113 protein-coding genes and 3 pseudogenes (2 of these 116 cut by a window edge) are annotated in these 112,970 nt (G+C 61.8%); 63 read left to right on the top strand and 53 right to left on the bottom strand.

Going from position 1 to position 112,970, the window contains the following annotated elements:
• The 6 genes from IPF36_RS16610 to IPF36_RS16635 form a co-directional block, all read right to left on the bottom strand.
• Positions 1–680, bottom strand: partial view of an SNF2-related protein gene (locus tag IPF36_RS16610; RefSeq protein ID WP_368671160.1) — the 5' end (the start) only. The gene continues 2,473 nt to the left of window position 1, outside the view; 680 of the gene's 3,153 nt are visible here — the first part of the coding sequence; it begins with the start codon at positions 678–680; the stop codon falls past the left edge of the window.
• Positions 681–715: 35 nt separating this feature from the next.
• Positions 716–1,423 carry a hypothetical protein gene (locus tag IPF36_RS16615; RefSeq protein ID WP_195428937.1) on the bottom strand — a complete coding sequence of 236 codons (708 nt, stop codon included), beginning with the start codon at positions 1,421–1,423 and terminating at the stop codon, positions 716–718.
• 62 nt (positions 1,424–1,485) lie between these two features.
• Positions 1,486–2,271: a hypothetical protein gene (locus IPF36_RS16620; protein ID WP_195428939.1), complete on the bottom strand. Its 786-nt coding sequence runs from the start codon at positions 2,269–2,271 to the stop codon at positions 1,486–1,488.
• 116 nt (positions 2,272–2,387) lie between these two features.
• The gene (locus IPF36_RS16625) at positions 2,388–2,870 is read right to left on the bottom strand and encodes a hypothetical protein (protein WP_195428941.1); all 483 of its coding nucleotides are present in this window, start codon (positions 2,868–2,870) and stop codon (positions 2,388–2,390) included.
• Positions 2,871–2,954: 84 nt separating this feature from the next.
• Entirely contained in the window at positions 2,955–3,164 is a 210-nt protein-coding gene (locus tag IPF36_RS16630; protein WP_041688732.1) for a hypothetical protein, read from the bottom strand.
• A gap of 166 nt (positions 3,165–3,330) precedes the next feature.
• Complete coding sequence (locus tag IPF36_RS16635) at positions 3,331–3,852, bottom strand: hypothetical protein (RefSeq protein WP_195428943.1); 522 nt, start codon at positions 3,850–3,852, stop codon at positions 3,331–3,333.
• Between the two features lie 69 nt (positions 3,853–3,921).
• On the opposite strand from IPF36_RS16635, the gene IPF36_RS16640 reads away from it, so the two are divergent.
• From IPF36_RS16640 to IPF36_RS16680, 9 genes are all read left to right on the top strand, one after another.
• Positions 3,922–4,461, top strand: a complete 540-nt coding sequence (locus tag IPF36_RS16640) for a hypothetical protein (RefSeq protein ID WP_255519805.1) — start codon at positions 3,922–3,924, stop codon at positions 4,459–4,461.
• Positions 4,461–5,921, top strand: coding sequence for a 3'-5' exonuclease (locus IPF36_RS16645; RefSeq protein ID WP_195428945.1), 1,461 nt, complete (start codon positions 4,461–4,463; stop codon positions 5,919–5,921). Before IPF36_RS16640 ends, IPF36_RS16645 begins: the two co-directional genes overlap by 1 nt.
• A 10-nt stretch (positions 5,922–5,931) precedes the next feature.
• Positions 5,932–7,161, top strand: a complete 1,230-nt coding sequence (locus IPF36_RS16650) for a DUF1173 family protein (protein ID WP_195428947.1) — start codon at positions 5,932–5,934, stop codon at positions 7,159–7,161.
• Positions 7,151–7,522, top strand: a complete 372-nt coding sequence (locus IPF36_RS16655) for a hypothetical protein (RefSeq protein WP_011154235.1) — start codon at positions 7,151–7,153, stop codon at positions 7,520–7,522. The genes IPF36_RS16650 and IPF36_RS16655 overlap by 11 nt, the downstream gene beginning before the upstream one ends.
• A 471-nt stretch (positions 7,523–7,993) precedes the next feature.
• Entirely contained in the window at positions 7,994–9,115 is a 1,122-nt protein-coding gene (locus IPF36_RS16660; RefSeq protein ID WP_195428949.1) for a phage Gp37/Gp68 family protein, read from the top strand.
• A gap of 104 nt (positions 9,116–9,219) precedes the next feature.
• The gene (locus tag IPF36_RS16665) at positions 9,220–9,417 is read left to right on the top strand and encodes a hypothetical protein (protein ID WP_195428951.1); all 198 of its coding nucleotides are present in this window, start codon (positions 9,220–9,222) and stop codon (positions 9,415–9,417) included.
• Between the two features lie 162 nt (positions 9,418–9,579).
• Positions 9,580–9,840 carry a hypothetical protein gene (locus tag IPF36_RS16670; RefSeq protein ID WP_255519806.1) on the top strand — a complete coding sequence of 87 codons (261 nt, stop codon included), beginning with the start codon at positions 9,580–9,582 and terminating at the stop codon, positions 9,838–9,840.
• A gap of 57 nt (positions 9,841–9,897) precedes the next feature.
• On the top strand, positions 9,898–10,488 hold the full coding sequence (locus IPF36_RS16675; RefSeq protein ID WP_195428955.1) for a hypothetical protein: 591 nt from the start codon (positions 9,898–9,900) through the stop codon (positions 10,486–10,488).
• Between the two features lie 53 nt (positions 10,489–10,541).
• Complete coding sequence (locus tag IPF36_RS16680; RefSeq protein ID WP_195428957.1) at positions 10,542–11,438, top strand: DNA/RNA non-specific endonuclease; 897 nt, start codon at positions 10,542–10,544, stop codon at positions 11,436–11,438.
• Between the two features lie 100 nt (positions 11,439–11,538).
• Here IPF36_RS16680 and IPF36_RS16685 read toward each other — a convergent pair whose 3' ends face one another.
• From IPF36_RS16685 to IPF36_RS16695, 3 genes are all read right to left on the bottom strand, one after another.
• Positions 11,539–11,820: an HU family DNA-binding protein gene (locus tag IPF36_RS16685; RefSeq protein WP_135707521.1), complete on the bottom strand. Its 282-nt coding sequence runs from the start codon at positions 11,818–11,820 to the stop codon at positions 11,539–11,541.
• A gap of 130 nt (positions 11,821–11,950) precedes the next feature.
• Positions 11,951–12,601, bottom strand: coding sequence for a hypothetical protein (locus tag IPF36_RS16690; protein WP_195428958.1), 651 nt, complete (start codon positions 12,599–12,601; stop codon positions 11,951–11,953).
• A 16-nt stretch (positions 12,602–12,617) separates the two neighbouring features.
• The gene (locus IPF36_RS16695) at positions 12,618–13,757 is read right to left on the bottom strand and encodes a helix-turn-helix domain-containing protein (protein WP_195428961.1); all 1,140 of its coding nucleotides are present in this window, start codon (positions 13,755–13,757) and stop codon (positions 12,618–12,620) included.
• A gap of 1,058 nt (positions 13,758–14,815) precedes the next feature.
• On the opposite strand from IPF36_RS16695, the gene IPF36_RS16700 reads away from it, so the two are divergent.
• The 3 genes from IPF36_RS16700 (at position 14,816) to IPF36_RS34700 (ending at position 16,464) form a co-directional block, all read left to right on the top strand.
• Entirely contained in the window at positions 14,816–15,838 is a 1,023-nt protein-coding gene (locus IPF36_RS16700; RefSeq protein WP_135707518.1) for a PRTRC system protein D, read from the top strand.
• A gap of 8 nt (positions 15,839–15,846) precedes the next feature.
• Complete coding sequence (locus tag IPF36_RS16705) at positions 15,847–16,269, top strand: hypothetical protein (RefSeq protein ID WP_195428963.1); 423 nt, start codon at positions 15,847–15,849, stop codon at positions 16,267–16,269.
• 63 nt (positions 16,270–16,332) lie between these two features.
• Positions 16,333–16,464: a hypothetical protein gene (locus tag IPF36_RS34700; protein ID WP_255519807.1), complete on the top strand. Its 132-nt coding sequence runs from the start codon at positions 16,333–16,335 to the stop codon at positions 16,462–16,464.
• 77 nt (positions 16,465–16,541) lie between these two features.
• On the opposite strand, the gene IPF36_RS16710 is transcribed toward IPF36_RS34700, so the two are convergent.
• From IPF36_RS16710 to IPF36_RS16735, 6 genes are all read right to left on the bottom strand, one after another.
• A complete protein-coding gene (locus IPF36_RS16710) occupies positions 16,542–16,775 on the bottom strand; it encodes a hypothetical protein (protein WP_240746135.1) in 234 nt (77 codons plus the stop codon).
• Positions 16,776–16,850: 75 nt separating this feature from the next.
• Positions 16,851–17,927 carry a primase-helicase zinc-binding domain-containing protein gene (locus IPF36_RS16715; protein ID WP_195429213.1) on the bottom strand — a complete coding sequence of 359 codons (1,077 nt, stop codon included), beginning with the start codon at positions 17,925–17,927 and terminating at the stop codon, positions 16,851–16,853.
• Between the two features lie 268 nt (positions 17,928–18,195).
• Positions 18,196–18,708, bottom strand: coding sequence for a single-stranded DNA-binding protein (locus IPF36_RS16720; protein ID WP_195428964.1), 513 nt, complete (start codon positions 18,706–18,708; stop codon positions 18,196–18,198).
• 12 nt (positions 18,709–18,720) lie between these two features.
• On the bottom strand, positions 18,721–19,506 hold the full coding sequence (locus tag IPF36_RS16725; RefSeq protein ID WP_195428966.1) for a hypothetical protein: 786 nt from the start codon (positions 19,504–19,506) through the stop codon (positions 18,721–18,723).
• 8 nt (positions 19,507–19,514) lie between these two features.
• Positions 19,515–19,943: a hypothetical protein gene (locus IPF36_RS16730; protein ID WP_195428968.1), complete on the bottom strand. Its 429-nt coding sequence runs from the start codon at positions 19,941–19,943 to the stop codon at positions 19,515–19,517.
• A gap of 100 nt (positions 19,944–20,043) precedes the next feature.
• Positions 20,044–20,352, bottom strand: coding sequence for a hypothetical protein (locus IPF36_RS16735; RefSeq protein ID WP_195428970.1), 309 nt, complete (start codon positions 20,350–20,352; stop codon positions 20,044–20,046).
• A gap of 680 nt (positions 20,353–21,032) precedes the next feature.
• Here IPF36_RS16735 and IPF36_RS16740 point away from each other — a divergent pair.
• The 4 genes from IPF36_RS16740 (at position 21,033) to IPF36_RS16755 (ending at position 26,039) form a co-directional block, all read left to right on the top strand.
• Entirely contained in the window at positions 21,033–22,199 is a 1,167-nt protein-coding gene (locus tag IPF36_RS16740; RefSeq protein ID WP_195428972.1) for a hypothetical protein, read from the top strand.
• Position 22,200: 1 nt separating this feature from the next.
• Positions 22,201–23,373 carry a FlhC family transcriptional regulator gene (locus IPF36_RS16745; protein ID WP_195428974.1) on the top strand — a complete coding sequence of 391 codons (1,173 nt, stop codon included), beginning with the start codon at positions 22,201–22,203 and terminating at the stop codon, positions 23,371–23,373.
• Positions 23,374–23,488: 115 nt separating this feature from the next.
• Complete coding sequence (locus IPF36_RS16750) at positions 23,489–24,415, top strand: CAP domain-containing protein (RefSeq protein ID WP_195428976.1); 927 nt, start codon at positions 23,489–23,491, stop codon at positions 24,413–24,415.
• Positions 24,416–25,016: 601 nt separating this feature from the next.
• The gene (locus IPF36_RS16755) at positions 25,017–26,039 is read left to right on the top strand and encodes a CAP domain-containing protein (RefSeq protein ID WP_195428978.1); all 1,023 of its coding nucleotides are present in this window, start codon (positions 25,017–25,019) and stop codon (positions 26,037–26,039) included.
• A gap of 96 nt (positions 26,040–26,135) precedes the next feature.
• Here IPF36_RS16755 and IPF36_RS16760 read toward each other — a convergent pair whose 3' ends face one another.
• The 17 genes from IPF36_RS16760 to IPF36_RS16840 form a co-directional block, all read right to left on the bottom strand.
• Entirely contained in the window at positions 26,136–26,621 is a 486-nt protein-coding gene (locus IPF36_RS16760) for a hypothetical protein (protein ID WP_195428980.1), read from the bottom strand.
• A gap of 12 nt (positions 26,622–26,633) precedes the next feature.
• The gene (gene pilV, locus IPF36_RS16765) at positions 26,634–27,881 is read right to left on the bottom strand and encodes a shufflon system plasmid conjugative transfer pilus tip adhesin PilV (RefSeq protein WP_195428983.1); all 1,248 of its coding nucleotides are present in this window, start codon (positions 27,879–27,881) and stop codon (positions 26,634–26,636) included.
• Positions 27,882–27,893: 12 nt separating this feature from the next.
• Positions 27,894–28,373 carry a hypothetical protein gene (locus IPF36_RS16770; protein WP_195428985.1) on the bottom strand — a complete coding sequence of 160 codons (480 nt, stop codon included), beginning with the start codon at positions 28,371–28,373 and terminating at the stop codon, positions 27,894–27,896.
• Positions 28,374–28,410: 37 nt separating this feature from the next.
• On the bottom strand, positions 28,411–28,911 hold the full coding sequence (locus IPF36_RS16775; protein WP_195428988.1) for a prepilin type IV pili: 501 nt from the start codon (positions 28,909–28,911) through the stop codon (positions 28,411–28,413).
• Positions 28,912–29,002: 91 nt separating this feature from the next.
• Positions 29,003–29,503, bottom strand: a complete 501-nt coding sequence (locus tag IPF36_RS16780) for a prepilin type IV pili (RefSeq protein ID WP_195428990.1) — start codon at positions 29,501–29,503, stop codon at positions 29,003–29,005.
• A 34-nt stretch (positions 29,504–29,537) separates the two neighbouring features.
• Entirely contained in the window at positions 29,538–30,578 is a 1,041-nt protein-coding gene (locus tag IPF36_RS16785; RefSeq protein ID WP_195428999.1) for a type II secretion system F family protein, read from the bottom strand.
• Positions 30,575–32,377, bottom strand: coding sequence for a GspE/PulE family protein (locus IPF36_RS16790; protein ID WP_195429010.1), 1,803 nt, complete (start codon positions 32,375–32,377; stop codon positions 30,575–30,577). Before IPF36_RS16790 ends, IPF36_RS16785 begins: the two co-directional genes overlap by 4 nt.
• A complete protein-coding gene (gene pilO2, locus IPF36_RS16795) occupies positions 32,374–33,618 on the bottom strand; it encodes a type 4b pilus protein PilO2 (protein ID WP_195429020.1) in 1,245 nt (414 codons plus the stop codon). Before pilO2 ends, IPF36_RS16790 begins: the two co-directional genes overlap by 4 nt.
• Before the next feature lie 3 nt (positions 33,619–33,621).
• Positions 33,622–34,296, bottom strand: coding sequence for a type IV pilus biogenesis protein PilP (gene pilP / locus IPF36_RS34385; protein WP_218959603.1), 675 nt, complete (start codon positions 34,294–34,296; stop codon positions 33,622–33,624).
• A 13-nt stretch (positions 34,297–34,309) separates the two neighbouring features.
• Positions 34,310–35,977: a type II secretion system protein GspD gene (locus IPF36_RS16805; protein ID WP_195429021.1), complete on the bottom strand. Its 1,668-nt coding sequence runs from the start codon at positions 35,975–35,977 to the stop codon at positions 34,310–34,312.
• Positions 35,977–36,474 carry a toxin co-regulated pilus biosynthesis Q family protein gene (locus IPF36_RS16810; protein WP_195429023.1) on the bottom strand — a complete coding sequence of 166 codons (498 nt, stop codon included), beginning with the start codon at positions 36,472–36,474 and terminating at the stop codon, positions 35,977–35,979. The genes IPF36_RS16805 and IPF36_RS16810 overlap by 1 nt, the downstream gene beginning before the upstream one ends.
• 28 nt (positions 36,475–36,502) lie before the next feature.
• Positions 36,503–36,937 carry a lytic transglycosylase domain-containing protein gene (locus tag IPF36_RS16815; RefSeq protein ID WP_195429025.1) on the bottom strand — a complete coding sequence of 145 codons (435 nt, stop codon included), beginning with the start codon at positions 36,935–36,937 and terminating at the stop codon, positions 36,503–36,505.
• Positions 36,934–38,223: a TrbG/VirB9 family P-type conjugative transfer protein gene (locus IPF36_RS16820; protein WP_195429027.1), complete on the bottom strand. Its 1,290-nt coding sequence runs from the start codon at positions 38,221–38,223 to the stop codon at positions 36,934–36,936. The genes IPF36_RS16815 and IPF36_RS16820 overlap by 4 nt, the downstream gene beginning before the upstream one ends.
• Positions 38,220–39,026: a lytic transglycosylase gene (locus IPF36_RS16825; protein WP_368671162.1), complete on the bottom strand. Its 807-nt coding sequence runs from the start codon at positions 39,024–39,026 to the stop codon at positions 38,220–38,222. The genes IPF36_RS16820 and IPF36_RS16825 overlap by 4 nt, the downstream gene beginning before the upstream one ends.
• Positions 39,019–40,260: a TrbI/VirB10 family protein gene (locus IPF36_RS16830; RefSeq protein WP_255519809.1), complete on the bottom strand. Its 1,242-nt coding sequence runs from the start codon at positions 40,258–40,260 to the stop codon at positions 39,019–39,021. Before IPF36_RS16830 ends, IPF36_RS16825 begins: the two co-directional genes overlap by 8 nt.
• Positions 40,260–41,165, bottom strand: a complete 906-nt coding sequence (locus IPF36_RS16835; RefSeq protein WP_195429028.1) for a TrbG/VirB9 family P-type conjugative transfer protein — start codon at positions 41,163–41,165, stop codon at positions 40,260–40,262. Before IPF36_RS16835 ends, IPF36_RS16830 begins: the two co-directional genes overlap by 1 nt.
• A 15-nt stretch (positions 41,166–41,180) precedes the next feature.
• Positions 41,181–41,888 carry a VirB8/TrbF family protein gene (locus tag IPF36_RS16840; RefSeq protein WP_195429030.1) on the bottom strand — a complete coding sequence of 236 codons (708 nt, stop codon included), beginning with the start codon at positions 41,886–41,888 and terminating at the stop codon, positions 41,181–41,183.
• Positions 41,889–42,255: 367 nt separating this feature from the next.
• On the opposite strand from IPF36_RS16840, the gene IPF36_RS16845 reads away from it, so the two are divergent.
• The 14 genes from IPF36_RS16845 (at position 42,256) to IPF36_RS16910 (ending at position 58,595) form a co-directional block, all read left to right on the top strand.
• The gene (locus tag IPF36_RS16845; RefSeq protein ID WP_195429032.1) at positions 42,256–43,305 is read left to right on the top strand and encodes a CpaF family protein; all 1,050 of its coding nucleotides are present in this window, start codon (positions 42,256–42,258) and stop codon (positions 43,303–43,305) included.
• A 19-nt stretch (positions 43,306–43,324) separates the two neighbouring features.
• Complete coding sequence (locus tag IPF36_RS16850; RefSeq protein WP_195429034.1) at positions 43,325–43,672, top strand: TrbC/VirB2 family protein; 348 nt, start codon at positions 43,325–43,327, stop codon at positions 43,670–43,672.
• Between the two features lie 3 nt (positions 43,673–43,675).
• On the top strand, positions 43,676–44,005 hold the full coding sequence (locus IPF36_RS16855) for a conjugal transfer protein (RefSeq protein WP_195429037.1): 330 nt from the start codon (positions 43,676–43,678) through the stop codon (positions 44,003–44,005).
• Positions 43,999–46,455: a VirB4 family type IV secretion system protein gene (locus IPF36_RS16860; RefSeq protein ID WP_195429038.1), complete on the top strand. Its 2,457-nt coding sequence runs from the start codon at positions 43,999–44,001 to the stop codon at positions 46,453–46,455. Before IPF36_RS16855 ends, IPF36_RS16860 begins: the two co-directional genes overlap by 7 nt.
• Before the next feature lie 15 nt (positions 46,456–46,470).
• Positions 46,471–47,229 carry a conjugal transfer protein TrbJ gene (locus IPF36_RS16865; protein WP_195429041.1) on the top strand — a complete coding sequence of 253 codons (759 nt, stop codon included), beginning with the start codon at positions 46,471–46,473 and terminating at the stop codon, positions 47,227–47,229.
• Between the two features lie 71 nt (positions 47,230–47,300).
• Positions 47,301–48,290, top strand: coding sequence for a type IV secretion system protein (locus IPF36_RS16870; RefSeq protein ID WP_368671163.1), 990 nt, complete (start codon positions 47,301–47,303; stop codon positions 48,288–48,290).
• Positions 48,290–49,540: a TraI domain-containing protein gene (locus tag IPF36_RS16875; protein ID WP_195429052.1), complete on the top strand. Its 1,251-nt coding sequence runs from the start codon at positions 48,290–48,292 to the stop codon at positions 49,538–49,540. Before IPF36_RS16870 ends, IPF36_RS16875 begins: the two co-directional genes overlap by 1 nt.
• Complete coding sequence (gene traD / locus IPF36_RS16880; protein WP_195429054.1) at positions 49,537–51,402, top strand: conjugative transfer system coupling protein TraD; 1,866 nt, start codon at positions 49,537–49,539, stop codon at positions 51,400–51,402. The genes IPF36_RS16875 and traD overlap by 4 nt, the downstream gene beginning before the upstream one ends.
• Before the next feature lie 6 nt (positions 51,403–51,408).
• The gene (locus IPF36_RS16885; RefSeq protein WP_195429057.1) at positions 51,409–51,915 is read left to right on the top strand and encodes a hypothetical protein; all 507 of its coding nucleotides are present in this window, start codon (positions 51,409–51,411) and stop codon (positions 51,913–51,915) included.
• Between the two features lie 43 nt (positions 51,916–51,958).
• Positions 51,959–52,186 carry a hypothetical protein gene (locus IPF36_RS16890; RefSeq protein WP_255519810.1) on the top strand — a complete coding sequence of 76 codons (228 nt, stop codon included), beginning with the start codon at positions 51,959–51,961 and terminating at the stop codon, positions 52,184–52,186.
• 1 nt (position 52,187) lies between these two features.
• A complete protein-coding gene (locus IPF36_RS16895) occupies positions 52,188–52,805 on the top strand; it encodes a DUF4400 domain-containing protein (protein ID WP_195429061.1) in 618 nt (205 codons plus the stop codon).
• Positions 52,806–52,859: 54 nt separating this feature from the next.
• Complete coding sequence (locus tag IPF36_RS16900; protein ID WP_195429062.1) at positions 52,860–53,711, top strand: ATPase; 852 nt, start codon at positions 52,860–52,862, stop codon at positions 53,709–53,711.
• Between the two features lie 244 nt (positions 53,712–53,955).
• Entirely contained in the window at positions 53,956–55,683 is a 1,728-nt protein-coding gene (locus IPF36_RS16905; protein WP_195429222.1) for an ATP-dependent helicase, read from the top strand.
• A 92-nt stretch (positions 55,684–55,775) separates the two neighbouring features.
• The gene (locus tag IPF36_RS16910; RefSeq protein ID WP_195429064.1) at positions 55,776–58,595 is read left to right on the top strand and encodes a DEAD/DEAH box helicase; all 2,820 of its coding nucleotides are present in this window, start codon (positions 55,776–55,778) and stop codon (positions 58,593–58,595) included.
• Positions 58,596–58,684: 89 nt separating this feature from the next.
• Here the strand turns inward: IPF36_RS16910 and IPF36_RS35085 are convergent, their stop codons facing one another.
• The gene (locus IPF36_RS35085) at positions 58,685–58,978 is read right to left on the bottom strand and encodes a zinc ribbon domain-containing protein (protein ID WP_368671164.1); all 294 of its coding nucleotides are present in this window, start codon (positions 58,976–58,978) and stop codon (positions 58,685–58,687) included.
• A 1,365-nt stretch (positions 58,979–60,343) separates the two neighbouring features.
• Between IPF36_RS35085 and trfA the strand changes: the two genes are divergently transcribed.
• Complete coding sequence (gene trfA, locus IPF36_RS16920; RefSeq protein ID WP_195429069.1) at positions 60,344–61,327, top strand: plasmid replication initiator TrfA; 984 nt, start codon at positions 60,344–60,346, stop codon at positions 61,325–61,327.
• 264 nt (positions 61,328–61,591) lie between these two features.
• On the opposite strand, the gene IPF36_RS16925 is transcribed toward trfA, so the two are convergent.
• Positions 61,592–61,942, bottom strand: a complete 351-nt coding sequence (locus IPF36_RS16925; RefSeq protein WP_195429071.1) for a stability/partitioning determinant — start codon at positions 61,940–61,942, stop codon at positions 61,592–61,594.
• On the bottom strand, positions 61,939–62,649 hold the full coding sequence (locus IPF36_RS16930) for a ParA family protein (RefSeq protein ID WP_195429073.1): 711 nt from the start codon (positions 62,647–62,649) through the stop codon (positions 61,939–61,941). Before IPF36_RS16930 ends, IPF36_RS16925 begins: the two co-directional genes overlap by 4 nt.
• A gap of 859 nt (positions 62,650–63,508) precedes the next feature.
• On the opposite strand from IPF36_RS16930, the gene IPF36_RS16935 reads away from it, so the two are divergent.
• Complete coding sequence (locus IPF36_RS16935; RefSeq protein WP_195429075.1) at positions 63,509–64,432, top strand: hypothetical protein; 924 nt, start codon at positions 63,509–63,511, stop codon at positions 64,430–64,432.
• A 474-nt stretch (positions 64,433–64,906) separates the two neighbouring features.
• Here IPF36_RS16935 and IPF36_RS16940 read toward each other — a convergent pair whose 3' ends face one another.
• Positions 64,907–67,039, bottom strand: a complete 2,133-nt coding sequence (locus tag IPF36_RS16940; protein ID WP_195429077.1) for a phage integrase family protein — start codon at positions 67,037–67,039, stop codon at positions 64,907–64,909.
• A 293-nt stretch (positions 67,040–67,332) separates the two neighbouring features.
• Here IPF36_RS16940 and IPF36_RS16945 point away from each other — a divergent pair.
• Both IPF36_RS16945 and IPF36_RS16950 read left to right on the top strand, forming a co-directional pair.
• A pseudogene (locus IPF36_RS16945) lies at positions 67,333–69,035 on the top strand (ATP-dependent endonuclease).
• Positions 69,028–70,449, top strand: a complete 1,422-nt coding sequence (locus IPF36_RS16950; RefSeq protein ID WP_195429079.1) for a UvrD-helicase domain-containing protein — start codon at positions 69,028–69,030, stop codon at positions 70,447–70,449. Before IPF36_RS16945 ends, IPF36_RS16950 begins: the two are co-directional and overlap by 8 nt.
• 366 nt (positions 70,450–70,815) lie before the next feature.
• On the opposite strand, the gene IPF36_RS16955 is transcribed toward IPF36_RS16950, so the two are convergent.
• From IPF36_RS16955 to IPF36_RS16970, 4 genes are all read right to left on the bottom strand, one after another.
• On the bottom strand, positions 70,816–71,781 hold the full coding sequence (locus IPF36_RS16955; protein WP_195429081.1) for a DUF4238 domain-containing protein: 966 nt from the start codon (positions 71,779–71,781) through the stop codon (positions 70,816–70,818).
• Positions 71,782–71,977: 196 nt separating this feature from the next.
• A complete protein-coding gene (locus IPF36_RS16960; protein WP_195429083.1) occupies positions 71,978–73,189 on the bottom strand; it encodes a GIY-YIG nuclease family protein in 1,212 nt (403 codons plus the stop codon).
• A 2-nt stretch (positions 73,190–73,191) separates the two neighbouring features.
• A complete protein-coding gene (locus IPF36_RS16965) occupies positions 73,192–75,213 on the bottom strand; it encodes a DEAD/DEAH box helicase (RefSeq protein WP_195429085.1) in 2,022 nt (673 codons plus the stop codon).
• A complete protein-coding gene (locus IPF36_RS16970; protein WP_195429087.1) occupies positions 75,214–77,916 on the bottom strand; it encodes a DNA methyltransferase in 2,703 nt (900 codons plus the stop codon). It lies immediately after the preceding gene.
• A 398-nt stretch (positions 77,917–78,314) separates the two neighbouring features.
• Here IPF36_RS16970 and IPF36_RS16975 point away from each other — a divergent pair, with 398 nt between their 5' ends.
• The 12 genes and pseudogenes from IPF36_RS16975 to tnpC all read left to right on the top strand — a co-directional run bounded on the left by IPF36_RS16975 (position 78,315) and on the right by tnpC (position 88,697).
• Positions 78,315–79,523, top strand: a complete 1,209-nt coding sequence (locus tag IPF36_RS16975) for an ATP-binding protein (protein WP_195429088.1) — start codon at positions 78,315–78,317, stop codon at positions 79,521–79,523.
• 596 nt (positions 79,524–80,119) lie between these two features.
• The gene (locus IPF36_RS16980; RefSeq protein WP_195429090.1) at positions 80,120–80,914 is read left to right on the top strand and encodes a hypothetical protein; all 795 of its coding nucleotides are present in this window, start codon (positions 80,120–80,122) and stop codon (positions 80,912–80,914) included.
• 106 nt (positions 80,915–81,020) lie between these two features.
• Complete coding sequence (locus tag IPF36_RS16985) at positions 81,021–81,506, top strand: hypothetical protein (protein WP_195429091.1); 486 nt, start codon at positions 81,021–81,023, stop codon at positions 81,504–81,506.
• A 162-nt stretch (positions 81,507–81,668) separates the two neighbouring features.
• On the top strand, positions 81,669–81,902 hold the full coding sequence (locus IPF36_RS16990) for a hypothetical protein (RefSeq protein WP_195429093.1): 234 nt from the start codon (positions 81,669–81,671) through the stop codon (positions 81,900–81,902).
• A 249-nt stretch (positions 81,903–82,151) separates the two neighbouring features.
• Entirely contained in the window at positions 82,152–82,490 is a 339-nt protein-coding gene (locus IPF36_RS34390) for a hypothetical protein (RefSeq protein ID WP_218959610.1), read from the top strand.
• A gap of 130 nt (positions 82,491–82,620) precedes the next feature.
• Complete coding sequence (locus tag IPF36_RS17000) at positions 82,621–82,848, top strand: hypothetical protein (RefSeq protein ID WP_195429095.1); 228 nt, start codon at positions 82,621–82,623, stop codon at positions 82,846–82,848.
• 118 nt (positions 82,849–82,966) lie between these two features.
• Positions 82,967–83,248: a hypothetical protein gene (locus IPF36_RS17005; RefSeq protein WP_195429097.1), complete on the top strand. Its 282-nt coding sequence runs from the start codon at positions 82,967–82,969 to the stop codon at positions 83,246–83,248.
• Complete coding sequence (locus IPF36_RS17010) at positions 83,238–83,693, top strand: hypothetical protein (RefSeq protein ID WP_195429099.1); 456 nt, start codon at positions 83,238–83,240, stop codon at positions 83,691–83,693. Before IPF36_RS17005 ends, IPF36_RS17010 begins: the two co-directional genes overlap by 11 nt.
• Before the next feature lie 93 nt (positions 83,694–83,786).
• Positions 83,787–84,752, top strand: coding sequence for an SOS response-associated peptidase family protein (locus IPF36_RS17015; protein WP_195429101.1), 966 nt, complete (start codon positions 83,787–83,789; stop codon positions 84,750–84,752).
• 38 nt (positions 84,753–84,790) lie between these two features.
• Positions 84,791–85,246 carry a zinc-finger-containing protein gene (locus tag IPF36_RS17020; RefSeq protein WP_195429102.1) on the top strand — a complete coding sequence of 152 codons (456 nt, stop codon included), beginning with the start codon at positions 84,791–84,793 and terminating at the stop codon, positions 85,244–85,246.
• Positions 85,247–85,362: 116 nt separating this feature from the next.
• Positions 85,363–88,360: pseudogene (locus IPF36_RS17025) on the top strand (Tn3 family transposase).
• Positions 88,353–88,697 carry a Tn3 family transposase post-transcriptional regulator TnpC gene (gene tnpC / locus IPF36_RS17030; RefSeq protein ID WP_195429104.1) on the top strand — a complete coding sequence of 115 codons (345 nt, stop codon included), beginning with the start codon at positions 88,353–88,355 and terminating at the stop codon, positions 88,695–88,697. Before IPF36_RS17025 ends, tnpC begins: the two are co-directional and overlap by 8 nt.
• 121 nt (positions 88,698–88,818) lie before the next feature.
• Here the strand turns inward: tnpC and merR are convergent, their stop codons facing one another.
• Entirely contained in the window at positions 88,819–89,226 is a 408-nt protein-coding gene (merR, locus tag IPF36_RS17035; protein WP_195429107.1) for an Hg(II)-responsive transcriptional regulator, read from the bottom strand.
• A 71-nt stretch (positions 89,227–89,297) separates the two neighbouring features.
• On the opposite strand from merR, the gene merT reads away from it, so the two are divergent.
• The 4 genes from merT to merA are packed head-to-tail and all read left to right on the top strand — an operon-like array spanning position 89,298 to position 92,108.
• The gene (gene merT, locus IPF36_RS17040) at positions 89,298–89,648 is read left to right on the top strand and encodes a mercuric ion transporter MerT (protein ID WP_195429109.1); all 351 of its coding nucleotides are present in this window, start codon (positions 89,298–89,300) and stop codon (positions 89,646–89,648) included.
• Between the two features lie 13 nt (positions 89,649–89,661).
• Positions 89,662–89,934 carry a mercury resistance system periplasmic binding protein MerP gene (gene merP / locus IPF36_RS17045; RefSeq protein ID WP_195429111.1) on the top strand — a complete coding sequence of 91 codons (273 nt, stop codon included), beginning with the start codon at positions 89,662–89,664 and terminating at the stop codon, positions 89,932–89,934.
• Positions 89,935–89,962: 28 nt separating this feature from the next.
• Complete coding sequence (gene merC, locus IPF36_RS17050; protein ID WP_195429112.1) at positions 89,963–90,382, top strand: organomercurial transporter MerC; 420 nt, start codon at positions 89,963–89,965, stop codon at positions 90,380–90,382.
• Positions 90,383–90,422: 40 nt separating this feature from the next.
• The gene (merA, locus tag IPF36_RS17055) at positions 90,423–92,108 is read left to right on the top strand and encodes a mercury(II) reductase (protein WP_195429114.1); all 1,686 of its coding nucleotides are present in this window, start codon (positions 90,423–90,425) and stop codon (positions 92,106–92,108) included.
• Between the two features lie 224 nt (positions 92,109–92,332).
• On the opposite strand, the gene IPF36_RS17060 is transcribed toward merA, so the two are convergent.
• From IPF36_RS17060 to IPF36_RS17070, 3 genes are all read right to left on the bottom strand, one after another.
• A complete protein-coding gene (locus IPF36_RS17060) occupies positions 92,333–92,755 on the bottom strand; it encodes a heavy metal-responsive transcriptional regulator (protein ID WP_195429116.1) in 423 nt (140 codons plus the stop codon).
• A gap of 9 nt (positions 92,756–92,764) precedes the next feature.
• The gene (locus tag IPF36_RS17065) at positions 92,765–93,028 is read right to left on the bottom strand and encodes a thioredoxin family protein (RefSeq protein ID WP_195429118.1); all 264 of its coding nucleotides are present in this window, start codon (positions 93,026–93,028) and stop codon (positions 92,765–92,767) included.
• A 364-nt stretch (positions 93,029–93,392) separates the two neighbouring features.
• The gene (locus IPF36_RS17070; RefSeq protein WP_195429120.1) at positions 93,393–93,845 is read right to left on the bottom strand and encodes a DUF302 domain-containing protein; all 453 of its coding nucleotides are present in this window, start codon (positions 93,843–93,845) and stop codon (positions 93,393–93,395) included.
• An 843-nt stretch (positions 93,846–94,688) separates the two neighbouring features.
• On the opposite strand from IPF36_RS17070, the gene IPF36_RS17075 reads away from it, so the two are divergent.
• Together IPF36_RS17075 and IPF36_RS17080 are read left to right on the top strand one after the other, a co-directional pair.
• Entirely contained in the window at positions 94,689–95,840 is a 1,152-nt protein-coding gene (locus tag IPF36_RS17075) for a patatin-like phospholipase family protein (RefSeq protein WP_255519812.1), read from the top strand.
• Positions 95,841–95,963: 123 nt separating this feature from the next.
• On the top strand, positions 95,964–96,953 hold the full coding sequence (locus IPF36_RS17080) for a DUF3179 domain-containing protein (RefSeq protein WP_195429122.1): 990 nt from the start codon (positions 95,964–95,966) through the stop codon (positions 96,951–96,953).
• Positions 96,954–97,619: 666 nt separating this feature from the next.
• Here the strand turns inward: IPF36_RS17080 and IPF36_RS17085 are convergent.
• Both IPF36_RS17085 and IPF36_RS17090 read right to left on the bottom strand, forming a co-directional pair.
• On the bottom strand, positions 97,620–98,363 hold the full coding sequence (locus tag IPF36_RS17085; protein WP_195429226.1) for a cysteine hydrolase: 744 nt from the start codon (positions 98,361–98,363) through the stop codon (positions 97,620–97,622).
• Between the two features lie 135 nt (positions 98,364–98,498).
• Positions 98,499–99,035 carry a carboxymuconolactone decarboxylase family protein gene (locus IPF36_RS17090; RefSeq protein ID WP_195429124.1) on the bottom strand — a complete coding sequence of 179 codons (537 nt, stop codon included), beginning with the start codon at positions 99,033–99,035 and terminating at the stop codon, positions 98,499–98,501.
• Positions 99,036–99,176: 141 nt separating this feature from the next.
• Here IPF36_RS17090 and IPF36_RS17095 point away from each other — a divergent pair, with 141 nt between their 5' ends.
• Together IPF36_RS17095 and IPF36_RS17100 are read left to right on the top strand one after the other, a co-directional pair.
• Complete coding sequence (locus IPF36_RS17095; protein ID WP_195429126.1) at positions 99,177–100,115, top strand: AraC family transcriptional regulator; 939 nt, start codon at positions 99,177–99,179, stop codon at positions 100,113–100,115.
• A gap of 703 nt (positions 100,116–100,818) precedes the next feature.
• Positions 100,819–101,967, top strand: a complete 1,149-nt coding sequence (locus IPF36_RS17100; RefSeq protein ID WP_195429128.1) for a patatin-like phospholipase family protein — start codon at positions 100,819–100,821, stop codon at positions 101,965–101,967.
• Between the two features lie 61 nt (positions 101,968–102,028).
• Here the strand turns inward: IPF36_RS17100 and IPF36_RS35090 are convergent.
• From IPF36_RS35090 to IPF36_RS17115, 4 genes and pseudogenes are all read right to left on the bottom strand, one after another.
• Positions 102,029–102,166: pseudogene (locus IPF36_RS35090) on the bottom strand (DUF427 domain-containing protein); the annotation flags it as partial.
• A gap of 18 nt (positions 102,167–102,184) precedes the next feature.
• Positions 102,185–102,883: a haloacid dehalogenase type II gene (locus IPF36_RS17105; RefSeq protein ID WP_195429136.1), complete on the bottom strand. Its 699-nt coding sequence runs from the start codon at positions 102,881–102,883 to the stop codon at positions 102,185–102,187.
• 82 nt (positions 102,884–102,965) lie between these two features.
• Complete coding sequence (locus IPF36_RS17110; protein WP_195429139.1) at positions 102,966–103,544, bottom strand: carboxymuconolactone decarboxylase family protein; 579 nt, start codon at positions 103,542–103,544, stop codon at positions 102,966–102,968.
• Positions 103,545–103,606: 62 nt separating this feature from the next.
• On the bottom strand, positions 103,607–104,179 hold the full coding sequence (locus IPF36_RS17115; protein WP_195429142.1) for a TetR/AcrR family transcriptional regulator: 573 nt from the start codon (positions 104,177–104,179) through the stop codon (positions 103,607–103,609).
• Between the two features lie 234 nt (positions 104,180–104,413).
• Between IPF36_RS17115 and IPF36_RS17120 the strand changes: the two genes are divergently transcribed.
• Positions 104,414–104,749 carry a hypothetical protein gene (locus IPF36_RS17120; protein WP_195429144.1) on the top strand — a complete coding sequence of 112 codons (336 nt, stop codon included), beginning with the start codon at positions 104,414–104,416 and terminating at the stop codon, positions 104,747–104,749.
• 96 nt (positions 104,750–104,845) lie between these two features.
• Positions 104,846–105,136: a periplasmic Cu(I)/Cu(II)-binding protein CopK gene (gene copK / locus IPF36_RS17125; RefSeq protein ID WP_195429147.1), complete on the top strand. Its 291-nt coding sequence runs from the start codon at positions 104,846–104,848 to the stop codon at positions 105,134–105,136.
• Between the two features lie 240 nt (positions 105,137–105,376).
• Here the strand turns inward: copK and IPF36_RS17130 are convergent, their stop codons facing one another.
• The 3 genes from IPF36_RS17130 to IPF36_RS17140 form a co-directional block, all read right to left on the bottom strand.
• The gene (locus IPF36_RS17130; RefSeq protein ID WP_255519813.1) at positions 105,377–105,973 is read right to left on the bottom strand and encodes a hypothetical protein; all 597 of its coding nucleotides are present in this window, start codon (positions 105,971–105,973) and stop codon (positions 105,377–105,379) included.
• Positions 105,974–106,258: 285 nt separating this feature from the next.
• Positions 106,259–106,921 carry an NrsF family protein gene (locus IPF36_RS17135; RefSeq protein WP_195429149.1) on the bottom strand — a complete coding sequence of 221 codons (663 nt, stop codon included), beginning with the start codon at positions 106,919–106,921 and terminating at the stop codon, positions 106,259–106,261.
• Positions 106,918–107,445 carry a sigma-70 family RNA polymerase sigma factor gene (locus tag IPF36_RS17140; RefSeq protein ID WP_195429151.1) on the bottom strand — a complete coding sequence of 176 codons (528 nt, stop codon included), beginning with the start codon at positions 107,443–107,445 and terminating at the stop codon, positions 106,918–106,920. The genes IPF36_RS17135 and IPF36_RS17140 overlap by 4 nt, the downstream gene beginning before the upstream one ends.
• A gap of 265 nt (positions 107,446–107,710) precedes the next feature.
• Between IPF36_RS17140 and IPF36_RS17145 the strand changes: the two genes are divergently transcribed.
• From IPF36_RS17145 to IPF36_RS17175, 7 genes are all read left to right on the top strand, one after another.
• A complete protein-coding gene (locus IPF36_RS17145) occupies positions 107,711–108,034 on the top strand; it encodes a DUF2282 domain-containing protein (RefSeq protein WP_195429227.1) in 324 nt (107 codons plus the stop codon).
• Between the two features lie 12 nt (positions 108,035–108,046).
• A complete protein-coding gene (locus IPF36_RS17150; protein WP_195429153.1) occupies positions 108,047–108,937 on the top strand; it encodes a DUF692 domain-containing protein in 891 nt (296 codons plus the stop codon).
• Positions 108,909–109,700: a DNA-binding domain-containing protein gene (locus tag IPF36_RS17155; RefSeq protein ID WP_195429155.1), complete on the top strand. Its 792-nt coding sequence runs from the start codon at positions 108,909–108,911 to the stop codon at positions 109,698–109,700. The genes IPF36_RS17150 and IPF36_RS17155 overlap by 29 nt, the downstream gene beginning before the upstream one ends.
• A 49-nt stretch (positions 109,701–109,749) precedes the next feature.
• The gene (locus IPF36_RS17160) at positions 109,750–110,187 is read left to right on the top strand and encodes a DoxX family protein (protein ID WP_255519815.1); all 438 of its coding nucleotides are present in this window, start codon (positions 109,750–109,752) and stop codon (positions 110,185–110,187) included.
• A gap of 59 nt (positions 110,188–110,246) precedes the next feature.
• Positions 110,247–111,329 (top strand): inorganic phosphate transporter, encoded by a 1,083-nt coding sequence (locus tag IPF36_RS17165; protein ID WP_195429159.1) that lies wholly within the window; start codon positions 110,247–110,249, stop codon positions 111,327–111,329.
• A 72-nt stretch (positions 111,330–111,401) separates the two neighbouring features.
• On the top strand, positions 111,402–112,541 hold the full coding sequence (locus IPF36_RS17170) for a methyltransferase domain-containing protein (protein WP_195429160.1): 1,140 nt from the start codon (positions 111,402–111,404) through the stop codon (positions 112,539–112,541).
• An 18-nt stretch (positions 112,542–112,559) separates the two neighbouring features.
• Positions 112,560–112,970: the 5' portion of a carboxymuconolactone decarboxylase family protein gene (locus IPF36_RS17175; RefSeq protein ID WP_195429162.1), read on the top strand. It continues 207 nt past the right edge of the window; the window shows 411 of its 618 coding nt (coding positions 1–411); the start codon lies at positions 112,560–112,562; its stop codon lies beyond the right edge, outside the window.

The raw sequence follows: 112,970 nt of genomic DNA on the forward strand, positions 1-112,970 counted from the left end.
GATGGCAGGTCGAAGACGCCCACCACGCGCCTTGAGGCATCGCTAAACGGCTCGCCGTGAGCGATGAGCCGGCCGGCGAACTTGTCGACAAAGGTCGTGGGCAGCAGTGCCACCACGATCTGTGCCGCATCGAGTGCCTGTGAGAGCGCATATTCATGACTCAGGGCGCTGGTGTTGGCCCCGAAACGGCCCCAGGTGGTGCAGTCGTAGGGCTCCAGATGCGGCGATTCGAGGTGGATTGAGAACGGCGGGTTAATGAGGGCGACATCGAAGCGTGTCGGATGGATTTCCTCCATGCCGGCGTGCCGGAAACTGCCGTCAAAGCCAGCCGCCTCGACGGCAAGCTGCACCGCCTCAATCGTGGGTTGGTGCACATCCACGCCATACAGAGTGTGCGTGCCCGGGTCCGCAAACTGCAGCAGTCGTGCCGAGCCGACCGAGTTGTCGAGGATCGACACCTTCCGGTTGGGCTGCCAGTTGGCCACCGCGCCCCACATCAGGCGGGCAATGGCATCGGGGGTGAAGAACTGCGACAGATGCCGCTGGCGGGCAGCGTGGATTTCGCCCATGTTGGCGATCTTCTCGGCCTGAGAGCCAAGACTGACAATCGCCCGCAAGGGCGCATACCAAGTAGACATAATGGGTTCCGGAAAAGCAAAAGCCCCGTCGGTGAAAGTCACTGACGGGGCGTTAAGGGGATGCAAGCCGTGGTCGGCTATGCGGACTGAGGTGATATGCCGGCGTGCCGCTGGACGAACGCTAGCAGCGTGTCAGCGACTGGCGTGGCGAAGCGCAACTCCCAATACTCGTTGTACTGGATGACGTCGAGACCTGGGAAGGTGCGCCGCTGCTGCGACTCAAACACATCGGCGGGATGGAACTGCGCGAGGCAGCTCGCCAGAACGGCGTGGCCATTGCGACGCGCAAAGACCGCGAGTGCGGCGAATGCCTGCGTAACGGGCTCCAACGAGCCGAAATGCAGTTGGCGCGAAGGCCGCGAGGCATCGCTGACCGTCTCCGAGATGGCAATGAGCTTGAGCCGAACGAAGGCGGTGGAGCGCCGCACGGCCGAACTGCTGGCCAGGCCGAAGGCACGAACGAGCGTGGCCGCCGTCTGCCGCTCGGCTTTCGCCGGCCCGTCCGTCTCGTACGTCTCGCGCAGCAGGTTCCAGAAGCGATCCAGATCCGGCACGACACCGGCCCGGATGGCCTCCCAGATGTTGGGATAGCCGTCGATGGGCAGGCGTGTTTCGTCGATGGCGATGGGGGCACCTTCGATGCCAAACTCGACGCCTGCTCGCTGGATGAGCTCGGCAACCTGTTTGCGGCAGAACCGCTTGAGTTCGGCCGACGCTGGTGCAAGAGCTTGGGCTCCGGCAAGTGTCTCCCCTGCACGGAATGCCTCAATGCGTGAGTTGTACATGTACTTCGACTCCGATAGGACGAGGCGCCCGTAGGCGCCACTAGTAAAAGTTTACATGGGACCTACGCGGCTTCCTGCATGAACGCCTCGCCGTACTCGCCGAGGAATAGCATCAACTCGTCTGCGACATGGTGAGAGAACTTGAATTCCCAGGCGTCCTTAAAGAACACGATGTCCAGACCGGGGTAGCTGAGCTTTTCGCGGTAGTTGTACTCAACGTCGTACACGTTGATTTGACTGAGCCCGCCAGCCAGCAACTGGTGACCCGCCTTGGCGGCAAAGGTGGCAAGGCCAGACAGGCAGTCTGCCGTGCTCTGGTAGCTGTAGTAGCCCACCTTGCGCGCCGTCCGCCGATAGCAGGCCTCGGAGGTGACGTGCTTGCGCAGGACCACCGCCGAGGCGGTGCGCTTGACTTCGCGCTTGCGGTTGAGGCCGAAGCCGGAAATGATCCGCTGGGCGGCCTGTTGGTAGGCCAGCTCGGTCCCGCCATGCCCACCGTAGCGGCGGGCCATCGATGCCCACAGCCCGTCGATGTCTGGGATCTTCCCGACCCGCAGGGCCGCGTCGATATCCAGCCCAGCGCGCTTGTACTCGTCCTCGTGGGCAATATCGAGACGCGCTCCCTGTGGGGCGAACTCGCGCCGGGCGCGATTGACGACGCCGCTGGCGACCGAGCGGCAGAACTTCTCCAGCTCTTGCGCTGTACGGTATTCACTGCGAAGCTCGACCGAGCGATAGTGGTCAGGGATCGCGGCGACGGTCTCGCGCTCGAAAGCTGCGGCCGCGGCATACGCGGCGTGGGCTGCCTTCTGGGCGGCGATGAACTGCTCAATAATTTCCTTGTACATAGTGGTCTCTCAAGAAGGGCATGGGAGACCACCCGACGGGAGGTCTCCCGAAGGTTTCAAAAAGGGGCAGCAGGCTGACCGGCCGAGTCGCCGATCTCCTCTACCCTAAGGCTGGATCAGTGGAACGCCAGCGCCGGGCCGGTAGGCATCGGCACGAGACCCAGCGCCAGCCAGTGCGCAACCGGATGATCCGGAAAATCCGGAACCGACCCGAGGCGGTACAGCGCTGGCACGTCCTGCATCTCGCACTCGCCATCCCGCAGCAAACGGCGGTAGCGATCGCTCAAACACAGCCAGGCCAGCTCGGCCCGGGCGACGTGATCCCACTGGGCGGGCAAGCGCGATTCGTCGAACAGCGCATGGCCTGCCGCATTCATGCAGGCCACCACTTCGTGATAGCGGCCGAAATCGTGGGGGAAGCTCCTGCGCACGAATGACAGCACTTCCGGCGCGTGCACGCCGAAGATCCGGCCCAGTTGGCGGATGTACACCGCGCACTCCATTGGAGAGCGCTTGGCATAGTCATCGCTGCCGAGCTGCGCGCATTCTTCATCCCACGGTGCGGGACCGACTTCGATTTCGAGGAATTTCTGGAACATGGCGTTTCCTTGGATGGAACTTGGGAAACGCCCCACCGGGGAGCGTTCCCCGGTGGGTAGTGGATTGGCGGCTGACCAGGACGGTCAGCCCGCAGTGGCAGGCTTCTGATCCAGATGCAGCAGCTTCGCGAGAAGCCAGCTGATGAGAACCAGGAACTCGATTTCGGCAACGAGGTGCAGCTGCATGGCAGCAAGGCGATCGTCACCAGTGGTCACAAGGAAGTACAGCGCCGCGAACAGATTGATGACGGTCGCGAGAACAGCCAGCGTGCTGATACGGGAAGAAATACGCATGAGAAGGCTCCGAAAACGGGGCCTTCCCCATTGGGAAAAGCCCCAATGGGTGAAAAAGCAGATGGCCGGTACGCCGGCAGGGTCGATGCGCAGTAGCGCGGAGAGTGGACGAATCTTACCGCGCGTCGAACGCCGGGACAAGGACCGAACCGCGGGCCACGCAAACTCAGCCGCGCTTTGCCGCGATGCGATCTCGTCGGTTGGCCTCGCGTAGCCGGTCGACCACGGCCCAGCGCCGCTGCGCAACCTCCTCGGGGTTCTCCAGATTGGAGAAGTCAGGCAATGGGCCATCGTCGAAGGCCTGGTAGTCGTCGGGGATCTTGCCTGTGGCCTTGAGTTCCGATCGAAGCCGCTTCGATAGCCCGTAGTTGATCTCGGTGATCGCCACGTAGTCCCACCGGGCGGGCAACTCTTTTTCCGAAAACCATACCTCGCCCTCGCCTGGCGCAACCAGCGCCACCACGTCATAGATTCTGCCCGCCGGCGAGGGCACGGCCCACACTTCGAAGCGCAGCACCTCGCTACGCGGATGCCAGAAGACACGATCCAGATAGCGCCGGAAGGTGAGTGCATCCATCAGCGCGATATCGTCGTAGGACGGATCGCCCGGTGGAATGGCTTCGCGCTCGCCCTTCGGGCGCGCGCCGAGGGACACCTCGCGGAACTTGAGAATGGGGAGCTCAGACATGGCTTTCCGTAAAAGACGCGGCAAATTCTATAGTTTTCATGTCCAGGTGCGGCGGAATTCGGCCTGAGAATGGTACGCGGCGCAACATGCGCGCCGGCCGCCTTGACTTCTCGACGGCCTCGGTATCTTGGATGTAAGAGCAATCCAAACCTTCCCGCCATACGCTTCTCTCGCCTCGAACGCCACACCCCCATCGACTTCAATACCCGTCGCCAGGCCGCCTTCGCGCGCAAACAGCAGCGCGAGCGCGACAGGTACCCGCTCTTTGCGGATCACGTGGCCGCCGAGCAGCATTCTCCCGACGAGGAACTTGCCCGGCGGCAACGGCGATCCGACAGCCTTGAAAAGACAACGCGGGCATTGTACGCACGCGTCTGGCGCGAAAAGCGCGCCAGCTACTTCTCGCTCTCCGATGAACAACGTGCGGAGATCCGCGCAAAGTGGAAGGCATGGACCGGGCCTACAACCGCCCTCTACTTCGCCTACATCGTCGACACGGTCAGTGGCGAGTATGAGCGACGCTCGGAAGCCGCACGTGCAGACACACTGGCCATCCGCCGACGCGTTCTAGCCTCGCTGCCCGAGCAAACTGCATTGGAGATCGCCTGATGGTCCCCACCGACGAACAGGCTTCCGTTGTCGACGCGGTCAAGGCCGGCGGGCCGCTGAAAGTCAAGGCGTATGCGGGCGCCGGCAAGACGTCGACGCTACGCCTGGCTGCCGAGGCCCGCGGCCGCGCGCGAGGGCTGTATCTGGCCTTCAACAAGGACATCGCCACCGAGGCTGCCCAGAAATTCCCGCAGAACACCCGCTGCCGTACCGTCCACTCGCTCGCGTTCAGCGCCACGCCACCGGAAATCACCCGCAAGCTGAAGAACCCGGTCGAGCCGCCGCATCAGCTCGCTTTGCGCTACGGTCTCGCCAAGCTGCGCCTGCCGACGACGATCGGCAAGGACCTCGAACTGAGCGCCAGCAAGGTCGCCCGAATGGTGATGGACGGCGCGGCGCGTTTCTGCCGCTCCGCACAGGCCGAGCCTCTTGCGTGGCACATTCCAGTGGAGTCGATCGTGAAGGAGGAGGAGGCCGAGCATCTGCGCGACTCGCTGCTGCCCTACGTCAAGCGGCTCTGGGGTGAATACCTCGACCCCGCTTCCCCGTCAGCGATCGTTCACGACGTCTACGTAAAGAGGTGGGAGCGCAGCCGGCCGCGCATTGGTGCCGACTTCATCCTGTTCGACGAAGCGCAGGATGCCGATGGCCTGATGCTGTCGGTGCTGCGCGCGCAGCAGTCCCAGGTCATCTACGTCGGCGACCCGTACCAGCAGATCTACGAATGGCGCGGCGCGGTCAACGCCATGGAGCATATTCGTGCACCTGAATGCGCTCTCACCGAATCGTTCCGTTTCGGCCCGGCCATCGCTCAACTGGCCAGCCGCGTGCTGCGCCTCATGGACGAGGAAACGCCCGTCCGTGGACAGGACCACGTTGAGTCCCGGATCCTGCACGACTCAACGCCGGGACAGGATCGCTTCGACGCCATCCTGTGCCGCAAGAACGCGACGGTCCTGACGCACCTTGCCCAGGGCATCGGCCGGGGCGATCGCGTGGCGGTGCGCGCCAACGTCGACGAACTCCGCGCCTTTGCCGACGGCGCCGAGCAGCTCATGAGCGGCCAGCGCATCGGCTACCCCGCCACCCTCGCCCTGTTCGAAACGTGGGAAGAGGTCCACGAATATGCCGAATCGTTCGCCGGCCGCGACCTGAAGCCCCTCGTCACGTTGATCGACAACGAGGGCGTGGACTATCTGCGCCTGATCCTCACCCGCGTCTCGCCAGAGGATGAGGCCGACTACATCGTGTCGACCGTCCACCGGGCCAAGGGCCTCGAATGGGAGCGTGTGCAGCTCGCCGGCGACTTCAAGTTCAAGACCGGCGACGACGGCGAACTCACCATGGCACCGGAAGAGATGCGCCTGCTTTACGTCGCCATGACACGCGCGAAGCGCCTGCTCGATGTGAGCGAGATCCGGCGCGACCTCTACACCATGTTCCGGGAAGCCGGTGTCTAAAGGAGAGACCATGATCACCGTGCGGATTGGCGGGAACGACTACCCGCTGGATGAGGTGTTGGAAGATCCCGGCCGCTACGCGCGCCACCTCGAACGTGCCAAGACGATCCAGGGATTCGCGGAATGCGGCTGCGCAGAGGGCCGGCCGCGGCCCAAACTGGTGATCCGGCGACACCGCGATATTTTCCTGCTCGCGCGCTGGCCGGAACAGGCGTTCCGGCACGCCGAAGGATGCCCCTTCCACCGGAAGACCCAGACAACGCCCGGCGCCGCCGACAGTCTCGACGCATTCCGCATGCGCGATGGCCGCCACGATATCCGCCTCGACGCCTCACTTTCGGTCAGCACCCACACACCGGCCAAAACCGTCCAGCGAACGCCGAAGGGCCAGAGCACAAAGCCGCAACGGCGATCCGCAGGCCTGCTGGCGTTCCTCGAATTCGCTTGGGAGCAGGCCGGTCTTAATGTCTGGCCTGGTACCGGTGCCCGCAGCTGGAACGGCTGCTGGTCACAGTTGACGGCCGAACTGGACGATTGCAGGATCAATGGCAAGGACGCCGACGGCCTGCTGCACGTCATGCAGCGGTGGGACCCGGCGCGGAAGTCCGAAATCCTGGCCGAGTTCGAGGCGTGGCAGGCTAGGCTTTCGCCTACCGCCGCCGGGAATCCCCGCGGCATTCTGATCGGCGAAATCGAGTCGCACGCCGCCACCCAGTACGGAGGGAAGGTCGTCCTGCGCCAGAGCACGCAGCGGTTCTTCATGTCCTCGGGACTGTACGAACGCCTGCAGGCTTCCTTTGGCACCGCGCTGGCCGGCATCGGACGGGCCGAGCAACGGTGTGTCGCTGTCCTGCTCGTTGAGAAGTCCCGCTCGAACTACCTGACGGTCGTCGATATTGGCGCCATGCTGGCAAACCGGCAGTTCCTGCCTTGCGACTCCTCCCATGAGGTCGCCATGGCCGATCACCTGGTCGCTCTGCGCCGGGCATTTCGCAAGCCGCTGCGGCATATCGGCCGAGCGGAGGTACACCCCGACTTCGTCCTGACCGATGTCCAGCCCGAAACGGTCATCGAAGTACTCGGCATGGCCGGCAATCCCGCGTACGACGCTCGGACGGCGAGCAAGCGCCAGCACTACCAGACTGCCGCCGTTCCATTTCTGGAATGGGATGCGGTAGCCACGTCGATTTCCAGCGTCCGCGTGCCGCCGGCTGGCACACGGGCAGCCGATGCACGCTGATCGGATCCCGATCGCCGACGCCCTGTATGGCAAGGCGCTGGAACTGGTGCATCAGCACCGCGCCGCGTCAGTTGCGCTTCTGGAGCGCCATCTCGGCCTCGGGCTGGACATGGCTGAGGCGCTGCTGCAACGAATGGCCAGGGAAACCACAGCCGTGCGACGCGTGCCGAGCGGCCTGTATCTCTACACACACGGCCCCATCGGAGAAGAGTTGGCGGCACTCCACGGGTTCGCGCAGGAGGTCCTCGCAGCGCTCGCAAGCGACAGTGTGGATGTCGCCGATCTGCGAGCCGCTGCAGGCCGCTACGGTCTCCCGGTTCCGCGCCAGGCTGCCCCAACGCGACCGCCGCGCCGCCGCTGAACATGGCTCAGGCGTCCACGACCTGAGCCAGACAAAGCGGATCGTCCTCACCTCGTTCCGTCGGCCCTACTCGGCGCAGCGGATTTCGATGGCCGCATCCCTTGCAGATGAAAAAGAAGCCTCTCTCGTCCAGTTCTGGATCGGCCGCCGAAAACATCACCGACAGCCGGCATTCGGTGCAGGTCCACATAGCAGTCCCCCGTCTTGACAATGCCCACCGCGCGATACGCTGACTCCAACGTAGCCGCGCACAAGCTAACCAGCCAGCCCAATGAAACCTGCCGCCCCTCATATCTCCCCGAAGACACCTGCCGCTACGGACATCGGCCGCGCGTCGCAGCCGCGCTCGCCAGTCAGCGTCGGGCGAGGTGTCTGCGAGCTTTGCGGCTCGATTGCATCGCACCTCCACGTCGAGGCCAACCGGCCCGAGCGCGACACACGAACCCTGGACCTGTTCGAGGACCACCAACAATGAGCGAAAACACAAAGATCGAATGGACCGACCACAGCTGGAATCCGTGGGAGGGCTGCCAGCACGTTGGCCCTGGCTGTGACCACTGTTACGCGGAGACCCGTAATGCCCGCTTTGGCGGTGGCCAGGCCCAGAACTGGGGGCCCGGCGCCCCGCGCCGGCGCACGTCCGCCACCAACTGGCGCAAGCCGTTCCGCTGGAACCTGGCGCACGCCGCCTTCGCCGCGGTGCACGGCCGCCGCCAGCGCGTCTTCTGCGCGAGCCTGGCCGATGTGTTCGACAACGCGGCGCCGATGGAATGGTTCATCGACATGCTCAATGTGTGGCGGCAGACTCCAAACCTCGACAAGCTCGTGCTGACCAAGCGGATCGGCAACGCCATGAAACGACTGGGCGACGCGTTCAACGCACTGATGCTGCGCGACGACTGCGCGGAGAATCCCTTGGTGCCGTGGCTGGCCACCTGGATCGCCGGCAACGCACCGGCCGACATCTGGCTGGGAGCCACGATCGTCAATCAGGTCGAAGCGGAGCGCGACATTCCAAAGCTGTTGCGCGTCCCAGCAAAGACCCGCTTCCTGTCCATGGAGCCACTGCTCAGCCAAGTTGACGTGTTCTCGACGATCACCGGCGAGCTGTTGCACACGTCCGGCAACGATTACAACCCTGGATCGATCGACTGGATCATCGCAGGCGGTGAGAGCGGAAGCGATGCACGCCCGATGCACCCCGCTTGGTCTCGCAGCCTGCGCGATCAGTGCGCTGCGGCGGGCGTGCCCTTCCTCCTCAAGCAATGGGGCGAATGGCACACGGCCACTGTGCTCACGACCACCGGCGAGCCGGTATTCCGAAGCTTCGAGACGTTTGAGCAGTGGGTAAACGAGGCCAGCACCTGGGTCGGCGGCGGCATCTGCCTCGACAAGCACGGCCAGCAGCTAATGAAAGGAGACGATTTCATCCGAGCGCGCGACGAAGGCCGTTTCCCGGTCACCGTCATGCATCGCGTGGGCAAGAAGGCAGCAGGCCGGCAGCTAGACGGCGTCCTGCATGACGCTTTCCCTGTAACCTCGCTTGACGTGGCAGAGGCCTGCCGGCGCGCCATCGCTCGCGGTACGGTCTGATGTGGCGGCACTGCTAATCCTCCGGCCCGTCTAACCAGGTCGGCGGTGCCGCGGTCGCATCCCTCCCTTCCCAAAGGGTGACCCGAACACATTAGAAGGCCATCGTGCCCTCATCATTTTCCAACTGGTTCGTATCGACATTCGGCGTTCCGGTGCCCGAGGAGTTTGCCGAATTTCTCGCCGAACATCCGAAAGGGCTCTCTGGCGACGGCTCGGCACTGTGGGCAGCCGAAGACATCATAGAGGCGACCGAGGATCGCGATCTCAAAATCCAAAGGCATCTGCTTCATTGGCACACGTGATGATCTGTATGTGTTCCTCCTGCGGGCCAATGATGGACGAGTATTCGTCGTCGATAGACACGACTACCAGTACGTAGACGAGTGGTTCAGGTCGATCAGCACATGCATTGGCTTGATGGACTTCGTCCTCTAACACCCGACCATTCCTCAATGCAGCAACACATGAACGAAGAACAAGAGTATCCCGAACCGGAAACCGTCCTCGCCATTCGGGGCGCAATCGCCACCGGCCGGATGGGTGGCCCGATGGGCGAGCCCGGCCACTGGCTCAACGAGTTCTGGCAGATCGGCGCGGCCTTGCGTCACCACACTGAGATGCTCCAAGGTTATCAGGGCACGACCCGAAGAGGCCTCCTGAGCACCACAGCCGACTACCTGGCGGCCAGCAATCCAACTTCCGAACACGCCGGCGACCAGAACTGACCGAGCCCCGGCCGCGGACAGGCATAATGCCGGCATTTTTCAGCACTGGATTTCGCCATGCCTAGCGGCCTTCTACAATGCGCCCACTGCGACGGCGCGCCCACCTACGTCGCCGGCCGGCTCCAGGCCGTCATCGCCTGCGACGAATGCGGGATGTCAACGCCGCCGGTCGAGAATGATCCCAGGAATAGGGACGCCGCCTTCCCGCGACTCAGCGCCATCTGGAACAGCCGCGTCGACCTCCGCCCGGCCGACCAGGAAGCCATCTCCATGATGGCCCGGCGTGCCCTGACCTCCTCCGACATCCCCTATTTCCTCAACCTGCTCGCCTCCACAACCAGCGACTGGGAAACCAACGGCCCCAAGTTCGCGGCGATGGCTGCAGCCCTTACCCAGCCCAGCTACGAGTTCAAGCACGTCGGCCCGCCCGAAACTGTTCTCTCGCAAGCCGCCCGCTACCAAAAGCTGCTGCAGCGCGCGAGGATCATCCATATTGACGGGGCTCCGATGGTGCGCTTCGAGCATGTACCGGCATTGGCCGCGGAGGTCGCAGAGGAAGGTTTGGCGGATCAGGATTGGCCGCTCCTCGACATGGAAGAGTTCATCGGCAAGGCCATCGACAGCCTGCCGGATCACTGGCAGCCTTGACATTGCGCAGCGGCGGGCAAGCTGGAGGCATGTTCATTCCCATGAGGTTTCCGATGACCCGCCCGCTTATCGCCGCAGTCGTTCTCGCCCTCTCGTCCCTCTCGGCAAGCGCACGCGACACGGGAGAGGCTTGTGCCCACGTGCTTCCTGCGGGCCAACCCACAACTCAAACGGCGGCTCGCACGCAACTGCTGTGCTACCGCGCCTACGCCGTTCTCTACTCGAGCCAGACACGCACGGCCCTCTGGGCTGCCGAGCGTCTCACCCGCGAGGCTGTCGACGCCGCGCGCAAGCTGCCACGCGACAGCGACTTCTACGAAGAGGACCGACTGCCCGAAGCCGACCGCGCCAGGCTGGCCGACTACCGACGCGGATCGGGCATGGATCGAGGGCACCTCGCCCCAAGCGGCGACTTCCCCGACAAGGCATCACAAGCGGAAAGCTTCAGCCTCGCCAACGTCGTCCCGCAAAACAGCGTGTCGAACCGCCGCACCTGGAGCCACCTCGAAACGTCCACGCGCAGGCTGGCCCGCCAGCACGGCGCCATCCAGGTGGTGACCGGTCCCGCATTTGTCGGCACCCCGAGAACGCTGGGCCACGTGCGCATTCCCGACTTCGTCTGGAAGGCGATTTACGTGCCAGGCGTTGGGGCCGCTGTCTACATCGTCCGCAACGACGCGACGCCCGCGTACAGCGTCATTAGCGTGGCTGAGCTGCAGCACTTCTCCGGGATCAACCCGTTTCCGGCACTCCCCAAGACCATGAACGCCACGGCGATGGACCTGCCCCCTCCCACCCCGCACCCAGGTGAGAAGCCGGCCCGCCGCGTCGCGTTCGCATGGCTTGCATCGGGCGAAGCCGTCGCAGACTCGCCGGCGCCGGACGCTCTCCACCACGTGATCCGCGACGCAAGCGCAATCCTGTCGCTGGCCCTCGCCTACGCACGTTAGCCAGCCATCGCGGCCGCGGAAGGAACATGTTCCTTTCAAAAAGACGAAAGGCACGCCAAATGACGTGCCTTTCGCAGACAAGCACCGTTCCTGACGCTAATCACTCCTGATTGACAGCATCCCGGAATCGCTGGCCGGCCTTGAACTTCACGGTCTTGGCAGCTTCCACCTTGATCTCCTCGCCCGTGCGGGGATTGCGCGCCAGTCGCTCGCCGCGCTCACCCTTGCTGAAGGACCCGAAGCCGATCAAGTTCAGGCCCTCGCCCTTGGCGACAGCCTCCATGATCGCGGTCAGCGTCACATTCAGCACCTCCTCGGCCTTGGTCTTCGTCAGCCCATCCACACCGCAGGCGATGGCGTCGATCAGTTCGGCTTTCGTCATTTTCCGTTCTCCATGGTCATAGACACCAAGATTGGACCACGCTGGCACGCCACCCTTTCTCGGAAAGACGACACAGAACGATGAGCTTTCCAGAAAATCTGTAGGAGCGTCCTCAACCCTCAAGAGCATGTCATGCCCACCGCGCATTGTTGCTGGTGGCAACAGACAACGCGAGGCCTGACCGTTCGTTGATGCTCGAAAGAAACGCCGGTCGTTGGCACACCCGCAGCAACTCCGGAACGTTCATTCCAGCCAACCACATCCCTAGCAGTTGCCCCGCTTCCGCAAGCGCCCTGGCATCGGAAGCTTGGAAGAAGCCAACCATCTCAAATAGCTGATTGGTTTCGCCATTGTCCTGCCACTCCAGTCTGCTATCTGCGAGAAGCGAACTCGCCAAGTCCTCCAGAATAGGGCCGGCAACATCCGACAGAAATAGTCCGACCTCTTCGCCGTCCCGGCGCAGATGCTGAAGTTCGAGGTACGGGTCCTGATCGAGGTATCCCGCAACCGTGACCAACACCTCCAGAGCAGACTCGGCCTCCGAGAATTCGACCACGATGCAACCCCAGGGCGTTCGCAGGCCGCTTCGAGGACGAACAGCATTGGCAAGGTCTTCCTGTGCATAAGGGCTATCTGGATCCCCGGCGAGCGCGGCGCGCGCGACCATGGCAACTGCCTCTGGCAGTTCGATCCGCGGCCAGAGATTCACCGCTTCGGGAGACAGACCCACCGCGAATATTTGTGCCAGCTCTAATTGTGAGTACTGCTTGATCTCGTACATGGGGAAAAGCTCCTGGTTAAACTTGCGCGCCGCTGAGGCGCCGATAGAGGCTCTGGCGAGTGATGCCCAATTCCTCCGCCGCCTTGCTCTTGTTTCCATCGTGCCGACGCAGCGCCGCCTCGGCTTCCTCCCGAGTCACGCTGGGCCGGTCCAGTGCAGCCATCGCCGACAGCGTCGAAAGGTAGGCCCCGCTCTTGGATACCTTACTGTGGCCTGCCGCGAGTACGACAGCCTGAATCGCCTGGCGGTGCGCTTCCAGATCAGGTGGCGTGCCTCCCTTGACCGGTGCGGGCGAGCCTGATAGCTCCTCATAAAACTGATGTGCCCATCCATGACGCAAGCCGTGACTAGTCACTCCCAGCGCCTTTTTGTAGACGCCATGCTTGCGGAGCACCGCGTTGTAGCGACTACGCCAACGCCCTATCGAGTAACTCGCAGGCGTGGTTGACCCGCTGACCGGATCCATGAGCCGGGCGGCCTCCTCCAGCACCTCCAACTGCAACCGAACGGGGACTCCCCGCTTACGTCCCCCCTTCGTCCCGTCGACCACTCGAAGCGTGTCCAGGTTCTTTAGTGCCGTAGCGATCTTCAGCGACCAACTCTCCTCTACCCTCAGCCCGAACGCCGCCTGCAGTTTCAACTGCACCGCCACGTGCCTATCCGTCTTGGCGATCTCCGCGATCAGCGTCCCAGGGTCAACGCCGTTGCCCTCCCATGACTTGTCCGTTGTCGTGACGTACGACCGCACAAGTCCGTGCGCCTCTCTATCTACATACTGGCCAAGCGAACGGATGAGGTCGTGCTTGCCAAGCCATTGGCAGAACGCCTTCAGATGGCTCAGCTTGTTCTCGATCGTGCCCCCGACCTGGCCTTCCGCTACCCACCTTTCGACCAGCGCCTGGACATGCTTGTGGCGAAGTGAATGAGGGCTTTCGATCATGAACCCCTGCTCGCGCAATTCCACGAAAGCGCGACATACCGTGTACATCCGCCGCTCTTGCGTCTTGAGCGACGCGCGCTTGAGACTTACCCGTGTTTGGCTGATGATCCTCTTCAGGTTGTCCGCCAACACCGCGTACAGTTCCGCCTTCATACGCGTTGGGAGATCGTACTTGGCCAACAGCCCGCGTATGTCAAAGACCGCGTCTTGTCGCATCTGCTACCTCGTTTGTCTATCCAGTCACGACGGTCCGAGCGGCCCTGGTGTTCCCCGTAACACCGCTTGCCCCCGTCCCGTCCATCGTGCCGATTAGCCATCGGCCATGGTCCTGCTCTTCCGTATCCGTTAGCGATTCCATTGGCTGGTCAGCCCTCACGTGGAAGAACGTGCATGACTGTCCCGACTGACTGATCGCGCTCACGCGCAAACCGGCCCGCCGGGCTACCCGGTTGCTGGAGGAACCGCTCTCCAGCATGAACGCAGCACGGTGCAAGCACCCCGCTACGCCGCCCGCGTAACTCTTGTTGCGCTGTTTGGTGACGGCCGCGCACGCCGTTCGATAGGTGGTGGATCGTCCGGTTGAGTGATCTCAACCTACGTCCTGCCCGTCGGGTAGCGACATCTGAACCGCGGTGTATCGGGTTCCAGCGTTCGCTTACCCCGCGTTTCGCAGCTGGGCAAGTGGAAGGGGTGGAGGCCGCGCAGGTGTCCGGTGTCCGGTCTGCACATGTCCTCATTTTGACCAATTTCCCCAAACCGCCCGCAAAGCCAATTGGTATCGCGGTGTCCGGGGTCCTCAGTGTGGGCCAGTATCTACTTGAGCCGACTGAAAAAAATGCCGCGACATTGTGCGGCTTGGACAGACAGGCGCCCGGGGTCAATCTTGAGACGGACTTGGGCACTGATTTGCCACTCACTGGTGGCGAGGTCGATGCGTCGGGGACGCTGAAGGTATGCCAAGCATAAACCAAAGCTCCGAGCCGTCGCAACGAAATCGCCGCCAATTTCGCGAGCTTTCAGTGACTTGACTTCAATTTCTCGACGGTAGAGTGGGGCATGACGATGTGCCACGAAATTGAACCAAGACCGATCACATGGCACTTGATCGAATCATGTCCTTCGAAATGCCACTTTGCTCATCAGCGGGGAGGGACTTGGCGACATCAAGTGCCACTATGGCTGACTTGGAGCGACTTGGACCGACTGGGGCTGACCTCTTTCGGCCACGGCACATCGAACTGAGTGAACCCAAACCACCTGCAAGGAAGTGGACCATGAAGCAACAAATCGAACACATCAAGTACCCAACCTTTGCCATCGACGTCGGCTACGGCAATACCAAGTCCGCCTGGGCGCTCGGGTCGGAGATCAAGATGAACATGTTTCCGTCCCTCGCCCCGCTTGCAGCCAACACAGCCTTGAACGATTTCGGCGGCGGCGTCTTCAAGGGTCGCAATGTCATCACGGTCGAAGTCGACGGTGCACGGTATGAAGTGGGTCCGGGTGTGGAATTCAGCGGCGCCCATGTGAATACTGGTCGTGCCTTGGCGGAAGACTTCACAGCTTCCGCGAACTATGCTGCACTACTCGGCGGTGCCCTCTACTATGCTGGGGCCAGGGAAGTAGAACGCTTAGTATTGGGCCTCCCGGTCCACAACACACAGAAGTATGCCGCCCACCTCAAGGACCGTTTCGCCGGCGACCATGACTTCGGATGGGGCAACGTCCATATTGGCAGTGTGCTTCCCTTGCCGCAGCCGCTTGGCACACTCATCAACTATATCCAGCAAAGCGGCAAGGCCTACGATCCTGACAACGCCTACCTTGTCATCGACGTGGGCTACTTCACCACGGACTGGGTGGTTGCCCGCGGCTATACGGTTCACGATACCCGCAGTGGCGGAGTACCAGGCGGGGCGGCACGCATCCATCAGCAGGTCGCAAGCCTGATTACCGCGGATCGTGGCGAAACAGTCGACGGCATCGAGCGCATTGACAAGGCCATCCGAGAGGCCAAGCCCCTCGTGTATTTCGGCCAAAATCTGGATGTCGGCCCCTACCTCGCCGAGGCAATGGCGCTCACCCATCAACCGGTCAAAGAGATCCAGAGCCGTGTCGGACGTACCGATGATCTTCGAGCCATCATCCTGACTGGTGGGGGCGCACAGCTCTATGCTCCGGCGATACGCGCGGCCTTCCCGCTTAACGTCATCCACATGATGGAGGCCCCCTGCTTCGCGAACGTTCGTGGCTTCTACACAATCGGCGCAGCACAGCAGGCTACCCGCACCGCCTGAGGCATTCAATGGACGACAAGCTTCAGATGACCGTGACGCTGTCAGAACCCGAACTGCTGGCATACCTGCGGCAATTTTCCGGGGCACGCGAGCGGTCCTTCATGCTGCGCATGCTGGCGTTGCGCGGCCTTCAGTCCGGCAGGTCAGGTGGATCGGATAATCACCTTTGGCCTCCGATGGCAGGTTCACCAACGCATACCCGTCCGGAGCAGGTCCCTGTGGCCGTGCCTTCTCCGCCTCTGCAGGAGACGCGCATACCTGAGCCGGCTGTGCCCACTCTGCAATACCAAGCCTCGATGCCAACCCCGGCAACGACTCCGGCTCCCCCCGCCAGTGGGGTGAAGAATTCTCCGGCGACCGGTCCTGGCAACACGGACCCTTTGGCCGGCATCGACATCGACGCGCTCAATAACGCAATCGCCCGCTACTAAGCCGATGGCTTGACATCGTCCTCTTGTGTGGCAAGCTGCAACAAACTTTCAGGAGAAACGGACATGACATTCTTCGACTATCTTTCGACCAACCACGACATCAACCGATTTGTATTCGCAGTCGTGATCTGCTACTGCGTCATCGAGGGGGTAGTGTCCTACTATCGCGGCGTCAAGGCGCGCAAGGCAGGCTGACCCCGTTGCCAGCAACGCGCCGCAAACGAAAAAAGCCCAGCAATATGCTGGGCTTTTTCGTTAAGGGGAAGGCCGGATTAGTGCAGCGTCGGCAAGCAGAAATCGAATGCAGAATCGAGAGACAGGCTGCGTTCTACCAACACCATCCGGCCAGCATCGTCGCGGCGATAGATGTGGAAGAACTGGGCCTCCGACTGGCCAGCCTGCACGTCACGGTTCGGCGTGCTGCGCATAGCGTGAATGTGCAGCTTATTGACGATCATGGTGAAGCCCTTCTGCGGCATTGCATTCTCCAGAGAGACCTGCCACATGGGGGACTCCGCCCCTGTGGGTCGGTCCCACAGGGCAGAGGTTGAAAGTGATGCCACCAGGCGGTGGCGGAAAGGTCAGGCTGCGACGGCAGCCCGTAGGGACATCTGGCGAAGCTGGTACTCCGTTCGCCATTGATCACAAAAATCGGTACCCCGGACCTTCGGTCGATGCAGCACAGCGTTGAAGCCGGCCGCACGCAACCGCTTCTGCAACGTCAATGCGTCGGCCATCCCGGGGGACTTGCCCGTCTTTGCGTCGACCTTGTCGAAGTCCGCAAAGATGTGCACGGTATGGATGCCCAAGCCATCTGGCACCACGAATCTGCTCAGCTCGACGCGGTTCAGACAGAACCAAGTCGGCACGCGGAACAGCATGTATGCGGCATACGCGCTCTCGAGGCCTTCGGCGACGCCGATTTCCCCCTTACGCGGTGACATCAAGCGCACTGCCCCACCATCAAGCGGCAACGCTGTCAGGTAGTTTCGCTTCGAGGGTAGGATCTCGCCGTCCTTCGAAATGACCAGTGCCTTCTCAGGCTTGTGGGGATCCAGCGAAGTCCGGTGAACCGTCGCAATCCTTCCGTCTGGTAGACGGTACTCAGCAACGATCGTGGGATACCGACCTACGATCTCCTTCTCATGCCAGTACTCCTGTGTGGCCAGTCGCAACCCCTGTGGCAGTGGTGCGCATAAGCCAGGAACACGGGCAGCCAGGTAACGCATACCGTGGTCGCCCGCCGTCAGCGGCCTCGACGAATCGACTTGCTTCATCACGCAGCGCAACAGATCTGCGGGACTCATAGACTCTCGTCTTGATGGCCGCGGCCTTTGGGCGACGACAGGAACGGGATCAATGGGCTGGCCGTTCAGCCGGCACTTCAGCTCCAAGTACGACATGTCGGTGTACCGGCGGACAAGCTCAAGGCCGTCGCCGCCAGCAGGGCTCCCGTCGTTGCACTTTCGGCATACCCAGTCGCCGCGATTCCGCTTGCGGGTGTAGGTGAATCGATCATGCCCACCACACATCGGACACGGTCCAGGGCGGCCACGCCAGAAGGCGTCGGTAAGAGCCGATGCCGGCAAGTACTGCTCGACGAGGGCGTCCCATTGATCGGACGACCAGTCTGCAACAATTTCACTAAGGTCTTTCAGCTTCATGGGATGGACTCCAGGTGGAGTAGGTTTGTCGATGCCTGTGACAGGCGAAGGTACGCTTGCTCAAAAGACATCCCGGCAGAAGCCAGAAGGTCTTTTCAGCATGCGTTTGCGCAATCGAAGGGGGAATGGGCCGGGCGGCCGGGAGAAGGAGACTGCTGCTACCGGAGGATCCGGTAGCAGGCAGTTAAAGAACTGCGACGAGCTACGCGTCAGGACATCTGCGCATCGTCGTTGTGGAACAGAAATCCGTCCAGCGCCCGAGTCAGAATGGGATCTGGTCGTCTTCCAGCTCCTCGAAGCCGTTCGACGGCGCCTGTGTTGGCTGCCGACGCGCCGGCGGCTGCCGCTGCCCCGTTGAGGCCGAGCGCTGCGCGCCGGCAGGACTTTGCTGCGAGGCTGCGCGATCCGTACCATCATCGCTATCGCCGTCGTTGGCACCACCGCGACCGCCGAGCATTTGCATTTGATCGGCAACGATCTCGGTGCTGTACTTGTCCTGGCCGGCCTGATCCTGCCATTTGCGTGTACGAATGCGGCCCTCGATATAGACCGACGAGCCCTTGCGAAGATACTGGCCAGCAATCTCTGCGAGCTTTCCGAACATCGAGACGCGGTGCCACTCAGTGGCTTCCTTCATCTCGCCGGTCTGCTTGTCCTTGTAGCGATCGGTAGTCGCGATGCGAAGATTGGCCACAGCGTCGCCACTGGGCATGTAGCGAACTTCGGGGTCCGCCCCGAGGTTGCCAACGAGAATCACTTTGTTCACGGATGCCATGATGTTTCCTTGTCAATGAATGCGGTTCACTTGCCAGACCCAGCGATCCCAGAGCTTCTGTTCGCCGGTGGCAGGGTCCAGAACTGGGCGCCCGGTCCCATGATGGAAGGCGGGCACCTTTTCCTTGTGCAATCGCTTAATGCCTACGCGGTCACCGATGTTGCAAGCGACGTCAGCCAGGGCGTCTTTCAGACCTTCACCTTGTAGCGTCTTCTCACCGGCACTAGTGTCCAGCTTGACCGCGAAGGATGTGTACGTCGCCTTGCCGCCAGGCTTGCGATTCGGGAACTCCATTTCGCCCCACTCGATCAGGGTGCCGACCGTGTAGTTAGACCGGAAGGCATGCCCTTCTTGACGGACCTCCGCCGACTTGGTGGGTGCGAGGTGGGGCATCTGTCGGTCAGCGTGTCCTAATTGCCGCGACTCGGCCGAGTTCTCCGGGGCTGCTGCAGGCGCTGCTGGCAGGCGGCCTTTCGCCTGACGCATGACAGATTCGGCCACGGACTGGGGCGTTACGCCATCGCCCTCGTGCCGGTCGAGCTTGCTCCAGCGCGGAACGACTTCCGGCAGGACCTTGTCGCCATAAGTCGTATGCTGAATCTGGCTATCGAAGACGGCAACAAAGTGAACCACATGGTCGCCTTCGTCGCGAAACAGATTCGGCACACCATTGATCAGGATCTGGTACTCGTTGTCCGCGCCAGTGCCCACCGGCACTTCATCCTTGGGCGGGGACGGCGCAGCCGGCTGGCCCATGATGGCGGCAGCCGCTTGCTTGATGACCTGGAACAGTGTCATGGTTTGGCTCAAAGAAGAGACCCGCAGCACATGCGCTTCACTCCATCGAGGTCGGCACGCAGGCGGGCATTGTTGAGAATCACGTCCTGCAAGACTTCCGGGCTAACCCCGCAGACTGCACAGACATAGCTATAGGGAAGTGCGCCATCCCAGTATCCAAAGATCCAGCCCAAAGTCATGGAGTACTCCTCCAGTTCCAGTGGCTTGTTCTTGATACGGGCGCGAAGCAGCTCAGCGCAGTCAATCAGCGATTCCGGCATGTTGTCGCCGCGGCGACTGTCGCAGGCCAGGCTGATCAAGGCGTCGACCATCCCTTCTCTTACCGATTCGCTCCAGAGCGAAGGGTCTGGTAATGGGTCGACCTTGGGAGGGGGGAGAACGATGGCGGCAGCTTCACCAAAGAAGTCCAGCTGCCATCCTGCTGTCGTTGATTCCATGATGGTCTCCGGACAGGCACCCGGAGACCCACCTGTCGGCGGGTAGCGAGTACCCGTGACAGGTGGAATAGGGCCGCCCACGAGATTGGGCGGCTAGAGGCTAGGAACGATCGTGCGTTCCGGTACGACGGATTGGCGTCACAACTGCTGAGCGCTCGTACTTCTGCTCAGAAGGCTCCGCGGGTTGGTCAGGCGATGGCTTCGGCGCGGAGTTGTGCTCCGGCATCGAGACCTTCGGCGCGGCCGGTACTGCCCTGCTCCACTGAATCGCCTTCTCCTTCAAGTAGAAGAACGCGACTGCGGCAACAAACACACCGACGATGAAGGACTGAGAAGCCAGATACAGCGCCATGCATAAGGCGAAGAGCTTGAGCGGGCGCTTGATCAGGTTATTGGCAAAGGATTCCATGGTTTCTCACGAGAAACAGTCAAAGGGATTTCCTGGACGGATGCCAGGCGATTATTCGATGCTCTGAAGAGCAAGGAATCCAATGAGGCGCGCTTAGAACGGCAACGCGCTTGCGACATGCCATGCATGTCGCAAGGACGCTGCTCGCGTGCGGAAAGAAATGGAGTGGGGCGGACCGCCAAGTGGGCCTGTGTAGCCCAAGCGGAATGTCAGTGCAATCTGGCCGCCAAGTCGATGCGTCGAAGACGCTAGAGGTGTCTGCACTCTACACGGCTAGTCAATGCATGACAAGCAGGGCGCTGTTGCATTGGGCCTCGCCTTCGAATCACTAGTCAAAATCCCTAGCTTTCGCAATTTCGAAAGGAACATGTTCCTTGCATAACTCCCGACAGAGGGGTCAACTTGTCTATACAACCATCCCCATCTGAAGGGGGTGATACCTTAAATTCGGATGGTGCAAGTCGATAAAAAGCACAGCGAAGCACTACTGATTCGAGCTTGACTTTCGAAAGCGGGCTGTTTTTCCATAGCTTTCGATTCTGTTAAGTACCCGACATCGGCATATGCTTCCGACCCAAGATCGCTGCATCCGTTGTCTGCTTGACATGTGCTTCTACCGTGTAAGTTGAAGTGGCTGCCGCGATCACCGGGGCCACAACACCATTCCGTAGAGGCAAACAATGAAGAAGAAAGACGAAGAAAGTCGCGAATTCAATCTGGTCGATCCAAAGTCGCCAAACGCTTTGCGCGAACTGGTGACCCAGCAACTGGGTCACTTTATCGACGCCGGCGCCATCGGGCGCATCGTGCAGGCAGCGCAGGAGATTGAGCTCTCCCGGAAACGCATTCTGGCCGAACACACCGCCATCGGGTCTCGGCTATTCCAGATTTACCACTCCATCCTGACGTGCGTGCAAAAGCGATTGGGCGACACGCCGCGCGCCCGCCAGGAAGCCGATGACAGTCTGTACGCCCTCGCCGTCAGGGGCATGCGCATTTCACGCGCCTCGGTAATCAAGTATCTGCAGGCATTTCATCACTTCTCAGAGAACCACGACGCCTTGACGTTTCTGAATCTTGGCGAACTGACGATCCTCAAGCGTTCGGACATCACCAACGACGAAGTACAGCGGTTCATCGACGCGCGCAAGAACGATGAATCCTATTCGCGCAAGGAGATCCTGCCTTATATCGAGTGGACTCGACGCACGCATCAGGACCTCAATCACGTCATGGCCACGCTGGAAGCCGCGGAAGAGCAACTGAACGAGAGTCTGGAGCGCCAGCGCGATCTCGAAGCCCAGATGCGCCACATGCGTGAGCAAATGAACTCTGCAGACGCGCTTAATGCTGCGCAGAAAGAGCAACTGGATCGAACTTCTGGCGCACTCACGTCCCAGCAGCACGCAATGGACAGCCTGCAGCTCTCCATCAAGAGATTGAACGACGAGCGCCAGGCTTTGCAAAAGGCATTGGCCGAGTCAAAGATCCGGGAGGTGGTGAGGGAGGTGAAGGTAGAAGTCGTTCCCGTCGAATACAAGAGCCTCGCCGACGCCGTCATCGGCGAAAGCAGCAAGCTGGATGCCACGAAGGCGCAAGTCAAGGATGCTGAGCGACGGCTGGCAGAGGTCAACGCCGAACTTGAGCAACACGAGGCGAAGGAGGCAGATTCAAGAAGCCTGGCGCTGCGCATCGACGGCCTGAAGGCCGATCTTGATGATGCCCTCGCGAAGCTTCGAAGCTCCGTCAAGGCCATCAAGGCAAAGGAGCACGGCGCCGCACTGTTGTCCTTGCGCCGCAGCGCCGAGGCTTTCCACAACGAGCTGGTCGCTATCACCGGAGCCTGACATGCAATCCACGCCTACCCGTTCCATCTTTGAGCAGTTCGTTCTGCCGGCCTGGGTGCGAGATCGCGTGCTCACCGCGAATCTCCGGATCAGCAACTACGTCCTGAACACGGTATCGGTGCATCCGACGCTGGAGAACGTTTTCAGGGTCTCCAGCGAAAACCTTCGGTCGCTTCGTGAAAATATCGGCCAGTCGTCGAAGGTATTGGGGACGCCATTCCTTGCTTACGCACCTACGCTCACGACCGTTGAGGATTGGCGCTCCTTCATTGAGGGCAGGATGCCGACGGTCACGATGGAACGTCTCAAGTCAATGGTGCCTCCCAGCCTATCCGTGGTGGACAGACTGGCGCTCGAGCATACCAACCGTTCGTACATCAACGCTGTGTACGACCTCCTGAACATGTCCGTGCTGGCGCCACCGCTGATCGGCATCTCCAACGAGCTGGCGGCGTACCTGCGCTCCGTTCCACAACACGAACTCGATGTGGCCATGACGGAACGTCTGATTCCGCTATTCCACTGGCGCTTTGCGGATGAGATGTTCTGGCTGGAGATCCACACCGGCCGCCTCTCGCGTGAAATGATTGCCCACTACCTGATGGAAACCTCGCCGCTTCGCTCGGACCGCCTGCCCCACTCGGGGGTATGGGGCAAGTTCCGCCTGGAGACTTTTGAGCGCGACGCTCTGTTCGAAGCGTTTCTGTCCTTTAGCTGTCGCGCCATGAGCGTTTGTTCGCTGTTCAACGCCAGCATTGAACATACGAGGAAGACCTACCAACGGATACACGGGAAGTCCTCGCCCTCGGGCCAACCTCCTGCGTCGCTGATGTGGTATCTCGATTCCCCGCAGCGTCGCGTCCAGGCCACTTTCCAGATCTGGCTGTTTCGTTCCGCGATCGCCTGTGACGTTACGACACCGGAGAGCTTCGTCGCAACGCTTGACATCCATCGGGCCTTCTTTGCGGACGATTGCAAGGTTCCGGCCGAGCGTTCCCTGCATCTGGCTCGCTCGATGTCGATGAATGAGGAACTTGCGGTCTGGTCCTGCCGCAGGTGCGGGACTCCTTATCTCGCATCAAACTCCTCTGCCAAGATCGAGCTCTCGCAGTCGTTCCTTTGCCCTTGCTGCAACGGGACGTTGACACCCTCTCGTGGCGGTCGTCGGAACTGAGCCTATGCGAAGATTCCTCGCCATCGCAGCGTGCTGCGCCGGCCCGGCTTGGGCGACCGGCAGCGCGCCACCGCCCGCCCAGCCTCCTGCGGCTCCTGCGGCCGCTTCGCCCAGGATGAACGTGTCCGACCCAACTTACACGCAAGGCTCTGGACACCTCGCACTATTCAAGGGCATCAACACCTTGCGCCAGAAGCTTGGCGTCGGGCTGTTGGCGCAGGACGCAGCGCTCGACACGGCTGCCCAGGCACACGCCATCTATCTCAGTGCACACAGCGTGGCGCAGCACGATCAAACTGCCGGCTCTCAGCATCTCTATGAGGCCACGCCACTGCTGCGCGCGCAGAAGGCCGGTGTCCGGGATTCCCAGTGGGTGGCAGAAGTCGTGGGGGCGGCAAGGGGGCCGAACGACAGCGAGATTGGCATCGGCTGCGTCGACCAGTGGTATCACACGGTCTATCACCTGCAGTCCCTTGTCACCAACCAGGAATCTATCGGGATTGGGTATAGCGGAACGGGTGCCTTAGGCCTGAACCATTGCGTTCTGGACTTTGGCACGATCACTGCCACGCAGCCAAGCCCGACTCCCAACGGCGTGCCCTATGGGGGTGGTCAGCAGTTTGACCCTGAAACTTTCGTCACTGTGCCGGCGGACGGCGACATCGGTGTGCAGGGGGAATTCAACTTCGCCGGTGAGTCGCCAAATCCCGCCCCGGACCTGCCTACACCAGGCCGGCCTCTGATGGTGTACGCCAACGGCGCGCTCGCGGAGGTTCTGGCCGTGACTGACTTCAAGCTTGTCGCCAGCAATGGCGCCGAAGTGGCCGCGCGAGTTTTGGTGTCGCCTGCAGCAAAAGCGGACGGCTCGAACGGTGTTGCCGACGAGTACCTGCGCAACAACGCGGCCTTCCTGCTTCCGCTCGCGCCTTTGGCTGATCGTGAGACCTACACGGCCTCATTCTCGGGGACCCGCGCCGGCAAGCCAGTAAGCATTTCATGGACGTTCAAGACTGCAACGGCCACCACTGCGGCGTTCCGATAGCCAGCCCCTCCGAGAGAAGGGGGCTCAGCGACAACAGGAGATCTAAGATGGAATGGATAACGATTGCGATCGCTTTCGCATTGCCCGCATACCTGGCGTTCAAGTGGGCGAGGCAGGAGGGGCGGTGGGCATGGCCATGGGCGATCGCGTGCATGGTCTTCTCGTACTTTGGCTTGCTCGCATTCGTACTGACCCGCAAAGGCCTGCCAACGGTGAGCGAGTATGCGCGCAAGTATCCAGCTTGTGTTACCGAGCGAGGCATGTCCTGCTATCGGTGCGGATCACGGAGTATTCGCCTTTGGCGTGAACAGCCCTTCATCGCCGTGCACCAATGGCACATCTGCAACAGCTGCGGAACGTCGCTGTACCGTTCGCGGTAGCGCGCCCTGGGCAAAAATCACTCCGAAAATCGAGAGCCGATAGGTAAGGCACCCCACTTTCTGGGGGTCAAATTCGGCTCCTATTCGCCGTCTTGGTGTTGGTCGCCTTCGGGTATTCTCACGTCCGGCCGGGGATTGCGGGCACTTGACTTCGCCGGCAGATCGGTAAGCTAAAAGTAGCGGTCGATCCCCGGCCGGTCAAAGTCAGAGGAAGAAAAAACATGCAAAACTCCAAATTCACTCTATCGGTGCTGGCTACGGCCATGACGCTCGCGCTGGCCGCATGCGGCGGTGGTGGCGGTGACGACGGTGGCTCCAAGAATCCCACCACTCCTCCCACTACACCGACCACCCCGACGACTCCGCAAGAGCCGACGTCGGTGCCGCCGGCAACCTCAGCACCTGCAGCGACCTACCCTGGCGGCGACCTGCGGTTGGCAGCGTTCAATGCCCTGAACGACTACCGGATCAAGATGGGCGTGGGCGCTTTGAAGCAGGATGCAGCCCTTGATATTGCTGCGGAAAACCACCTTGCTTACCTGAAAGCAAATTCCACGTCCGGCCATGAAGAAACTGCCGGCAAGCCAGGCTTCACCGGCGCGAATCCTTACGACCAAGGCGTGGCTGCTGGCGCGTCGAAAGATCAATGGATAAGCCAAGCTGCAGATGGGTCAATCGGGTGCTTGGCAGATTTCAGAAACTCGGTCTATCACCTGCAAGGTATTACGGGGAACCAAGAGACGGTTGGCCTTGCCATTCGAGATGGCTATTGCGTCATGAACTTTGGCGTCAAGACCGGCGCGAATGGTAGCGGGTATGGGCTCCCACAATGGGGGGGGCAGCAAATGGCTACGAACACTTTCGCATACTCGCCGGTTGATGCGGAGAGCGTTCCCGGAACGTTTACGGCCACCGCTGAATCGCCCAGCCCGGCGCCGGATCTTCCGAGTGCAGGTCACCCTGTCATGTTCCGAGTCCCGGCGCCAACTGCAAGCGACGTTCTGACCGTCACAAGCTTTACACTTACGGGCCCCGGCGGCATTTCCGTTCCCGCCCGTATCTTGGTGGCAAGCGGAGCAAAGGCAGGCTCAAGCTCCACGACAATCTCGGATGCTAACGTCTACAGTGGTGTGGCATTCCTTCTTCCGACGCAACCGCTCACAGCGGGCACCTACACAGCGACGTTCGCAGGCGCTCGTAATGGCGTCGCAATCAACAAATCTTGGAGCTTCACCGCGTTCTGAAGCGATCTTCGCAACGACAAAAGGCCCGCAATGCGGGCCTTTTGCTTTCCTGCTTAGCAGATCTGCGTACTGGAGTCCGGCATTTTCTGGCTACCACTACTTCCTACAAACTTCGTACACACCGAGTCCCATGTTGTTGCCGTTGCTTAGGTAGCTCGCTTTGTTTGCGCCGGCGCGATATCCGCTGGCGTCGATACCGGCCGAAGCCAGAGAATTCAGCTCGGGCCACTCCATGTAGCCGATCCACATTTGGGAGGCAACAACGCTTCCACCCCAGAGAATTTGATAGCCCTTGCCCTCGCAGCCGCCATCCGCCGTGCATTGACCCATATCGCCAATGGCGATGCTATAGGCACCCGGCGAATACTGGCAGGCCGGTGGAGGTGGGGGGGCACAGCAAGGCGGCCGGGGCGGCGGGGGTGGAGTCGGCGCGCCACAGGTGGCCAATCCGCTCTGGACAAGCCAGATCTTCCCAACAGGGCAGTCCGCCACCGTCATCGGCGGCGCCGGAAATGAGTAGAGCTGTGCCTCGGCTGCGGAAAAGCTTACCGTCAGGATGCATGCTACAAAGATATGCTTCATATTTGACGATCCTTAAAACGTACAACCCGTTGTGACTGTGCCCACTAGTTGCCCTCCAAGCGCGCCAACGTCGTTGCCGCTGTACCATGCCGCTGGAGACATGGCACTCGCTTGCGCATACCAGTAGGTGCCATAGTCGTTCATTGCGAAATAGGTTCCTTGAATGGCCGGCATCACACTCCCCGTAACGTTCACCATCTCTTGTCTTGGCGTGTACATCGCCCACGCAGTACCAACAGGGCAATTGTCCTTGGTGAACGTCATGCCATCCGTCACGTTCTCGAATTTTCTAGTGACGGTCATATTGCCAAGGGCATTGGTGAGTGCGATATACCGGTTTCCCTTGCAGATGTAGCCTTGGTTTGTCGCACTCGTTGCGATCTGGTTATTGGTGCCGCACCACAGGCCTTCATATATGTTCGCCACCGCCGTTCCAACCGACTGCCAGATACCGCCTGCGCAGATCACATGGCCAGTGCCGGTGGAGCTTCTCCGGGTCGACGTGTCGACACTGCACGCGGTGCCAGGCACTCCGGTATTCGTCAGGTAGGTCTCGCCACCGCTCGTCAATGACGTTGTCGCCGTGACCCGACCTGCGTTGTTGACGTCATTCCCGGCCATGTCAATGGAGGTCTGCATCCGATTTAGTTCCGGATGGCCCGGAACCTGCACCCGATACAAATAGCCGTTGTTGGCCTGTGCGCCGGTAAAAGCAAGCAACGACGCAAGCCTGCCGCTGCCCGGATTCGTGTAGCCGGCCAGCGGGACTTGCCATGCCCCATAAGCGCCGTAGGCCCTGGTAGCCACCATCGTCGGATCGCCGTTCTGCCCCGCATAGGGGACGAAACCACCCTGCGCGCCAGCTTGCGCAGCGATCTGCACGAGCTGGCGTGTGTCCGTGATGGCCCGGCCGCCTTGCGACGTCACGAGCGCCTGCAGATTGTTCGGCGTCGGTTGCAGGACCTGGAGAAGCCAAGTCTGACCAAACACGTTCGTCGCCGAGAATCCGGCAGGCAGATAGCCGCCATTGATCAGCATCGCCGGCGTAACGTTGACGGGCACGCTTGGCGTCGCCTGTGCGACCAGTGTCGCTGCTTCATCCTGCACGAACTGCAGCGCGGCCTTATCAAACACAAGCATCTGGCTCGCCGCGGCGGCCGTCTGCACGTTCGTAACACCCGCCTTTGCCCACGTCACAAAGCCAGCAAAGCTGAGTGTCGAGAGCATCAGTGCGATGAGATATCCGAGTATGGCTTCCATGCGATTTGATTCTCAGGTGTTCAGCTGGACCCAATGAACCAGCGCCCCGACGGGGATGGTCGAAGGCACGCTGTAAGCGATGCCGGTGGACAGGTTGATGGCCGTACCCTGGCTCCGCACACGGAACCACGCGAGACTGCCTTGCGTACTCCCCAGCAGCTCAGCGCCGGCGCCTGACGCGACACGCACGTAGCCATACACGTCGCGCCCGCCGCCCGGATTGGCGACGGCCATGCAGCCTGCGCCGGTGGGCGTCACCATCCCGGACGGCAGCGCCGGGACCAGGCTCGCGCCGACCAGGCCCGGTGTCGTGTCGGCGGTCGACACGCACGCCGCCCCATAGGCCTGGGCCTGCTGCGCGGTGATCGTTGCGACGGATTCCATGCGGCCGGGCACGCCGGCCCCCGGTGCTGCTTGTGACAACTGCCAGCTTTGCGCCACGAGGCCCAGACTGAACAGCACTGTCGCGATCGGCAAGATGAGATAGCCCATAGCCCTCCTCCTCAGAACGTCGCTGCCGCGCCGGAGATCACTGGAAAGTGAGCGTAAAGGTGGCAGTCGCGCTGCATGCGGCGCCAGCGGTGGCCTGATCCGGCAGATTGGCCTGCGTGAAGGTGGTGGTGCCCACGGCCAGCGAGACGTAGTCCTTGAGGCCCATGGCCGTGCTGACACACTGCTTCGCAGTTTGAGCATTGCCTCCACCGAACCGGATCACGCCTTGCGACCCAGCGCTTGCGGCAGACAATGTCACCGCGTTGCCCCATGGGTCCAAGAGCGTGGTGCCACGGACCATGTCCGACGGAAACATCCCGCCGGTGATCATTGCCGGGATGTTCGCAGTGGTGAAGTTGGTGTAGCCATTGCTCCCCTGAGAAAAGCCCGCGCGGGCGTTCGTGATCAGCTGCGAAATATTGGTGGCCACCACGCTCGCCTTGTGGTTTTGGAAGCCGTTATAGCCGGCATAGGCGATACCAGCGAGTGCCAGCAGGCCCAGCACGATCGCGACGATCCGCCCGAGAATCCCATCCATGTCATTTCCCCAAACAAGCACGCCCTGATTTGCGACGCCTCACCATCGTGGACGCGATTCCGACGGTGAAGCGCAGTGGTCCGATGCTTGCCTACTGGAACGTGAGGGTGAAGGTGGCCGTGGCGCTGCAGGCCGCACCGGCGGTCGCCTGGTCGGGCAGGTTGGTCTGGTTGAAGGTCGTCGAGCCGACCGCCAGCGTCACGTAGTCCTTGAGGCCAAGGGCGGTGCTGACACACTGTTTGGCCGTCTGCGCATTGCCGCCGCCGAAGGTGATGACGCCCTGCGATCCGCTATTGGCCGACGCGAGCGTGACGGCATTGCCCCAGGAGTCGATCAGCGTGGTACCGCGCACCATGTCGGACGGAAACATGCCGCTCGTGATCATCGACGCGACGTTTGCCGTCGTGAAGTTTGTATAGCCGTTGTTGCCCTGCGAGAAGCCCGCGCGTGCGTTCGTGATCAGCTGCGAAATGTTGGTGGCCACCACGCTGGCCTTGTGGCTCTGAAAGCCGTTGTAGCCCGCATAGGCAATCCCAGCCAGTGCGAGAAGGCCCAAGACGATAGCGACGATGCGCCCGAGAATGCCATCCATGTGAAGCTCCTAATGTGTATGAATACGGTGGTTGTTAGAACTGGCCCATCGAGGACGTGAGGATCGATGAGAGTGAATTCGAGCCTAGCTGAAGCACGACAAAAGCAAGGAACATCAGGCCGGTGAAGACCGCCGACATCGCCATCCCCTTGGCGAGCAACTGGCGTTCAATCATTTGAGCGTTCTGCCGCACGGCCACCGTGATCTTCTCGGTGAAGTCATCAAAGCCCGCATAGGCGCCAATCTCGTCGATCAGGTCCAGCGACGGAAAGCCGTTCCCCGATTGCCGCATGGCTTCTGTCAGGTCCAGGCCGTCAGCCAGCCCGAGGCGTATCGGCCTCAGACGCGAGGCCAGCCATGGCGACGCCGATCCGATCTGTGCCTCCAGCGCGGCGATGTCCGGGACCTTGGCCCGCAAGAGCGCCACGAACGACATCGCCCAGGTAAAGCCGGTGATTTCACGGTACGCCGTGAACGGGAACACGTGCTGGTCGCAGAATCGCCTGCCAGCCCCGCTCCACCGCGGCAGTGCCCACCAGCTCCAGACGGCATAAACACCGAGACTCCCGAAGATCACCGGTGCCGGCCATCCCACGGCCAACTGGCCCATCCAGTACATGGCGTAGGCCCAATCGGTCCATTTTTCGATCGGCAGGATGTCGAGGAACTGCGGCACGATGTAGCCGCCGATCACCAGCAGGACGGCATACAGGCAGACCAGATACACCGTGGGCGCAAAGAAGCTGGCTTGCAGCTTCTGGCGCAGCCGCGTGGTCAGTTCGCGCACGTCCAGCACCAGCCGCATGGCGTCCGGCAACTGTCCGGCCTTCTCCCCCGCGTCCAGCACGCTGCGCTCCAGATCGCTGAGGCTCGCGCCCATCGCCGCCATCAGCGTCTTGCCGTCGCGCACCTGGCGGCCGACCTCGTGCGCAGCCTCGGCTGCCCGCTTGCGGCCTCGCCGGTCCTGCCGATCCCGGAAGTCCTCAATGACTTGCGCGAGGGTCAGCCCGTTTTCCAGTTGGCTCGATGCCTGTTGATACAGGCGCCGGCGCATTGCCCAAGACAATCCACTCATATGTCCTCCCGCATAGGAATAGCGTCAACGCTTCCCTCAGCGTCGACCGGGCTCAAACGACCGGCCAGCACGAGATCCATCGCGTGCGCAATCATGGGCTTGTCGGAACCCTTCCGGCGCCGATGATTGCGCCGCGCGGCCAAGACACCGTCGTCGATGAAGTCCTGCATCAGTTGCTCGCTGGTGACGACCACCTCGGCAACCGCCTGTTGACCAATGATGGCTTGGCCGTGGCAGTGATCGCAGCCGGCCCCGCGAACGCGCACCTTAGACAAGTCCCCCCACGAGCGCATGGCGTGCAGCATGTATTCCGGCAGCGGCTCCGGCGCCTTGTCGAAGCTAACGGAGCATTTCGGGCAGAGCAGCGGAACGATGCGCTGCGCAATCAGGCCGATGATCTGGGTGTGATTGGCGATAACCTCCATCGCCAGGCGAACATGGTCCAGCATCACCAGTCGGGAGAAGGTCTCGAACGGATCGGTCACGTGCAGCGTCGTCAGAACCTGGTGGCCGGTCGCCGCGGCCTGCAGCGTCGCGATCGCCTCCTCGACGCCCCGGATTTCGCCCAGCAGCACCGCATCGGGGTCCATTCGCAGCGTCATGCGCAGCATCTCCGGGAACCGCTCGCTTTCCGTCGTGAGCTGGATCGCCCAATCCATCGGATACTCGGTCGGGTTCTCGATCGTGATGAGCCGCTTTTGAGGGAAGAGGCGCGCCTGGTGCCGCGTGCACTCAAAGAGAGTCGTGGTCTTGCCGCTACCGGTCGGCCCGGTCACGACGATCACGCCCATGGGGCGGCGCAGCAGCTGCGAGATGAGTTCCACCTGCAGCGGGGTGTAACCCATCTGGCCGAGCTTGAATTCGCCGCCCGGCGCTTTGGGCGTGCGCAGATCGAGCCGTTTGGCTGCATCGACAGCATCCGCCTTCAGTGCGCCTTCGTGGTGCTCCCGGTATTGCAGTCGCGCAACGAGGAAGCCGCCGCCACTCTCCACCGGGTAGGCCGGTCCACGGACGATCCGCACACTCGACAGCCCCGTACCCGGCAGCGCGTCGCCGGCGATCTGGGCGTCCTGTACGTCCAGCGGGTTGTAGGTGGCCGCCTTCACCGTGGCGAGGCCGGTGTACATGGCGCGGATCAGGCGTTCCCCCTCCTCGCGGCGCATCGAAAGGGCCGACACCGTGCGAAGGTCGCCCTTGATGCGTACCTGAATCTCGGTATGGTGCTCGCGAACCAGAATGTGAATGTCCGAGGCGACCAGCACAGCGCAGTCCGCAATCAGCCGGCGCGCGAGGGTCAGGGTCTGCAGGTCGGTGTCCTGTTGCTGGCCGGCGCCGCGCTGTTGTCGCAGCACGGCAAGCTCCTGCGCGGACACCTTGCGCAGTTGGGGCGCCGCACCGCTGCGCCGCAGCTTGGCTTCCCAGGTCAAAAGCCGCGGCGTGCCGAAATGCCGGGCATCCACGTAGATATCGCAGCCGTGCACCGCCAGCACTTGCTGCACGTTGTCATCGGTCAGGCCCAGCTCCTTGGCGACATCCTCCACGTGCAGGCCGCTCTCCGCGACGCGTTGACGAAGCGCTGCCGCTTGGTCGGCCGTCAGATGGTCGAGGTTGCTGGCAACACGGTCGAAGGTGGCCGGCAGGTTGCGCGGATAGAGGATATGGGGCTCAAGCACCTCGGGTGGCTTCGGCAACGCGAGCGCGTCGGACTTCACCGACGGCTCGGCTCGCGTCGCAAATGCGCTGCCTCGGGCCGACTCACTGCGTGGCCTGCGCCACAGACGAGAGATCGTCTCGATCATTGATGACTCCCAGCAGGCGGCACTGCGCCATCCCGCATTGCGTACAGCTTTCCAGTTCCTTTCCATGCCTGGGCGGATGCTTCGTAGCTGACTTCCGTGAGTCGCAGACCCGCCACCCCGTCCAACCCCTCGCCCAAGCCCAGCCACGGCGGTGCGCCAAATCCGATGTCCGCCGTCATTGCAAGCCACGGATCAGCCGGCGTGTTGCCGTCGGCCGGAAGCAGCGGCGGCGGCGAGGTCAGCTGCAAGCCCACACCGGTACCCTGTGCATACGTCCACATGGAACGCTGCGCTTCGGCAGGCCGATTGACCGCGCCCGACGAAGGCAGGAATGCCGCCGGCGCATTCGCGCTCGCCGACGCCTGATTACCGTCGGCGGAAAGCGCACCGGGCGCGTTGGCGGCCAATCCCCCTTCCCGCTTCCAGGTGGTTTCGATCGTCAGGGCCGTCGACGTGGCTGGCTTGCAGCGCCAGCTGGAGAGCGTCCAGCCCGCATCCGCGAGGGCTTGCCGGTCCCACGCGCGACGGCATGCCTGCAGGAAGGCGGTTGGCGTAGCTTCCTCGACCCAAGGTACCGCCCGCTGCCGAGCCGCTTCATTGGCACGCTGCGCGGCAGCGATCGCCCTCTGGCGCATCAACTGCGCTTCGCGCTCAGCTTCCTGCTGCCGGTCGTACCAGTACCAGCCACCCACGAGAATGGCCGCCACCCCAGCCACTGCAGCAACCGTGTATGAGGTCGACTTCCAAGGTCCGGTCAGGACGTCTCGCATGGGCGACACGCCCTTTGACGCCCGCGCCATGTTCGCGAGATCCCGTACTGTCCCTTCGACTTCCGTCCAGTCCCCCAGGGCACGATGCCGCTCTCGGACCGGTGCAAGCTCCTCAAGCGTGCCCACCCGATCGCCGCCGGCGATGACGGCGTGGCCCTGACGGACGGCGATATACCAGTAGAGGCTGCCCTGCAGATGGAAGAGTCCCCGCCACGGCTGGCGGTGCTGGCCGGCCACAATCGCGGCGAGCGGCTTCAGCCCGGCCGGCTTCGCACCGGCGATTGCTTCGCAGAACCCCGTCTGGACGGCGCCTTCCGCGCTTGCATGCACCACGCCCCAGCGGACATTGCGGCCAAGCTCCAGCGCCCGCGCGCGCAGGACGCTCTTGCTCGGCTGGGTTTCCTCGTGCTGCCAGGTCAGCCCGATGGCAAAGCCACCCTTCAGTCCAGGGAATGTCAGGATCTCAGCCATCGCTCACGGCCTCAGCGTGCGCACGCGCTTGCCGTTGGCAAGCTTCACTCCGCCGTCGTCGATGCTCACGACCTTCCAGCCACCCTCTAGCGAGTCGCCAGCCTGGACCGGCACCGTGCGGCCGCTGACATCCACAACGGCGTTGTAGTGACCATCAAACGCGCGCAGCGACACCAGCCGGGGCGCTTCCGGCGCGAGCCGCGGCGCGCGCTCTGCGACGCCGCCCGTCGGCATTGGGCCGCCCAACGAAACCGACGGCACGCCAGCTCCCGGCGGCACCCCAGCAGGAGCTGCCACCATGGAATCCTCGGCACGTTTGACTTCCGCCTTGAACTTGGCGATTTCGGCGCGTGCCTTCCACAAGGCAAGCTGGGACTGCAACGCAGCGAGTTCGGGCGCATCTGTGGGGCGCGACGGTTGTGCCGCCTCCACCGGGGGCGCGCCGGGCACTGTGGAGGTTCCATTGGTGGCTGCTGGGGTGCCAGCAACCGGCTGCGCCGCCTGGCCGGTGCCCGGTTGCGACGTCACTGAGCCGCCGCCCGCCGATGCGATCGCCGCCGCAACAGGGTTCGACAGCGTCGACGCCGCATTGGCAGGAGCGGTCACCGAGAAGCCGACGGTAGCGGCGATGGCCAGCGCGGCCGGGGTCCAACGAAGATTGAATGCGCGATTCTGCATGGAGGTCTCTCTGTTACAGCAAGCGGGCCGAGATCATGATGGCGATGACCGTGTCTCCCCTGAGGGCACCAACCCCGCCGCCGAGCGCAGCCATCCAGGGTTCACCCACGCCGTTGTTGGTCGAGGACGCCTTCTGGTTGCGCAGGCCAGTGAGTACAAGAGATTCACCGGGCTTGAGGGTGATCGACTGTGTGAACCGGTTGGTTGGCATGGTGCGCAGCTGCACGCTGGTCTGGTTCGCATCGCCGCCCGAGTTGAATCGCTGCAGCGGCAGCAGGTCCGACAGCGTCATGTCGAAATTCATCAGGATGCGGCCATCGACAACCTTCGGCAGGAAGTTGCTGGTGAAGCCATAGGTCACCGTTCCGGTCTGGATAGAACTGGTGGAACCCACGTTGGCAGCCAGCGTCGTTTGCGACTGCGCGACATAGTCCTGCAGCGTGGCGGTCTGCAGGGCCAACACCTTGCCGTTCTGCGTCACGCCCGAGCGCGACACCACCTGCGACACATTGCCGAGCGTCGAGAGCGCTTGCACCACGGCCTTGCTGCCGGCGAAAGGACCACTCATGATCGTCGCGCCCAGATTCATGGGGGTGGCGCTCCCTGAGATCGTTGGCGAGCTGACGGAACTGAACGAGACGTCGGGCTTACCGCTGGAGCTTTGGTAGGCAAGCGACAGGTTCAGACCAAAATTGTCCTCGCGCGTGACGCGCACCTCGTAGACCTGTACGTCGATGGCGACCTGCTTGCCATACATCGCCACGAGGCTCTTGACGAACTGCTCAATGCGGTCGCACTGCACGGGGTCGCCGGTGACCGTCAGCGTGCCAAGATTCTTGTCGACCACGACCTCGGCGCTCGCGCCAGCGACTGCCTTCGCGGTCGCCTGCAGCGTTTCCCAGGGCTTCATCTCTGTAGACATCGTCATGGACTGGCCGCTTCGTCCCGCCCCGCTTCCACCAGACCCATTGCCGCCGGCGCCGGCCGTGCCGCCGGAACTGCTGTCCGACGTGGTGATCGAGCCATTCATGGAGGACGAATCCGCGAGGCTCGGCAGCATGAAGGTCCGCGTCTCCGTCCTGAAGAAAGACACCGTGCCGTCGTTGTAACGCGACCAGACCCCGAAATGTGCCTCGACGGCATCAAGGAAGCCCTTGAAGCTGCCTTCGTACCTGAGGGTCAGGGGCATAGTCATTCCCATGCCGGCACCCTGGCCCCCCGCAGACGTGCCGGCCAGCGAGGTGGCCAGGTCCACGCGCGGCGTTCCACCCATCGGGATAGGACCAGTCGGCCGCGCAGCGCCGGCCGGCTGGGTCGGCGCGGTGCCAGACACAGAGGTTGCGACGGCGGATGCGTCTACCGTCGCACGCACGCCGATACTCTGTGCGATCCAGCTCGCCGCTTCGGTCAACGAGCCAAGCGTGCCCCTGAACACCACATGCTTGTTATAGATGTCCGGCTGCGGCTTGCTGGCGCGGATCTTTTCCCCCATCAGCCATGCACCTTCATGCACCCGGAACACCGGGCGGCTGCGTGGCGCGTCCGCGTAGGCCGCATGCGCGTCGCTGCCGATGGCATTCTGCAAGTTGCGCGTCTCCATCACACCGCAGCCTGACAGCAGCGTTGCAGCCGCGACGGTCGCCGCCGTGTAGCGCGCCGTATTCCTCTTCAATTGCATCATCACTGCACCATCCCGTTTTGGCTGATAATCACCGTGCGATTGCCACGCCAGCTATCGCCCACCACGTCCGCACCGTTGTTGGCGAGTTCTTCGACCACGCGCTTGACGGCGCTCTCGAAGTCACTGCCGTAGTCCTTGTCGCCGGGCACAATCCAGCCGTCCGGGACATTCCATGCGACGGTCCAACCGGCCCGATTCGCCCAGTTCTGAAGCTGCTGTTGCAGCGCCTCCCCTTTCACAAGCCGGAACACAACACCAGCCGCCGGCGCGACGCTCGGCACTGCCGGCGTGCTCGCCTTGGTCGGTGCCGCGGCCACGGAGGCAGAATTCGCGGCCAGCATGGTCGGGTTGACGGCAGCCTTGGTGGCACGGAGCGGCTGCAGGTGCTGCCAGCCGTCGTTCGACAGCTGCGACGCGTGCGCCGCTGGCATGATCAGGCCGCTCAGCAACGACGCTGCGGCGACGGCAATGCGGGTGGTTCGGTTGAGTTGGCACATAGCTATGCGTTCGATTGAGGTGAAGGAACTACCGCAAGGCGGCGCGCTGCAGCGCCTGCCACCGCGCATGAATCTGATTGGCGTAGCGCAACTGCTTGTCGGGTGAGGAGGCGTTGTAAGCCCCGACTGCTTTCCACGTCGGCCCAAAACGCTGGATGTTCTCGCGCAGAATCCACGCGCCGACGTAGGCATTGATGCATCCATCAAACAGGTGGGTGCGCGTGATGCCATACTGGCCCAGCCGCGGCAGGTGGATGGAGTTGATCTGCATGAGGCCGATATCTTCGGAGCCATTGGTATTGCGGTTCGTGACCCAAGAACGCATGCCGGACTCCTGCATGGCGATGCTCCGTAGCAGAGACGGGCTGACGCCGTGAAACATCGCGGCATCATCCAGGCAGTCGGCATGGGCGGCGCCGGTCAGCAAGACCGTGCAGACGACCGCAATCGCACCGATCCTCACAGCGCCACCTTTCCAGGCTGCTCTTTGAATCGGACCTGCGGCACGCGATCCACGTAGACCACACTCCCATCCGCGATCACGGTCAGGCGTGCGGCGATCCCATTGAACTTGTAATACCGATCCTTGAGTTCGCCGTTGCGCTGGTGTTCATCGCCGAACACCGACACGCTCACCAGCGACTTGCCAAAGCTGAGATAGGTCGCACCGTCCTTTTCGAAGACCATTTCCAGACCTGCGCCGTTCTGGTTCGGGAACTCATAGTCGATCTCCGGGGTGCGCATCACGTCGACAGACTTGCCATCCGCCGTCGCCGTGAATCGATCGACCGTGGCGAAGGACAGTACGCGCTGGGCCTCATCCCACTTCGTCCAGATCTTGCTGTCGGATGCGTCGCGCAAGACCAGGTCCTTGGGCTCCTGCTCGAACCGAATCTCAATGCGGCCCTGCTTGGTGTCGCGGATCGCCATGGCACCGAATGCCGATGCCAGCGTCGGGCCCTCAGGCAGCGGTGTTCCGGCCACCGGCGTTACCGCATCGGCAGGGGCAGCAGGCAACGTGGCCGGCGAAGCTCGCGCCGTGTCAGCTGTCGGCGCAGCGGCCTGAAGCTTCCCGTCGGCGGTTGCGGCTGCGACGCCACCCTCGACCACGGCGAAGCTCTTCGGTGGGCCGGCGCGCAGCGCGATGTTGCGGCGGCTGAAATCCACTTCGCCGTAGAGGTTGCGCTGCTCAAGCACGCGGCCGAGCGCCTGCAGCCAGTTTTCTCCGCCGCGCGTTTCGAGGGTCACCTCTTCGGACAAAGGGATGTCCTTCTGCGCGGTGCCGCTCCATCCTGCGGGCGCGATCGACTTGACCAGCTGCGCGAGCGGCAGGTTGGAGCGGCCGGCGCGCACCAAAGGCTGGCTGGCATAGCTGCCGATCAGTGCGAGGCGCCCAGAGATTGCGGCGGGGCTACGGGCCGTTTCGCCCACTGGATTAGCCGGCTCCGACGTGAAGCCGTTTGCACGCTTCCAGCGCGCGACCACACTCTGGCCGTTCACGATGTAGCGAACCACGTCGGGAACGCCCTCTATCACCCAGTAAGGGCCACTCTGGATCGCGCCATCTGCCTGCACGGCCTGGCCATGTCGCGGCTGGATGTAGGTCGACAGCCCATCGTTGAACACCATGGCGGGGCGATCGGCAGCGCGCGCGACGACCTGATAGTCGAAGTCCAGCGGGTCGGTGTCGGCCGCCATGGCGTTCGTCGCCATCAGAGCAAGTGCGGAGAGGATAAGCGGCCTGATCATTGGAATTGGGCGACGTGTTTCATGAATCGGGAGAAGTACGGCCCACCGCGCTCTGGGTTCGCGCTGTGGTACCACGCTACCGCCTTCATGGCGGAGCCACTGCGTTGCAGGTTCTCGGTCAGAATGTCTTCTGCCACGCGGATGTTTGTCGCCGGCGCGAGGGCATCCCACGGCGAAGCGAACCGCTTGCCGTGGTAGCACCAGTTCACCTGCATCAGCCCGACATCGAAATCGCAGCGTTGGTTGGCGAGCAACCGGTTGATGGCCGCGTACGCCTCCTCGCGCGTCGAGAAGAACATGCCGCGTCCCGCCACATTGAGCGTCCACGGCCAGGGGCGGCCGCGGTAGGACGACTCGTTCATGGCAATGCCCGCCGTGATCTTGGGGTCCACCCGGCTTCCCATTTGGGCGAAAGGTTCCGTCTTGGGCGCGCACGCCCAGCCGCCGCGCCGCTCGGCCAGCGCTTCCTGTGCGACATCGCTCAGTGCGGGCGGGCGCAGCCAACCCTCGCGCACGAGCAATGCGGAGATCGGTACGGTTTTTCCGGCAAGCGTAACGACTGGGCCAGTCTCCACACCGGGATCGATCTGCGCACCGAGCAGACGCGCCGACCACCCAAGGAAGGCTTCCAGTCCGCAATACAGGACCGGCTTGCCTTCGAGGGTGTGCACACGCGCCTGGCCGTCCACCTTCACCACGATGGCGTTCGGGCTAATGACCGCATCGATCGTTGCAGCCTGTGCGCCAGCAGTGATGAGCCCCGCGCTCATCAGGACGAGGACGCCGGCAATCCGCTTAGTCACGATAGGCCTCTAGAACGATGTCATGCTTGACCTGGACCATCATCTTCTGCCCCGGCTCGGTCGTGATGGTCGGACGGATATTCTGGTTGCGGTTCAGGATCGTCTGCGCCGTCTGCGTGGCAATTTGCCCCGCAGCGTTTCCATAGGCGACCAGACCGGCCGGCCCGACGGTGGTCGTCGTCGGGTTATCGTTGAAACGAAGCGAGAGCGCACCGATCACCAGCGCACCGCTGAAGATCCTCAAGAAGTGGTTGTTGACGTCGCCGCTATTACCAGCGGTCCCATCTGGATCGGCACCCTGCATCCCCAAGAGCGGCACGGTTTTGCCGTTGGGCAGTTGCATCCGCACGAACGCCGTGAGAATGCGCTCCTGCCCGATGGCGATGTCGGCGCTATACATGCCGACCAGCGTGCTGCCGGCAGGGATCACTTTGCAAGTACCCTGCACGGTGTCGTAGATGTCCTGGGACACGGTGGCGCGGAACTCGCCCGGCTTGTCCGAGTTGAGGCCGCCGGCAAACACTGCCGGGATTACAAAGCCTCGGCTGACCGTGCATTTCGGCAACTTTCCATCGAAGCCGGTTCGCAACGTGCTCATGCTCCCGGCGTCACGCAGGAACTGCCGGTCACCCGAGACTTGCTGTGGCGTCGCGTTGTCCTGTGCGAGCGCGGCTGCATTCGCAGCGCCTTGGCGAGCCGCCACCGCTTGCTGGATCGCGCGCATTTGCGCAGGGTCCGAGACATCCGCCATCCCGGCAGGCACTCGCCCTTGATTCAGTTGAGACTTGCGCACGCCAGACTTGAACACCGGTGCCGTGTAGAGGTCATCCTCCTCGTTCTTCTTGGCATCCACCGCTGGCGTAGCCTTGCCACCGCCGTTCAGATCGGCAGCGGTCAGTACCGGCTTTTTGGTGTCCGGCACAATGGCTTCCTTGCGCTGCTTGTCGGCTTCCTCGCGGGCCTTGTCCGCCTGTGCGCGAATTGCCGCCTCAAGGCTTTGTCCGTTGTCAGCATTGCCCGCGCGCTGCTTGATCTGATCCGCGCGCGCCTGTTCGGCCTTCGCCTCCAGCTGCTCGTCCGTGATCGTCTGGAAGTAGTAGCCCAGCACGCCCACCAGCACCGCCGTGACGCCGCCGAGGGCGAACATGACGTTGCGGGGCAACTTCCCCTTCACCGTACGAACTTGCGCATCGCTCACGGATGCTGCGTTCGGGTCCATTTTGGAGGCGCGCATCAGAACAGCCCCAGGACACGACGGCGGCCCCGCTCGATCTTGATCTCATCTTCACCGGCGCGCAGGACGATGGTATCGGCGAGGCGCTGCACCACAAGATAGCCGCCGCGACGGATTTGATTGACTACCACGAAGTCGCTTCCGTCCTTCACCAGTGCGACCGGCCAGCTCTGCAGCGCGGCGGCAGGCAGCCGCAGCCACAGCGCCTTGCCATCGTCGAACGCGGTCTCGGGCTTGAAGCTGGCAGTGCCGGAAATGGAATACTCGAAGTTCAACTGGTCCGGCGACACCGCGACGGCGTCAGGGTTGCGCGCTTCGGCGGCTGACCTGGCATCCTCCCCTTGCTCGCCGCGTGCATCGTTGCGCGCCTTGACCTTGGCCGAGATGGAGGTCGGAATACGGAAGCGCACCTTCTGGTAAAAGATGCCGCCCAGCGGCGAAGACACCAGCGTGAACTCGTAGCTACGCTTGTTCGTGTTCACCGACAGCGTATTGACGAGACCTGGCGCTTGCGGCTTCACGTAGAGATGGTTGGCACCATCCGTGTCGTAATCCCAGCGCACGTTCTCGCCCCAGGCCGGGTCGCCAACGATCTGCTCATCGTCCGGGAACTCGATCGTCGTAACTTTCAGGGGCGCGCTCAGCACGCGGAAGATCTGGTCGCGACTATACGTGAACACCACCAGGCGCGAGTCACCCGGCAACGCGATCGGGTCGACACCGCCGTTGAACGGGTTGCCCGGGTTCATGGCATCGCTCAGGTCACCGATACCAAGGCCGGCGACGCCTGCGCCGAGGCGGCGCCCATTCTTTTCCGCCGCGTTGCCATCGGGGATGGAGAGCAACAGTGACAGGCCAAGGGCGATGGCGAGCGGAAGAAGTCGGGAGGGGTTGCGCGCTTCCATGGGCATAGGCACGGCTCAGGCCGCGGATTTCTGGATGGAGAAGAAAATGGGGAAGACCCCAAACGGATTCGTACCGAGCATGGCTTCCTTGTCCGCCGGCTTAACCTGGTAGCGGAAAGTGATCGCATACCGCTGCTTGCGCGGCTTGTACCCATCCTCGGTTGTCGTGGTCACGAACTCCACCACCACGGTGCTGTCGGGCAGGCTGGCGATATTGGTGAACTTTGGCTCCCGGGTGAGCGTCGGCGCCGACATCACCTGCCGGAACGGCTCGTCTTCATCCACCCATGCCTTGAACTGCTCCTTGGCCGATCCCAGCATCTGCTCTCGCACAGAGCGCAGGTTCGCCGCCATGCGCGACGACTCGATCTGTGGCGTCAGAATGGGCTCGATGGTGAACCACCGCTGCACGAGATCCTTGAGCGCGGCCTGCACCTGACGTTCATCCGGCCGGAATGCGTCGAGTTCACGCGTGATCGGCTTCCCGGTCGCATCCGCCGAAACGCCCACGACCTTCACTACCGACGGGGGCGGCTCTCTGGTCAGAATGGCAGCGAGAGCGACGCACGCGGCGCCGACTGTCGCGAGCTTCCAGTGATTGCGGTCCACGGTAATGCGCGTGGTCCGATCGAAGATGACTTGCTCTGGAGGCTCTTCGCCATACATGCCTGGCGCAATGGTCAGGGGCTTGGCTTTGTCGGTGGATCTGCGTAGGAATCGCATGATGCGGCTGGACTTTTGGATGCCGCTAATTGAATCAGTGAAACCAGCTACACCTGCCCTCGAAAGCTGTGCCAATTTGCAGAGCTTTCCATTTTTCTTCTCGCTGCACCTCAAACTGACGATCCCATAGCCGTCGGGATGGCTTGCCCAATGGCACTTGCCCCGAATCCCGCAGTTGCGGGCCCAAACCAGGTGTCAATCCTCGAAAGCTCAGGATTTGACCGCGTGATTCGCAGTCTTTGGGAGGAACATGTTCCTTCTGGCTCGACTCGGTCCGTTGGGTGCAGCACGACTTCGTCGAAAGCTCTTGAAAATGGCCTAGCTTTCAGTCGACTACAGGATCGTTTGCCCGCCAACAATAGCGGGCATGGAATCAGCGTCCACCAACCACCCTCTTCTGCAGCTCACGCAGCTGGCCGACAGCGCCGTGTCGATGTTCTTCGAATCGCTGGCGCCGTTGCACGATGTCATTCATGCGGATGACGTGGCGGAGGTCATGATCAATCGCCACAACAGCATCTGGGTCGAGCGACGCGGCATCATGACCCGACTCGATATCGAGATCGATCCGTTCAAGATCGAGGGGGCGATTCGTTCCTTGGCGTCGTCGGTAGAAAAGTCGGCGGTGCGCGGCACGGCCCAGGGCATCATCAACGCCGGTCACAAGGGCCTGCGGATCGCCGCCGTGATGCAGCCAACGTCGATCGACGGCCATGCTCTGAGCATCCGGCGGCATCGCGAGAAGAACATGCGCCTGTCGGACTACGTGTCGGCCGGCGCGTTCTCATCCCTTCATGCGCGCACGGAAACCGAGACGCCCATCTTCTGCGGCCCTGTCGAGGACGACGCACTCGCCCAGGCGCTCGGCGAGCTAGTCCGCCAGCGCAAGAACATCCTGGTGGCAGGCGGTACGTCTTCAGGCAAGACCACGCTACTCAATGCCATGGTCGGAGAGATTCCGGCGGAGGAGCGGGTCATCACCATCGAGGACACGACGGAGCTCAAGCCCAGCGTGCCGAACGTCGTGCGGCTGCTTTCCAACGCCGACAAGGGCGTGACCACACAGCATCTCGTCGCGCTCTCTCTGCGCTTCCGGCCAGACCGGATTCTTGTTGGCGAAGTCCGGGGCGGCGAGGCTTACGACATGCTCCAGGCCTTCAACACCGGCCACGACGGCGGCATGGGATCGCTACATGCACCGAGTCCCCGCATGGCCTTGTCTCGTCTTGAAAGCATGGCGCTGCTCGGTATCCCGCCCGGCTCCGGCTGGAAGGTCGAAGACATGCGTCGCCTCATTGCCGACTGCATTCATTACGTCGTGCACATGAAGCGTTCAGGCGACATGCGCGTGCTCTCCGAGATCATCGAGATCAAGGGCTTTCGCAACAACGACTATGAGTTTCAACGCGTTTTCTAAACCTCAGGAGTCTCTCCGCATGACCTCCCAGTTCTCCCAGCGCGCCCGCGCCACGGCTCGCAAGTACGCCCCGTCCGCCCTGCTGCTCGTCGGCATGATGGCCGTTGCCACCTCCGCCGTCGCGGCGGACGATTCGTTCCTCGGCAATCTTGGCAACTTTATCTGCGGCATCGCCACGTTCATCAACACGAAGTACCTGTTCGTCATCGGCCTGATCGTCATCGTGCTCGGCGCCTATGCCTACGCCAATGCTGAATCGAGCCTGTCCAAGTTCATCTCCGGCGCTTGCGTTGGCGTCGGCCTGGCCGCGGCCGCGCCTTCGATCCTGAAGACGCTGAACATCGTCGCCGCCTGCACCGGCTTCTAAGAGATGAGAAAGCACCATGTGAGCATCGGCCTGTCGATGCCTCGCCTGATCGCAGGCGCGGTGCGGGGCCTCGCCATTGCCAACGGCACCATCGTCGCGCTGCTGATCTATATCACCTACCGCAGCGGCTGGGAGATCCCGGTGTCGATCTTCGTCATCGGTCTTTGCACCCATGCGTTGCTGGCGTGGCTGACGAGCCGGGATCCGTGGTGGAACCAGATCCTCAACGTCTACAACATGTACGGCGACCTGTACGAGTCGGTGCCCTGGCACGGCAAGTCCGACGCGGTGTTCCGCCGGCCGTACGGCTTTGACAGTGACTTGCCATGCTGAAACTCAAACGCCGGCCGCTGGCAGAGATCGTGCCGTGGCTCACGTCCCTCACCCCGGAACTGATCCTGAACAAGGACGGCTCCCTTCTTGCGACCTACGAGTTTCGTGGCGTCGATGCGGACAGCGCCGACGCCAGTGACATTACCTCAGCCCGAGACCAGCTCGACCAGGCTTGTCGATCCTTCGACAACCGGATCACAGCCTGGTGGCGTCTCTCCCATCGCCGTACTACCGGTTTCATCGACGGCGAGTTCAGCAACCCCACGGATGCCCGGCTGAATGCGCTGAACCGCGCGCACATGACCACTGGGCGGTACTTCCGCAACACCCACGCGCTCAGCATTGCCTATACACCCGAATCCGGCATTGCCAAGTTCTTCGAAAAGATTGGCTACCACATGACCGTCGGGGGGCGGTCCGTCTACGGTGCGATCGTAGAAGCCGCCAAGGATACCGTGCTGTCTCGCAGCGCGTTTGCATTCGATGTGGAGAAGATGCAGGCCGATACCCGACGTTTCGAGGCCATGCTCGACGCGTTTGCTGGCGGCATCCCGCGAATCAAGCCGACACGGCTCACGATGCAGGACAGCTATGCGGCGCTCCATCAAGTTGCCAACCCCAGCGTGCCGCCGCGTCGCATCCGGTATCCGGTCACGCTGCTCGACACGCACCTGACGGAATCCGAAGTCACGGTGGGTGCCGAGAGACTGCTGTTCGAATCCGCCCATGGCAAGCGCTATGCGGCAGTGGTCGCGGTCAAGGAATGGATGAGCTTTCAGGAAGCAGCGCTGGACAGCCTCCTGCAAGTGGATGCCGAGCTGGACATTTGCATCATGTACCGGTTTCTGGACACCGCGCGCGCCACCGCCTACATCGAGAAGGTGCGTCGCTTCTACAAGATGGCCGCGGTGAACCTGCGCTCCATGATGAAGCAGTATGTCTCGAAGGAAGAAAGCGAAAACGACGAAGGCCGCGAAGAGCTCGCCAAGGAAGCGGGTCACGCCCTCAAACGGCTCACCGCCGAGGGCGTGCAACATGGCTTTGCCAACATCTCGGTGATTATCTATGCCGACTCGGAAAGTGAGTGCGAAGACGCCGTCAGCGAGGTGGTGGGCGCATTGACCAATGCCGGGTTCGGGGCGATTCGCGAGAAAGCCAATCTGATGCCTGCATGGAACAGCACCCTCCCCGGTCGCTGGGACAAGCAACGGCGCCTGCAGTTCGTCGAGACGCCGGCGGTATCTGACATCGCGCCCGTCCGCTCCGTTCTGGAAGGCCCCACGTTCAACGCATGGCTGAGCGAGAAGACCGGCGCCGAGGTGCCCCCACTCACCTGCCTGCCAACGCGCCACCGAACCATCCAGCGCGTCGACATGCATCAGCGGGGCGGCAATGGTCATTTGTTCGTGATCGGTCCGATTGGCGCAGGCAAATCCGTATTCCTGAACTTCTTGGTGTCGCAAGGCGACAGGCACAAGGCCCGTCGGATTCGCTTCGATAAGGATCGATCCACCCGCATTCCCACGTTGCTCAGTGGCGGCACGTTCATCGACGTGACGGGCAAGTTCCAGACCAGCACGCCTGTAAATCCCTTGTCGCTGCTGGCCGATCCCGCGAACTTCACCTACGTCACGGAATGGCTGACGCTCGCCCTCGAAGACGATGACTTCACACTGTCGCCGCAGCAGGTCCAGGACATCTTCGAGGCGGTGAAGCTAGTCGCGGCCTACCCCCGCGAACGCTGGACCCTCAGTTCGCTCTCCACGATGCTGCATGCGGATCTACGCACGCGGCTTCAGATCTGGCTCAAGGGCGGTCAGTACGGTCACTTCTTCGATCACGCCGAGGACGCATTCGCCGTCAGTGACAACCTGTGCATCGAGATGGGCGAGCTGTTCCAGAAGTATGAACGCGCAGCGGTACTGTTCACCGACTACGCCTTCTACCGCATCAGCCAGTCGATGGACGGTATCCGCTACACCATCATCGAGGTGGAGGAATGCGGCTTCTTCTTCCAGAACGAACGCTTCTACAGGCGCTACGAGGATTGGATTACCACCATCCGAAAGCTCAACGGCGCCATCTGGTCCGCGACGCAGTCTCTTCGCCAGATTGCACGCGTCGCGAACTTCGAAATCCTCAAGGAGAACATCGCCAACTGGGTCTACCTGCCTAACGGCCAGGCCAAGACCAGCCCGGATCTCTACAAGGACAAGTTTGGCCTGACCGATGATCAGGTTCAGCTGATCTCTGACGCGGTGCCCAACCGCGACTACCTCCTGATCACGAACACCCAGACCCGGATGCTGCAGACGGCATTTTCCGACGAGATGGTAGCCATGCTGCGCTCGGACGGTGTCGCACAGTCCATCTGCGACAAGCACCATGCATCGGGCGAACCCGACTGGCAAGACCGCTACGTGCGCGAAATGCTCGCGCGCGCAGCATAACTTTGGAGAATCAACGTGAAGAAGTGGATCGCCAACATCGCCATCGCAACCTCGGTCTTCGGGGCTTCTTCGGCCCATGCCGCGCTGCCCGTCACCGACTGGGTGGGACTCATTCAGACCACCATGACAGCAATGCAATCGCTGAAAACGGAGGTCTACGAGAATACCAACATCGCCTACCAGTACAAGATGATGGCCAACCAGCTTCTGCAGTCCACGGGCCTGGACGCCGCCGCCCTGACGGAACAGCTGGACGCGATCAGGGATGACATCAGCAAGTACGAGGTCTACGGCACCTCGCTCAAGGACCTGTATGGTACGGTCTCGGACAATGCCGACTATCTGAAGAAGATCCAGAGCATGGTCGTCGCCTCGGGCAAGACAAAGGAGCAATGGTTCCAGGACCAGCGCCAGCTGCTGAGCAACGGCGATAAGACGGCCAAGAACCTGTTCAGCCTGGGCGAGCAGATCTTCAAGAACACCCAATCTGTCGCGCAGCGCCGCCAGAAGATTCAGGCACAGGTCAAGCTCTCGCCGACGGCTCAGGCGGCGGCGCAATCCACCAATCAGATGCTGGACGTGCTTGCCAGCCAGAACTCGGATTTGCTGCAGCTCATGAGCGTGCGGGCCCAAGCGGACGCGGACAAGGACCAACAGAGCGTCGCAAGGGAAACGCAAAGCGCTGAGGCGATGCGCGCGATCACGACTGCGCAGGATGAGGAACTTCGGCAGTTGCGTGCCCGGGTGTTCTCTCGCAAGCTGCAAGCCGACTGAGCGGGTACCGGGAAGCCATGCTATTGCGTCTATTGATTCTACTGGTCACTGCTGTGCTATTGCACACAAACGTGGCGTTCGCTCAGGCCGAGATTGCCCCCCTGATGATTGGGTCGCAGGCGGAAGAATCCACCAAGACCCCGCCGTCATTCTCCGGACCGAAAGGGACGATCGGCGAATCTCTCAAAAATTGGGTCGGCCAGTTCGAGTCGTTTCGCAGCGGCCTGATCGCAAGCGCTACACCGCTGAGTCAGACCATCCGATCGGAGACCGACAAGGTGGCCTATGGCTTGGCACTCATCACGCTGACGCTGGCCGGCATCCGATTCGCTGCAACGAACGATCCGACCACGGCGTGGACGGACATGTTTGAGGCGTTCATGCTCTTGGGGATCTTCGCAGGGATCTATTTGGGGTACGACAAGTTCGCACCGGGAATTTTCGAATGGTTCAAAATGCTCGGCGACAAGATCGCCGGTACTCGCTCCAGCAATCCGGCCTTGACGCTCATCTCGGTAGGCGCCGGCTTCCTGGACACCTACAACAAGGCTATGGACGCGGCAAGCGGCCTCTCCATCCTTAGCGTAGCCCTTTCCGGGATCGTCCTCATCATTACATTTGTGGTCTGTGCGGCTGCAGCGCTGCTCTACAGCTTCTTCATCGCTTTAGGGGAGGTGCAGGCCGCCGTCGGCATCGTCGTGGGGCCGCTCGCTGTTGCGCTCGCATTCTCGGATTACTCGCGCCGATTCTTCTTCTCCTGGCTCGATTTCATGATTAGCGCCTCGATGTACACGGTCGTTGCGTCCGTCATGGCGCGACTCGTCTCCAGCGCCTTCACTTCGACGATGGTCGATCAGACTGACATCGGCACCCAGTCCCTTGCGGGCGCTGCCTATGCGCTCGGCGTCGCGATTTTCATGCTGCTTGTCGCGCTGGAGATTCCCAAGATGGCGGGCGCAATCTTCGGGTCCGGTGGCGGGCTGAGCGGGGGTGCGGCCGGGCGTCTGGGAATGAAAGCCGCTAGCGGCATCGGCGGGTTCCTGGCCAAGAAGGGCAAGTGATGACGGTCCATCACAACCTGCCTCCAGTGGCTTTGCTGGCCTCTCACGACAGCCGCCTTGCGTTGGTCCGGCAGTACGCCAACGAGCCGAATGGGGAGGATTTTGATGCCAAGTGGCTGAGCGTGCTGGATCGATGCGCCGCGTGGTTCTCCAGCATGCCGCTTCGGCCGAACGAGCACGCCGAGCCAGGCGGGGCGTTCCGAGCGACGGTCGAAGCCGCCTACTTCGCCATGCGGTTGTCCGGCGCCCAGAAGTTTGCCGCAGATCAGACCTCGGAACGCCGGCGCCAGCTTGAGCCTCAGTACCTGTATGCGCTGTTCCTCGCCGCGTGCTGTTCGCGGCTGGACGAGCCCTGCCGCCACTTCCAGTTTCACCGGATGCGCGACGGAGCGGAATGGGTTCCTGCCGCCCACGGGGCGTTCGGCGCGTGGCTTGGCGATGACACCTACCGGGTCACCCGTCGTGAGGCACCTCTTCCGAGCGAGCGGATGCGCACGGCACTGCTCGCGCGTGAAATTCTGGGTGCGGAACGGTTAGGCGCGTTTGACAGCCAGGTCCTGACGGATCTGTTCGGCGCCATCAACCCTGATCCGCGGCCGGCCGGCCTGGAAACGCTGCTGCACAAGGTGGTGCGTCAGGCCATCGAAACCGTCACCCAGTTCGAGTTGAAGGCCCGTCGGGCGGCCTTTGCCCCGGACACAACACCTGCCCCGTCAGCGCACGCGCTGGCCGCCGATGGCGTCACCGGCGCGTCGACGCCGCCAGCGCAGGCGAAAACGGAGACGGCGCCCGTACCCGAGACGGAGACGCCGGCGAAAGCGGAGCAACCGGAGATTACGACCGAGGCGGATCCAAGTTCCCCAGCCGGACTCCAGCAGGCCGGCAGCGATGCGAGCGCGCAGCACCGTGCGTCGCCTAACACCTTAAAGCTCGACGGTGCCCGAACCTTGCGCAAGGAAGCACCGGCCGAGGATCCGTTCAAGGCGATAGCTGGCACCTCGAACCTCATGCGCGAATTCTTCAAGGCGCTCTCCCAGGACGCGGCCGCCGGCAAGACGAAGGTAACCCGGGTTGAGGGAAAGGTTGCCATCAGCAAGCGCTCCCTGGGCAACTATGGCATTGCCTCAGAGACGCTCATCGAAAATCTGCGCAAGTTCAAGCATCTCTGCAAGATCGTGGGGCAAGACATCCTGCTGGTCAACGAGGTTGGAAACCTGATCTTGCCTGACTCCGAGGCGCCTGAGGAATGAACCAGTACATCAATCACTTTCGCTCCATCTACGAGTTCCGCGCAGTCGTCGGTTGGGCGTTGGCTGTCTTGCTGCTTCTTGTGAGTGGCATGCCCAACAGTGGCTACTTTGCGCTGGGTGGCATGGGATTCCTGCTTTTTCGCTCCACCCAGGTATGGCGGGCGCTGAGATTCCGTCTTTCCATCTCCACGAAATGGCTGACCCTCATCGGGATCGATGATCTCCTGACACAGAGCCGCAAGTTGCGCTCGGATGACAAGGACGACGATGCCATGTATTTGGGTACCGGCTACGAATGGACCCAGAAGCACTGTCAGATCGCCCACGACATCCTGCGTATGCCGTCGAGCGACATCCCGGGCCTGCCAAAATGGCTGCCAAAGGACACGGTCAAGGCTATCGAGAAGGCGTTCGCCCCAGAGAACAGCATTGCAGACCGATCGCCACAGGGCAAATCCTGGATCGGTGGCATGGAATCCCTGCGCAATCCCGTCCCCTTTCACTACAAGGCGATGGGCGGCCACACCTCGATCAGCGGCACGACCGGTTCGGGTAAGACACGGACGTTCGAACTCATCTCGACACAGGTCATTCACAACCCGAATGACATTTTGATCGCGATTGATCCGAAGAATGACCCCGATTGGGTCGCTAGGTGCAAGCGCGAATGCGAGCGGACCGGCCGCAAGTTCCTGTACTGGAAACAGGCCGCACCATCGCAGTCTATCCGGTTGAATCCGCTGGAGAACTGGTCTCAGCCCTCGGAGATCCCGACGCGTATCGCCCAACTGATGGAGGAAGGCCCTTTTCGCCAGTTCGCCTTTCTGTTCATCGACCGCGCCGTGAAGGGCGAGCTCTATGTCGGCGACAAGCCGAACCTGCGCTCGATCCTGCAGTACGCACAGAACGGCATCAACAATCTGCTTGAGCGCGGGCTGGAGCGCTTCTTCCCGGAAGCTGGGAAGCCGGATTGGGAAGAGGAAGCCGCGGGGTATATGCAGAAGGTTGCGCAGAAGGCGGGTGGCACCCGCCTGGACGCCATGGTCAGCCTGTACATCGACCGATTCTCCAAGCTGGGCAACGGGCATGAAGCGATCGACGGCCTCATCTCGACCTATCAACACGACCGCGATCACTACGGCCGGATCATTGCATCCGCCCTGCCCCTGCTGCAGATGCTGGCGACCGGCGAGACAGGCCTAATGCTGGCACCAAAGGCCGACGACTTTGAGGACGACCGCGAGATCTGGGATATCGACAAGGTCATCAAGCAGAAGGCCGTGCTCTACGTTGGGGCGGACTCCCTTTCCAATTCGATGGTGGCGCAGGCCGTCATGTCGATGCTGCTTGCCGACATCGCTTCTGTCGCGGGCGCGATCTACAACTTCTACGCCAAGCCGCCCGAAATCGTCCTGGTGGTTGACGAAGCCGCGGAGGCCATCAACGAGCAATTGCTCCAGCTGCTGAACAAGGGCCGCGGTGCAGGCTTCAAGGCCTTCGTTGCCTACCAGACCCGCTCCGACTTCACGGCCAAGCTTGGAAACGTGGCCAAAATGCAGCAGGTTTTGGGCAATTTGAACAACCAGATCGTCTTACGATTGGAAGACATCGACACGGCGCAATGGTTCTCCGAGAAGGCCGGCACCACCGCTATCCGCAACCTGGTCGTGTCGAGCAGCACCAGTACCGGAACAGAGGCCCACATCGGTGAGTTCAGCGGCTCGGTGTCCCGTTCAGCTCAGCTTGAGAAGGTACCACTCATTCCACACGACCTTGTCATGCAACTGCCGAACCTGCAGTACTTCCTGCGAATCTCTGGGGGCGCTGTCTACCAGGGCCGAATTCCCATCATCAAAGACTAAACACCAATGCGCAGCAGCCTGTTCCGACAAATCGTCAAGGAGTACAAGCTCTCGGCGAAGCTTTCGCCGGTGTTTTCCCTATCGCCGGATCTCGATGACATTTGCACCCGCGTGGTCGACTACGTCGGTGTGAACTTCCGCGTCCGCGAAGAACCCTTGGTCAAGGAAATGCTGGCCGATGGCATCACGGCATGGCGTGCCGCGCGCAAGCACAGCGACCCTAATGTGGCGTTCATGAAGGGCCTGTTCTCCCGCGCGCATGAACTCTATGGCAAGCGGTACGCGGCATTCAAAGGCGAGAAATACAACGTCTGGTATCCGTTTCACGAGTCCATTCCGGCATTCGAGCAGCGCCAGCCCGAAGGCTATGTCTGCCGGGTCGTCGACGAGCCGGCGCCAGGCGCAATCACCCAGCGCTGCGCTGCGTTTCAGCTCGCCGCCCGCGTGCTGACGGGCTACACCTTTACCCGCTACTTCGAGAACTACGATGTCGCTGGCAACTTTGCACAATGACGCACGCCGCCTTGCGATCCGCCTCAAGCAGGCTCCGGCGCGCATGGCTGCCAAGCTATTCGGTGTCGACCCGGCGCTTGCCCTGCACATGCATGAGTGGCTGACGGCTCCGCCTCCGGGCGCGCTGGCAATGCCGCTAGCCTTCACCACTGGAGCCGCGGCAGCGTGCTTTGCGCTCATCAAGATCTCCGTGGTCAAGCCGGCTGTCTTCTGGGGCGCGTTGGTCGCTTTCCTGAGCCTGCCGGTATTGCTCGCCCTGCGATGGAGCTGACATGGCAAATAGCCGATTCGCGTCGCACGTCCGCCTGTGGCTGATCTTTTCGCCGCTGATGATCTGCACGCTCGCCCCTTTCATCCAGGACCAAAGCGCCTTCGAAATCAGTGAGGCGGAACAGGCTTCGGTTGAGCTCGTCCTCGGCCGGGAAAAGGCCGACGTCGCCGTGACACTGGCCAACGCCCGCTTTCACCAATGGTTCATCGAGAGCGGCGTCGTCAAGTCGTCGTTCTCTGGCTCTGACGCCCAGACCGGCTTTTCCGATGGCGGCGCGTCTGCCTTCGGTAGAAGCTGGATGCAGCACTTCTGGCTAACGATCTACCGCGCACTATATCGCGCCGCGGTCGGCCATTATTGGCTCGTTGGAGCAATCGTGCTGTTCCTTGCGCTGTTCAATGATGGAACCGTGTCGCGGAAGATCCGCGCCGCGGGCGCCGGTTTTGCCAATCCGGTGTCCTTCCATGTGGCGGCACACGGGTTGATGCTCTGCTTTGGCTTCGGCGCATCCGCCCTGCTCTTACCACTTCCCATGCTGGCGACCTGGTGGACCTTCGGGGTCTGCCTGGTCGGCCTGCTCTGCTGGCGCCTTGCAGCGTCATTCCACGTCGGCAAGTAGCCGACTCCGCAACGACTAACAGGGCCGGGTATCCGGCCTCCTAAAGGAGAAATCATGACCACGACCGATCTGACCCCTGCAGATGCGCCGCTCCAGGACGTTGGTCCGACCGACGATACCGTTGCACTGCTCAATGAACCGGCTACCACGCTTGGCTCGATCGATAGCTCCGGCGACGTCGAGACAGAGCTCGCGGAGATGGAGCAGTCCGCCGATGTACTGCGCAACGAGGGTCTGATCTCGACAGCGGACCATGAGGAGCGCAAGGCCCAAGTGGAACGCACTCGCAAGCTGTTCCGTGATCTCGCGCCCGAGGACCGCCAGGCGATCGTTCGCCGTCGCCGTGAACTCGGCCTGCTGATTCTCAATCGCGAACTCGCTGGCGCGGCAGTTGTTCCTGTGGCGCTGACACTCAATCACACGCGCCTGCGCCCGCTCTTCGAGCAATGGTGGCCGTATATGAACCGCATGTCGCTGAACCTGCAGCGTTTCGGGGCGGCCACCTTCTCGCGCAGCGAACTGTCGACGTTGGAGAACTACCTCGAACGTGAGCTCTCGAAGATCGAGGACTATGTGGACGAGCAGCTGCGTGTGGCCAAAGCCTATCGCGAGCAACGGGAACAAGAGATGCGGGCAAAAGACGAGATCGTGTTCGTGCCGACGATCCAGCGCCCTTCCCTTGCTCTCGAAGTCCAGGCCTACTCGCGCTTCTCGGTACGCGCCCTGCAGGTTCTGATCAAGTTCGATCAAACCATGGACCAGTTCGACTTCATGGTCTGGAACGGTATTCGTGACCAGAGCGACGTCAACGACGAAGTCACCCGCTTCCTGCGCAAGTTCCAGCCGCTTGGCCTGCGCAGCTACACCACCCATCTGAAGCTGATGACGACTGTGCGTGGGGTCTGAATTCGATCTCATCGAGTGCATCTTGATGACAGCTACAGGCAGATCCCGCCGCCCGGTGCCGGCATCTGCCTCCACGTGACACGACGTGCCAGTTCGTTTGGCTGATCCGCAGTCAAATCGAGTCGGTTCATGTGGTAGCTGGTGCCACATGTTGTCTCCTGCGGCGTCTTACTATCAGCAAGCCCACCGAAGATCGCCCAAGTGGTACTCGATGGCACTTGCAACTATTCGACCTGTGTCGGCCATGTCTCTAGCTGAAGTACTCGAAAGACTCAATCCGTCCCAACGCGAAGTCGTGGACTGCCGGGAGCACTGTGTTGCCGTGGCGGTACCCGGTGCCGGCAAGACCGCAACGATCGCAGCGAAGGCAGCGATGCTTCTGGGTGACCCGAATTTGACCGTAGGCGCTGTGACGTTCAGCAAAGACGCGGCGGTCGAGTTGAGAGACCGAATTCTCTTACTAGCGGGACCAGGCGCGAAGAAGCGATTGATTGCCGGGACCTTTCATTCGCTCGCATACAAGCAGCTTACTTCGGCGGCTGGCAAGCGACTAGACATCGCCTCAGACGGAGACCGTGCCGCCCTGATTGCGCAAGTTCTCCAGGAGAGCGGCTTCGAGTGGAAGCTCGACGAAGCCATAGCGGTGATCGAACGCCTAAAGACTGAGCTGGATATGCCTGCGATGGACGGCCTCGAAGGTCAGCTTCTTGCTGCGTATCAGGAGGCCTTGGAGCGAAACGGCCGACTGGACTTTCAGGACCTGATGCGGCATGCCGTGGATGGAATGCAGCGCGGCGCTATCGAGCCATACGGTGTTGATGTGCTTCTCGTCGATGAGTACCAGGATTGCGATTCGCTGCAAGCGTTGTGGACGGCCATCCATGCGCGAGCTGGCGCAACGACCACACTTGTATCTGACGACGATCAGACGATTTTTGGTTTTCGGGCTGCGCTCGGATTTAGAGGGATGGAGGCCTTTGCAAGAGAATTCAATGCTCGGCAAATTGTCCTGGGCATCAACTACCGATCTCATTCCGAGATCCTCTCAATCGCCGACAAGGTGATTCGGAACAATCGTGAGCGAATCACGAAGGAACTTATTTCACACAAAGGACCAGGCGGTACTGTCGACTTCCAGCGCTACGATGATGAGTACAAGGAGGGCGTTGCCGCAGTTGAAGCGATGACCGCCGCAATTCGTACGGGGAAATCGGCGGCAATCCTGGCTCGCACCAATCGCATTCTGGATCCCATTGAAGCTGTCTGCCGTTCGCATGGGGTCAAGTATCACCGTGCTGCGGGACGATCGATTCTCGACCGCCCAGAATCAGCGCTAATGGGAAACCTTCTCGAACTGATTCAGCAGACCAAATCCAGCGGGCTTGACGCGCTTCTAGGCTTCTCTGGTATTGGTTCGACAGATCTCCAGGCACTCCATAGGAAGCTATCGTCTGAAAAAGGCGCTGAGGGCGCGAAGAAGAAGGATCTCGTAGCCGCTGGTCTCAGCGAAGATGCCGCTGAAAAGTATCTGGATCTGAATAAGAAGATGGCAGAATGGCGCGCGCTCTGCGTGCGCCAGTTCCATGCACTTGTTCTTGATGGTGTGCATGAATGGATGCTGAAGTGTGCCAAGTCTGACCAGGGCAAGCGCTCCATCAACACCACCTACGATGTTCTTTCCAGATTGAATGGTCCATTCTCAGACCGTCTCGATTTTCTACGGCGCAGCAACAACGAGCCAGCAGATGACGCCGTGGTTCTAACCACCTTTCATTCCAGCAAGGGCCTGGAATGGGACCATACAGCCCTGATTCGGCTCGAGGAGAGCGTCATTCCCGATGACGGAAGCACCGAGGCAGAAGAGCGACGGCTCTTCTATGTCGGGATTACGCGTGCCCGTCGCACCATGGTCCTTTCAACAGCAAAGAAGAATCCGACATCACGCTTCGTCATCGAGGCCGGGCTGGCATAGCTAAAGATTCTCGTCGTCTTGCCGTCAGAACTTGACTTCGCTCAGTCAGAGCTAGCCTTTTCGGGTGTCTGCAACACCTGCCACCAACGATCATGAGACTCGCACCACGTTCCCATCAGCACGAAGCCATCGTTGATGTGCTACATGGATTCCAGGCCCACGACCGGGGACAGCTTATTATGGCGTGTGGGACCGGCAAGACGCTTACGGCTCTTTGGATAGCCGAGGCGTTGAAAGCGAGGCTAACTGTAGTCTTCCTGCCCTCGATTTCCCTCGTGGAGCAGTTTGCGCTCTCTTGGCGCGAGAACGTTGCCGACTCCAGTGGTTTTGACGCCTTGTGCGTCTGTTCCGACGAGAACATATCCCGCAGTGACCAAGCCGATGACATCAGCGTTGATTCTCTTCAAAGGTGTGGGCTGGCGGTAACCACCGAAAGCAAAGAAGTCAGCCGATTTATTTGCCTTTCCGGACCTCGGGTTGTGTTTTCGACCTACCACTCGGCACGGGTGATAGCTGCTGCGCAGGCACTGGCTGGCGCCCCGGACTTCGATCTGATGGTATGCGACGAGGCGCACCGTTGTGCTGGAGATGCACGATCACCATTCGCTGTCGTCCTAGATGGCAACCGCATTCGCGCACGCAAACGACTCTTCGTCACAGCCACCCCTCGGGTGCGCGGAAACGCAACTCATGATGGCGCGAGAGCATCGGGCATTGTCGATATGGACAATGAAACCGTATTCGGGCCGCGCTTCCATACGCTTCCCTTTCGGCGTGCGATTGACCTTGGCTTGCTGTGCGATTATCAAGTCGTCGTCGTTCTGTCAAACAGTGAAGACCTTCGGACGGTCGTTGAACAGGACGGAAGACAAAGGCCTGCGGCCGAATCGGACAAGCTTTTGGAGGCCGGCCTAGTTGGCGTGGTTAAGGCTCTAGGAGAATTCGGACTGAGGAAGGTAATCACATTTCATCATTCCTTGAGTAAGGCAGCTCGCTTCCAGCGAGACATTGGCGCCGTTGCTGACGCTATGCGGTCCATCGGAAAGTCCCAGGTTAGGGTGCATGCGTCTTTCGTCTCCGGTAAGATGAAGGCCCATCAGCGCCGGGCGATTCTGTCTCAATTGGCTTCGGCTCCTCATTCCGAGCATCGGCTCATCACGAATGCTCGGTGTCTGACTGAGGGCATTGACGTTCCAAGCGTCGACGGCATTGTGTTCGTCGACCCTCGAACTAGCGAGATCGACATCGCGCAGGCGCTAGGTCGGGCCTTGCGTGTGAGCTCTGGCAAGTCCGTGGGCACTGTCGTGTTGCCGATCCTCGTTGGGGAAGGCGAGTCGCCGGAGGATGTTGCCAAAAGCACCGATTTTCGTTCCATTTGGCGCGTCCTCGCCGCGTTGAGAGCGCATGACGAAGAATTTGCCGCGGGACTAAACATTGCGAAGGCGTCGTCGCTCACTGGCAAGGCCGGCAGTGCTTTTGATCCACTGGCCAAGGTGGCTATCGTTGGTGGCAAGCACACGAGAGAGATTGCTGACATCCTGCGCCCCCTTCTGGTCCATGATCTTTCTGACTCCTGGGAGGCTGTGTTCGAACTTGCGCGGCAGCGCTTTGAGCGGTGTGGTGACTGTAATGCTGCTGGACATGAACTCTGGCCGCAGAATTCGACCAGTGGCTTCCCGCTGGGTCGCTGGATTGCAGGTCAGCGTGACTATCGAAATAAAGGTCGCATGTCCATGGAGCGTGCGAAGCGTCTGGAGACCATCGGCATCGATTGGAAGCCGACTGACAGCAAATGGCATTCGACTTGCGATGCGGTTATCCGTTGGATCGATGCCAACGACAACGGTGTAGTTCCGGTTGGGACGACTTCGGATGACGAGTTGCTAACCATCGATCTCGGGCTATGGGCGACCGTACAGCGGCGGCACCATCGGAATGGCAACCTCTCGGCCGACAAGGTGGCGAAGCTGACCAACGCCGGGTTCTCGTGGGACCCGTTGAACGATGCTTTTGAGAAGGGCTTTCGTGCGGCTGCTTCGTGGGCCGAGGAACACGGCCATTGCAATGCGCCGCAGAGAACGGTGCTCCCGAACGGATACCCCTTGGGCGCCTGGATATCATCCCTCCGATTGGCACAAGCTAAGGGCACGCTGCCAGTCGAAAGGCAGCTGCGCCTCGACGGTATTGGCATGCAGTGGAACTATCGAGATTCCCAATGGGAGGAAGGCTTCGCCGCTGCCAAGGCATGGGCCAGTGTTCACGGCGATTGCAACGCCCCAAAACATTCCACCTGGCCCCGCGACGGTTCTAAGGGCTACAAGCTAGGCAATTGGATAGGCACCCAGCGAAAGCTCTACGGGAGGGGAGAGTTGGACGCCGCGAAGGTGAAGCGCCTTGAGGGTATTGGCATGCGCTGGGACGTGAGGAAGGAGCGGCACGATGCTGCATGGCTCAAGGCCCTGGACCGTCTACATGCCTACCAGCGGGCTCACCGAGGTCTGTTGCCTCCTATGGCATTTTCAAGCGATGACGGGTTCGCACTCGGAATGTGGCTGCACGTGCAGCGAGACAGGTGGAGGAAAGGCACGCTGGAAAAGAACCGCGTGGAACCTCTCGCCGCAGCGGGCGCGTCGCCTGAGGTCAATTTGCGTGGCCCGCGCACGAAGACCAAGCGGACTGGCGAGAAACTGCCCCGTAGCTCTCCACCCGTGATCGCGCCTGTGGCCGAAATCGTATCCTCGGCCATAGTCGTGGGCGCCGCCAGTTCGGCGCCGGTGATCTGGGCCCCTGCTCCCGACAATGGCTATGTATGTGCGTCAGAAACTTCATTCTCAGACGCACGGCCAGATCTATGGATTGGTCGCCGTTCCCGGCGCCACCTTCTGCGAAAAGCCGTGGCCATTGGAGAATGAGCGTCGCGGCCATCGTCGCAGGTGGGCTGTCCCCGTTCCGTCAGACTTGCTCATTCTTGCTCACACTTGAACGAAGCTGACTTTCTGCTTCACCGAGGCCGGTTTCGCCGCCGTCTTGCGACGGCGGCCAGAACCTTCCGCTCCACAGACTGACACCGTGAAACCACGGCCATAACCTCTAGGTTCTCTGCGGCGTTCCCGTCGCTGTCGTGGGTCGCACCGCATGCCGGGCACGTCCACTCACGCACCGACAACGGCAATTCATCGACCTTGAGTCGACGCGGCGCGCATATTTTGCTACTGGCGTAGAAGCGGTCGGCCACTACGACCTGAGCGCAGCGGCGCTTGGTGTTGATCGGGGCATTGCGGTGCCCCGTGTACACCAGTGCTGGACAGACAGTGGCCCTGAGTCCCGCACAGCAGCAACGGATTCAGAAGAAGGAGCGCGCCCGCCAGCGCTGGCAACGCAAGATGGCGCGCCGGGTAAGAGGCTCGTCAGCCTGGCGCAAAGCCAAACAGCCAAACACAGGACTTCGCGCATCGGACGAGTTACCGCCTAGTGACACAAGACGGGATTCCAGTGATTCCCCGGGCATTCTACCGCCGTAATACGGCAGCAGAGATACCTACTATGGGGCCAGGCAACGCGAAGCGCCCGCACGTCCTTTTGATAGTTCGCCTATGGCCTGCCCTGGTCAGAATGCGGGAGTATCTGAATAACAGGCTGGGAGCCCGTTAGGTCACCCACTCGCGATCCACACGAACCGAACCGAAATCTCGGCTTGTGGCCGTCGCCAAAGCCTCGATGTGGCCGGCGGAGGCAGCTACCGGCCGCGAGCGTGGCGTTCACAGTGAGTCGCCGACTTAAGTCAAGTCAACTTCTGGAACCGCCCTGGTGCAGAACCGCATGCTAGCGGTGTGGCAGAAGCGCGGCCTGCAACCGCCCGTACTCCGACCCATCCATTGGCGAATTACCGTCGGTTGGACCGCGGAGCTCACCGTTGGTGAACTATCAAGTCGCTCGTCAGCAAGCATGGGTGAACTATCAAGCTTTCCAGCATTTTCATTGGTCAACTATCAAACCTGACGGCGGAACAATGCTGCATGCGGCACTTTTTGCTGACTAACGGAAAGCTCAGGCGGCTCGTCCGTCGAAAGCTCACGTTTTCAGTGCGTCTTTTGATATTAGAGCGATGCGTTGATGGTAGATGTACTCAAAGCTTCTTTACTAGCAAAGAGTATGGCGAAAGTGAACGCTCACGTAATGGCATCGATGAGAACATTGAACTTCTCGCAGAATGCCGGCGCGGAAGCCGGCGCAAGGCAGGTAATGTCGTTCCCGCCCCGACAGGATGTGGATAAGTCACAGCATGGGTGAACTATCAATAGCAAATCGGCGAGTCGCCAATGGTCAATCGCCGATCCACCAATAGCGAAATAGGCGAACTATCAATAGCAACTCAGCTATGTTGCTATTGGTTATTCGCCAACTATCCACAGGCCTAACTATCTGTTTTTTAAGGACAAATCGCCGTCCCTAATCAAGTCTTAATGTATACCTTTAATCATATGGCAGACGAGCCGCCCTGGCTTCCTAATAGGCGTGAGTGGCGGCTACGCCGCAATGATAGATTTCTTCCAAACCGTTGGTGAACTATCAAGGTTCATTGGTGAATTACCAATAGTCCTTCCTTGACAGCGGTATACACCCCCCCATAATGCACGTCAGACATTGCAGCGGGGAACTAATGGAGCACCCTTCACAACCGGACGAGCACGAGTTCGAGCTGGTCGCCGAGACAGGCGACGAACAGAGCACAGGCCGTTCAGCACGTTCTGCGCGAGCAGCTGGTGCAGGAAAGCGGGTCTCCTCCCCTTCGGGCTTGCTAGACGCGACAGCAAAGCTGTTGTCCACTGCAGCGACCCGACGCGCGAAAGGAGTCGTCAGCGCCCATATACCCTTGGAGCTGCCGTTTTGGAACGAGGAAAAGCGAGGTCTCCCCAACCCGCTTGCCCGCGGAGCACTGTTCACTGCTGCCAAAGACAACAACCGCGAGTATTACAAGGGCACGAAGGTAACAACGCTCGCAAACATCGACATCATCTACAAAGGCGAAGAATTGCGCCAGGACGACATGAGTGTCCTCCTCACAATCTTCCACCTTGCACGGCAACGGCCACTATCCAAGGATGAGCCTGTCGAGTTCACGGCCTACAGTTTCCTGAAGGAGGTCGGCTGGACTATCAACGGACAGGAATATAAACACTTGCAGGAATGCTTCGACCGCTTGTCTGCGAACCAGGTGAAGGTCCTGGCTGACGGTGGTAAAGCAGGCTATGCGGGGTCTCTTGTGCGCTCCTTCGAATGGCGCGATTCCAACGGCAAGTCGCTCAGTAAGTGGAAGGTTTGGCTCGAACCGAAAATCGCCGGCCTGTTCACTCAGGATTCCTTCACGCTCATGGAGTGGGCCGATCGCAAGAAGATTGGTCAGCGCTCTCCCCTTGCACTTTGGCTGCACACCTTTCTCTCGACACACCGCGAGCCTATTCCCCTGTCGGTCGAGAAGTATCGCGAGCTGAGCGGGGCAAAAGAGAAGTCCCTGCCTGGCTTTCGACTACGGCTCAAAGCGGCGCTCAATCGCCTCAAGGAAAGCGGACTTATTGAGAGCTTTGAGCTGAGGAACGACTTCGTCTATGTCACTAGGTCGCGTCCGAGATTGCCGAAGGTCTGAGAAGCTTGTATGGTCGCCCTGGGGTTACCCCGTCGCCCCGCTTCTTCCAGGCCGAAATGGCGCTTGAGGGCTGCCGGCGCTTGGCCCCGCTTGATATCCAATTTGTCCCACTCCTTCCGGTCGGCGTTTGCCATGGGATCCGCCCAGCGAACTGGCCATAAGGGCCGTTTTCCCGGTGGTGGCAGGGATATTTTGGATGCGACTTAGGACGAATGCAGGAGGCTTCGAGCTTGCGGCTTTGAGAGCGCGTTTAGCTGGTAGCTATCAGCTATCCTTTCTTGGCATATAACGAGCTTCCAAAGCTTCAACAGCCCGCTCCAAGAGCGCGCCTGCTGGAATATCCAGCGAATCGGCCAGCGCATAAAAGCGCGCGATGGTGTCGGCGGTCGCTTTGATATTCAGCTGCTGGTTTCGCCCCGTCGTATAACGACGCTGCTTCCGCACAGGTCGACTTTCAGCCGCGGCCTCTGCTGACTCCAAGCGCCGTGAATCTCGGCTTACAAAGCCGTTCGCTTTTGCCAGTTGTTCAATCTCGGCCCGCGCGGGCCTGGGCTTTTCTTCGGTTGGTTTGACGTCGAAGTCCTCAAGGGCGTCAAGTGGATTGGCTCGGGTCATTCTGCAACCTCCTTACGCGTTTCGCTCTTGGATGCGCGCAGTAATTCGACCATCTCCCCAGCGAACGCTGCAGCGTTTTCAATGGCTTTTTCGACGTTTGAAACTTCCGAGCGGCTGAGACCAGAGAGCGTTTGACGGTACGAGAACATGGCCTTGTATGCGGCTCGCTCATTCAGCTCGGTCTTAAAGACCGGGATGTTTGCCTCGGCGAACGTGCGCCGGATATGGGCGGTATCTCGACTCTGGATCGCTACCGACGTGCGGGTGAAGAGGACCGCGTACGGTAGGTTGTAATCGGGCTTGTGTTTCTGGATACCGCGTTCATGCGCGCGAATCAGGCGAAATGCTCTGCCCGCCTGCTCAGCATCCAGCTGAGAGCCCTGTGTCGGTACAACGACAAAGTCTGCCTCGCTGATTGCGTGGGCAACGATTGTTGCTGCGGTTCCCTCTAGGTCAACGATTACAAACGCGGACTTCTTTGCGGCTTCGTAGATCTTCTCGGCAATGTCCTCTTCGGTGACGTCCGAGACGATCGTCATGGCTTCTGGCGCGGCGCCGTCTTTCGCCCAGGTCTTGACCGGATGGTTTGGATCGGCATCGATGACCGTGACACTCTTTCCGCGCTCGGCAATTTGTGTAGCGAGCACCAGTGACGAGGTCGTTTTACCTGCACCCCCCTTAGGGCTCACAAAGACAATTGTTGGCATCGCGTTGCTCCTCCGGCGTTAACTGGATAGCTGGTAGCTACCGGCTAGTGGTGGTTAGCCGGTGGCTATCAAGTAGCGGATAGTATATCTGGTCGCTACGTGGCTATCCAGTATCTTTGTGGTATCTGGTAGCTATCCGTCTTTGCAAGCTGGTACCAGTACGCTATGTGTAAGCTATCAAACAGCTATCTAAAACTGGCTCTACTACATTGAATTTAAAAGGATTGTGTGAGATAGAGCGTATCGCTGAGCTAGCCAATAGGTATCTGATGGCTAGTGAAAAGATACCTTTCATCTGGTGGCGACTGGGTTCAGAGTGTGGGGGATTTGCATCAAATTTAGAGCTACTAGATAGCTATCGGATATCGATGCTAAGGGATGCCGCGGGAGGACTTGACTGCCTAGCGGCCGGAGATCGAACAGATGCGGCACACAGCAATGTGTTACCAGAAAGCTATCTAGTTGCTATCCGATACTAGAAAGCTATCGGATATCGAAAGGGTATCCTGATGCTTCCGATGGTCCGCCTCGGTCGGTGCCGGACACTCTCAACACCCGATAGCTGGTAGCTAGCTGGTACCTCTGTATCCCTGGGTCGAGCTGTCAAGACTGCCATTCGGCCTGGTAGCTATTAGGTAGCCGAAGGGCGGGCGGATTGCTGATGCCAGATGGCCACGCCAAACGGTCGCTTTGGACCAGCTCATCGGCGCGAGGATTCAAGATGTTTTGTTGGCTATCCGATAGCTACCAGCTAACTTCCCAGTTAGGGCCGGAACGGATGGCTGCTATTCGTGCATTGGTAGGGCGGGCGCCGTGAGGCTCTGTGCCGAATCGGAGAGCAAACCGGCGATGATCTTTGATGGCTCGCATTGCCCTTGCCCCCACCAATTGCAGAAACTTGACCCGCCGCGCCGCGCAGTGGATAACGTCAGCTTTCCGCCAATTGCGAGGAGAAATGTTGACCTTCAGTCCGCCCTGGATAGCCGCCGGTCGTCGGGTCTATTCGTGGCAGCACCCACTCACCAGGCACGTTATTGCCTTCGCTGTGTTTTCCGTTGCCGCATGGTTTCACAGGTACACGCTGCTTTGGTTTGACCGGGAGTTTCCGCCTTGGGCGATGGTGGAGTGTCTTCGCGCGCTTGAGCGGTTGGTTCACCCCGACTTGCCGGCTTGGATTGAACATGCAGCCACCGGCCTGTGGATCGGGTGGGCTTGCTTTATCTTGCTAGCTGCGGCGGCATGTTCTGCGGCAGCATGGGAGGCGGGGAGGGGGTGGGGCTGGTTAAAGCGACCGTGGCTGGCGCGGCGCACGTGGTGGGTCCGCGCTGCTGCCGGACTAGGCTGCGCGTGGATCGCCTATCAGGCGACGCTGCTGAGCCCATATTCGCATTTCGAATATTGGATCGTGTGGCCGGTCGCAGCATTCACCTTTTTGTTGGGCGTCTATTCGCCAGAGGGTTTCGCCTATGCGATTCGCCGACCAGACATCGCAGTCATTGCTCTTGGCTTGCCAGTCTGGCTCAAGTTCTGTTTCGCGTGGGAAGTGAAACAATGGTGGACATGCAAGTCGACCATTCCTGAGTCAGCGCTCCAGTTAGCAATCTCCGGGACAGGATTTCTCGCCACGGCATTCTATCTCCGCAGTGCGCTGTCCCCACTAGTCCTTCGAGGTGAGGAACATGCTTCGGTGTACTTGCCCCAGCAGCGAGCAACAGTACGGCGGCGTCGGCGCCGCCGCCGAATCCTGATTGAAAAGTGCTTGCGTCGCGCTGGGAAAAATTAGCGCGGCGTCGGACACCCGCAGGTCGGTCAGGCGATATCAGATTACCATTCGCCGCCGAACGATATACCTCCTGCGGGCCGCGACAACCCACTCAAGTGGTGAAGGGTTCCAGGAGCAGGGCTCATGGATCCGTCGTCGACCTCCATGGGCGATTCGGCTCAAGGCTCGCGTGGGAAGGTTCCGCATGTCCGGTGACTGGGCTTGCCTTACTGGCAGCTTTGTTGTCGAGCAAAAGCGCCCCTTCCCATGGGGGAGCGGTGTCCGGTTAAGATTCCAGTCGGCTAGCCGGTAGCTATCGGATACCAAACAGTACGCCGCGTTGTCTCGCTTGGCGGTTATATACTGAAAATCTCTTTGCTCGGTCGCTTGGCGCGCAGCCACGACGCTGCGGCAGCCATTTCCACCGACAACCAGCATAATTAAGCTGGCAGAACGTCGGTCGGGCATGCTGATTGGCCACGAGTTTCGGACTTCTCAGGCATTCTTGAACTCGGCCCAGACCTTCTGCATCGCTGCCATCCGGCGGGCCTCTTCGGTAGTGACGTAGCGCGTGGTGGTATCAAGCGAGGCGTGGCCGGCATTCTGCTGGACAACCTCAAGCGGCGCGCCTGCTGCCAGCGCATGAGAAATGTGCGTGTGCCTTAGCCAGTGCGTGCTGGCAGTGGCCAGATGCTCTGATGCGCGTTCATCAGTGGTCTGCAACGCCGCCGCACAGGTCGCGAAGAAGTTCTTCAGCTGCTCGGCCAAGGTGTTCGCGCTGACGCCGGCGGCAGGATCCACCGTCTGCTGGCGCGCCCATGCGGCCCGTTCGCTCACATCGATGGCCTGGCCGAGTAGGGCGACGCCGCGTGGTAGACGTCCTTTGGCGGGGTCAGCCTCGAAGCCGCGGCTGGCCAGATAGTGGCCCAGCCGGTCGACCACGGCTGGAGATACCGGTATGCGCCGCAGCTTGGTTCCTTTGCCAAGCACTTCCAGCCACCAGCCTTCGATACGTTCGGCGGTGCCGGGGCGCGGCAGGCTTACCCATTCTAGATGGTCGGTGGTCGCCGCAACGGCTTCGGACAAGCGCAGGCCCGTGGCATATAACAACGGCAAGGCAAACTGCAGCCGGGCATTCGCGGAGGTCGGCGGCAGCGCTGTGAGCTGGGCCTGGACGAATTCCCATTGTGCCTGCGTGAGGCTGCGGCCCACGTCCAACTTGGGAGTCGCGCTGCGCGGTGCGTGCACACCATGCCACGGGTTGCCCATCAGATAGTTCTGGTCAACCAGGAACCGGTAGAGGTTGTTGAGCACACCGAGCGCGTAGGCCTGGGCCCGAAGCGACAGTGGCCCTTCAAACGGACGCCAAATGGGGCTCCAGCGTTCGCGCGAGCGCGGCGCACACCAGTCGGTGGGTGGAGCACCAATGAAATCCCGGTAAGCAGTGCAATCCTCGTGCGCCATGGAGGACAGCGGCTTGCCGCGCACCAGAACCGCCCACAGCAGAAAGCGCTCCGCTTCCTTACGGTATGCGCGCTGGGTGTGCGACAGCGTCTGCAGCCAATCCCGCGGGCCGGGCGCGGTGCTGACATCGCGACGCCGTTCGCGTAGCCGGGCGACCTGCTCGGGCGGCAGGCCCGGCTTGGCCCGCAGCCAGGCCAGCACGGCCTCATAGTCGTTGTGGGCGGAGAGCAGGCATTGCGCCTGCGGGCGGCGATAGATCCCGTTGCGGCCGTCCAGCTCGGCCGGTACCACCAGCTTGTCCAGTGGCACCAACGCCGTGGCGGGCGGTACCACGCGGGCCAGCTCGTGCGCGTAGCGCTGCCGGCGCGGCACGGCCACATGTTGGCCGACGCGGCGCGTCAGGGTTTCGGCATGGGCGGCGAGAAAGCGCTCGACCGCACGGGCCTTACCGGCCCCGATGCCCGTCAGAGCGCGAGTCCAGCCGTTGCCCAGCCCATTGATACGGTCGACCAGGTCGCCGACGGTGGCCACGCCAGCCGCTTCCAACCGGTCAACCAGGGTGTCGGCCAGCCATGCGCGGCAGCCGTCATCCACAAGCACCGGGCGCGCGTACAGGCTTTCCAGCCAGTCGATGGCGGCCAGCTGCCGCGCCATTAGCGCGGTGCGCTTCTTCTCGCGCACCAGTGCGGCGCCGAACTTTTCCTCATAGGCTGCCAGCTGTTCGCGCTCGCTGAACCCGTCCAGGCCGGTTGCCGCGGCGAATTCCTCCAACGAGGGCAGGCCCAGCCCCGGGCGACCGATCTGGCGGAAATCCACCTTGACCAGTCGGGCAGTACCGGGACGCTCGGCGCGCACGGCGGCGGCGGCCAGTTCGGCGCGCAGCCAGGCCGTGACCCGGCGCACCTTGGGGTGAGCGGCGAACGCGGACGCGCCATCGCCGGCGGCGGTGAGCGCATTGGCCTCCGCCTCGATTTCCCCTTCTTCGGCCAGGTAGCGCTCCCACATGGGGCGGGCGTTCAGCCCTTGCACGATGGCGCGCAGAAAGCCGAAGTGGCCGCGGTGCAAGTGCCGGCGGGTGACGGAGCGGCGCCGCCGGCGAACCGGCGATGCGTTGGTCGCCGGCGCGTCGGCTGGGGCGCTGTCACTGTGATCGGCCGAGGCCATGGCGGTTCTCCGATGAGGCTGGCGGGCCAAGTGCTGGGCGCCGCTAAGGCCAGTCCTGACGCGGGTTCGCGCCGATGGATCACATTCTAATGCCAAGTGTAGGATTGTAGGTACGTTATGCGTACCTTATTTTGTTAGTCCATGATAAGAAAGATTATCAACGACTATCAAAAATGGCTTGAATCGGCCTCGGAACGGAAATGTGGCGTATAAGGTACTCCTGCCTGCGGCGTCCCGACTCTTCCATGTCGGTATGCGATCATGTCGCACTACCCGACGGCCGCCGTAAATCCATGACCCGCCTGCGCAAAATCGAGATCCGCCACTTTCGTGGCATCGCACACTTCGTCTGGTGTCCCGGCCCCGGCCTGAACGCGTTGATCGGTCCCGGCGATGCCGGCAAGTCGAGCGTGCTCGACGCGATCGATCTCTGCCTGGGCGCCCGGCGGACCGCGGTCTTCGGTGACGACGACTTTTTCGGCATGACTGTCGACCAACCCATCGTGATCGAGATCACCGTGGGCGAGCTCGACGACGCGCTCAAGAACTTTGAGGCCTATGGCCTGTACCTGCGTGGCTTCCGGGCAGAGGACGGCGCCGTGGTCGATGAGCCGAGGCGCACTGCGAGACCGTGCTGACGGTTCGCCTGACAGTGCAGAGCGACCTGGAGCCGCAATGGCAACTGGTGTCCGATCGCGCGGCTGCACAGGGGCTGACACGACAACTGGCTTGGGCCGACCGGCTGCGGATTGCGCCGGGCCAGCTCGGCGCCAGTGGCGACGAGAACCTGAGTTGGCGCCGCGGCTCGGTACTAAATCGGCTTTCCGACGAGAGGGCGGATGCGTCGGCCGCTTTGGTCCGCGCCGGGCGTGAGGCGAGGCTGCGCTTCGGTGACGACGCCCAGGCCCAGTTGGGGCAGGCGCTGAAGCAAGTGTTGGAAACGGCCAACCAGCTCGGGGTGCCGGTCGGAGGTCAAGTAAAGGCTCTGCTCGATGCCCACGCCATTTCGGTATCCGGCGGCGCCATCGCGCTACACGACGCCGGGGGCGTCCCGCTCAGGTCCCTCGGACTGGGCTCGGCCCGATTGCTGGTGGCCGGACTGCAGCGGGCCGCGGCGGTGGAGACTTCGGTCGTGCTGGTCGACGAGATTGAGACCGGGCTGGAGCCGCACCGGATTTACCGCTTGCTGGTCACCCTGGGCGCCAAGGAGGGGGTGCCGCCGCTGCAGGTGTTCCTGACTACCCACTCACCGGTGGTGGTGCGGGAGCTATCGGGCGCGCAACTCTACGTGCTGCGCCAGCACAATGGCGAGCATGTGGCGCTTTGCTGTGGCACCGACGACGACGTGCAGGGCACGATGCGCCGGCACCCAGAGGCTCTGCTGGGCAAGAGCGTACTGGTGTGCGAAGGCGCGAGTGAGGTTGGGTTGATTCGGGGGATGGATCAAGCGAGCAATCGGGGGTCAATCTCAACGTTCGGCGTGGTGCTGGTTGACGGTTCTGGATCGTCCGCCGTGCAGCGAGCACTGGCATTCCAAAAACTTGGCTACAGGGTTGCGCTCTTGCGGGACAGCGACGTTCCTCCCAAGGAAGAGGAGGCAGGTTTCAAAGCGGCCGGGGGCGAGGTATTCGCCTGGCGTGCGCCTAATGCATTGGAGGACGAACTGTTTCAAGCCCTTGGCGACGTGGCCGTCGCCCAACTTTGGGACTTGGTCAAGGAGCAGAACGACCCGGGGGTGCTGGACGGCCAACTGCGAACGGCAAGCGCCAACGCGCGCAACGTAGCTGCTGTCGATATGGAGATGCTCCAGCGGCCTGGGCCTGATCTGCGGCGCCTTCTCGGCAAGGCGGCGCGGTCCAAGCACAACGCTTGGTTCAAATCTGTGACCGACATGGAGAGAATAGGGCGCGAGATAGTGGCACGCGGCTTTGAACAGGCGGACCCGCAATTTAAGGCAGAGGTACTTCGCATCTTCGGATGGTGCTGGAATGGCTAGCTACGACCTCGACTTGCTCCAGCTGGCTGGCGTGCGGGTGGAAGCGCCGGCCGGTTGCGGCAAGACGCAGCTGCTGACCGACGCTCTTGCTCGTCACGGGCCGGGCAAGCCGATCCTGCTACTGACCCATACCAATGCCGGCGTCGCCGCATTGCGCAAGCGACTCGAGCTAGTTGGCGTCGATCCGAGCCGGTACCGGCTCGGAACCGTCGACGGCTGGGCGATGAAGCTCGTCGCGACGTTCCCGATGCGGGCAGGCCTCGATCCCGCCATCCTTGCAGCGCAGCGCCCGGACTATCCGGCGATCCGCGAGGCCGCGGCACGGCTGCTGGCGGGAGGGCATGCGGGCGACGTGCTGGCAGCGAGCTATGCGCGCCTTTGGGTCGATGAGTATCAGGATTGCTCGGTCCGCCAACACGCCATCGTCCAGGCCGCTGCGGTATTTATGCCCACCTGTGTGGTCGGGGACCCGCTGCAAGCGATTTTTGGCTTTGGCGGCGATCCGTTGGCATCCTGGCAGAACGATGTGTGTCAACATTTCCCGACAGGTCATACGCTTGATCGGCCTTGGCGCTGGATTAACGCGGGCGCTGAAGCGCTCGGACAGTGGTTGCTGTACGCGCGGCAGCTCTTGCTCAACCGGCAACCGATTGACCTAGCGACTGCACCCGCTGCTGTGCAATGGGTGCAGCTTGAGGGCTCCGCGAATGATCACGGACGGCTGCTCGCGGCAGCCGGCACCGCGGCGCCACATCGGGATGGCACGGTCCTGGTGATTGGTCACAGTACCAGCCCCCAGAACCAGCAGCGGATGGCCAGCCTCGTGCCCGGTGCCGTCACGGTCGAAGCTGTAGATCTGCGGGACCTGATCGACTTTGCGTCCGGCTTTCAGCTGCAGGCCCCGGACGCGCTCAGGCGCATCGTTGAATTTTCCGGCAGGGTGATGACAGGGGTTGGCGCAGCCGCGTTGCTAGAGCGGGTTGAGATATTGCGCCGAGGCACAGGCAGGCGCGAGCCGAGCCAGGCTGAAGCAGCGGCAACAACCTTTGAAGCAGAGCGCTCGCTCCCAGCCGTGAGGCGGCTTATCGAAGCGCTGCGCGAGCAACCAGGCTCGCGGGTATTTCGACCCGTCGTGCTGCGCGCTTGCCTGGAAGCATTGCGGGTAGCCGCGGGCCGCGGCGCGCCGACGCTGCAAGAAGCTGCGATTCGGATTCGCGAGCAAGGCCGCATGCAGGCGAGGGCGCTGCCACGGCGCGCTGTGGGCAGCACGCTGCTGATTAAGGGCCTGGAGGCGCACGTCGCTGTCGTTCTCGACGCCGACACGCTGAACGCACCGAACTTGTACGTCGCACTGACACGCGGATCAACGCAGTTGGTTGTGTGCTCACGCACTTCACAGATCGTTCCTCGCTGAGAGGATTGCGCGGCGAACCATCAAGAGTCGGGATGCCGCCCAGTGTACCCAGAAACTGTGAGACAGGCCGTAGCTTATACCCACTTACTGTGAGAATTCGACCCAGTTAGTTTGGGACAGTGCTGCGTAACCCATTGATTCGTCTGTGATTGGCCTCCCATTAACTTTGAGACTTGGAGAGGCTGGTCTGATCGAAATGCAATAGCCCCTAAAACATCTTCGGTGCGCGTGCCTATAGCCGGGCGGCGCAACCATGTTCGACGATGACAGCGGTGCGGATTGGGGCGCAGTGGATGAATATGGAAGCGAAGTTGTCCATTCCGCGCATCGTCAACCGTTTGATCCTGGCTAATTCGAACCGACAACTCATTTCCATTTGGGTTTCTTGGAACGAGGGCCAAAAGTTTGTCTGTGAATGACGAGTTCGCCCTTACCAACGACCAGGGGCGTCGCTTCATGAATCGGAGAAACGGAGGAATATTTGCCTATCACGTCTTCTGCGCCGCGACCCTGAGCTATCACTGCCTCATAGGCGAAGCGGCATATCTGTGCATTGATCATCTCGACAAATGGTTCATCCGCAGTATCCGCATGTTGCAACCCGAGTCGGCCGAAGACATTCTTGTACTCGTTCGATCCAATCAATGCAAGCTGAGGCGTAATAGGAACTGCGAGGAGAAGGGGGCCTTCCGGATCAATGGTGTAAGGCCGTTGCTTCTCGAACGGAATGGAAGGATCGAACCAGATGACCGGGTTGTCGCTTGTCAGAAACGGCACTTTCGTGAGGTTGTGGACGGCCGCGATACCAATACGGTTAAAGAGAGAGGCCATGCCATCGATAGTGGCCCGCATCGCCCAGATGCTTTGATGCGGGTCGATGGCCACCTCGACACCGTCAAGCGTCTCGCCAAGTCTCCCTGGAGGTGGAGGGAGGTTCCCGGAAGCCAGCATTACGCGCATGGTGCTCTTTACCGAGGCCGCCATCATGGCCTCCGCCAGATCGCGGGCGGCAGGTACCCGCGCGCGCTGAAGTGCTATGAAGGAAAAGATGCTTTCGAGACTATCGTTTATATTCGCGCGCTCGCGCATGCGTGAAACGATATCGGGCCAAGGCGATTCAATCGTGGAAAAGAAGTCTTCGAGCTTGTTATTATCGATACCGCCGTCTGGCAATGGCTGCGAATAATAGTAGCTCCGAAACTGCGTCGCGTCTGGCGCTACAGACAGTGGGCGGCCTGGGTCGTCCTTGCGATAGACCAAGAGCCGGCCATTGGTATCGACAAAGCTTTTGAGATACGCCTTGGGTACGAAGTGATGTCGCCGTTTTTGCATGAAGGTCTTAGATGATGCTTGTTAAGCAGAGGGGCGGCGTAACAGGCGACAAAACGCCGGAGATGGGGTCGATGGCGGCCAGCGGCATGAAGGCGATGATGTCGATCGTATGCTGAATGGCGTCAATCAGCTGGCTCTCTCGCTCTGCTCCTTTTACATCCAAGTGCCGAGGCCGAGGCGACTCTCGCGCGTCGCGTCAGTTCTTCGCGTCCATGATCGCGCAGGCGCGATGATCGTAGCGATATCGCAGGATGCTGCCGTCGACGATCAGCGGCACGGCCTGCTCGATGATGGAGAGCGGCAGCAAAAACCACTCGCGCGGCCGGATCGGCTTGCCAAAACGGTCCGTGATCTCGATGTCCAGGCGGGCCTGAGCGAAGAAATGATGGACTAGGCGCTCGAAAGCGTTGGCATTGAGGTTGATCGCCTCGTAGGTCATTACGGGCTTGACCGGCGCCATCAGGAATGTCGGATCGTCAACTGCGGCGCGAATGCGTGTGTCCAGGTTACCGGTGGTGAAGCCGATCTTGAAGAGTTGGCCGTCGAGCTTGGTGATCTCCGGGTGTGTCGAGAGGCTTTTGACCACGTAGATCAGGCCCGTGACGCGATCTTTGGTCGACGGCGGCAGGGCGACGGTCTGGGTCTCGCCGGAGCCGAACAGCGGGCCAGGATTGGGGTCCGAGATTCGGCGGCCGTTGGGGTCCTTGTAAAGCTCGGTCGCCAGCGAGCGCAGCAAGTTGTTGCCCTCTGTCTCGTTGTCAAAAATCAGCCGCAGGCGGGCGTTACGTTTGCCGTTGCGCACATGGGGATCGCGGACCTCGGCCACGTAGACCATCACGCCGTTGAGAATGAAGAACGTGCCGGCCTCGATGTCTTGCTCGTTGGCGAAGCGCATGCTGCGGCGCACCCCCGATGACAGCTCGGCGGCCGCCTTGTCGAAGAGCGGTCGGAACTTGTCGAAGTCCTCGCATTTGACGCGCTCGGACACCAGCTCCGCCTTCGCCGGAGTCGCGCGGACGTGGCGCATCTCAAAGATCCCGGCGTTGGGATCGTCGAGCAAGTCGTCGTCGCCGTCGAGAATGTGTTCGAGCGTCTTCGGCCGCGCCTTGGCGCCCTCGAGAAGCCCGTGGCGGTCGAGGCCTTCAACGGCAGCGTGCAGCGCCGGGTTGTCCAAGTAGGCCCGCAGGCGCGTTTGGAGCGTGCGCTCGGTGATCGTGATGCGGCGCTCGGCCGGCCCTTGGCCTGGCGCGAACCCCAGCTTGTCCACGAACGCGTTGATCTCCTCGAACTGCGCCTGCGCCCGGGATGCCTCGGTGGACGCCTTTGCCACACTCGGCTTGACATCGAGCAATCCCGAGCCATCGTCATCTGAGAGTAGCTCGTCGAGCGTCAACTTCTTGCTGACCATCGCTACTCTCCGGATGCCATGCGTTTGCGCTTGGCGTCGCGCAGCCAGGCGAGCGCCTCCGCCATGCGGCGCTCCAGCGGATTGGCTGAGCCCAGGCTCGGCTCGTGGCCGCGCTCGGTGTTGAATGCCTTGATCCGAGGGTAGAGCGCCACAGCTTCCTCTTCGCTCATGGCGATCTTGGTCATGGCGATCGCGCCGTGGATGGTCTTGAGCACGTCAGCCGTCACGGACTTCGACAGGATTTCGTAGGCCCGCTGAAACGGGTTGATCTGGTCGATGAGGTCGATCGTCAGCTCGTCGATGTTCACCAGGCGCTCCGCCATGCGGACAAAGCGCATGTCGCCCTTATCGTCGGGGCCAGGGCCATCGCCGGTCGGGCCGGCGCCACCGCCGCCGCCGATCTCGACCTGCGGGCTCTTGAAGACGCCATTGGCGACGACGGCCTGGCGCACTTCTTCGAGCTCCTGCTCGGTGAGGTCGGGATACTTTTTCTGGATCACACGCGGGATGAAGACCTCGCTCACGACCTCCGGTGCATATTCATCCGGGCTCATCGAAGCGCGCAGCACGGCTTCGTCCTGGAAGATCGCCGCCGTCAGGTCCGCGAGGTCCGACTCGATGATCTGGCGCGAACGCTCCGTCGACGGTTCGGCGAAGCCCTTGATCGCGATCACGGTCTCGCCCGAGTGGCCGTCATAGACGATGTCCACTTCCTTCGGCGTGCCGTCGATCTCGTCGCCGCCGTCCTTCGTCTTGAACTTGAAGTTGGGTGCGAGCACTTGTTCCATCAGGAGCGAGCACGCTATGGCCTTGAGCATGTTGTTGACCGCGTCGGCCACGCGGTCCTCCGTCGCGTCCGGCTCGGCGATGAGGTTGGTGAACTGGGCGTGCGCCTTGCCCGGTGCGTCGCGCGTGGCCCGACCGATGATCTGGATGATCTCCGTGAGGGAGCCGCGGTAGCCGACAGTCAGCGCGTGCTCGCACCAGATCCAGTCAAAGCCTTCCTTGGCCATGCCCAGGGCGATAATGATGTCGACGTCGTCGCGGTCCTTGATCTCTCGCAGGGCCGCCATGACGCGCTCGCGCTCGGGGCCATCATCGACCAGGTCGGCGATTTTGAGGACGCGGCCGCTGGGCTGCTGCACCAGGTGGAAGCCAGTTGTGTCGTCCTTGCCGACTACCGTACCCAGGTGATCGAGGATGCGATCGACCTCCGCGAGCTTGCCTTCCGCCGTGGCCTCGGCCGCGCGCACGCTGGGTATGTGGACGATGGTCTTCTTGTCGGGGTCGAGGATCTCGTTGATCGCCTCGACATAGCGGCCCCGGTAGAAGTGGTAGCCGATGCCGAGCGTCTTGAGGTCCTTGTAGCCGTTGAGCTGCTCGTAATAGGTGTAGGTGACGCGATTGAAGCGCGCCTCCTCCTCGGGGCGCAGCACCGGGGCGGCGTCGCCGCGGAAATAGCTGCCGGTCATCGCGACAATGTGCGCCTTGTCGCGCGCCATGAGCGCGCGAACGAGCTCGCCCAGGCGGCTGTTCTCGTCGGCGGAGGCGTGATGGAACTCGTCAATGGCCAGCAGGCATCCGTCAAATGCCACCGAGCCGAGCTGCTCGAACGCGAAGCGTAGCGTCGCGTGGGTGCAGACCAGGACCTTGGCATTGCCCGACATGAAGTCGGCGAAGGCCCTGGTCTTTTGCTGGCCGCCGGCGGAGGTTAGATTCCAGTCGGGGTCGACGACCCAATCGGCGAAAAAGCCGTCCTTGGTCAGCGGCGTCGACTTGAAGGAGGCTCCTATCGAACGTTCCGGCACGGCGACGATGGCCTTGCGCACGCTCTGGTTGATGATCTTGTCGAGGGCGATGAACATCAGCGCGCGGGACTTGCCCGACGCCGGCGGCGCTTTGACCAGAAGGTATTGCGAGTTGCGCTCGTCGAACGCGCGCGATTGCATCATGCGCATGCCCATGGCGTTCGTTGCCTGGCTCGCGCCCGATCGGTCGTATGTGACCTTGATGAAGTCCGTCATTTAAGCTGCTCCCAAGAGGGCCTTGGGCTTGTTGGCCGCAGTCGAGCGCTTGCGCTTGAGGGCGACGTATTGTTTGAACAGATACTCGAGGCGCTCGGTGTCGTTGCGGAAGAGACGGCCGATGCAGATGCGCTCCATCGTGGCGTCGAGGGCCTGGTGCGCCTCGAGGATGGCCTTGGGCATGGTCTTGGGGTTGTAGAGCCAACCGATCGTCTTGCCCGGAAACTGCTCGCGCGCGGCCATGATGGCCCAGGTGTGATCCTCCAGCTCTTGGATCTGGCTTTCGGAGAGCGCCGGCACCGGGAACGTGTGGTAGCCCATGGTGTTCGAGTAGCGGATGCGCGTCGTCAAGCCGCCGCAGACGGTCGAAACCCACTGCGCGTGCAGGCGCGTGGAGAGAATGGCCATGATGTAGGCCGAAGCCCCGTAGATCGCGTAGCAGGCGTTGCTTATCACCGTCGTGTCGCCATCGGCGAAGCCGATAGTGAAGTAGTCCCGGACCTCCGAGAAGTGGATGGGGACTAAGATGGCGTCGGCGCCGTAGTTCTGGATCTGCCGGAAGCGATGGGGGTAGGCCGCATACTCCTGCGTGCTCTCGGCATCGCTCTCGGAGCGGAATTTGGCGACGGCGTCGATGCGCTCGCGGATCGGCGGGACGGCGTAGGCCTCCTCGGCATCGTCATCGGCGATCCACAGGCAATAGCGCTCGATGCCCTTGATGAACTCCTGCGTGCCGTAGTAGCGGCGGATGAATTTCTCGCTCTCCGGGTAGCGGCGCACCAGCTCGTCCTTTTGGTCGGGCAGCAGGATGAGCTGGCCATCGTCCGTCGGCTTGTTGCCCCAGTCCATTTTCGGCAAGCCATTGACGGGGCGGCCCTCCTTTGTGACGATGGTGTCATCCATGTCGATCAGGTAGGGGCTGATGTTCTTGACCACGCGGGCGTGCTCGCCCGAGTAGAGGGTCTTCTTGGCTGCGCTCTTGGGCCGGATGCCAACGATCACGCAGGTCACGCCGGCGACGTGGGCCGCGTTATTGCGCCACTTGAACGCCTGGTGGGCGAAGCCTATCTCCATGTCTCGGCGGTGGATCAGCGGCCAGAGCATGGCCACTTGCTCGCCCTGGCAGATCGAGTTGGTCGCCACGAAGGCGCAATGCGCCGCCGTCGACTGCGCGTAGTCGGCCGCCTTCACATACCAGGCGGCGACATAGTCCAGGTTTTTGTAGCTCTTCGTCAGCGGCTGGAAGATCAGATCCATGTCCGCTTTCTGCGCGTCATCCTGCTGCGAGCTGCCGAGGTAGGGTGGGTTGCCGACGACATAGGTTTCGGTGTCGGCCTTCACCGGGCACGCCTTGAGCCAATTTTCATGCAGGGCGTTGCCGTGCACGATGTGGCCGCTGTCGCGCAAAGGCAGGGCGGGCGGTGCGGTGCCGAACTGCTCCTTGAACTTTTCGTTCATCTGATATTCGGCGATCCACAGCGAGAGTTTGGCCGTCTCGGCCGCGAAGTCGGCCAGCTCGATGCCATAGAACTGGCTGAGATGCACGCCCGTCATCGGAATGGCGCTCGTGCCGATTTCGCCCAGGCGCGCGAAGATGCGGCTCTCGAGCGTGCGCAGCTCGCGATAGGCGATGATCAGGAAGTTGCCCGAGCCGCAAGCGGGATCGAAGACGCGGATGCTGTAAATCCGTTTGAGCAGCCGCATGAGCTTGGCTTCGCTGTCGCGGGCCTGCTCGAACTCCTCTTCGAGCGAGAGCAGGAACAGCGGCTGAAGGGCCTTCATGATGTTGGGCACGTTGGTGTAGTGCATGCCCATGTCGCCCCGCATCGACGGGTCGACCACCGCCTGGATCATCGAGCCGAAGATGTCGGGGTTGATCGACGACCAGCGAAGCTCACCGCAATCGCGGAAGAGGCGGCGCGCGCGGCGCGAGAACGCCGGGATTGGTGACGTCTGCTGGAATAGGCCTCCATTGACATACTGGAAGCGCCGCGCGAACTCGGGGAGCGCGTCGCGGCGGTTCTCCGGCGTGGCCAAAGACTCGAAAATCTTCGAGAGCGTGTCGGCGAAGTCCGAGCCGTCATCGTTCGAGACGGTCAAGGCGGTGCGCGTGAACAGGCCCCGATCGAAGATGGAGGTGTCTTCCGCGAAGAAGCAGAAGAGCAGCCGCGTCATGAAGAGGTTGAGGCTGTGCGTTTTTGCCGGGTCGCGCCAGTCCGCATTCGCTTCCAATATCGCGTCGTAAAGCTTGGCCAAGCGGCCCGTGGCCTTGATGTCAGCCGGGTTCTCCGCCACGCCCTCGTAGCGCTCGATGCCCGCAAGAGGCAGGAAGAAGTCGAAAGCGTCGTTGAGCTTGTCGAACTCGATGTCGAGGGGAGTCTCGAGCTTGAGGTCGTAAGCCACGAACTCGAACCCGTCGGTGGCGGCCACGAAGCGCGGCGCGTTCTTCCCAGTGCCCACCTCCGCGATCATCGCCCGGAGTTCAGCGGGCGCCCCCTTTTGTTCTGCCGCGCGGAACAAAAGCTTGCGCTTCCAGTGGACTTCGCCGCGGTTCAACTCCTCATCGCTTCGCGACTGCTTCAATTTGGTGATGGTCGCCTTGGGCGCGTCATAGGCCACGATCAGGTCGAAGGCGAAGGTCTCCCGAGCGAAAGGCTTCGCCACCAGGTCTCCCAGTGATGTCTCGATCCCTGCGATGTTCATTTACGGTCTCTTTTTTGGTGTCCCCGGCTCAGGGCGGGCGCTGGCGCAACCGGCGCCAATAGTGTCAAAATTGTAACAAATGGTTGCCTCATGCCGCTTGCGCTGATTACTGTTCCGGCCCCCATGCGCTGTGGCCGCCGCTTCCCGTTTCATTGCCGCAACGGTGCTTCGCTCCAGTTCCTTCTCAGAACGCACCAAGCCGGCAGTGAAGCTTTGAGGACAGCCGCCGGGTCGTCGATATGGGTGACGGTGATGTGCGCCGAAAGGCGCCGTAGGGGGCGCAGGCGGGCGACTTCTGGGGGAGTTTATGTGATGGGCATTGCGCTGCCAACGGCTGAGGTGTATAAAAGTTAGGAAGTTTATTGCTTTCTCATAAATTACCTAACTTCCCTACAACCATGGATCCGATCCTCAACCCATACGCCCCGGGCGCAGGAAGTCCTCCTCCAGAATTGGCAGGCCGCGGCGACGTGCGAGAAGCTGTCCGTATCTGCATAGAACGGCTCCGGCGTGGCCGGCATGCTAAGAGCGTATTGATGGTTGGTCTCCGGGGGGTTGGGAAAACGGTTCTACTCGATCAGATGAGACACGACGCCGAAGCTAGCGGCGCTCACACTGTTCGTATAGAAGCGCCGGAAAATAGATCGCTTCCGGCGATGCTCGCTCCGCAGTTGCGCCTCGCTCTGCTTCGACTGAGCCGCGTGGAGGCGGCCAAGGAATATGCGGTTCGGGGACTGCGAGCACTTGCCGGCTTCGCCAGCAAGCTGAAAGTCACATACAACGACATTGAAGTGGGGCTGGACTTTGACCCAGAGCCCGGTCTGGCGGACAACGGTGACCTGGAGGGCGATCTGACGGCCCTTTTGGAGCAGGTGGGGGAGGCCGCTAGGCAGGCTCAAACCGTGCTCGTCATCTTCATCGATGAACTGCAGTATGTGGAAGAAGGGCAGATGGCGGCGCTGATTTCGGCGCTGCATCGCTGTACTCAACGCCAGCTTCCCGTTACTGTCGTCGGCGCCGGATTGCCGCAATTGCGAGGTCGGATGGGTGAAGCGAAGTCATATGCGGAGAGGCTGTTTAACTTCCCGGAAATCGGACCCCTGGCCAGGCCTGACGCCACACAGGCGCTCGTGAAACCCGCAGAAGACGAAGGGGTTGCGCTTGAGCCAGAGGCGGTCGATCGTATCCTGTCGGAGACGAAGGGTTACCCGTACTTTTTGCAGGAATGGGGCAAACATGCTTGGGACGTGGCGCCCCAGAGTCCTATCACGGGCAACGACGTGGCAGGAGCCTCGACTGAGGCCATTGCTGCGCTAGACGAGAGCTTTTTTCGAGTTCGTTTTGATCGATTGACTCCAGCGGAGAAGCGGTATTTGAGGGCCATGGCAGAACTTGGGCCAGGCCCGCATCGCTCCGGCGATATCGCTCAGCAACTGGGTCGCAACGTGCAGTCGTTTGGTCCCACTCGCAGCAGCCTCATTCTAAAAGGCATGATATGGAGTCCCACACATGGGGACACGGCGTTCACGGTGCCGCTGTTTGATGAGTTCATGAAGCGAATCATGCCGGGTAACGAATGGGCGAACGGTCAAGCTGCTGAGCAGTGAGTGGGGTTGCCCCGTGGAAACCGAACAGCTTGCCCTGGGGCCATACATTCGCACGACGCGACCCGGCCCAGCTATCGACTTTGAAGAAATGATGAGATCTCTCCCAGTGGCTTTGACCGCGGTGGCCCTAGCCACGGCATGCGCATCGGTATCGGAACGGGCCTTCGACGTTGTCAATGGAGACTACACGAAGGCGACTAATGACCAGCTTTGCGCTGTCTATGGTTTTCGGGCCAATGGCGCAGATAAAGCGCGAAACGAACTGATTCGGCGTGGCGTTTTTTCCGGTTCGGATTGGGCTAATATTGACGCTAGGAAGCTAGCCATCGGCATGCCGGAATGCGCCGTGGCAGCCGCAGCATTCGTACACTACGCGCGCGTGGAAGGGGGGCAGCATAACGGATCCGCATTTCGCAACTATATCTACTCGTGCAACTCCGCACCTGTTCCGCACTGCCCATTCACTCAGATCACAATCCAAAACGGCGTCGTGACGTCAGTGGCACCACGGAGCGTCCTTTAATCACTTTCGCCGCGTAAATCGACGGCCAGCCTCGCTTGACCGATCACTGGGGTGTACAACCGGAGGTTCCTGCATGCCGCCAATTCCAACTCCACCACATTGGGGCCGCGACAATCTGTCCGAATTCGCAACGAAAGCGTTTTCCAACGAGATGGCAACCTTCGTGCAAGAGACGGCATGGTATAGCCTGCTCGTAAGCCTTGATGCCACACTAAAGGAATGCGCCGGGCAGGTAATGCGAGAGGTAGTAGTGGCCCAAGACGAGCCAATCGGCAGACTTCTATTTTTGCAGGCCCACAGTCAGTACATTGCGACGGCGCGCTCTGCTGCGGCGGGCCATTGCGCAGCGGTGTTCCCCGTGGGGCGAGCGGCAGTGGAGGCAGCTTGCTACGCCTGGCACATCATTGCTGATCCGTCGGCTGCGCAACGATGGCAAGACAAGTCACAAGACCGAGATGCCTTGCGAATTTGGAACCGCGAGTTCTCGTTCGGTAGCATATGCCGGGAGATAGGCGAACAGCACGCAGGGACGGCAACGTGGGCGCGATACATACATCAAACGGCGATCGATCATGGGGCGCACCCAAACCAGCATGCTTTGTTCGGCAACATGGTTCATGTTGCGCGCGAAGACGGAGGACTTGAGCTGGGCATGACCTATTTGCACGGTTGGGGCCTGGAGTTTCTTAACGCAGCTAAATTTGCGGTCGAGGTCGGCATGCTGGTCGTGCGCTTATTTGAACTTGCATTGCCTCTCAGTGCAGTTCCACTGCAGACTGCTGCGCGCTTGACGCAGGCTAGGACATTGCTCTCTGCCTTGATTGAGGTCGCGCGCCCGATGGTCGAAGCTGAGCTGAGAGGACCTTGAATGTAAAAACGGTAGTGCGGCCGCCTAAATCTTCCTTGACTTTGGCCGATATAGAGCATGCTGAGTTAGCTCGCATTGTCTTCTATGACCAAAACAGGAGAAACCGTTGAAGCACGTAATCCTCTTTGCAACGCTCGCACTGGCTTGCGCTGGCGCGCAAGCTGCATCCGGCAAGTTGAAAATTGATGTCGATTCCCCCGGCTTTGTATCTGGCAGCAGGGTCATCGAATTCGAGAACGGTGTTCCGCAGACAATCGTCTTCAGCCAGCCCTCTGCGGAGAAGTTTGATCCGCGATGCTCTGTCTTGGGCCTGGTATCGGCCAGCGGGGAGGTACCAACGAAGGTCGCCTTGATAATCGCCGCCACAAAGTTTGACGGCGGCACCATAGAAGTCCAGACGAAGCTCCTCGCCAGTAAGGCTGGCCCTACGCGTGAGCAACTTGTCTCCGTCAAGGGAGACAAGGCGCGATGCCCGTCGATTCGCGGCGAGGAAACGGTCATAACTTCGAGCGTTGGAAAAGCTGGCACTGAGATTCTTCGCGCAACCAGCTTTGACAACCTTGAGTTGGCTGTAAAGCTTACCGCGCAGTAAGACTGGGGAAGGGCGCCCCATCTTTCCTGGCTGGTTGGCGGCCAAAAGGCAAGTAGCTTGTGAGAAAGCGCCCCTTGAGATGCACGAACCAGCCTGGCCTTCGTGTGAGCGAACTTAATATGGAATGACGTTCGCAACGGGCGGCAACCGAGAGAGTAACAAATGACATTCCAATTCACCGAAAAAGAAGACACCTATGTCGGCCTTTCTGGCGACGGGCAGTTTCACCTGATTCCAAAGGCAAAGATTCAAGGCATTGAGGTAAAGAGTGGCGGCAACGACGACTTCCAGGTGTTTCTCAACACCTCCCAGCGTCAGTTTCCACTGGGGAGTGCATACGGCACCCGCGATGAAGCCCAAGCCTACGCGCGAAAGCAAGCGATGGAGATCCTTTAGTCGAGAGTAGTGGCTGCCCGAGAGGTGGCTTTTTCGTCTGTGACACCCATGCCGATTACTGCCTTATCGGCATGGCGTGATTTCAGCAGACAAGATCCTATACGCTAGCGAGGGACGGGCAGGGACGTCTTTCCTAACTTCAGTCTGCGCCGAGGCTGCAACTAATTTGTGCGTTCAGTACTCAGTACGGCTATCATTTTCGGCCGCCAAAAATTGTTCATAGGCGGTTGTCGACGGGGAGGTATTGCGATGCGTAGCTATAAAGATGATGATGACTTGGTGCCGTCTGATGCAGATCGTGCTGAGCAGGACGCGAAGAATGCGCTCAATCTCGATGGAGTTCCCGACGAGGAACTCATCCCGGAGGCACGGGAGGCCGTGGCAGCCCTCGTCAAGCAGAGCACCCCGGGCCAGAACCGAGGGTGGATCGTCCGCGATGGCGATGCTTATCTGTGCCCGGCGGGGGGCGATGTCGGCTTCACCAACGAACTGAAAGAGGCCGGCGCATTTGCGTCGTACGAGGAGGCCAAGTCGGCCGCGCAGGACCACTGCGACCCGGGCTACGACATCCTCCCTGATACCCGCTGAGCGCTTCAAAGCGCCTGTAGGACAAGCAGCGCCAGGGAGGGCGAGAGCAAAGAGAAGCGCCCCTCCAGGGCAATCAGGCGACCCACGCGCCCGCACCGGCCGGTAGCCGGCACTGGAAGAGGACGACCCGATGACGATCGAGAAGGCTTGGACCTATGCCGAGCTGACAGCGGACGCCGAGCGCGAAATAGAAAATTGCCGGCAATGGCCGCTGAGCTACGAACGGGAACCGATGGCCTTTGGTGTCCTTGTCCTCTGGATCAGGCTGACGGGCGGTAACCGGGTCGAGGCCGACGCGGAACGGCTGCAGGCGCTGGTGAAAAGCATCATGACATCAGTCACCCCGCCGGCGCCGTGAACCCACATGCCGCCAATCGGGAGGCTTTTTTGTCACCCTTTGCCGATACTTATCCTTATCGGCATGGCGCTTGTCTGCGCAAAAAGACCAGGTTCCTGGCTGAGCCCGAACAAGACTTATGCAGGAATTCAGCTCTCTAACGTTTACGGCCTATTCCTACGGGTTCCACGCGCGCGGCTCAGGCGGGCTGGACTGCTTCCTCGAGGCGAAGTGGAACTTCAGCACGAAGAGAATTTTCTGGCACTGGTACATCCGGGACGCTGCGCTTATCGTACCGGCCAGCGGCGACGCCGAGACCCCGGAAGCCGACGAGGCCGCCATGCGCGCCTGGCTGGACCAGCGGCACAACCTCCGGCTGAGACAGCCGGCCCAGCCTGAGGAACTCGACCATGGCCAATGAGGTGCTGGCGCAGCCTGCCCTGTGGGGGGCAGTGGGCGGCCTGGTGGTGGCGGTGTTCAACCAGGCGTTCACGTTCTGGAAGGAACATCGTCACCGCCGTGACGAGCACCAGCGCGAGCGCACACGCACAGCCCTAACCGTGGCAGTGGCGCTTGAATCATTCGCGCTCGACTGTGCAAACTGCATCGAGCGGATTCAGGTCTTGCGAAAGCTGCCCGGGCCATTTTCGCACCCTGACTTTCCAGCGTTGGAGATGCCAGCCTCGCCCGACTGGCGCTGGGTTCGCCCCCATCTGGCGAGCGAGATCTTAGGGTTGGCGCTCAAAGTCAAAGCCAGCCATCAACAGCTGCCAAAGGGGCCGAGCTTGCCGGGTAGTCCCAACGCAAGGCCTGATGGAGACGAATTATGCCGGAGGAAGTCGTTGGTCCGCTTCTGCCCGCGTTGAAGGCAATCCAGCCGGGCAATGCGGCCACCATCCTCACGGACGGGGCATGGCGCGACTAAAATGGTACCTGAGCCAAACGTCAGGGAGGCAACGATGTGCTATTCCGCGCAAATTCAAGCCGACTACCGGAAATATGTTCGGACTTTCGGCAGCGATGTCAGCCTTGAACGCTTTGTCGAGCTCTTTTGGGAGAAGCGCCGAGACGGCGGCTGGTCTAAGCTGCCGAAAGCAATGAGGGCTGCGTTTCGAAGTGCGGCAAGCTCGGAGGATCTCGCCATAGCGGACCTTGTTGAGGCAGGTGACAACGAGCAGGGGGCCGCTCTCGAAACAGAACTTTTCCAGCAGAGGACACGCCTGACGGTCGCAGAGCGTACGCTCGAAGCCAAGCCGACGAAGAAGGCGGAGAACGACAAGCGCATCGCGACCGACAAGATTGCAAGGGCGCAACGCAATCTTGCAGACCTGCAGCGAACCGATTTGCTGGATCGAGACTCGCGTATTTTTCCGGGCCATTACGCGCCTGTTATGGTGGTCCAGGACGGTCGTCGGGTCGTGATTCCGATGCGTTACCAGTGCAGATTGCCGGGGTGGACGCCTGCGATGGAGCGTCAGAAGCCTGGCACCTACAACGCCCGCCGAGACAACCTCAAGAAGGCTTGGCGTCAGCTCTACGGGTACAAGCACGGCATCATGATCGTCAACGCATTCTACGAGAATGTCGCACGGCATCGCCTGGAGCAACGCGAGCTGGCACCTGGCGAGCAGGAGGAAAACGTGGTGTTGGAGTTCAGGCCGGAGCCGCGGCAGGACATGCTGGTGGCCTGCCTATGGTCGGTCACAAAAGGGGGAGAGGGCGAGGCCGATCTTTACTCGTTTGCTGCCATCACCGACGAGCCGCCTGCTGAAGTGTCGGCAGCGGGGCACGATCGATGTATCGTACCGATCAAACCGGAGCGCCTGGAATCTTGGCTGAATCCCGACGCGAAGAACTTGGCCGCGCTCGATGCAATCCTTGACGATCGCAGCCGGCCGTACTACGAACACCGCATGGCCGCATAGTAGCGCTCGTTTTCTTTTGCGCCGCCGGAGCTAATCAAATGCGTGTTGGCCGTCCAATCCCTGCGCCTCCCCAGCCCGTTTGCGATTACTGCGGCGGGAAGGCGGTTCTCGCACGCGCCGGCGAGGAAATCTATCCTTATGTCGAAGACCACGGCCCAGTGTGGATTTGTTCGTCCTGTCAGGCCTGGATAGGCGTGCGGGCGCGTAGCAAGCACCACGCGCCGCTTGGCCGATTGGCCGATGCGGCGTTGCGCGAAAGGAAACGCAGTTTCCACGATGCGCTTGAGCCTCTTGTCACCGCGAAGATGCGGCGCGATGGTGTGAATGCCTTCGAGGCCCGCGGTAAAGCGATGAAATGGCTCATCGCGTCGTTGGGGATTGAAGTATCCAGCCCTAACATCCACGCGCTTTCGCTGGAACAATGCGATCAAGCGATCCATCTCATCGCCGAGTTCCAGGGGTCATGCCACGATAAGGCCAATCGGCTATCATAAGCCTTGTGGTTATATAGACTGGCAAAGACATTCCCGTCAGTTATAACGATGGTCTAGGATTTTGCCACCGTCCTCGGCTAGACTGGCTGGCCCTTCAGCGATTGCCGAGATCCTGTATGGCCACCGTCGAGCGTACCGCTTACCCGCGTTTCCCGAAGGTTTTCTCCACCAAGGAGCTACAGGCGTGCTACACGCCGGATGCCGAGGAACTGGAGTGGGCCACCCGTTCAACCCGTGGACAAGGTCCACGACTTGGCTTGCTGGTGCTGCTGAAGGTCTTCCAGCAACTGCATTACTTCCCCAACCTGGACAGCATTCCCGTCGTCGTGATCGACCACGTGCGCGCCAGCGCTGGTCTGGCGCCGGATGCCGCGTTTGGCTATGACCGCAAGCTGTCCCCCACGCTGTACCGGCATTACACGGCGGTGCGCGAATTTCTTGGCGTCCAGCCCTATATTGGCACCGATGCCAACGAGGTCACGATTCGCGCCGCACGCGAAGCCGCGGAAACGATGGACCAGCAGGTGGACATCATCAACGCCACCATCGATGCGCTGATCCTCCACCAGGTCGAGCTGCCAGCGTTCTCCACCCTGGACAACATTGCCGAGCAGATTCACACCCGCACGCAGACCGCGCTGTTTCGACGCGTCGCAAGGCGCTTGTCGGATGAGGAGCGGCAGCGGCTGGACCGGCTTCTCACCCGGGAATTCACCAACCGCCTGACCGCCTACAACAACATCAAGCGCCACGCGCGCCGCCCGTCACGCAAGCATCTCAGCCTGCTCATAGAACACCTGACCTTACTCGATGGTCTTGGCGATTTCTCTCGCGCAATCGCAGGCGTGCCAGCCTCGAAGCTGCGCTCGCTGGCCAGCCAGGCCATGAGCCTGGACGCGGCCAATCTACGGGAGATCCTGCCTGAGAAGCGCTACACACTGATCGTCGCCTTGCTCAACCATATGCGCGTGCGCACCCGCGACGATCTCGCGGAGATGTTCATCCGTCGCATGGGCGCCATCCACAAGCGGGCGCGCGACGAGATGGAGCGCATCCAGTCCCGTCAGCGCGCGCAGATGGAGAAGCTGGTCATCTTGCTCGATGGCGTAGTGGATATCGTCGCCGATGGCCAGGACGATGCGCTGATCGGCCGGCAGGTGCGCCGCTTCCTCGCGCCGTCCGGCGACCTGGAGCCGCTGCGCGAGAGCTGCGCCGAGGTGCGGGCCTTCAGCGGCAACAACTACCTGCCGCTGCTATGGCGGCATTTCCGTGCGCACCGCTCGGTGATGCTGCGCCTGGCGCAGGTGCTGGAATGGGAGTCGACCAGCCAGTCGCGCACGCTGCTGGCGGCACTTGCGGTGGTGCTGGACAATGAATCCCTGCATCGCGAATGGATCGCCGCCGACGTCGACGTGAGCTTCGCCTCGGAACGGTGGCGCAAGCTGGTGCGCCGCCCCCACGACCAGGGCGCCCCCACCAACCGGCGCTACCTGGAGAGTGCGTGCTCTCGCATATGGTCAACGAGCTGCGTTCCGGCGACTTGTGCGTGGTGGGATCCGACGCCTTTGCCGATTACCGGGCGCACCTACTGCCCTGGCGGGAATGCGAACGGCGCCTGCCCGAATACTGCGCCAAGCTGGACATGCCGACCAACGCGCAGGACTTGTGGCGCATCTACGCCAGTGGCTGGCCGACACGGCGCGTACGCTGGATGCCAGTTTTCCCGACAAGCGCCAGCACGTCACCATCGGCCAGGACGGGGAACCCGTGCTCAAGCGGACGATCGCCAGGGAGATCCCGGCCAGCGCGATCGCCCTGCAACAGGCGCTGATCCGGCGCATGCCGACGCGCAATCTGCTGGACGTGCTGGCCAACATCGAGCACTGGACCCACTTCACGCGGCACTTCGGCCCACTCTCCGGCAGCGACCCCAAGATCCGCAATGCGGCCGAGCGCTACCTGCTGACCATCTTCGCCATGGGCTGCAACCTGGGGCCCACCCAGGCCGCCCGCCATATGGGGGATCGGGTCACGCCGCACATGATGTCGTTCGTCAACCGTCGGCATCTGAGCCTGGAGCGTCTCGAAACCGCGCAGCGGGAATTGATCGAACTGTATCTGCGGCTCGACCTGCCTAAGCACTGGGGGGATGGCAAGACCGTCGCGGCTGACGGCACCCAGTACGACTTCTACGACAATAATCTGCTGGCCGGCTACCACTTCCGCTACCGGAAGATGGGCGCGGTGGCCTACCGGCACGTGGCCGACAACTACATCGCGGTGTTTCGGCATTTCATTCCGCCCGGCGTGTGGGAAGCCATCTACGTGATCGAGGGTCTGCTCAAGGCCGGCTTGAGCGTCGAGGCCGATACCGTGCACGCCGACACCCAGGGCCAGTCGGCCGCGGTGTTCGCCTTCACGCATCTGCTGGGCATCAAGCTGATGCCGCGCATCCGCAACTGGCAGGATCTGAAGCTTTACCGTGCCGATGCCGATACCAAATACAAGCACATCGACCGGCTGTTCTCGGACACCGTGGACTGGGACCTGATCGCCTTCCACTGGCAGGACCTGATGCAGGTCGCGCTGTCGATCCAGGCCGGCACCATCTCTTCGCCGCTTCTGCTGCGCCGGTTCGGCTCGGAAAGCCGCCGCAACCGCCTGTTTCTGGCGGCGCAGGAACTCGGCAAGGTCGTGCGCACGGCGTTTCTGCTCGAATGGATTGGCAGCCGCGAACTCCGCCAGGAGATCACCGCCACTACCAACAAGATCGAGTCCTACAATGGCTTTGCCAAATGGTTCTCGTTCGGCGGTGACGTGCTGGCCGAAAACGACCCCGACGAACAGCAGAAGCGCCTGCGCTACAACGACCTGATCGCCTCGGCCGTGATTCTGCAGAACACGGCGGACATGATGCAGGCCCTGCGCGCGATGGTGAAGGAAGGGATCAAGGTCGACGTGGCCGACATTGGCTTCCTGAGTCCCTACCTCACCAGCAACATCAAGCGCTTCGGCGACTATAAACTCAACCTGGAGCGGGTGCCGGAAGCCTGGATTCGCGACAGCCTCTTTGCCGGTCCCGCCCATTCCGTCCGCAAGCCTCGCCATGCCTGACATCGATACACCTTACGGCAGGGTCGACGCCGAGGCGTTGCAAGCGCTTCGGGACACGTTCGACACGACCACCATCCTGCGCGTGGTGGACCAACTCGATGCGATCCGCGCGCGTTGCTGTGAGCCAGCCGGGCTGCGCGACGATCTGCTGTGCTTGCACGGCATGGCACATACTCTGATCAACGGCGCCGCATTGTCGTATCCAACCACTGGCCCGACCCTCGTGGACCAAGCCGAGGCCATCATAGAAGAACTGGACGACTGGATCTTGCTCCTCAAACGCGCCGTGCAAGCGCTGCGCCCGCTGGAGCCGCTTCGCCCTCGCGACGATAGCTGACTCGGCCAGGTCGCTTGCCCGTCGAGACGGCGCATGTGAGGCCGGCTGCGACGATGCGGCAGAACAGAAGCGGGAACGAGCCGGGGCAGCGTAGCCGCGTCCACTACGCCTTTTGGCGCACTTATCCTGCTTGCAGCGATGCGATCAGCGGGCAGGATACGTTGCCCTGCCGGGCATGGCAGGCGCACACCAGCTCAGACAGAACGGCCTCCATGCGTGTCAGGTCGGCAAGCTTTGCGCGCACGTCGTTGAGCTTGTGCTCGGCCAGGCTACCGGCCTCCTCGCAATGGGTGCCATCCTCCAGCAGGAGCAGTTCGGCGATCTCGTCCAGGCTGAAGCCCAGCCGTTGGGCCGCTTTCACGAACCGCACGCGCGTCACATCCGCATCGCCATAGCGGCGGATGCTGCCATAAGGCTTGTCCGGCTCCGGCAGCAGCCCCTTGCGCTGGTAGAACCGAATGGTTTCGACATTGACCTCGGCCGCCTTGGCGAAGGCGCCGATGGTCAAATTCTCCAAATTGCGCTCCATCCCGCTTGACTCCGTACAAATGTACGGAAGTAAGCTTACGTTATCCCTTCCCGATTCGAAAGGTCAAGCGCATGTTGAAACCGCAACACGGGCGCCGCGCCCTCTTGGCCGGCGGGCTGGCCGCCATCCTCGCCTCCACCTGCTGCCTGGGGCCGCTGGTCCTGGTGGCGCTCGGTTTCAGCGGGGCCTGGATCGGTAACCTGACCGCGCTGGAGCCATATCGGCCCCTGTTTATCGGCACGGCGCTAGTGGCACTGTTCCTCGGCTGGCGGCGCATTTTCCGCCCGGCGCAAATCTGCAAGCCGGGCGAGGCCTGCGCTATCCCGCAGGTACGCGCCACCTACAAGCTCATTTTCTGGGTCGTCGCTCTGCTGGTTCTGGTTGCGCTCGGATTTCCCTACGTGATGCCGTTTTTCTACTGATCAGGAGTTCGCCATGAAGAAGCTGTTTGCCGCCCTCGCGCTCGCTGCCGTCGCTCCCGCGTGGGCCGCCATGCAAACCGTCACGCTGTCCGTGCCGGGCATGACTTGCGAAACCTGCCCGATCACGGTCAAAAAAGCGCTCTCCAAGGTCGACGGCGTGAGCAAGACCGATGTGAGCTTCGAGAAGCGCCAGGCCGTCGTCACCTTTGACGATGCCAAGACCGGCGTGCAGAAACTGACCAAGGCGACCGAGGACGCGGGCTATCCGTCCAGCGTCAAGCGGTAAGCCCCGCAGCGAACACGGGAGTGACGCCATGGGACGGATCACGCGCGTGGCCAACAAGGCAGGGGCGCTCGGCGGCATCGTCTCGGCGATGGGTTGCGCAAGTTGCTTTCCCGCCATCGCCGGCCTGGGCGCGGCCATTGGCCTGGGCTTCCTGAGCCAGTACGAAGGGCTGTTCATAAGCGTCCTGCTGCCGGTGTTCGCTGGCATCGCGCTGCTCGCCAATGCCACCGCCTGGCTTAACCATCGGCAGTGGCAACGGACTGCGCTCGGCGTGATCGGCCCAATTCTGGTGCTGGCCGCGGTGTATTTGACGGTTGGCTGGCGAAGTGAAGCGCTGCTCTATGTCGGCCTGGCCTTCATGGTCGGGGTATCGATCTGGGACTTTGTCTCGCCGGCGAAGCGCTGCGGGGCACCGAACGCCTGTGAACCCCCGGCCAAGCGCGGCTGACCGCGTTGGCCGCTGCCGAGATGAACAAAGGAACTGTGGCATGACCCACTTGACGATCACTGGAATGACCTGTGACTCGTGCGCCGTGCACGTCAAGGATGTCTTGGAGAAGGTGCCCGGCGTGCGGTCGGCGGTCGTGTCGTACCCGAAAGGCATGGCGCAAATCGACACCGAGCCCGGCATGTTGCCAGATGCGCTGGCTGCCGCCGTGGCCGGACTTGGCTACCAGGTCATGCTCGCCGAGGCCCCGCCGGCGGAAAAGCGCGGCAGCCTGCTCGACACGGCCATAGGCTGGCCAGGCGGCGGCGACAAGGGCGCGGACCATGCTAGCGCCCTGCGCATTGCCGTCATTGGCAGCGGCGGCGCCGCGATGGCGGCGACACTCAAGGCCGTCGAGCAAGGCGCGCAGGTGACCCTGATCGAGCGCGGCACCATCGGCGGCACCTGCGTCAATGTCGGCTGCGTGCCGTCCAAGATCATGATCCGCGCGGCCCACATCGCTCATCTGCGCCGCGAAAGCCCGTTCGACGGGGGCATCCAGGCCACGCCACCGGCGATCCTGCGCGAGCGCCTGCTCGCCCAGCAGCAGGGGCGTGTCGATGAGCTGCGCCACGCCAAGTATGAGGGCATCCTGGCAAGCACGCCTGCAATCACGGTGCTGCGCGGCGAGGCCCGCTTCCAGAACGGGCACACCCTGAGCGTGCGCCTGGCCGAAGGCGGCGACCGCGAGGTGGCATTTGACCGCTGCCTGATCGCCACTGGCGCCAGCGCGGCCGTGCCGCCGATCCCCGGTCTGAAGGACACCCCGTACTGGACCTCGAACGAGGCGCTGGCCAGCGACACCCTGCCCAAGCGGCTGGCCGTGATCGGCTCGTCGGTGGTGGCCGTGGAGCTGGCACAGGCGTTCGCTCGACTCGGCAGCCAGGTCACGATTCTGGCACGCAGTACGCTGTTCTTCCGGGAAGACCCGGCCATCGGCGAAGCCGTCACGGCCGCCTTCCGGGCCGAGGGCATCACGGTGCTGGATCACACGCAGGCCAGCCAGGTGGCCTACGCGGATGGCGAATTCGTGCTCACCACCGGGGGCGGCGAAATCCGCGCAGACCAGTTGCTGATCGCCACCGGCCGCGCGCCCAACACGCGTGAACTGGCACTGGAGGCGGCGGGGGTGACGGTCAACGCGCAGGGCGCCATCGTCATCGACCGTGGCATGCGCACCACCGCACCCCACATCTACGCCGCCGGCGACTGCACCGACCAGCCGCAATTCGTCTACGTAGCGGCGGCGGCCGGCACCCGCGCGGCGATCAACATGACCGGAGGCGATGCCGCGCTCGATCTGAGCGCCGTGCCGGCGGTCGTATTCACCGACCCGCAGGTCGCCACCGTGGGCTACAGCGAGGCGGAAGCGCACCATGACGGCATCGAGACCGGTAGCCGGCTGCTCACGCTCGACAATGTGCCGCGCGCGCTCGCCAACTTCGACACCTGCGGATTCATCAAGCTGGTCACCGAGGCCGGCACTGGCCGTCTGATCGGCGTGCAGGCGGTCGCACCGGAAGCTGGCGAGCTGATTCAGACGGCGGCGCTAGCAATCCGGGCGTGCATGACTGTGTTGGAACTGGCCGATCAGTTGTTCCCATACTTGACGATGGTCGAGGGGTTAAAGCTCGCCGCGCAGGCCTTCTCCAAGGATGTGGCCCAGTTGTCCTGCTGTGCCGGATGAGGTAATGACCGTTTCGAGGACCCGCTTTGCGGCAGGCCTAAAGCGCGGGCGACTCTTTACATTGTCCGCGGCAACTATGTCCCGCGCAGTGCGTCCTGCTGTCTGCTGATGCCAAGCCACTAACGAAAGACGATGCACGACTCAGTGCCCCGGCTATCGTTGTTCAACAGCGCGTCCAGGCGGGCCACCTCATTTCCTTTCATGATTCTCCTGCGGCGCGATCCTCACGGCGGGCGCATCGGGTCGCCATCGACGTGTTCCAGAGCAGCCAGGATCGGGCAGTCGTCAACCGATCGCGTCCCATCGGGGCAATCGGCGATCAGCCGGTCGAGTGCGGCGGACATGGCCTGCATGGCGCGAATCTTGGCGGCAAGCTGGAGCTTCTTCTCGATGGCGCGCTGCCGCACGTCGGCACAGCAGGCGCTGTCGGCCTGGCGCAAGTGCAGCAGTTCGCGGATTTCCGCCAAGACGAAGCCGCACGCTTGGGCGTGCTGGATGAAGCGAATACGCCGCACAGCGTCCTCGCCATAGAGGCGATACCCGCGCTCGGTCCTGCTAGCGGGGGCAAGCAGCCCTTCGCGCTCATAATAGCGAAGCGCGTCAGGACTGATATCGCCCGCTTGCGCCAGCTTGCCTATGGTCAGCACGGCGTCGCATCAAGGCTGGCCAAGACCGGCGGCGCGCAGGCTCTGTTCATCCACGCCGCGGCCGGCGCAGCAGCCGGCGAGCTGACCGTCGATCGCCACGGCCGGCACCGAGCGTACCCCGAGTGCCTGGGCGCGCTTCACCACCTCGATGTCGTGCATGTCGAGTACCGCGACCTCGCAGGACGGGCAGGCCAACTCTTGCACCAAGGCAACCACCTCCGCGCAGACCGGGCAGCCGGCGGTGAACACCTCAACCTTTCGTTTGGCAGTCATTTGCGGGCTCCTTTCCACATCGGTGACGCTGAGGGCAATGCGCATGCAACCGCCCCGTCACGATCAGGATAGACCTTGAAGCTAACTCCAGAGTCAAGCCCGATTTCCCGCTTCGCCGGGCACTACGGTCAGCCGCGAATCCAGCCCAACGCGACAGGCCTTAGCCAGGATGGATGCGCCGATATAGGCGCTCAGCTTGGTAGGAAATGAGCGCGCCCGCCGCGCGCCACGGTGGAGTCACAAGCCACCCAACCGCGGCGTCCCGCGCAGCGATGACATTTTTATGCGTGCAGCCGGCGGTAAGCTGAGGCGCTTCGCAGTCAGCCCGCGCCTCCATTGGCATGGCTCCACTTGTCTGACGCTTTTACGGCGCCACGGACGCGCCAATCAATCGCGACAGGGCCTCGCGCAAATTGCCCGCAGCGGGGCACTCAGGCACACCGTGGCGCTGGGCAAGAAACGCCGGATCGTTGTAACTAACCCATGTCCGTCCGTCGGCGTCCGCCCATACGAGTGCCTTCAACGGCAGGTCTATGCCGATCGATTGCGCGCATTCCATCAGAGGCGTGCCACCCTGCGCATTGCCGAAAATCAGCAATTCAGTCGGCCGCAGCGATTTGCCGATCTTCGCCGCGCCTGCCGCATGGTCGATGCGCGCAAACACGGTCAGCCCTCGCTCCTTTACCGCTGCTTCAAGCTTGTCCATGGCCGCCCTCGGCGCCAACGGACTTCGAACGGTGACCAAGCCATCGGCAGCATGCAGGGGCATGGCAAGTGACAGCAGCAGGGCCGGCAGCAACCAACGCAGAGCTTTCATGCGGTTCTCCTGTAGAGGAGTCATTACTGTAACGGCAAAATGGCCCTTGGTGCCTTCCGGCACACGCGAAATTGGCGGCGTCCGTTTAAACGACATCGCCACATACGCCGCAATTTGGCGCCGTCACAGCGGTACCTAGTCCTCAATCCCGAAGCGGGTGACCGCATCGCACTAACCGCTGCTTGGTGCATGGCGCTTCACTCGCAGGCCTTCGAATTTAGCGTCCGGACTTCGTCGATGCGGCAGGCATACGTCACCTATTCCACGCAGGCGTCTGTTTGGGGGACTCTGTTTCGCCTCCTGTGGTCTCGCTTGTGGGCTCAGCTGAGGGAGGAGATCCGCAGGTGCGGCTATCTCATTGGCTGAACTGGTTGCGGCCTCATAGGGAACGCGGTTTGGCCCAGAGCCGGAAACCTTTTCCGCGTTGCGAGCGAACTTTCAGATAGAGAGGCTTCGGACGGCTTTAGATGTGCCAATGAGGGAGCGAAAGATGGGCGCCAAACCTATCCTCTGCACTGCGAGTGTGCTGCAGATGGAAACCCTTGGACCCGATCTTGCAGCAGCGAAGACGGGCTCCTCCAACGCGTATGCGGTTGCGCTGGGCCTGTCCCCGCCCGATGCAATCGCTGGCGACGCTCAGGCACGCGCGCCCGTGCAAGGACGGCGCGCGTGCCTGTTCGGTAGGACAGGCTGTCAAGCCTTCAGGCTACGCAAGCGCAGTTGGCGACGGCAATCAATCTGGCTGCCGGGGCGAGTCCGGTTATTTCGCCGCGTCGAACCCGGCTGCGGCACGCACGTTCCATTGGCGCCTGGGCTGGCGGTCGAAAAGAAGGGAAAGCGTAGATGGAAAGCAACGCGGCGATGATCCCCGCTGGGCGTTCCACCTTGCGTGAAACGCCGACGCTGCCCGGGCAGGTGGTTCTGGTGCTACAGGGCGGTGGGGCGCTGGGCAGCTACCAGGCGGGAGTCTACCAGGCGCTTCACGAAACCGGCATTGAACCGGACTGGGTCGTTGGCACGTCGATCGGTGCCATTAACGGGGCCATGATCGCCGGAAACCGACCAGCGGAACGACTGGACTGCTTGCGTCGGTTCTGGTGCGGCGTGACCCGCTGCGGCTTGTCCCCACTGATCGGCCCTTATTCCGCTGCCGGCGACACCTTCCACAAGCTGACCGTGCTTATCAACGGTCTTCCGACTTTTTTTGAGCCACAGCCCAGCGCATGGCTCAGCCCACACGTTTGGCTCGGCGCCGAGGTGGCGGCGTACTACTCGCCGGCGCCGCTGCGCGCATCTCTCGCCAAGCTCGTCGACTTCGCCTACTTGAACGAGAATCACATGCGGCTTACCGTGGGCACGGTGAATGTGCGTAGCGGCAGCCTGCGCTACTTCACTAACCGCGACACCACGCTCGGCCTGGAGCACGTGTTGGCCTCCGCCGCCCTTCCACCAGCATTTCCGGCCGTGCGTATCGATGGCGAGAGCTACTGGGATGGCGGCATCTATTCCAATACACCGATTGAGGTGGTGCTGGATGACAGTCCCCGCCGCGACTCGGTCATTTTCGCGGTGCAGCTATGGCCTGCGGAAGGTCCAGAGCCACAAACGATCTGGCAGGTTATCAGCCGGCAAAAGGATATTCAGTATGCCAGCCGAGTGGAGAGCCAAATGGCGCGGCAGCGCCAGATTCATCGATTGCGGCGAGTCATTCGCGAACTTGCCCAATACATTCCACCGGGCGAGCGTGAATTGCCGGCGGTCAAGGAGCTATTGCAGTGGGGTTGCGGGACCACGATGCAAGTCATTCAACTGAAGGCGCCTAGGATGGACGGCGACGATTACGCCAAGGACTTCGATTTCAGTGCCGCACGGATGCAGGCGCGTTGGGAAGCCGGCTACCGCGCCACCGCGCGGATGCTCGAGCTTGCCCCTTGGGAGGGCAAACTGGACCCTGTCGAGGGTATTGGCGTGTACGAACTCGTGCCGGCTCCCTGACCCGCATCTTGATGAAAAATGTTGCGAATCCCGGCCGACTCTCTCTACGTCCAATTTGGAAGGTTGGCGTTCACTGTTTCCGCGTCCTGTCGGTGCCAAACCAATGCCAGGAGGTTATCGCAAATGCACCCGATCGCCGAGGTCATTGCCCCGTTTTCCCGCTTCCCCGGCTGGCTGCTGAGGTTGGCATGCATTATCGCTATTGTTTGCAGCAGCCCCGCTTGGTGCAGCAATCGCTACGCCAATGGTTTTGACTTGCAAGGCGCTTTGGTCCCTCAAGACGACATCGTCAATGGCGGGCCGCCGCGCGATGGGATCCCGGCGCTGATCGCGCCACGCTTCGTGGCCGCGTCTGAGGCGACGTACCTGAGGCCCGACGACCGCGTCCTCGGCGTGTTGTTGAACGGTGTGGCGAAGGCCTATCCTGAGCGCATTCTGCTTTGGCACGAAATCGTCAACGACGAGTTCGATGGTGAACCGCTGGTTGTAAGCTTCTGCCCACTGTGCGGCACAGGTGCTGCGCACTCGGCCAGCGTTGATGGCAAGCGATTGACTTTTGGCGTGTCCGGCCTGCTCTATAACAGCAACCTGCTGCTGTACGACAAACAGACACAATCACTGTGGTCGCAGATGCTCGGCAAGGCGATAGCGGGTCCGTTCAAGGGCACCGCGTTGAAGGATTTCCCGATCACTCATACCACATGGCAAGCATGGCGGAAGGAACACCCACGCACTGTGGTGCTTTCCGAGCGTACCGGCTACCGGCGCGACTACGGCTTCAACCCTTACTCGGACTACCTGACTAACGCCCTGGTGATGTTCCGCGTCAGCCAGGAAAGCCACCGTTTCCACCCCAAGGAATGGGTGCTCGGCGTGGAGGCGGACGGCACCTACAAGGCCTACCCGTTCACAGAACTTGCCAAGGCTGGCAATGTGGTGCGTGACCGGGTGGGCGGCAGGCTCATCGAAGTTCGGCTCGATGCGGCAACCTGGTCGGCAAGCGCCTCTTCCGACGGAAAACCGTACCCATCGCAGACTGCCTACTGGTTCGCCTGGTTCGCTTTTCACCCACGCACCGACGCTTACCAAGCCCCGCCGGCCACACGAAGGTAACGAGCTTCAAATTGAAGACCGATCATCGCGGCATGGGAGATACTGGCAACGGTCGCCCCGCGAGCCAAGGCAGTGCACGCACTTGGCGTCCGTGCCGGCAGGTAGTGCCGCAGCGATTGCGCGGACTGCCGGACGTCCGATCTCTGCCGCCGTTTGCCGTCTCGATGCGGACGACTGACATGGATCGCCATCCTTCAGTGCTGGCTGCGAAGAGGCGATCGAAGCTGTCAAACGGCCGGCCTGCCCGAAGTGCCAAGTTACTGTTCTCGACATAAACGACATTGTGGTCGTCTAGGGTGCCCAGTCTCTCGCCGTTCGCTCGGTGCCCGCCGTGGCGGTCGATGGCCAGCTTGCCACGTGCTGCGCCTACCTCGGCTTCGAGGAAGCATGAACGGCTTCAAGTTCGGCGACACGGCAGAATTCGACGCGCCATGGCAGTACCGCCTCCTGCACCGCCCGCAGCGTGCCGGGATTCCTCTTCGGTGTGCTCGAAGCCAACCTTATCCACAGCGGAAGGAACCGCATGCGGGGCGCAGCCGGTCCCAATCCTAGGACGTGGCGACGCCGCGACAAAGTAATCGTCGAAATTGATGCAGACAGCCCCCGGGTCAGCTTGTGACGCGGGGGCTCTGGAACGCTTCGTCCTTCAAGCGACCACGCTGGCCGTCAGCTCTTCGGGCTAAGCCGCTTCACCGTCTCGCTCGTTGTCCACACCGCATTGGCCATGAAGCGGAAATTGGTGATCGCTGCAAGGTAGCCGTCGCCTTCGGGAAGGATTGCCGCCGCCGTCGCATCGCGTACCACGGCGACCTCGAAACCTTGCTCCAGCAACTCCCGAAGATGCGACTCCACGCAGAGGTTAGCAGACATCCCGGCCAGAATCACTTGGTCAACACGGTGCTTGCGCAACTGCAGCACGAGATCGTTCTGCTGCGGGCCATAGACCTTGTGGGGAGAGGCAACGATGGTCTTGTTATCGAGGATGTACGGCTTGTACTCCGGCATGAAATCAGCCCCGGAGTTGTCAAAGGCGTCCATGGTATATGGGCCGCGCCGTTTGAACATGCCGACCTTGTGCATCAGCTTCTCGATTGCGCCCTCGAATCTCCAGCCGCCGTCCGAGGGGTAGTAGTAGTGCGGCGAGACAGCTACGGTAATATTGGCCTTTTTTGCGGCCGCGAACAGCCGGCCTATGTTTTCCACGGTGTTCATTTGTCTAACGCTTTGGCCGACCGCGCCCCAAACAACGCCCTTCGGGCTGAGAAAATCAATCTGCGGATCAGTAACCACGAGCGCCGTGCGTGACAGATCAAGAGTCATGTCTGATGGTGGCAGCATCGGCTTGTCTGGATCAGCATATTTATCCGCCCCCTCGCGCTCCTGAGTGGCCGCAGCCAAAGGAACAGCCATTGTGGCAGCCGTGATGGCCGCCCCTGCCTTGAAGAAGCTACGGCGACCGGTGTCGACAGGCGCCTCGTCGGCGGGATCGGGATGGTGTGAGCATGAGCACGACATTCGATTTCTCCTCAAGTTGAACGCTGTGGCCTACAGGCTGGGCGCTGCAGGGAAATCCACGGGCGCCTGGTGCACTCGCTGGAAGACATTGGCAAACACAGTCTGGGCTGCCTTTAGCAAGGCCTCGGTAATTTGCGCATCGCTAAAGCCGGCCACTTTGACCGCTGCGACGTCCTCGTCACTGATGCGGCCATCCGGGCGAATCGCCCGGATGACGAATTGCACGAGGGCTTCGAGTCCAGGTCGTTTGCTCGTGCCGCGACGAATTTCGATCGTTTCAACCTCCGACAAGCCCGCGTTCTTGGCTAGCAAGGTATGGGCTGCCAGGCAGTATTTGCAGTCGTAGACCTGGCTGACGGCTAGGGCAATCGCCTCCTGGTTCAACGTGCCGAGTTGGCTATCGTTAAGCGACGAGTCGAGCTGAAGGAAGCTTTGCAGCGCGGTCGGGCTGTTTGCGATGCCCCGATGGATATTAGGGACTGCCCCAACCGCCTGGCGGATGGCGTCGTACAGTTCCTTTACCGCCCCGGACGCCTGCTCTGGCGCCACTGCATTGAGTCTGGTCATCTTCAATCTCCATGGTTAGAAATGAGAGACCTCCAGCGGAGTCTTATCCCGCTGTGGCCTGCTTGTAAGATATTGCGTACCATGGAGACAATCGATGTCAAAACGTCTGGAATTCCTGTCCACTCGTCTAGATTCCACCCCATGGATGTACTTACAGACATCACTCACACAATGCGTCTGAAGGGCGGCGTCGACTTTCGGTGTGAATTTTCCGCCCCTTGGGGCCTGGAGATGCAATCCGGGCCGGTCGCCCGTTTTCACATCATCGTCCGCGGTAATTGCTGGTTGAAAATGGCGGACCAACCCGAATGGGTTCCGCTCCACGCTGGAGACCTAGTGGTCCTTCTTCATGGCACAGGCCACAGCCTGGTCGATGCGCCGGGCAGTTGTGTTATTCCCGCGGACTCAGTGCCTCGTCCGGACACCCCGGGCGATTTCATCTCGATCGAAGCGGGCGGCGGCGGCCTACCGGCCACCGTGCTTTGCGGTCACTTCGAATTCGATAGGGAACAAGACAACTATCTGCTGCGCAGTCTGCCAACACTTATTCATTTGCGTGGCACAGAGACCTATGAGTTCGAATGGCTTCAGACGGTGCATCGCTTCATTGCTGACGAAACGCAACGGGCCAGATCCGGTGCCGCCGCGGTAATTCAGCGGCTCGTGGAAGTGCTGTTCATCCAGATGCTGCGGACATACGTTGCGAAGTCGGGGCCGGCCGCTGGCATTCTCGGTGCGATCGCAGACAAACAGGTGGGTGCGGCGCTCAACCATATCCACAGGGCGCCTGAGCAATCATGGACCGTCGCGACACTTGCCACCGAGGCATGCATGTCGCGCGCGGCCTTCGCGATTCGCTTCAGAGAAATGGTCGGTCAAACTCCGATGCAGTACGTGACGCGGCGGCGCATGTGCAAAGCCGCGGAATTTCTCACGCATACACACCTAGGCATCGCGGCAATTGCCGAGCGTGTCGGCTATGAATCTGAGACTGCTTTCAGCAAGGCATTCAAGAAGATCTTCGGGTGCGGTCCGGGGGCATTTCGTCGGGGTCGATCCGAAGACCGCACGCTAACGTGAGTACCGTCCCCGAGCCCGCCGCAGCACTCATCCGTATTCCCAGCAAGACATCGATGTCGAGCACGATGGAGAGCCGGATGTGGCGAAAGCCGGCTAGTGCATCTTTCGCGACGCCAAGCGTGCCGCGTAAGTCGAATTCCCCTTCGGTCTTGAGATATCGACCGCCCGCCTCGATGTCGGGCGCCGTGGCTTCGGCGGAGGTGTTGAGTATTTGAACCGCGGCCCCGATTACGTCAGCCGACTGGACTCCTGGGCAAGCATTCATCGGCTGCTCACCCTGCTGGCGAGCCCGGCTGCCGCTGGGGCTGTCATAGCGAACCTCCAATGCGACGGCCCTTGATGCCAGCCCTTAGGTAAGCAGTCACTGTGCGAGCAGCATGACCCTCCGCGACGACACGTACTCGGCGGGACCTGTAACCTTTTTGCGCTTGTCGACGAATCTCTTAGTACGGGAATCCCAAATGGTAGAGGGGAGAGTATCCGTTCGTCCCCCTCGGGCGAGAAGGATGGTCGGGTGCTGGAGGCTAAAGACGGCACGAAGAGCGCCGTGATGGGCAATGAAGCATTCCGCTTCGAGTAGGCATTGAACTCCGATCAGCGGGGGGCACTAATTCGGGAGTCGCGTTCCGCAGAGGGCCGGCACGGGCATAACGACATGGGCGTGCGTAAGTGCCGAGTCCCGCGGGCAAATAGTGAGGGGCTCATGGACACGCAGGTGGCGATGTTCGCGAACACGCGTCGTAACCTTCCGGCAAGACGGCGTCTGCCCGGACAAGTCGTGCTGGTGTTTCAGGGTGGCGGGGCATTGGGAAGCTACCAGGCGGGGGTCTATCAAGCGCTGCATGAAGCCTGCATCGAGCCGGACTGGGTCATTGGCACTTCGATCGGCGCCATTAACGGGGCGATCATCGCCGGCAACGCGCCAGCGGAACGACTAGCCTGCCTACGGCGGTTCTGGCACGGAGTGTCGTGCCGTGGCTTGTCCACGTTGGTCGGCGCTTACCCGGGCGCCAGCGAATTCTGGTGCAAGCTTGCTGTGCTCATCGAAGGGGTCCCGAGCCTGTTCATCCCCCAGCCCGAAGCGTGTCTCAACCCCCATGCGCGGTTGGGCTCCGAGGCGGCGGCGTACTACTCCACGGCACCACTGCGCGGGTCGCTTGCCACGCTCGTGGATTTCGATTATTTGAATGACAAGAACGTGAGGCTTACCGTGGGCACGGTGAATGTACGGACGGGCAACCCGCGCTATTTCACCAACCGCGATACGCCGCTGGCGCCCGAACACATCCTGGCCTCCGCCGCCCTGCCGCCGGCCTTTCCGGCGGTGCGCATTGAAGGGGAAAGCTATTGGGATGGCGGGATTCATTCAAATACGCCGATCGAGGCGGTGCTGGACGAACGCCCCCGCCGCGACTCGGTCATCTTTGCAGCCCAATTGTGGCCGGCGGAGGGGCCCGAGCCGGAAACAATCTGGCAGGTGATCAGCCGCCAGAAGGATATTCAGTACGCGAGCCGGGTTGAGAGCCAGCTCGCGCGGCAGCGCCAGCTTCATCGGTTGCGGCATGTCATCCGCGAGCTGGCACGATATATTCCGGAGAGCGAGCGCGACTCGCCGGCCGTCAAGGAACTGCTGCAATGGGGTTGCGTAACCACCATGCATGTGATCCAGCTAAAGGCGCCGCGCATGAGCGGCGACGATCACACCAGCGACATTGATTTCAGCGCTGGACGCCTGCAGGCGCGTTGGGAGGCGGGCTATGATGCCACGGTGCGAATGATTGAGCGCGCTCCGTGGGAGGAGGATCTGGATCCGGTGGAGGGCATCGCCGTGCATGAGGTGGCGAAGGCGTGATCAAAAGGCATAGTTCCTGCGACGGCACGCCCCGCCAGTACGCGATGTGGCCGACAAACGCTGCCTTGAGCAGGGAGTAATACCGGACCGCATTATGGTCGAGATCGCCATTGACCTTGACATCGTAATAGCAGGCCATCTCCCTTCGCAGGCAAACAGTGTGCGAATCGCTAGCCCGCAGGGATTCGGCGCACAGCACAGCTCGCAGAGGGCACGGTTATCCGTTGACGGCGACAGTCTGGCGCAAATGAGCCAACAACTCGCCCAGGGTTGCCCCGATCCTGTCGGGCACCGCATCGAGGCGTTCAATGGCGCCCTGTTGGCGATTGACCCAGAATGTCTTGAAGCCGAACCACGCCGCCCCGCTCACGTCCCAGCCGTTCGACGACACAAAGGTGATCCGACCTGCCGGAAGGCCGAACGCTTCGCACGCCAACGCGTAAACCGCTGGGTCCGGCTTATATTTTCTGATCCGGTCGACGCTCAGGACGTGAGTGAATAGCCCCTCCATCCCGGCACTGCGCACTGCGCCTTCCAGCATCGCCGGGCTGCCGTTTGACAGAATCGCCAAGTCGCCGCCCAGTTGCCTGATGGATTGCAGCGCAGCGAGATTCTCCGGAAACGGGGCGAGGTGCAGGTAGGCGTCCATCAGCCCCTTCCGTTGCGGTTCCGAGCGAGGGAGTCCCAATTGCTCGGCGGCGTGCTCCAAGGCGGCTTCGGTGATTGTCCAGAAGTCGGCGTACCGATCCGCAATGGTCCGCAGGAAGGAATACTCAAGCTGCTTCGCCCGCCAGGCCTGCGACAGCGCGCGGCCGTGGCCAGGATAGAGGGCCTCGGCTGCCGCTGCGACCGAGTGTACGTCGAAGAGTGTGCCGTAAGCGTCAAAAGCCACGGCAAATCGGGCGGAGGATTCCATGCGGTCGTCCCTTGGCTGCGGTTATCGGAATCGTCGGTGAGAGGCGGGGCCTTTCACGGAAAAGGTGACAGCCCCGCTGACCTCATTTGCGCGGAAGCTCCCACGCATGCCCCTCGAACCGCGGGTCCACCTTGGTGTGGAACACGTGATTGGCGTAATTGCTGAGCGTCTTGACCCCAATCGCAAGAATGATCTCGAGCACGTGCCGTTCGCCGTATCCGGCCGCAAGGAAGGCTTGTACGTTCTGTTCGGTGGGCCGGCCGCGCGACTCGACCATCAACCGTGTGAAGGTCGCCAACGCGCGCATTTTCGGATCGTCGATCGGCTGGTCCTCGCGCAGGGCGGCAATGGCCTGCGCCGGCGTTTTGGAAACGGCCTCGGCAATCATGCTGTGGGCTGCCATGCAATAGTCGCACTCGTTGACCCGGCTGATCGCGAGAAACACCACCTCCTGCTCGGCTGGCGTAAGGCCCGACTCCTTGCGGAACAGGTTGTAGCCGAACAGGTAGGTCTCGAGCAAGCCGGGCGCATTGGCCATCCCGGCGTACATATTGGGAATCATGCCGACTTGCTTGAGGGCCGTGTCGAGGGCTTCCTTGGTCCGACCTTGGGCGGTCTCAATGGACTGGGCGGGCAGGGAAAGATGTGCAACGTTCTCCATGATGTTCTCCTTATGACGGAAGGAATTTGGATCAATTGGTACAGAAAAGAGAAAAAAAGAGTCTAGGCTTCGAGTTTCGACAGCAGCGCTTCAACGGTTGGTTTCAATGCCCTGGCGCCAAAGCCGGCCTTGGCGAGTACGCGCAGACCCGCAATACCGCTGACAAGGGCGATGGCTTCCGCTTTGGGCTCAATGCCGGCGCGAATTTCGCCCCGCGCCTGCCCGGCGCGAAGCGCCGATTCGAAGACATGTGCCATATGGATGAAGCCCTCCTGCACAATGGTGGCGATTTCCGGGTCGTGTGGTGCCACCTCGACGGCTGAATTGACCAGCAGGCATCCCTTGCCTGCATCGTTATCGCTGGCGATCGAAGTCAGTAGCGTCCGTAAGCTCTTGAGCGCGGGTTGGCGCTGCAGGCCTGTCGCCAATTGCGCGGCGCGCTCCGTGCTGTATTGCCGCAAGGCCGCCATGAAGACTTCCCGCTTGCTGCCGAAAGTGTTGTACAGGGAAGACTTGGCAAGCCCCATCTCGGCCGTCAGGTCGCTGGTCGACACGGCGTGGTAGCCATGTCGCCAGATCGCTTCGATCGCCGCCGACAGTGCCTCGGATTTGTCAAATTCAATTGTGCGTGCCATGTGCGTTTCCCTTTCTGGACCGATCGTACCACAATAGCCTCTTTCACGGAGCCGCATCCCGCACGGGCGTCCATATTCCGAGAAGCCGGCCTGCCGCGCCGTTGCCGCGCTGCAGCTCTCTGCGGATGCGGGGGCATGTAACCTTTTCGCGCTTGCCGACGAATCTTCTGGTACTGGCTTCCCACGTAGTGGTTCGACTCGGGAACCGGATCCCTCATGGAAGGAGGTGCGAACATGGCCAAGAATCTATTGCTCCTCGTCGTGGCGGCCGCCGCCGCCCTGGGCACAGCGGCGACGTACGCGGCCACCACGCGCGATGTATACACGGATGGCAGCAGCATCATGGGGCCGCGTGATCCGTACACCGATGGCGGGAAGGCCGGGAAATTCGATGTCTATTCGGCTGGCGCCAGGGTGGGCGACAAGCGTGATCCGTTCACGGACGGTGCCAAGAGCGGCAGGTTTGACCCCTATACGGATGGCACCCGTGCGTTGACGCCAGATCGCGTCGCCAGCGCGCTCGACAACGCGCGTACCGGCGACGGTACGCTCTATGGCTATCGCGTCTGAGTTGCCAGGCGCAGCCGGGCTGCGCGCCCACTTGTCGGGGCCGAGTGTCTCAGGGCACTCGGCGCAGGCAAGCTTTGTCTGACGAAGGAGCATGCCATGTACAACAAGCACAACAAGCTCGCACTTGCCGCGCTCACCGCCGTCGTTTCGCTGTCTTCGACCGCGGCCGACATGAGTGACATCGTGAAATCCTATGCGCTCAAGGACGGCTCGACCGTCTACATCTTCAAGGATGGGAAGATGGGGGTGGAGAATCCGTTCGGCCGCGTGGTGAGCGTGAAGGAAGGTCAGGTGCTGGAGGCGAAAGACGGCACGAAGATCACCATGAAGGGCAATGAAGTATTTCGCCTCGACAAGGCATTGAACGCCGATCGGCGGGGGCACTAATTGGTGCATCGCGTTGAAAGTGGGCAGGGCGTTGGCGCGCGAACTGCGGGAAGCGCTTCCGCCGGACCTGGCTGCGCCCCGGAAGGCCACTCGGTCCACGCCAAGTTCTTGTAATCGAGGTGTTGCGGCGCTCCAGGATTGATAACCTGAAAATATGGTGACACGTCGAAATCGCGCGGTACGAACAGACTGTGGTGGCGGACATGGAAGATCTCCTTGACGCAGGCGCGGCACATGGGGTCATCGACCATCTGTCGCGTGATGACCGGCAAGATCGGATATCGCACGGATTGGAAGGCCTGTGCGATCAGCGTCGAGCAAATCGGTAGGATCCCCACTTCCCAAGGCCAGCATTCTTCGCCTCCAATGCGACGGGACCGGCGGAGTGGGGATCAGGTAACGCGCCAGATCGACGACGTTCTTCAGGTCATAGCCCTCCCCGAGGCGGGCGATCGCGTAGTCGATCACGCGCATCGCGTCCGCCGGCGTGATTGCGAAGGGTCGGCAAATCCGTGCGTGCAATCCGCCGAACTCGGAAATTGGCACGCCGCGCACCCCCGCGACGGCGTCGGCGTCGATAAATACCAGGGGCTCGTCGTTGCGATTGCGGCCCAGGTCCCGGCCGACAAAGAGCGCCGCATGTGACCACGTCGACTGCGTCAGGTACTTGATCGCGGTACTGATGCGTCGGTTTCCCTCCACAAGCAGGACATCACACGGCTGGAGCAAACGGGCCAACAGATTGAGGTCGGTGGGCGGGTTCGGGTAGGGGGCTCGCGAGGTGCCCGTCAGATAGCGCGCGAGCCATGTTCCAACCACCTGGAGAGGCGTTCTCATTTCGATCTCCGAGAGTGTTGCAACGATGCGAAGCTGACCCTTCACCGGTGCAAGCGGATCAGTATTGCGGCTCTGGCAGTCGCGTTGCCCGGCTCTGCTGCCTGCGGCAATCGTGAGTTCCTCAAAGTCGCGCAGCAGAACCACAGCTCGGGACGTGCTTCGCGACCCGAGCCTGGAAGTCCTGTCCGAAGCTGCCATCGCGCTGGATCAGAAGTTGATGGGCGACTGACCGAGACGCGCGGGTAAGTCTCTGGCGATCGGTTTGCTGCGGCGCGCCCGTGCCTCTCACTGGCGCAAGTGCGGCGCCACCCAGTTGAACAGTCGATCTCCATACCGGCCGCTGACGCCCACAAACAGCAGCGCCACGCCGAAGTTCCACATCAGAATCATGGCCGTGGCGTCGAGCGGGTGAAGGATGGACAGCGCGGTTGCCGTCATGGCGGCAACCGCGAGGCTGCCGCACATTGCCACCGGCGCCGGGGAGAGCCGTGCCACATACCGTAGCATGATCAGCAAGGCAAACGACAGCGGCACGCTGACCATCATCAGCGTGGCGAAGCAACTGGCCGTCTCGCCGAGCGAGATGCCGGCCGGCCCGATTTGGACCCAATTTGTCAGGCAACCGTAGCTGACCGTGGCGAACCAGGCCAAGAACGCTGGCACCGGCAGCAGCAGCCATCGCCGGGAGCGCCCGGGGACGCTGGCCATGAACGCTGCCACGGCGGCCAGAACGGCGGTCAACATCGCTGCGGCCACGCCGGTGACAAAGACCGGCTGCGCCAGCTTCGTTGCCAGATCGGGGCGCAGACCATGATGGGACGCGGCCAACGCCAGAATCAAGGCGGCCAGCAGCAGCCAGCCTGCTGCCCGCACCATCGGCGGGCGCAAGCGCCGCACCGGCGCTGCGTCGGCCACCAGTGAGTCGATCAGATTAGGGGTGGGTCTCACGACTTATTACCTTGCGATTCGAACAATTTGCGCAGCGCTTTCAAGGCACGATGCGTGGCAACCTTCAGCGCGGCAACCGACATGCCGCTGGCGGCGGCGGCCTCTTTCAACGACATTTCCTCGAGCTTGAGCATCCGCAATGCGTCGCGTTGTCCGGCCGGCAGCCGTTCGACGGCATCCCTCACCGCGCGCGCATCTACAGCCTCCTCTTGTAAGTTCGCTGCAGAGGGCCAAAAGGTTTCTTGCTCAGTGTCAAGTTCGGTTTCATGCGAGCCGATGCGTCCGCGCCGGCGCAGGCCGTCGACGATGCGCCGGTTGGCAATGGCAACCAGCCACGGGCCAAACGGACGTGCCGGATCATAAGTGTGGCGCACTGCGTGTACCGTCATCAGCACGTCCTGCACCGTGTCTTCGATGTCGCAGCGATTCCGGACCTGGCGTGCCGCCAACGCCCGCACGTAGGGGGTGATGGCTTCGAGCAAATGGCGGTAGGCCTCGCGGTCGCCGCGTTGCGCGCGGGCCATCGCAACGGACCAGTCCGCCGTGCCGTCTGCCCGGCGGGTCCTTGGCGCGCCAGGGGGGGCTGCGTACGCCGAGTCCGGCGTATCGCTCACGGAACTCGGTTTGCCGTCATGTCGGTGCGTTGGGGAAGACATGGCTGAATTCTGCGTCATGGGGGACCGTTTGTCGCGCAAAAAAATTTCGGGAGAGACGTAACCTTTGGTCGCGTACGGCCGAATATCCTGACACGGCCCCGGATTCGGGCCGCAACACTCAGGAGAATGCATGATGAGCAAGCATATGTTGGCCGCTTCGACCTTGTCGTCCGCCCTCGGGCTCGCCCTTGCTATGGCGGCCACGCCGGGCCTTGCGCAGCAGCCCATGAAGGACATGAGTGGGATGCCGCAGATCGTCAAGGACAACATGGCGAGGATGGATAAGGGCAAGCTGGAAAAGTGCTATGGGATCAATGCCGTAGCCAAGAATGACTGCGCCGAAGGCGCGCATTCCTGTGCGGGACAAGCGACCAAGGCGCGCGATACGAAATCATTCGTGCTGCTGCCGGCCGGCGACTGCGGCAAGATCCAGGGCGGCAACGTCAAAGCCGTCTGATCGAGCAGAACGATGGATGCCCCGTCTGTTGCACTGCAACGCGGGCCCAGCCCGATCCCAGCGCGAGCCGGGGTCGGACTGCGCTTCCGGCACCACCAGGTGGTGGCGGAGGAGCGCCCCGCGGTCGCTTGGTTTGAGGTGCATACCGAGAACTATATGGGCGGCGGCAGCGCTCCCGGTTACCTGGACGCCATTCGACGCGATTATCCGATCTCGCTGCACGGCGTTGGCCTGTCGTTGGGCAGTGCCCAGGGGCTGGACATGACCCACCTTGCGCGCGTGCGCGAGGTGGTTGCGCGGATCGAACCGGGATTGGTCTCCGAGCATCTGTCCTGGAGCGTGGCCGGCGGAACCTATCTCGCGGATCTCTTGCCGCTGCCAATGACCGAGGAAGCGCTGGCCATCGTGTGCCGGCACGTCGACCAGACCCAGACCTATCTGAAGCGCCACATCCTGGTCGAGAACCCATCGACGTACTTGCGCTTTGCTCACTCGACCATTCCCGAGTGGGAATTCCTGGCCGAGGTCGCACGCCGCACCGGGTGCGGCATACTGTGCGACGTCAACAATATCTATGTCAGCGCCAGCAACCACGGCTGGGACGCCACGACGTATCTGGCTGCGCTACCGCCAGCGGCGATCAGTGAGATTCATCTGGCCGGCCATAGCGTGCGGCAACTCGAGCAGGGGCGAACCCTTCGCATCGACGATCACGGCTCGCGCGTCGCGCCCGCGGTATGGGCTTTGTACGAGGAAGCGCTCCAACGCTTCGGACCGGTGCCGACGCTGATCGAATGGGACACCGACGTACCTGCGCTCGACATCCTGATGGAAGAGGCGGCTATCGCCGAAACGGCTCTGGAGAGGCAACAGCATGCATCCGCATCCCCCTACGCTGCTTGAGTTGCAGCGCGCCGTCGGCCAGGGTCTGCTGCATGAGGGCGGCGGCGACCTGCTCGCGTTCGTGGTAGAAGACGGGCTGGCGCCGCAGGCGCGGCTTGGCATCTACCGGAACACCGCTATTGCCACACTGGTGACGGCGCTACGCCTGTCCTATCCAGCCATCCACGCCTTGGTTGGCCCCGAGTTCTTCGAAGGTGCGGCCCGACTGTTCATGGAGGACTCCCCTCCAAGCAGCGCTTGGCTGGACCAGTATGGCGAGGTCTTTCCGGAGTTCCTGGCGGCGATGCCGCAGGCCGCCTCGCTGACCTATCTAGCAGACACGGCCCGGCTCGAATGGGCGGTCAATACCGTGCTACACGCGCCCGACGTGAAGCCGCTCGACTTGGCTCGCCTCGCGCAACTAGAGGAAGCCAAACGGGAGGATGTGTGCTTCGCGCCGCATCTAGCCGTGCGACTGTTGCAATCTGACTTCCCGATCGACGCGATCTGGCGGGCTGTGCTAAGCCGTGATGATGGTGCGATGGAGGCCATCGACCTGAACGCCGGCCCGGTCTGGCTGCTCGTCCATCGGACCCCGTCCGGCGTCGAAGTCGACCGCCTGAGCGCCTGGCAGTGGCGCTTCGCGGCAGCCCTGTTCGCGGGGCGTCCGTTACATGCTGCGCTGCAGGAAACCCCTTCGTCCGAGACGCACGCCTGGCTTGCCACGCTGCTGGCATCTGGATGCTTCACCGCCATCAGCCTGTCCGGGCGGCCATTCGACTAACCATGGAGCCTTTGTCATGCGCAATCTCACACATTCCACTGGTTCATCCATGACGCTGGTCGAGCGCGCGCGGCGCGTGCTGGCATGGCTCGATCGCTTTCCCTACACCGTCCTCGCCATTCCCCTGCGACTCGCGGTCGCCACGGTATTCTGGAACTCGGCCATGGCCAAGCTCGCCAACTGGGAGTCGGCCCTGGAACTCTTCCGGGAAGACTACAACGTCCCGCTGATCCCGCCCGAGCCAGCCGCCTACTTGGCCGTCTCGATCGAGCTGACCGCGCCAGTCTTACTCATGGTGGGCTTGGCGACTCGCCCCGTGGCACTGGTGCTACTGGGCATGACGACGGTGATCCAGGTGTTCGTCTATCCGCAGGCGTGGCCCACGCATATCCAGTGGGCGGCCATGCTGCTGGTCCTGCTGACACGCGGCCCGGGGAAGCTGTCGATCGACTGGCTGATTCACCGGCGCACCCTCGGCGCTGACTGACACGGCGTCCATCGCTTCAGCGTCCTATCGGGCTGGCAGCGATGCGAAAGAGACTCTCGATGACGATCACACTCATTGCGGCCGTTGTGCTCCTGCTCGCCTGGGCAAACGGCGCGAACGATGTCTCGAAGGGCATTGCCAGCCTGGTGGGCGGAGGCGTTACGCAGGCCCGCCGTGCGCTTTGGTGGGGCACGTTGTGGACGGTGATGGGCGGGCTGACGGCTGTCGTGCTTGGCGCTGCCATGGTCCACACGTTCAGCAGCGGGCTGTTACGGCCCGAGACGCATCTGAGCCTTGGCTTCCTGCTCGCCGCATTGTGTGGCGCGGTGGTCTGGGTGCTCGGTGCCACGCGCTTCGGCTTGCCCGTATCGACGACGCACGCATTGCTGGGCGGGCTGGTCGGCGCGACGCTCGCCGCCACCGGCCCGCAGGGCCTCCTGGCGCGCTCGCTACTGGGCAAGATCGCGCTGCCATTGCTGGTAAGCCCACTGGTCGCCATTTTGCTATGCAGCGGGGTGCTATGGCTTGCCCATCGCCTGGTTCGGCAGGTACCCATCCGGCGAGCGGACTGCTGTAGCGAAGCCGAATGGCGCGCCGATCCCTTCCTTTGCGCCACACCCGCAAGCCGTCCCACGCCACCGCGCGTACGCCGGCGGTGGGCAGCCTTGCACTGGATGAGCGCGGCGGCGATTAGCTTTGCCCGGGCGCTCAATGATGTACCCAAGATCGCGGCCGTGCTGATCATGGGCCTTGCCCTGTCGCCGGGAGCGCCGCCCGGCTTGCCGATGGCGGGTGCAGCCGGGGCGATCATTGCCGTTACCGTGGCAATGGGCCTGGGTGGATTATGGGGTGGACGCACGGTGCTCCATGTGCTCGCGCATCGGGTGGCGCCGCTCGATGCCTACACGGGGCTGGTCGCCAATCTGTGCACCTCGTCGCTGGTCTTGCTGGCCTCGCCGCTCGGCCTGCCGGTGTCCACGACCCACGTGAGCACCGGCGCCCTATTGGGGGTCCGCTGGAACACCGGTCAGCAGCCAGCGGGGGGAGACGCACTCAAAGGCGTGCTTTACGGCTGGCTGGTCACTTTCCCCGTCGCCGGCCTGATTTCGGCAGGCGCCGTGGCGCTGTCGCGCCTAACGTAGGGCCCGGGCGATTTCCCGGTAAGGCAAGCACAACGACGGGCCCAAGGCGGGCAACTTGGAGAGGAAGCAACCATGTCGATGCAAGACGCAGTGTACGAACGCTATAGCGAGGGTGCCCGGGCCACCGAACCCCAGCTATGTTGTCCGGTCAGCTACGATCCCCGCTATCTGGCGGCAATCCCACCCGAGATCCTCGACAAGGATTATGGCTGCGGCGACCCCTCGCGCTACGTGCGGCCCGGCGACACCGTGCTCGATCTCGGCTCGGGCGGGGGCAAGATTTGCTACATCGCCGCGCAGATCGTCGGCGAGGGTGGCCAAGTGATCGGCGTGGATATGAACGACGCCATGCTGGCGCTCGCGCGCAAGTACCAGCCACACATGGCACAGCAACTGGGCGGCGACAGGGTGCGTTTCCTCAAGGGGAAGATCCAGGAGCTGGCGTTGGATGTCGCTGCCATGGACACCTGGCTCGCCCGCAACCCGGTCCATGACACGCGCGGACTGGCCGCGCTTCAAGCCTGGCAAGCCGAACAGAAGCGTCAGGCGCCGCTGGTGCCTGACGACTCGGTGGACCTGGTGATTTCGAACTGCGTCCTCAATCTGGTGGACGAGCACGAGAAGCAGGCCGTCGCGCGGGAGATTTTCCGGGTACTCAGGCCTCATGGCCGGGTGGCAATTTCCGATATCGTTGCCGATGAGCCGGTGCCCGCAGCACTGAAGAGCGACCCGCAGCTTTGGAGCGGCTGCATCTCCGGCGCGTTCACCGAAACCGCGTTCCTGCAAGCGTTCGTGCAGGCGGGCTTTGTCGCCGTGGGGATCGACACATGGGCGCCTACGCCGTGGCAGGTCGTCCATGGCATCGAGTTCCGCGCGGTCACCCTGGTGGCGCAAAAGCCGTCGAGCCAACCATGTATCGACAAGGGGCACGCGGTCCTCTACCGCGGTCCGTTCGCCTCGGTGACTGACGACGAAGGCCACCTGTTTCCCCGCGGCGAGCGTATGGCGGTGTGTGAGCGGACCTATCAGCTCCTTATGCAGGGTGACTACCGGACGCATTTCATCGGCATCGAACCGGTCAGCGAGCAGGCCGGCAAGCCGTACTGTGCGCCGCCTGGCACTCACCGACCCGCATCGGAAAGCAAGCGGGCGGTGCATTTTCCTGCTGACCAGCGCGCCACCAGCTGCGATCCCAGTACGGGATGCTGCTGACGCGATGAGGCTTGTGCCATGTCCATGATCCCAACGCCAGATGACGCGACCTATCCATGGTACGTGCGCCTGATCTTGTGGCTGCAACGCAGGAAATATGGCGCCGAACTCGAGCCGGCCAGGTTGTGGGGCCGCTCCCCGAGAGTATTTCTCGCGTTGACAGGGCTCTATCGCGCGCTCGACCGGGTGTCTTCCCCCATTGAACCTGCGCTGCGCTCGCTGATCACGGTGCGGGTCTCGCAAATCAACTGGTGCGAGTTCTGCGTCGATCTCAACTCCGCGACGGCGCTGGAGCGCAGCGTGGAAGCGGCCAAACTCTCGGAACTGGCCGACTTCGACCAGTCCCCGCGCTACAGCGCTCGCGAAAAAGCGGCCCTGCGCTATGCCGAGACCGTCACCATCACCGGCCGCCGCGTGGACGCCGCCCGG

Source organism: Cupriavidus sp. IK-TO18, assembly GCF_015549295.1.
Lineage (GTDB): Bacteria > Pseudomonadota > Gammaproteobacteria > Burkholderiales > Burkholderiaceae > Cupriavidus > Cupriavidus oxalaticus_A.

Bases quoted from the DNA above. Each gene is read 5' to 3' on its own strand.
- IPF36_RS16615 (WP_195428937.1), bottom strand. From the start codon at position 1,423: ATGTACAACTCACGCATTGAGGCATTCCGTGCAGGGGAGACACTTGCC.
- IPF36_RS16620 (WP_195428939.1), bottom strand. From the start codon at position 2,271: ATGTACAAGGAAATTATTGAGCAGTTCATCGCCGCCCAGAAGGCAGCC.
- IPF36_RS16625 (WP_195428941.1), bottom strand. From the start codon at position 2,870: ATGTTCCAGAAATTCCTCGAAATCGAAGTCGGTCCCGCACCGTGGGAT.
- IPF36_RS16630 (WP_041688732.1), bottom strand. From the start codon at position 3,164: ATGCGTATTTCTTCCCGTATCAGCACGCTGGCTGTTCTCGCGACCGTC.
- IPF36_RS16635 (WP_195428943.1), bottom strand. From the start codon at position 3,852: ATGTCTGAGCTCCCCATTCTCAAGTTCCGCGAGGTGTCCCTCGGCGCG.
- IPF36_RS16640 (WP_255519805.1), top strand. From the start codon at position 3,922: ATGGTACGCGGCGCAACATGCGCGCCGGCCGCCTTGACTTCTCGACGG.
- IPF36_RS16645 (WP_195428945.1), top strand. From the start codon at position 4,461: ATGGTCCCCACCGACGAACAGGCTTCCGTTGTCGACGCGGTCAAGGCC.
- IPF36_RS16650 (WP_195428947.1), top strand. From the start codon at position 5,932: ATGATCACCGTGCGGATTGGCGGGAACGACTACCCGCTGGATGAGGTG.
- IPF36_RS16655 (WP_011154235.1), top strand. From the start codon at position 7,151: ATGCACGCTGATCGGATCCCGATCGCCGACGCCCTGTATGGCAAGGCG.
- IPF36_RS16660 (WP_195428949.1), top strand. From the start codon at position 7,994: ATGAGCGAAAACACAAAGATCGAATGGACCGACCACAGCTGGAATCCG.
- IPF36_RS16670 (WP_255519806.1), top strand. From the start codon at position 9,580: ATGAACGAAGAACAAGAGTATCCCGAACCGGAAACCGTCCTCGCCATT.
- IPF36_RS16675 (WP_195428955.1), top strand. From the start codon at position 9,898: ATGCCTAGCGGCCTTCTACAATGCGCCCACTGCGACGGCGCGCCCACC.
- IPF36_RS16680 (WP_195428957.1), top strand. From the start codon at position 10,542: ATGACCCGCCCGCTTATCGCCGCAGTCGTTCTCGCCCTCTCGTCCCTC.
- IPF36_RS16685 (WP_135707521.1), bottom strand. From the start codon at position 11,820: ATGACGAAAGCCGAACTGATCGACGCCATCGCCTGCGGTGTGGATGGG.
- IPF36_RS16690 (WP_195428958.1), bottom strand. From the start codon at position 12,601: ATGTACGAGATCAAGCAGTACTCACAATTAGAGCTGGCACAAATATTC.
- IPF36_RS16695 (WP_195428961.1), bottom strand. From the start codon at position 13,757: ATGCGACAAGACGCGGTCTTTGACATACGCGGGCTGTTGGCCAAGTAC.
- IPF36_RS16700 (WP_135707518.1), top strand. From the start codon at position 14,816: ATGAAGCAACAAATCGAACACATCAAGTACCCAACCTTTGCCATCGAC.
- IPF36_RS16705 (WP_195428963.1), top strand. From the start codon at position 15,847: ATGGACGACAAGCTTCAGATGACCGTGACGCTGTCAGAACCCGAACTG.
- IPF36_RS34700 (WP_255519807.1), top strand. From the start codon at position 16,333: ATGACATTCTTCGACTATCTTTCGACCAACCACGACATCAACCGATTT.
- IPF36_RS16710 (WP_240746135.1), bottom strand. From the start codon at position 16,775: ATGTGGCAGGTCTCTCTGGAGAATGCAATGCCGCAGAAGGGCTTCACC.
- IPF36_RS16720 (WP_195428964.1), bottom strand. From the start codon at position 18,708: ATGGCATCCGTGAACAAAGTGATTCTCGTTGGCAACCTCGGGGCGGAC.
- IPF36_RS16725 (WP_195428966.1), bottom strand. From the start codon at position 19,506: ATGACACTGTTCCAGGTCATCAAGCAAGCGGCTGCCGCCATCATGGGC.
- IPF36_RS16730 (WP_195428968.1), bottom strand. From the start codon at position 19,943: ATGGAATCAACGACAGCAGGATGGCAGCTGGACTTCTTTGGTGAAGCT.
- IPF36_RS16735 (WP_195428970.1), bottom strand. From the start codon at position 20,352: ATGGAATCCTTTGCCAATAACCTGATCAAGCGCCCGCTCAAGCTCTTC.
- IPF36_RS16740 (WP_195428972.1), top strand. From the start codon at position 21,033: ATGAAGAAGAAAGACGAAGAAAGTCGCGAATTCAATCTGGTCGATCCA.
- IPF36_RS16745 (WP_195428974.1), top strand. From the start codon at position 22,201: ATGCAATCCACGCCTACCCGTTCCATCTTTGAGCAGTTCGTTCTGCCG.
- IPF36_RS16750 (WP_195428976.1), top strand. From the start codon at position 23,489: ATGAACGTGTCCGACCCAACTTACACGCAAGGCTCTGGACACCTCGCA.
- IPF36_RS16755 (WP_195428978.1), top strand. From the start codon at position 25,017: ATGCAAAACTCCAAATTCACTCTATCGGTGCTGGCTACGGCCATGACG.
- IPF36_RS16760 (WP_195428980.1), bottom strand. From the start codon at position 26,621: ATGAAGCATATCTTTGTAGCATGCATCCTGACGGTAAGCTTTTCCGCA.
- pilV (WP_195428983.1), bottom strand. From the start codon at position 27,881: ATGGAAGCCATACTCGGATATCTCATCGCACTGATGCTCTCGACACTC.
- IPF36_RS16770 (WP_195428985.1), bottom strand. From the start codon at position 28,373: ATGGGCTATCTCATCTTGCCGATCGCGACAGTGCTGTTCAGTCTGGGC.
- IPF36_RS16775 (WP_195428988.1), bottom strand. From the start codon at position 28,911: ATGGATGGGATTCTCGGGCGGATCGTCGCGATCGTGCTGGGCCTGCTG.
- IPF36_RS16780 (WP_195428990.1), bottom strand. From the start codon at position 29,503: ATGGATGGCATTCTCGGGCGCATCGTCGCTATCGTCTTGGGCCTTCTC.
- IPF36_RS16785 (WP_195428999.1), bottom strand. From the start codon at position 30,578: ATGAGTGGATTGTCTTGGGCAATGCGCCGGCGCCTGTATCAACAGGCA.
- IPF36_RS16790 (WP_195429010.1), bottom strand. From the start codon at position 32,377: ATGATCGAGACGATCTCTCGTCTGTGGCGCAGGCCACGCAGTGAGTCG.
- pilO2 (WP_195429020.1), bottom strand. From the start codon at position 33,618: ATGGCTGAGATCCTGACATTCCCTGGACTGAAGGGTGGCTTTGCCATC.
- pilP (WP_218959603.1), bottom strand. From the start codon at position 34,296: ATGCAGAATCGCGCATTCAATCTTCGTTGGACCCCGGCCGCGCTGGCC.
- IPF36_RS16805 (WP_195429021.1), bottom strand. From the start codon at position 35,977: ATGATGCAATTGAAGAGGAATACGGCGCGCTACACGGCGGCGACCGTC.
- IPF36_RS16810 (WP_195429023.1), bottom strand. From the start codon at position 36,474: ATGTGCCAACTCAACCGAACCACCCGCATTGCCGTCGCCGCAGCGTCG.
- IPF36_RS16820 (WP_195429027.1), bottom strand. From the start codon at position 38,223: ATGATCAGGCCGCTTATCCTCTCCGCACTTGCTCTGATGGCGACGAAC.
- IPF36_RS16830 (WP_255519809.1), bottom strand. From the start codon at position 40,260: ATGCGCGCCTCCAAAATGGACCCGAACGCAGCATCCGTGAGCGATGCG.
- IPF36_RS16835 (WP_195429028.1), bottom strand. From the start codon at position 41,165: ATGGAAGCGCGCAACCCCTCCCGACTTCTTCCGCTCGCCATCGCCCTT.
- IPF36_RS16840 (WP_195429030.1), bottom strand. From the start codon at position 41,888: ATGCGATTCCTACGCAGATCCACCGACAAAGCCAAGCCCCTGACCATT.
- IPF36_RS16845 (WP_195429032.1), top strand. From the start codon at position 42,256: ATGGAATCAGCGTCCACCAACCACCCTCTTCTGCAGCTCACGCAGCTG.
- IPF36_RS16850 (WP_195429034.1), top strand. From the start codon at position 43,325: ATGACCTCCCAGTTCTCCCAGCGCGCCCGCGCCACGGCTCGCAAGTAC.
- IPF36_RS16855 (WP_195429037.1), top strand. From the start codon at position 43,676: ATGAGAAAGCACCATGTGAGCATCGGCCTGTCGATGCCTCGCCTGATC.
- IPF36_RS16860 (WP_195429038.1), top strand. From the start codon at position 43,999: ATGCTGAAACTCAAACGCCGGCCGCTGGCAGAGATCGTGCCGTGGCTC.
- IPF36_RS16875 (WP_195429052.1), top strand. From the start codon at position 48,290: ATGACGGTCCATCACAACCTGCCTCCAGTGGCTTTGCTGGCCTCTCAC.
- traD (WP_195429054.1), top strand. From the start codon at position 49,537: ATGAACCAGTACATCAATCACTTTCGCTCCATCTACGAGTTCCGCGCA.
- IPF36_RS16885 (WP_195429057.1), top strand. From the start codon at position 51,409: ATGCGCAGCAGCCTGTTCCGACAAATCGTCAAGGAGTACAAGCTCTCG.
- IPF36_RS16890 (WP_255519810.1), top strand. From the start codon at position 51,959: ATGGCTGCCAAGCTATTCGGTGTCGACCCGGCGCTTGCCCTGCACATG.
- IPF36_RS16895 (WP_195429061.1), top strand. From the start codon at position 52,188: ATGGCAAATAGCCGATTCGCGTCGCACGTCCGCCTGTGGCTGATCTTT.
- IPF36_RS16900 (WP_195429062.1), top strand. From the start codon at position 52,860: ATGACCACGACCGATCTGACCCCTGCAGATGCGCCGCTCCAGGACGTT.
- IPF36_RS16905 (WP_195429222.1), top strand. From the start codon at position 53,956: ATGTCTCTAGCTGAAGTACTCGAAAGACTCAATCCGTCCCAACGCGAA.
- IPF36_RS16910 (WP_195429064.1), top strand. From the start codon at position 55,776: ATGAGACTCGCACCACGTTCCCATCAGCACGAAGCCATCGTTGATGTG.
- trfA (WP_195429069.1), top strand. From the start codon at position 60,344: ATGGAGCACCCTTCACAACCGGACGAGCACGAGTTCGAGCTGGTCGCC.
- IPF36_RS16925 (WP_195429071.1), bottom strand. From the start codon at position 61,942: ATGACCCGAGCCAATCCACTTGACGCCCTTGAGGACTTCGACGTCAAA.
- IPF36_RS16930 (WP_195429073.1), bottom strand. From the start codon at position 62,649: ATGCCAACAATTGTCTTTGTGAGCCCTAAGGGGGGTGCAGGTAAAACG.
- IPF36_RS16935 (WP_195429075.1), top strand. From the start codon at position 63,509: ATGGCTCGCATTGCCCTTGCCCCCACCAATTGCAGAAACTTGACCCGC.
- IPF36_RS16940 (WP_195429077.1), bottom strand. From the start codon at position 67,039: ATGGCCTCGGCCGATCACAGTGACAGCGCCCCAGCCGACGCGCCGGCG.
- IPF36_RS16950 (WP_195429079.1), top strand. From the start codon at position 69,028: ATGGCTAGCTACGACCTCGACTTGCTCCAGCTGGCTGGCGTGCGGGTG.
- IPF36_RS16955 (WP_195429081.1), bottom strand. From the start codon at position 71,781: ATGCAAAAACGGCGACATCACTTCGTACCCAAGGCGTATCTCAAAAGC.
- IPF36_RS16960 (WP_195429083.1), bottom strand. From the start codon at position 73,189: ATGGTCAGCAAGAAGTTGACGCTCGACGAGCTACTCTCAGATGACGAT.
- IPF36_RS16965 (WP_195429085.1), bottom strand. From the start codon at position 75,213: ATGACGGACTTCATCAAGGTCACATACGACCGATCGGGCGCGAGCCAG.
- IPF36_RS16970 (WP_195429087.1), bottom strand. From the start codon at position 77,916: ATGAACATCGCAGGGATCGAGACATCACTGGGAGACCTGGTGGCGAAG.
- IPF36_RS16975 (WP_195429088.1), top strand. From the start codon at position 78,315: ATGGATCCGATCCTCAACCCATACGCCCCGGGCGCAGGAAGTCCTCCT.
- IPF36_RS16980 (WP_195429090.1), top strand. From the start codon at position 80,120: ATGCCGCCAATTCCAACTCCACCACATTGGGGCCGCGACAATCTGTCC.
- IPF36_RS16990 (WP_195429093.1), top strand. From the start codon at position 81,669: ATGACATTCCAATTCACCGAAAAAGAAGACACCTATGTCGGCCTTTCT.
- IPF36_RS34390 (WP_218959610.1), top strand. From the start codon at position 82,152: ATGCGTAGCTATAAAGATGATGATGACTTGGTGCCGTCTGATGCAGAT.
- IPF36_RS17000 (WP_195429095.1), top strand. From the start codon at position 82,621: ATGACGATCGAGAAGGCTTGGACCTATGCCGAGCTGACAGCGGACGCC.
- IPF36_RS17005 (WP_195429097.1), top strand. From the start codon at position 82,967: ATGCAGGAATTCAGCTCTCTAACGTTTACGGCCTATTCCTACGGGTTC.
- IPF36_RS17010 (WP_195429099.1), top strand. From the start codon at position 83,238: ATGGCCAATGAGGTGCTGGCGCAGCCTGCCCTGTGGGGGGCAGTGGGC.
- IPF36_RS17015 (WP_195429101.1), top strand. From the start codon at position 83,787: ATGTGCTATTCCGCGCAAATTCAAGCCGACTACCGGAAATATGTTCGG.
- IPF36_RS17020 (WP_195429102.1), top strand. From the start codon at position 84,791: ATGCGTGTTGGCCGTCCAATCCCTGCGCCTCCCCAGCCCGTTTGCGAT.
- tnpC (WP_195429104.1), top strand. From the start codon at position 88,353: ATGCCTGACATCGATACACCTTACGGCAGGGTCGACGCCGAGGCGTTG.
- merR (WP_195429107.1), bottom strand. From the start codon at position 89,226: ATGGAGCGCAATTTGGAGAATTTGACCATCGGCGCCTTCGCCAAGGCG.
- merT (WP_195429109.1), top strand. From the start codon at position 89,298: ATGTTGAAACCGCAACACGGGCGCCGCGCCCTCTTGGCCGGCGGGCTG.
- merP (WP_195429111.1), top strand. From the start codon at position 89,662: ATGAAGAAGCTGTTTGCCGCCCTCGCGCTCGCTGCCGTCGCTCCCGCG.
- merC (WP_195429112.1), top strand. From the start codon at position 89,963: ATGGGACGGATCACGCGCGTGGCCAACAAGGCAGGGGCGCTCGGCGGC.
- merA (WP_195429114.1), top strand. From the start codon at position 90,423: ATGACCCACTTGACGATCACTGGAATGACCTGTGACTCGTGCGCCGTG.
- IPF36_RS17065 (WP_195429118.1), bottom strand. From the start codon at position 93,028: ATGACTGCCAAACGAAAGGTTGAGGTGTTCACCGCCGGCTGCCCGGTC.
- IPF36_RS17070 (WP_195429120.1), bottom strand. From the start codon at position 93,845: ATGAAAGCTCTGCGTTGGTTGCTGCCGGCCCTGCTGCTGTCACTTGCC.
- IPF36_RS17075 (WP_255519812.1), top strand. From the start codon at position 94,689: ATGGAAAGCAACGCGGCGATGATCCCCGCTGGGCGTTCCACCTTGCGT.
- IPF36_RS17080 (WP_195429122.1), top strand. From the start codon at position 95,964: ATGCACCCGATCGCCGAGGTCATTGCCCCGTTTTCCCGCTTCCCCGGC.
- IPF36_RS17085 (WP_195429226.1), bottom strand. From the start codon at position 98,363: ATGGCTGTTCCTTTGGCTGCGGCCACTCAGGAGCGCGAGGGGGCGGAT.
- IPF36_RS17090 (WP_195429124.1), bottom strand. From the start codon at position 99,035: ATGACCAGACTCAATGCAGTGGCGCCAGAGCAGGCGTCCGGGGCGGTA.
- IPF36_RS17095 (WP_195429126.1), top strand. From the start codon at position 99,177: ATGGATGTACTTACAGACATCACTCACACAATGCGTCTGAAGGGCGGC.
- IPF36_RS17100 (WP_195429128.1), top strand. From the start codon at position 100,819: ATGGACACGCAGGTGGCGATGTTCGCGAACACGCGTCGTAACCTTCCG.
- IPF36_RS17105 (WP_195429136.1), bottom strand. From the start codon at position 102,883: ATGGAATCCTCCGCCCGATTTGCCGTGGCTTTTGACGCTTACGGCACA.
- IPF36_RS17110 (WP_195429139.1), bottom strand. From the start codon at position 103,544: ATGGAGAACGTTGCACATCTTTCCCTGCCCGCCCAGTCCATTGAGACC.
- IPF36_RS17115 (WP_195429142.1), bottom strand. From the start codon at position 104,179: ATGGCACGCACAATTGAATTTGACAAATCCGAGGCACTGTCGGCGGCG.
- IPF36_RS17120 (WP_195429144.1), top strand. From the start codon at position 104,414: ATGGCCAAGAATCTATTGCTCCTCGTCGTGGCGGCCGCCGCCGCCCTG.
- copK (WP_195429147.1), top strand. From the start codon at position 104,846: ATGTACAACAAGCACAACAAGCTCGCACTTGCCGCGCTCACCGCCGTC.
- IPF36_RS17130 (WP_255519813.1), bottom strand. From the start codon at position 105,973: ATGAGAACGCCTCTCCAGGTGGTTGGAACATGGCTCGCGCGCTATCTG.
- IPF36_RS17140 (WP_195429151.1), bottom strand. From the start codon at position 107,445: ATGGCCCGCGCGCAACGCGGCGACCGCGAGGCCTACCGCCATTTGCTC.
- IPF36_RS17145 (WP_195429227.1), top strand. From the start codon at position 107,711: ATGAGCAAGCATATGTTGGCCGCTTCGACCTTGTCGTCCGCCCTCGGG.
- IPF36_RS17150 (WP_195429153.1), top strand. From the start codon at position 108,047: ATGGATGCCCCGTCTGTTGCACTGCAACGCGGGCCCAGCCCGATCCCA.
- IPF36_RS17155 (WP_195429155.1), top strand. From the start codon at position 108,909: ATGCATCCGCATCCCCCTACGCTGCTTGAGTTGCAGCGCGCCGTCGGC.
- IPF36_RS17160 (WP_255519815.1), top strand. From the start codon at position 109,750: ATGACGCTGGTCGAGCGCGCGCGGCGCGTGCTGGCATGGCTCGATCGC.
- IPF36_RS17165 (WP_195429159.1), top strand. From the start codon at position 110,247: ATGACGATCACACTCATTGCGGCCGTTGTGCTCCTGCTCGCCTGGGCA.
- IPF36_RS17170 (WP_195429160.1), top strand. From the start codon at position 111,402: ATGTCGATGCAAGACGCAGTGTACGAACGCTATAGCGAGGGTGCCCGG.